General features: G+C 56.8%; 109 protein-coding genes and 1 pseudogene (1 of these 110 running past the window's edge). 48 read left to right on the top strand and 62 right to left on the bottom strand.

Annotated elements, in window-relative coordinates; all coding sequences use genetic code 11:
• Positions 1-106: 106 nt before the first annotated feature.
• A complete protein-coding gene (gene hpxO / locus NR195_RS03190; protein WP_163637036.1) occupies positions 107-1,264 on the bottom strand; it encodes an FAD-dependent urate hydroxylase HpxO in 1,158 nt (385 codons plus the stop codon).
• A gap of 619 nt (positions 1,265-1,883) precedes the next feature.
• On the opposite strand from hpxO, the gene NR195_RS03195 reads away from it, so the two are divergent.
• From NR195_RS03195 to NR195_RS03215, 5 genes are all read left to right on the top strand, one after another.
• Positions 1,884-3,065 carry a glycosyltransferase family 4 protein gene (locus NR195_RS03195; RefSeq protein ID WP_010670168.1) on the top strand — a complete coding sequence of 394 codons (1,182 nt, stop codon included), beginning with the start codon at positions 1,884-1,886 and terminating at the stop codon, positions 3,063-3,065.
• Between the two features lie 67 nt (positions 3,066-3,132).
• On the top strand, positions 3,133-3,378 hold the full coding sequence (locus tag NR195_RS03200; RefSeq protein ID WP_010670167.1) for a hypothetical protein: 246 nt from the start codon (positions 3,133-3,135) through the stop codon (positions 3,376-3,378).
• A 31-nt stretch (positions 3,379-3,409) separates the two neighbouring features.
• Positions 3,410-4,564, top strand: coding sequence for a class C beta-lactamase (gene ampC, locus NR195_RS03205; RefSeq protein WP_052271938.1), 1,155 nt, complete (start codon positions 3,410-3,412; stop codon positions 4,562-4,564).
• 89 nt (positions 4,565-4,653) lie between these two features.
• Positions 4,654-5,106, top strand: coding sequence for an antitoxin Xre/MbcA/ParS toxin-binding domain-containing protein (locus NR195_RS03210; RefSeq protein ID WP_010244850.1), 453 nt, complete (start codon positions 4,654-4,656; stop codon positions 5,104-5,106).
• Entirely contained in the window at positions 5,106-5,576 is a 471-nt protein-coding gene (locus NR195_RS03215; RefSeq protein WP_033757682.1) for an RES family NAD+ phosphorylase, read from the top strand. The genes NR195_RS03210 and NR195_RS03215 overlap by 1 nt, the downstream gene beginning before the upstream one ends.
• 40 nt (positions 5,577-5,616) lie before the next feature.
• Here the strand turns inward: NR195_RS03215 and NR195_RS03220 are convergent, their stop codons facing one another.
• The 3 genes from NR195_RS03220 to NR195_RS03230 all read right to left on the bottom strand — a co-directional run bounded on the left by NR195_RS03220 (position 5,617) and on the right by NR195_RS03230 (position 9,726).
• Positions 5,617-7,440 carry a glycoside hydrolase family 15 protein gene (locus NR195_RS03220; protein ID WP_256844110.1) on the bottom strand — a complete coding sequence of 608 codons (1,824 nt, stop codon included), beginning with the start codon at positions 7,438-7,440 and terminating at the stop codon, positions 5,617-5,619.
• Between the two features lie 93 nt (positions 7,441-7,533).
• Positions 7,534-8,427: an SDR family oxidoreductase gene (locus NR195_RS03225; protein ID WP_010244858.1), complete on the bottom strand. Its 894-nt coding sequence runs from the start codon at positions 8,425-8,427 to the stop codon at positions 7,534-7,536.
• Between the two features lie 264 nt (positions 8,428-8,691).
• Positions 8,692-9,726 carry a LacI family DNA-binding transcriptional regulator gene (locus NR195_RS03230; protein WP_256844111.1) on the bottom strand — a complete coding sequence of 345 codons (1,035 nt, stop codon included), beginning with the start codon at positions 9,724-9,726 and terminating at the stop codon, positions 8,692-8,694.
• 221 nt (positions 9,727-9,947) lie between these two features.
• On the opposite strand from NR195_RS03230, the gene NR195_RS03235 reads away from it, so the two are divergent.
• From NR195_RS03235 to NR195_RS03250, 4 genes are all read left to right on the top strand, one after another.
• Positions 9,948-10,973 (top strand): ABC transporter substrate-binding protein, encoded by a 1,026-nt coding sequence (locus NR195_RS03235; protein ID WP_033757674.1) that lies wholly within the window; start codon positions 9,948-9,950, stop codon positions 10,971-10,973.
• 88 nt (positions 10,974-11,061) lie between these two features.
• A complete protein-coding gene (locus NR195_RS03240; RefSeq protein ID WP_256844112.1) occupies positions 11,062-13,287 on the top strand; it encodes an iron ABC transporter permease in 2,226 nt (741 codons plus the stop codon).
• The gene (locus NR195_RS03245; RefSeq protein WP_033757668.1) at positions 13,284-14,345 is read left to right on the top strand and encodes an ABC transporter ATP-binding protein; all 1,062 of its coding nucleotides are present in this window, start codon (positions 13,284-13,286) and stop codon (positions 14,343-14,345) included. Before NR195_RS03240 ends, NR195_RS03245 begins: the two co-directional genes overlap by 4 nt.
• Positions 14,346-14,368: 23 nt before the next feature.
• The gene (locus NR195_RS03250; RefSeq protein WP_033757665.1) at positions 14,369-15,163 is read left to right on the top strand and encodes an inositol monophosphatase family protein; all 795 of its coding nucleotides are present in this window, start codon (positions 14,369-14,371) and stop codon (positions 15,161-15,163) included.
• 33 nt (positions 15,164-15,196) lie between these two features.
• Here the strand turns inward: NR195_RS03250 and NR195_RS03255 are convergent, their stop codons facing one another.
• A complete protein-coding gene (locus NR195_RS03255) occupies positions 15,197-15,634 on the bottom strand; it encodes a GNAT family N-acetyltransferase (protein WP_256844113.1) in 438 nt (145 codons plus the stop codon).
• Between the two features lie 180 nt (positions 15,635-15,814).
• On the opposite strand from NR195_RS03255, the gene hipB reads away from it, so the two are divergent.
• The 5 genes from hipB (at position 15,815) to NR195_RS03280 (ending at position 21,401) form a co-directional block, all read left to right on the top strand.
• A complete protein-coding gene (gene hipB, locus NR195_RS03260; protein WP_010244879.1) occupies positions 15,815-16,063 on the top strand; it encodes a type II toxin-antitoxin system antitoxin HipB in 249 nt (82 codons plus the stop codon).
• The gene (locus tag NR195_RS03265) at positions 16,063-17,376 is read left to right on the top strand and encodes a type II toxin-antitoxin system HipA family toxin (RefSeq protein WP_022625645.1); all 1,314 of its coding nucleotides are present in this window, start codon (positions 16,063-16,065) and stop codon (positions 17,374-17,376) included. Before hipB ends, NR195_RS03265 begins: the two co-directional genes overlap by 1 nt.
• Positions 17,377-17,480: 104 nt before the next feature.
• The gene (locus NR195_RS03270; protein WP_010244885.1) at positions 17,481-17,687 is read left to right on the top strand and encodes a type II toxin-antitoxin system MqsA family antitoxin; all 207 of its coding nucleotides are present in this window, start codon (positions 17,481-17,483) and stop codon (positions 17,685-17,687) included.
• A 171-nt stretch (positions 17,688-17,858) separates the two neighbouring features.
• The gene (locus NR195_RS03275; RefSeq protein ID WP_256844114.1) at positions 17,859-19,280 is read left to right on the top strand and encodes a Xaa-Pro peptidase family protein; all 1,422 of its coding nucleotides are present in this window, start codon (positions 17,859-17,861) and stop codon (positions 19,278-19,280) included.
• Positions 19,281-19,355: 75 nt separating this feature from the next.
• Positions 19,356-21,401, top strand: coding sequence for an FUSC family protein (locus NR195_RS03280; protein ID WP_157352163.1), 2,046 nt, complete (start codon positions 19,356-19,358; stop codon positions 21,399-21,401).
• A gap of 367 nt (positions 21,402-21,768) precedes the next feature.
• On the opposite strand, the gene NR195_RS03285 is transcribed toward NR195_RS03280, so the two are convergent.
• The 8 genes from NR195_RS03285 to NR195_RS03320 form a co-directional block, all read right to left on the bottom strand.
• A complete protein-coding gene (locus NR195_RS03285) occupies positions 21,769-22,104 on the bottom strand; it encodes a gamma-glutamylcyclotransferase family protein (protein ID WP_022625647.1) in 336 nt (111 codons plus the stop codon).
• A gap of 224 nt (positions 22,105-22,328) precedes the next feature.
• Positions 22,329-23,045, bottom strand: coding sequence for a fimbrial assembly chaperone (locus tag NR195_RS03290; RefSeq protein WP_172608564.1), 717 nt, complete (start codon positions 23,043-23,045; stop codon positions 22,329-22,331).
• Entirely contained in the window at positions 23,011-24,363 is a 1,353-nt protein-coding gene (stbD, locus tag NR195_RS03295) for a fimbrial usher protein StbD (protein ID WP_050498533.1), read from the bottom strand. Before stbD ends, NR195_RS03290 begins: the two co-directional genes overlap by 35 nt.
• A complete protein-coding gene (locus tag NR195_RS03300) occupies positions 24,341-26,902 on the bottom strand; it encodes a fimbrial outer membrane usher protein (RefSeq protein ID WP_256844115.1) in 2,562 nt (853 codons plus the stop codon). Before NR195_RS03300 ends, stbD begins: the two co-directional genes overlap by 23 nt.
• A complete protein-coding gene (locus NR195_RS03305; RefSeq protein WP_163639361.1) occupies positions 26,874-27,620 on the bottom strand; it encodes a fimbria/pilus periplasmic chaperone in 747 nt (248 codons plus the stop codon). The genes NR195_RS03300 and NR195_RS03305 overlap by 29 nt, the downstream gene beginning before the upstream one ends.
• A 57-nt stretch (positions 27,621-27,677) precedes the next feature.
• Positions 27,678-28,223: a fimbrial protein gene (locus NR195_RS03310; protein ID WP_033767254.1), complete on the bottom strand. Its 546-nt coding sequence runs from the start codon at positions 28,221-28,223 to the stop codon at positions 27,678-27,680.
• 20 nt (positions 28,224-28,243) lie between these two features.
• The gene (locus tag NR195_RS03315; protein ID WP_233273056.1) at positions 28,244-28,762 is read right to left on the bottom strand and encodes a LuxR family transcriptional regulator; all 519 of its coding nucleotides are present in this window, start codon (positions 28,760-28,762) and stop codon (positions 28,244-28,246) included.
• Positions 28,763-30,502: 1,740 nt separating this feature from the next.
• On the bottom strand, positions 30,503-31,522 hold the full coding sequence (locus tag NR195_RS03320) for an alpha/beta hydrolase (protein WP_010244912.1): 1,020 nt from the start codon (positions 31,520-31,522) through the stop codon (positions 30,503-30,505).
• Between the two features lie 747 nt (positions 31,523-32,269).
• On the opposite strand from NR195_RS03320, the gene uraH reads away from it, so the two are divergent.
• Complete coding sequence (gene uraH, locus NR195_RS03325) at positions 32,270-32,692, top strand: hydroxyisourate hydrolase (RefSeq protein ID WP_010244915.1); 423 nt, start codon at positions 32,270-32,272, stop codon at positions 32,690-32,692.
• 14 nt (positions 32,693-32,706) lie between these two features.
• On the opposite strand, the gene NR195_RS03330 is transcribed toward uraH, so the two are convergent.
• On the bottom strand, positions 32,707-33,630 hold the full coding sequence (locus NR195_RS03330; protein WP_256844116.1) for a LysR family transcriptional regulator: 924 nt from the start codon (positions 33,628-33,630) through the stop codon (positions 32,707-32,709).
• Positions 33,631-33,782: 152 nt separating this feature from the next.
• On the opposite strand from NR195_RS03330, the gene NR195_RS03335 reads away from it, so the two are divergent.
• Both NR195_RS03335 and NR195_RS03340 read left to right on the top strand, forming a co-directional pair.
• Complete coding sequence (locus tag NR195_RS03335; RefSeq protein WP_089414182.1) at positions 33,783-34,532, top strand: glucose 1-dehydrogenase; 750 nt, start codon at positions 33,783-33,785, stop codon at positions 34,530-34,532.
• Positions 34,533-34,796: 264 nt separating this feature from the next.
• On the top strand, positions 34,797-35,897 hold the full coding sequence (locus NR195_RS03340) for an NADH:flavin oxidoreductase/NADH oxidase (RefSeq protein WP_010670145.1): 1,101 nt from the start codon (positions 34,797-34,799) through the stop codon (positions 35,895-35,897).
• A gap of 43 nt (positions 35,898-35,940) precedes the next feature.
• Here the strand turns inward: NR195_RS03340 and NR195_RS03345 are convergent, their stop codons facing one another.
• Positions 35,941-36,525 (bottom strand): NUDIX domain-containing protein, encoded by a 585-nt coding sequence (locus NR195_RS03345; protein WP_010244931.1) that lies wholly within the window; start codon positions 36,523-36,525, stop codon positions 35,941-35,943.
• An 82-nt stretch (positions 36,526-36,607) separates the two neighbouring features.
• Here NR195_RS03345 and NR195_RS03350 point away from each other — a divergent pair, with 82 nt between their 5' ends.
• Entirely contained in the window at positions 36,608-37,357 is a 750-nt protein-coding gene (locus NR195_RS03350) for a DeoR/GlpR family DNA-binding transcription regulator (protein WP_256844275.1), read from the top strand.
• Here NR195_RS03350 and NR195_RS03355 read toward each other — a convergent pair.
• From NR195_RS03355 to NR195_RS03365, 3 genes are all read right to left on the bottom strand, one after another.
• Positions 37,350-37,868, bottom strand: a complete 519-nt coding sequence (locus NR195_RS03355) for a hypothetical protein (protein ID WP_010244933.1) — start codon at positions 37,866-37,868, stop codon at positions 37,350-37,352. The two genes, NR195_RS03350 and NR195_RS03355, sit on opposite strands and share 8 nt — an antisense overlap.
• Before the next feature lie 120 nt (positions 37,869-37,988).
• A complete protein-coding gene (locus tag NR195_RS03360; protein WP_256844117.1) occupies positions 37,989-38,387 on the bottom strand; it encodes a VOC family protein in 399 nt (132 codons plus the stop codon).
• A gap of 141 nt (positions 38,388-38,528) precedes the next feature.
• Entirely contained in the window at positions 38,529-38,672 is a 144-nt protein-coding gene (locus tag NR195_RS03365; RefSeq protein ID WP_022625658.1) for a hypothetical protein, read from the bottom strand.
• A gap of 433 nt (positions 38,673-39,105) precedes the next feature.
• Between NR195_RS03365 and NR195_RS03370 the strand changes: the two genes are divergently transcribed.
• The gene (locus NR195_RS03370) at positions 39,106-40,137 is read left to right on the top strand and encodes an NADP-dependent oxidoreductase (RefSeq protein WP_010244937.1); all 1,032 of its coding nucleotides are present in this window, start codon (positions 39,106-39,108) and stop codon (positions 40,135-40,137) included.
• A 41-nt stretch (positions 40,138-40,178) separates the two neighbouring features.
• Here the strand turns inward: NR195_RS03370 and NR195_RS03375 are convergent, their stop codons facing one another.
• From NR195_RS03375 to NR195_RS03405, 7 genes are all read right to left on the bottom strand, one after another.
• Positions 40,179-41,039 carry a PfkB family carbohydrate kinase gene (locus NR195_RS03375; protein WP_256844118.1) on the bottom strand — a complete coding sequence of 287 codons (861 nt, stop codon included), beginning with the start codon at positions 41,037-41,039 and terminating at the stop codon, positions 40,179-40,181.
• A 2-nt stretch (positions 41,040-41,041) separates the two neighbouring features.
• Positions 41,042-41,899 carry a MurR/RpiR family transcriptional regulator gene (locus tag NR195_RS03380; RefSeq protein ID WP_010244943.1) on the bottom strand — a complete coding sequence of 286 codons (858 nt, stop codon included), beginning with the start codon at positions 41,897-41,899 and terminating at the stop codon, positions 41,042-41,044.
• On the bottom strand, positions 41,899-42,870 hold the full coding sequence (locus NR195_RS03385; RefSeq protein WP_010244946.1) for an ABC transporter permease: 972 nt from the start codon (positions 42,868-42,870) through the stop codon (positions 41,899-41,901). The genes NR195_RS03380 and NR195_RS03385 overlap by 1 nt, the downstream gene beginning before the upstream one ends.
• Positions 42,871-42,902: 32 nt before the next feature.
• A complete protein-coding gene (locus tag NR195_RS03390) occupies positions 42,903-44,405 on the bottom strand; it encodes a sugar ABC transporter ATP-binding protein (RefSeq protein ID WP_187510800.1) in 1,503 nt (500 codons plus the stop codon).
• Positions 44,406-44,421: 16 nt separating this feature from the next.
• A complete protein-coding gene (locus NR195_RS03395) occupies positions 44,422-45,462 on the bottom strand; it encodes a substrate-binding domain-containing protein (protein ID WP_010244953.1) in 1,041 nt (346 codons plus the stop codon).
• A 55-nt stretch (positions 45,463-45,517) separates the two neighbouring features.
• Positions 45,518-46,498 (bottom strand): TIM barrel protein, encoded by a 981-nt coding sequence (locus NR195_RS03400; protein ID WP_256844119.1) that lies wholly within the window; start codon positions 46,496-46,498, stop codon positions 45,518-45,520.
• 307 nt (positions 46,499-46,805) lie between these two features.
• Entirely contained in the window at positions 46,806-49,163 is a 2,358-nt protein-coding gene (locus NR195_RS03405) for a membrane-bound PQQ-dependent dehydrogenase, glucose/quinate/shikimate family (protein ID WP_158131702.1), read from the bottom strand.
• 668 nt (positions 49,164-49,831) lie between these two features.
• On the opposite strand from NR195_RS03405, the gene NR195_RS03410 reads away from it, so the two are divergent.
• Both NR195_RS03410 and NR195_RS03415 read left to right on the top strand, forming a co-directional pair.
• Positions 49,832-50,845, top strand: coding sequence for a GT-D fold domain-containing glycosyltransferase (locus NR195_RS03410; protein ID WP_122888888.1), 1,014 nt, complete (start codon positions 49,832-49,834; stop codon positions 50,843-50,845).
• A 191-nt stretch (positions 50,846-51,036) separates the two neighbouring features.
• Positions 51,037-52,359 (top strand): MFS transporter, encoded by a 1,323-nt coding sequence (locus tag NR195_RS03415; protein ID WP_010670137.1) that lies wholly within the window; start codon positions 51,037-51,039, stop codon positions 52,357-52,359.
• A gap of 92 nt (positions 52,360-52,451) precedes the next feature.
• Here the strand turns inward: NR195_RS03415 and NR195_RS03420 are convergent, their stop codons facing one another.
• Together NR195_RS03420 and NR195_RS03425 are read right to left on the bottom strand one after the other, a co-directional pair.
• Complete coding sequence (locus NR195_RS03420) at positions 52,452-53,882, bottom strand: cytosine permease (RefSeq protein ID WP_256844120.1); 1,431 nt, start codon at positions 53,880-53,882, stop codon at positions 52,452-52,454.
• 354 nt (positions 53,883-54,236) lie between these two features.
• Entirely contained in the window at positions 54,237-54,692 is a 456-nt protein-coding gene (locus NR195_RS03425; protein WP_033757616.1) for a helix-turn-helix domain-containing protein, read from the bottom strand.
• 129 nt (positions 54,693-54,821) lie between these two features.
• On the opposite strand from NR195_RS03425, the gene NR195_RS03430 reads away from it, so the two are divergent.
• Positions 54,822-56,033: an MFS transporter gene (locus tag NR195_RS03430; protein ID WP_256844121.1), complete on the top strand. Its 1,212-nt coding sequence runs from the start codon at positions 54,822-54,824 to the stop codon at positions 56,031-56,033.
• Positions 56,030-56,914, top strand: coding sequence for an EamA family transporter (locus NR195_RS03435; protein WP_256844122.1), 885 nt, complete (start codon positions 56,030-56,032; stop codon positions 56,912-56,914). Before NR195_RS03430 ends, NR195_RS03435 begins: the two co-directional genes overlap by 4 nt.
• 16 nt (positions 56,915-56,930) lie before the next feature.
• Here NR195_RS03435 and NR195_RS03440 read toward each other — a convergent pair whose 3' ends face one another.
• From NR195_RS03440 to NR195_RS03455, 4 genes are all read right to left on the bottom strand, one after another.
• Complete coding sequence (locus NR195_RS03440; RefSeq protein WP_256844123.1) at positions 56,931-57,563, bottom strand: DapH/DapD/GlmU-related protein; 633 nt, start codon at positions 57,561-57,563, stop codon at positions 56,931-56,933.
• A gap of 627 nt (positions 57,564-58,190) precedes the next feature.
• Positions 58,191-59,492 carry a sorbosone dehydrogenase family protein gene (locus tag NR195_RS03445; RefSeq protein WP_010670132.1) on the bottom strand — a complete coding sequence of 434 codons (1,302 nt, stop codon included), beginning with the start codon at positions 59,490-59,492 and terminating at the stop codon, positions 58,191-58,193.
• Positions 59,493-59,504: 12 nt separating this feature from the next.
• A complete protein-coding gene (locus NR195_RS03450) occupies positions 59,505-59,912 on the bottom strand; it encodes a hypothetical protein (protein WP_010244987.1) in 408 nt (135 codons plus the stop codon).
• A 165-nt stretch (positions 59,913-60,077) separates the two neighbouring features.
• On the bottom strand, positions 60,078-61,193 hold the full coding sequence (locus NR195_RS03455) for an ABC transporter substrate-binding protein (protein WP_256844124.1): 1,116 nt from the start codon (positions 61,191-61,193) through the stop codon (positions 60,078-60,080).
• A 346-nt stretch (positions 61,194-61,539) separates the two neighbouring features.
• On the opposite strand from NR195_RS03455, the gene NR195_RS03460 reads away from it, so the two are divergent.
• From NR195_RS03460 to NR195_RS03485, 6 genes are all read left to right on the top strand, one after another.
• Positions 61,540-62,694, top strand: coding sequence for a mandelate racemase family protein (locus tag NR195_RS03460; RefSeq protein WP_256844125.1), 1,155 nt, complete (start codon positions 61,540-61,542; stop codon positions 62,692-62,694).
• 123 nt (positions 62,695-62,817) lie between these two features.
• The gene (locus tag NR195_RS03465) at positions 62,818-64,449 is read left to right on the top strand and encodes an ABC transporter substrate-binding protein (protein ID WP_122888892.1); all 1,632 of its coding nucleotides are present in this window, start codon (positions 62,818-62,820) and stop codon (positions 64,447-64,449) included.
• Positions 64,446-65,477, top strand: coding sequence for an ABC transporter permease (locus NR195_RS03470; RefSeq protein WP_010245000.1), 1,032 nt, complete (start codon positions 64,446-64,448; stop codon positions 65,475-65,477). Before NR195_RS03465 ends, NR195_RS03470 begins: the two co-directional genes overlap by 4 nt.
• Positions 65,474-66,379, top strand: a complete 906-nt coding sequence (locus tag NR195_RS03475) for an ABC transporter permease (protein ID WP_010670128.1) — start codon at positions 65,474-65,476, stop codon at positions 66,377-66,379. The genes NR195_RS03470 and NR195_RS03475 overlap by 4 nt, the downstream gene beginning before the upstream one ends.
• Positions 66,351-67,217: an ABC transporter ATP-binding protein gene (locus tag NR195_RS03480; RefSeq protein WP_158149743.1), complete on the top strand. Its 867-nt coding sequence runs from the start codon at positions 66,351-66,353 to the stop codon at positions 67,215-67,217. Before NR195_RS03475 ends, NR195_RS03480 begins: the two co-directional genes overlap by 29 nt.
• A gap of 9 nt (positions 67,218-67,226) precedes the next feature.
• The gene (locus NR195_RS03485; protein ID WP_010245009.1) at positions 67,227-67,991 is read left to right on the top strand and encodes an ABC transporter ATP-binding protein; all 765 of its coding nucleotides are present in this window, start codon (positions 67,227-67,229) and stop codon (positions 67,989-67,991) included.
• A 70-nt stretch (positions 67,992-68,061) separates the two neighbouring features.
• Here the strand turns inward: NR195_RS03485 and NR195_RS03490 are convergent, their stop codons facing one another.
• Positions 68,062-68,700 carry an RpiB/LacA/LacB family sugar-phosphate isomerase gene (locus NR195_RS03490; RefSeq protein ID WP_003853539.1) on the bottom strand — a complete coding sequence of 213 codons (639 nt, stop codon included), beginning with the start codon at positions 68,698-68,700 and terminating at the stop codon, positions 68,062-68,064.
• A gap of 139 nt (positions 68,701-68,839) precedes the next feature.
• Here NR195_RS03490 and NR195_RS03495 point away from each other — a divergent pair, with 139 nt between their 5' ends.
• The 3 genes from NR195_RS03495 (at position 68,840) to NR195_RS03505 (ending at position 70,491) form a co-directional block, all read left to right on the top strand.
• Positions 68,840-69,169 carry a cupin domain-containing protein gene (locus tag NR195_RS03495; RefSeq protein ID WP_010245017.1) on the top strand — a complete coding sequence of 110 codons (330 nt, stop codon included), beginning with the start codon at positions 68,840-68,842 and terminating at the stop codon, positions 69,167-69,169.
• A gap of 265 nt (positions 69,170-69,434) precedes the next feature.
• A complete protein-coding gene (locus tag NR195_RS03500) occupies positions 69,435-69,674 on the top strand; it encodes a hypothetical protein (protein ID WP_010245020.1) in 240 nt (79 codons plus the stop codon).
• Positions 69,675-69,996: 322 nt separating this feature from the next.
• A complete protein-coding gene (locus NR195_RS03505; protein ID WP_115387549.1) occupies positions 69,997-70,491 on the top strand; it encodes an ATP-binding protein in 495 nt (164 codons plus the stop codon).
• A gap of 19 nt (positions 70,492-70,510) precedes the next feature.
• Here NR195_RS03505 and NR195_RS03510 read toward each other — a convergent pair whose 3' ends face one another.
• Positions 70,511-71,404, bottom strand: coding sequence for a dihydrodipicolinate synthase family protein (locus NR195_RS03510; protein ID WP_256844126.1), 894 nt, complete (start codon positions 71,402-71,404; stop codon positions 70,511-70,513).
• A gap of 125 nt (positions 71,405-71,529) precedes the next feature.
• Between NR195_RS03510 and NR195_RS03515 the strand changes: the two genes are divergently transcribed.
• The 5 genes and pseudogenes from NR195_RS03515 (at position 71,530) to NR195_RS03535 (ending at position 75,395) form a co-directional block, all read left to right on the top strand.
• Complete coding sequence (locus NR195_RS03515) at positions 71,530-71,844, top strand: antibiotic biosynthesis monooxygenase (protein ID WP_010245030.1); 315 nt, start codon at positions 71,530-71,532, stop codon at positions 71,842-71,844.
• 1 nt (position 71,845) lies between these two features.
• Positions 71,846-72,229 (top strand): amino acid-binding protein, encoded by a 384-nt coding sequence (locus tag NR195_RS03520; RefSeq protein ID WP_033779204.1) that lies wholly within the window; start codon positions 71,846-71,848, stop codon positions 72,227-72,229.
• A gap of 4 nt (positions 72,230-72,233) precedes the next feature.
• A pseudogene (locus NR195_RS03525) lies at positions 72,234-72,944 on the top strand (ArsR/SmtB family transcription factor).
• A 323-nt stretch (positions 72,945-73,267) separates the two neighbouring features.
• Positions 73,268-74,575, top strand: coding sequence for an MFS transporter (locus tag NR195_RS03530; protein WP_122458509.1), 1,308 nt, complete (start codon positions 73,268-73,270; stop codon positions 74,573-74,575).
• Between the two features lie 10 nt (positions 74,576-74,585).
• Complete coding sequence (locus NR195_RS03535; protein WP_191921250.1) at positions 74,586-75,395, top strand: substrate-binding domain-containing protein; 810 nt, start codon at positions 74,586-74,588, stop codon at positions 75,393-75,395.
• Here the strand turns inward: NR195_RS03535 and NR195_RS03540 are convergent.
• A complete protein-coding gene (locus tag NR195_RS03540; RefSeq protein ID WP_022625678.1) occupies positions 75,370-76,269 on the bottom strand; it encodes a LysR family transcriptional regulator in 900 nt (299 codons plus the stop codon). The two genes, NR195_RS03535 and NR195_RS03540, sit on opposite strands and share 26 nt — an antisense overlap.
• A 14-nt stretch (positions 76,270-76,283) precedes the next feature.
• The gene (locus tag NR195_RS03545; protein ID WP_256844127.1) at positions 76,284-76,775 is read right to left on the bottom strand and encodes a MarR family winged helix-turn-helix transcriptional regulator; all 492 of its coding nucleotides are present in this window, start codon (positions 76,773-76,775) and stop codon (positions 76,284-76,286) included.
• Positions 76,776-76,848: 73 nt separating this feature from the next.
• On the opposite strand from NR195_RS03545, the gene NR195_RS03550 reads away from it, so the two are divergent.
• Positions 76,849-77,787, top strand: a complete 939-nt coding sequence (locus NR195_RS03550; RefSeq protein ID WP_256844128.1) for a zinc-binding alcohol dehydrogenase family protein — start codon at positions 76,849-76,851, stop codon at positions 77,785-77,787.
• Here NR195_RS03550 and NR195_RS03555 read toward each other — a convergent pair.
• The 16 genes from NR195_RS03555 to NR195_RS03630 form a co-directional block, all read right to left on the bottom strand.
• Entirely contained in the window at positions 77,774-78,223 is a 450-nt protein-coding gene (locus NR195_RS03555) for a thiol-disulfide oxidoreductase DCC family protein (RefSeq protein WP_154209949.1), read from the bottom strand. The genes NR195_RS03550 and NR195_RS03555 overlap by 14 nt on opposite strands.
• Positions 78,192-78,815 carry an ATP-binding protein gene (locus NR195_RS03560; RefSeq protein ID WP_256844129.1) on the bottom strand — a complete coding sequence of 208 codons (624 nt, stop codon included), beginning with the start codon at positions 78,813-78,815 and terminating at the stop codon, positions 78,192-78,194. Before NR195_RS03560 ends, NR195_RS03555 begins: the two co-directional genes overlap by 32 nt.
• On the bottom strand, positions 78,812-79,249 hold the full coding sequence (locus NR195_RS03565; protein WP_158149322.1) for a PTS sugar transporter subunit IIA: 438 nt from the start codon (positions 79,247-79,249) through the stop codon (positions 78,812-78,814). Before NR195_RS03565 ends, NR195_RS03560 begins: the two co-directional genes overlap by 4 nt.
• A gap of 9 nt (positions 79,250-79,258) precedes the next feature.
• The gene (locus NR195_RS03570; RefSeq protein ID WP_061703976.1) at positions 79,259-79,528 is read right to left on the bottom strand and encodes a hypothetical protein; all 270 of its coding nucleotides are present in this window, start codon (positions 79,526-79,528) and stop codon (positions 79,259-79,261) included.
• 95 nt (positions 79,529-79,623) lie between these two features.
• A complete protein-coding gene (locus tag NR195_RS03575) occupies positions 79,624-80,466 on the bottom strand; it encodes a class II fructose-bisphosphate aldolase (RefSeq protein WP_010670115.1) in 843 nt (280 codons plus the stop codon).
• Positions 80,453-81,820 carry a PTS sugar transporter subunit IIC gene (locus NR195_RS03580; RefSeq protein WP_008925155.1) on the bottom strand — a complete coding sequence of 456 codons (1,368 nt, stop codon included), beginning with the start codon at positions 81,818-81,820 and terminating at the stop codon, positions 80,453-80,455. The genes NR195_RS03575 and NR195_RS03580 overlap by 14 nt, the downstream gene beginning before the upstream one ends.
• Positions 81,813-82,127 carry a PTS sugar transporter subunit IIB gene (locus NR195_RS03585; RefSeq protein WP_010245062.1) on the bottom strand — a complete coding sequence of 105 codons (315 nt, stop codon included), beginning with the start codon at positions 82,125-82,127 and terminating at the stop codon, positions 81,813-81,815. The genes NR195_RS03580 and NR195_RS03585 overlap by 8 nt, the downstream gene beginning before the upstream one ends.
• Positions 82,128-82,137: 10 nt before the next feature.
• Complete coding sequence (locus tag NR195_RS03590) at positions 82,138-83,118, bottom strand: 6-phosphofructokinase (protein WP_010670113.1); 981 nt, start codon at positions 83,116-83,118, stop codon at positions 82,138-82,140.
• A gap of 458 nt (positions 83,119-83,576) precedes the next feature.
• Complete coding sequence (locus NR195_RS03595; protein ID WP_010245067.1) at positions 83,577-84,161, bottom strand: YceI family protein; 585 nt, start codon at positions 84,159-84,161, stop codon at positions 83,577-83,579.
• Positions 84,162-84,275: 114 nt separating this feature from the next.
• A complete protein-coding gene (gene pqqF, locus NR195_RS03600) occupies positions 84,276-86,552 on the bottom strand; it encodes a pyrroloquinoline quinone biosynthesis protein PqqF (protein ID WP_256844130.1) in 2,277 nt (758 codons plus the stop codon).
• Entirely contained in the window at positions 86,552-87,718 is a 1,167-nt protein-coding gene (gene pqqE, locus NR195_RS03605; protein WP_161939645.1) for a pyrroloquinoline quinone biosynthesis protein PqqE, read from the bottom strand. Before pqqE ends, pqqF begins: the two co-directional genes overlap by 1 nt.
• On the bottom strand, positions 87,681-87,959 hold the full coding sequence (pqqD, locus tag NR195_RS03610; RefSeq protein ID WP_010245072.1) for a pyrroloquinoline quinone biosynthesis peptide chaperone PqqD: 279 nt from the start codon (positions 87,957-87,959) through the stop codon (positions 87,681-87,683). Before pqqD ends, pqqE begins: the two co-directional genes overlap by 38 nt.
• Positions 87,960-87,962: 3 nt before the next feature.
• Positions 87,963-88,718 (bottom strand): pyrroloquinoline-quinone synthase PqqC, encoded by a 756-nt coding sequence (gene pqqC / locus NR195_RS03615; RefSeq protein ID WP_010245074.1) that lies wholly within the window; start codon positions 88,716-88,718, stop codon positions 87,963-87,965.
• A gap of 3 nt (positions 88,719-88,721) precedes the next feature.
• Positions 88,722-89,639 carry a pyrroloquinoline quinone biosynthesis protein PqqB gene (pqqB, locus tag NR195_RS03620; RefSeq protein ID WP_033771741.1) on the bottom strand — a complete coding sequence of 306 codons (918 nt, stop codon included), beginning with the start codon at positions 89,637-89,639 and terminating at the stop codon, positions 88,722-88,724.
• 54 nt (positions 89,640-89,693) lie between these two features.
• On the bottom strand, positions 89,694-89,765 hold the full coding sequence (gene pqqA, locus NR195_RS03625) for a pyrroloquinoline quinone precursor peptide PqqA (protein ID WP_010245082.1): 72 nt from the start codon (positions 89,763-89,765) through the stop codon (positions 89,694-89,696).
• Positions 89,766-89,908: 143 nt separating this feature from the next.
• On the bottom strand, positions 89,909-90,925 hold the full coding sequence (locus tag NR195_RS03630) for a dipeptidase (RefSeq protein ID WP_256844131.1): 1,017 nt from the start codon (positions 90,923-90,925) through the stop codon (positions 89,909-89,911).
• A 77-nt stretch (positions 90,926-91,002) separates the two neighbouring features.
• Here NR195_RS03630 and NR195_RS03635 point away from each other — a divergent pair, with 77 nt between their 5' ends.
• Positions 91,003-91,185, top strand: a complete 183-nt coding sequence (locus NR195_RS03635) for a hypothetical protein (protein ID WP_256844132.1) — start codon at positions 91,003-91,005, stop codon at positions 91,183-91,185.
• Positions 91,166-92,881, top strand: a complete 1,716-nt coding sequence (gene leuA, locus NR195_RS03640; protein WP_256844133.1) for a 2-isopropylmalate synthase — start codon at positions 91,166-91,168, stop codon at positions 92,879-92,881. Before NR195_RS03635 ends, leuA begins: the two co-directional genes overlap by 20 nt.
• On the opposite strand, the gene NR195_RS03645 is transcribed toward leuA, so the two are convergent.
• Positions 92,802-93,581 carry a helix-turn-helix domain-containing protein gene (locus tag NR195_RS03645; protein ID WP_010245094.1) on the bottom strand — a complete coding sequence of 260 codons (780 nt, stop codon included), beginning with the start codon at positions 93,579-93,581 and terminating at the stop codon, positions 92,802-92,804. The two genes, leuA and NR195_RS03645, sit on opposite strands and share 80 nt — an antisense overlap.
• Positions 93,578-94,564 carry an NAD(P)-dependent oxidoreductase gene (locus NR195_RS03650; protein ID WP_256844134.1) on the bottom strand — a complete coding sequence of 329 codons (987 nt, stop codon included), beginning with the start codon at positions 94,562-94,564 and terminating at the stop codon, positions 93,578-93,580. Before NR195_RS03650 ends, NR195_RS03645 begins: the two co-directional genes overlap by 4 nt.
• Before the next feature lie 68 nt (positions 94,565-94,632).
• Between NR195_RS03650 and pqqU the strand changes: the two genes are divergently transcribed.
• Both pqqU and NR195_RS03660 read left to right on the top strand, forming a co-directional pair.
• A complete protein-coding gene (pqqU, locus tag NR195_RS03655) occupies positions 94,633-96,756 on the top strand; it encodes a TonB-dependent receptor PqqU (protein WP_256844135.1) in 2,124 nt (707 codons plus the stop codon).
• Between the two features lie 21 nt (positions 96,757-96,777).
• Positions 96,778-97,119, top strand: coding sequence for a contact-dependent growth inhibition system immunity protein (locus tag NR195_RS03660; RefSeq protein WP_033779224.1), 342 nt, complete (start codon positions 96,778-96,780; stop codon positions 97,117-97,119).
• Positions 97,120-97,132: 13 nt separating this feature from the next.
• Here the strand turns inward: NR195_RS03660 and NR195_RS03665 are convergent, their stop codons facing one another.
• From NR195_RS03665 to NR195_RS03675, 3 genes are all read right to left on the bottom strand, one after another.
• The gene (locus tag NR195_RS03665) at positions 97,133-97,693 is read right to left on the bottom strand and encodes an isochorismatase family protein (RefSeq protein ID WP_256844136.1); all 561 of its coding nucleotides are present in this window, start codon (positions 97,691-97,693) and stop codon (positions 97,133-97,135) included.
• A 15-nt stretch (positions 97,694-97,708) separates the two neighbouring features.
• Positions 97,709-98,134 carry a MarR family winged helix-turn-helix transcriptional regulator gene (locus NR195_RS03670; RefSeq protein ID WP_010245273.1) on the bottom strand — a complete coding sequence of 142 codons (426 nt, stop codon included), beginning with the start codon at positions 98,132-98,134 and terminating at the stop codon, positions 97,709-97,711.
• A 66-nt stretch (positions 98,135-98,200) separates the two neighbouring features.
• The gene (locus NR195_RS03675) at positions 98,201-98,758 is read right to left on the bottom strand and encodes a helix-turn-helix domain-containing protein (RefSeq protein ID WP_052272072.1); all 558 of its coding nucleotides are present in this window, start codon (positions 98,756-98,758) and stop codon (positions 98,201-98,203) included.
• 84 nt (positions 98,759-98,842) lie between these two features.
• Between NR195_RS03675 and NR195_RS03680 the strand changes: the two genes are divergently transcribed.
• The 4 genes from NR195_RS03680 (at position 98,843) to NR195_RS03695 (ending at position 106,917) form a co-directional block, all read left to right on the top strand.
• Positions 98,843-100,054, top strand: coding sequence for a benzoate/H(+) symporter BenE family transporter (locus NR195_RS03680; RefSeq protein WP_256844137.1), 1,212 nt, complete (start codon positions 98,843-98,845; stop codon positions 100,052-100,054).
• Positions 100,055-100,226: 172 nt separating this feature from the next.
• Entirely contained in the window at positions 100,227-101,588 is a 1,362-nt protein-coding gene (locus NR195_RS03685; RefSeq protein WP_256844138.1) for an SrfA family protein, read from the top strand.
• 2 nt (positions 101,589-101,590) lie between these two features.
• Positions 101,591-104,554, top strand: a complete 2,964-nt coding sequence (locus tag NR195_RS03690) for a virulence factor SrfB (protein ID WP_256844139.1) — start codon at positions 101,591-101,593, stop codon at positions 104,552-104,554.
• Positions 104,551-106,917: a virulence factor SrfC family protein gene (locus NR195_RS03695; protein WP_256844140.1), complete on the top strand. Its 2,367-nt coding sequence runs from the start codon at positions 104,551-104,553 to the stop codon at positions 106,915-106,917. The genes NR195_RS03690 and NR195_RS03695 overlap by 4 nt, the downstream gene beginning before the upstream one ends.
• Here the strand turns inward: NR195_RS03695 and NR195_RS03700 are convergent.
• The 3 genes from NR195_RS03700 to NR195_RS03710 all read right to left on the bottom strand — a co-directional run bounded on the left by NR195_RS03700 (position 106,914) and on the right by NR195_RS03710 (position 108,042).
• Positions 106,914-107,177: a barstar family protein gene (locus tag NR195_RS03700; RefSeq protein WP_010670099.1), complete on the bottom strand. Its 264-nt coding sequence runs from the start codon at positions 107,175-107,177 to the stop codon at positions 106,914-106,916. The genes NR195_RS03695 and NR195_RS03700 overlap by 4 nt on opposite strands.
• Positions 107,178-107,179: 2 nt before the next feature.
• Positions 107,180-107,614, bottom strand: coding sequence for a ribonuclease domain-containing protein (locus tag NR195_RS03705; RefSeq protein WP_010670098.1), 435 nt, complete (start codon positions 107,612-107,614; stop codon positions 107,180-107,182).
• An 86-nt stretch (positions 107,615-107,700) separates the two neighbouring features.
• On the bottom strand, positions 107,701-108,042 hold the full coding sequence (locus NR195_RS03710) for a helix-turn-helix domain-containing protein (RefSeq protein WP_009090299.1): 342 nt from the start codon (positions 108,040-108,042) through the stop codon (positions 107,701-107,703).
• Between the two features lie 302 nt (positions 108,043-108,344).
• On the opposite strand from NR195_RS03710, the gene NR195_RS03715 reads away from it, so the two are divergent.
• Both NR195_RS03715 and oqxB read left to right on the top strand, forming a co-directional pair.
• Positions 108,345-109,499, top strand: coding sequence for an efflux RND transporter periplasmic adaptor subunit (locus tag NR195_RS03715; protein ID WP_256844141.1), 1,155 nt, complete (start codon positions 108,345-108,347; stop codon positions 109,497-109,499).
• Between the two features lie 12 nt (positions 109,500-109,511).
• Positions 109,512-112,664: a multidrug efflux RND transporter permease subunit OqxB gene (oqxB, locus tag NR195_RS03720; protein ID WP_031593601.1), complete on the top strand. Its 3,153-nt coding sequence runs from the start codon at positions 109,512-109,514 to the stop codon at positions 112,662-112,664.
• Between the two features lie 234 nt (positions 112,665-112,898).
• Here the strand turns inward: oqxB and NR195_RS03725 are convergent, their stop codons facing one another.
• The 3 genes from NR195_RS03725 to NR195_RS03735 all read right to left on the bottom strand — a co-directional run.
• A complete protein-coding gene (locus tag NR195_RS03725; RefSeq protein WP_010245317.1) occupies positions 112,899-113,324 on the bottom strand; it encodes a type II toxin-antitoxin system HicB family antitoxin in 426 nt (141 codons plus the stop codon).
• A gap of 22 nt (positions 113,325-113,346) precedes the next feature.
• A complete protein-coding gene (locus NR195_RS03730; protein ID WP_010245321.1) occupies positions 113,347-113,529 on the bottom strand; it encodes a type II toxin-antitoxin system HicA family toxin in 183 nt (60 codons plus the stop codon).
• Between the two features lie 196 nt (positions 113,530-113,725).
• Positions 113,726-113,801, bottom strand: partial view of an Rrf2 family transcriptional regulator gene (locus tag NR195_RS03735; protein WP_010245324.1) — the end only. The gene runs 419 nt beyond the window's last position; the window shows 76 of its 495 coding nt (coding positions 420-495); its start codon lies off the right edge, out of view; the stop codon is at positions 113,726-113,728.

Genomic DNA, 113,801 nt, shown 5'->3' on the forward strand with positions numbered 1-113,801 from the left:
CGCAGCGGCGCGAGGACCGCCAGCCCCTGAGCGGCACCAGACTGCGTTATCACCTGTCGCTTAACTGACTGGCATTAGTCACGCTGACAGCCCTTTTTGATTGGTTTTAGCCCAGCGGGCCACCTTCAATGGTTTCGCACATTCCGGCCAGCACCCGTTCACCGGTTTCGCTTTTCAGAGAGTCATACCATTCTGCCGTGATCGCCGGATCGCGCGCATGGGTGACGTCACAGCGTTTGCGCGCTTTCAGCACCAGATCTTTTACCCGTTCAACCCGTCGCGCCTGATAGCGCAGCAGTGCATCTTCAATACCCAGTGAATGAGAAGCCAGCGTCGAGGCCAGTACCACGGCATCTTCCATCGCCGCGCAGCCGCCCTGGCCGATATCGGGCGTGGTGCTGTGGGCGGCATCGCCCAGCAGGGCCACACGTCCTTTAACAAAGCGGCTGAAAGGTTCAATGTCGTGGATCTCAACCCGATTGGTGGTGTCAGGATTGATTGCCGCGATCAGCTGCTGTACCGGCTCCGCCCAGCCCTGAAAATAGCCGGTTAAGTCCGCTTTCACCGTGCTGCGATCCTGCGGCAGTCCCTTCGGCAGCGGCACATCAAAGAAGAAGTAGAATCGATTGCCGCTGACCGGCATCAGCGACACCCGCTTGCCGTCACCGACAAAGGTGGTCCACTGATCGGCGGGCGCAATCCTCTCATCTATAGTGACCAGGCCATTCCAGTTAACGTAACCGGCGTAACGTCGTTCAAGCTTCTGCTCCAGCACATACTCGCGGATCACCGAATGGGTGCCATCGGCGGCAATCAGGAAATCGCCGGTGGCCTGAGTGTTGTCGGAAAAGGTGGCAATCACGCCACTGCCGGTCTGCTCGACCTGGATCACCCGCTTACCAAACTGCACCCGTTCACGCCCGAAGGTATCAATCAGCATCGCCTGCAGTTCTGCCCGCGCCACCGGACAGGGATATTCGCCAACCTGCTGCACCAGCGGCGCCATACTGAAGCGGGTCAGGGGCGCGCCGGTGGTGCCATCGTGATAGGCCATATAGGCCATGTTCCCGCCCAGCTCACGCAGCGCGGTTTTCATGCCCAGCGCATTCAGGCATTTAACCCCGTTGGGCCAGATGGAAATCGCCGCGCCGACGGGCTTCATCTCCTTTACGGCTTCAAAGACCTCAACGTCAATTCCGGATTTCTCCAGCGCAATGGCACTACTCATGCCGCCTATACCGCCACCAATCACGATTGCTTTCATAATGCTCTCCTGTCTGCATACATCACTTCCTGCAACTTTTGTACCAGAGAGATGGTGGTAGAGAGTTTCATATAAATAACAATGTAAATCATAGGCTTAATGTATAATGGGGGGCACCTGACTCCCGCCTTCCTCTTAATCAGTTGCACTGAATTGTGGCAAACGGGCGTGCAAAAAGGGTGCGGCTATAACCGTACTGCATCATTTGTTTCATTATCGCCCGTCTGTGTCTGTGTTAATCATCAGCCAGTGGAACGCGTCGGGCACTTTTCAGCATGGTCATTCTTATTACTTTAAAAGTTATTAACTAAAATCCTCATCCGCTTCGCTAATATTCCTGACAATTAATTAAACATTTACATAACAACTGGCGCGAATATTTCCCGGAAAATAATCGCTATATTCAATAAGGGGTTAGCCTGACACAGTTAAACACACCTGTTAATAAAAAATGCAAATTCATAATCAGACACAATTGTGTCTGTTTTAGCACCGTGCGCAATCATTAGCAAAAGCGTTCAGGCCGCGTCATTACGGGCTTTTAGGATATTGCTCAGACCCGCCAGTCACGATCACGTGATATAGATCACTCCGGACACAAGGACTCTGGAAGGCGAACATGAAAATTGGAATCACGAATAACCAGTATCCGGAGCAGCGTAATATCTTAGTTAATCCGGATAACGAATATATCAATCTGAAAAAGAGCAATCTGTTCTACTTTATTAACCCGCTACGAACCCGATTGCTCAAAAAAAATAAAACCTTTGTCTTTCAGCCTGTGCCTTTTTCAGGGGCATCGCGGGCTGACATCCTGCATCTGTTCAATGAAGTGGCGATAACCCCTCAGAAGTGGGTCGCGTCGTTTGAAACGGAGCTGCCGCGTGTGCTGCCGGTGGCGGGCGTCGCCAAGCAGGACAACCCCGAGCTGAAACGCCTCATTCCTTATCTGTTAAAAGATAACTGCCTGGGGTTGATTGCCATCTCAGATGCCACCCTGAACATTCAGATGAAACTGTTCAGGCCGGATATTGCCCAGCAAATCCGCCGTAAAACCCTGGTGCTGCATCCGCCGCAGAAGCTGTTTATCCAGCAGAAAACGCCGCGTCAGCCCGGTATTCTGAAACTGACCTTTGCCGGTAACGAGTTCTACCGCAAAGGCGGGGCTGAAGTCGTGCTGGCGATCAGTGAGCTGATTGAAGAGCGCAAACTGGAAGAGTCGCAGCTGGATGTGCAGCTGATTGGCGATCTCGCCAAGCGTCGTAACGTGGCGCACCGCCAGTTCCAGGATGATGAGACCTTCTATAGTGGCATTGAGAACCGCATCAAACGCTATCGCTGCTTCACGCATCATTCACAGATGGATAACGGCGCCCTGATGCAGCTGTTCCGCCAGAGCGATGCCGGACTGCTACCAACCTGGCAGGAGACGTACGGTTTCTCGGTACTGGAGATGCAGGCTAACGGCTGCCCGGTGATCACCAGCAACGTGCGCGCGTTGCCAGAGATTAATCCTGCCAGCGCAGGCTGGGTGATTGCGAGTCCGCTTAACGCTGACCGTGAATACAGTATTACCTCGCCAGAGCAGAAAACGCAGCTACGCCAGTCGCTGGTGGAGGGGCTGAAATCGATACTGCTCGCCATTATCGACCGTCCTGAGATGCTGCAGGAGAAAGGTGAGGCGGCGATTCTGCGCATCAAAGATCAGCATGACACCCAGCGTTACATTGCCCGGCTCAACGATATCTACAGCCGTGGCGTGATTAATGTCACTCAACATCCCCCTGTAGTCTCAATTTGATTAGATTTCTCTGACGGGGCGCGCCAGACTGGCCATACTTAGTGCAGCGTCCCTCTGGAGAACTCTTATGAAAATGATCATCAGCCTGCTGCTGTCCGGATTACTGGGCAGCAGCGCCTTCGCTCAGCCCGCACCGCTTTTTCCGGCCCGCGCGCCCCTGGCACAGCTGACGCCCGTCGCTGCCCGCTGCGATGTCTCCGCCTGTCAGACCAACTGCTACACAGAACAATCGCACTGCAACACCCGGGAAAACGGTGGCTGCAGTTCTCAGGCTCAGATGTGCGTGCAGGCCTGTGCCGACCAGTGTAAATAATTTAATTCAGTGAAGAATCCCTTAGTTGCCAATGAAAAAGTCTTTGTTTTATCTCGCGTTATTCTCTCTTTCTGCCAGCTGTGTCGCCGCCGATCTCTCTTCACAGCAGGTTACTTCTCTGGTTAAAGCCGCGATCGAACCGCTGATGGAGCAGCAGGAGATCCCCGGCATGTCGGTGGCGGTGCTTTACAAAGGCCGGGCGCAGTTTGTGAACTTCGGCGTGGCCGATCTCGAATCACGCCGCCGGGTCACGGAAAACACGCTGTTTGAGCTGGGTTCAGTTAGCAAAACCTTTACCGGTACCCTGGCCGGCGTCATGATCCGCAACGGCGAAATACGCCTTAACGATCCGGTGCAAAAGTACTGGCCGCAGCTGACCGGTGAGCAGTGGCGTCCGGTGCGGATGCTGCATCTGGCGACCTATACCGCGGGCGGCCTGCCTTTACAGTTGCCGGATGACGTCACCGATCAGGCTTCGCTGCTGCGTTTCTATCAGGAATGGCAGCCAGAAGCAGCGCCCGGCACGCTCCGGCAGTACTCTAACGCCAGCATCGGTCTGTTTGGTTCGCTGATGGTGAAGGGGGATTATGAGCAGGCGATGGCGCGAAATGTGTTTCAGCCACTGCGTCTGACGCGCACCTATATCACCGTGCCGCCCTCGATGATGCTGGACTACGCCTGGGGCTATAAAAATGGCCAGCCGGTACGGGTCTCACCTGGCATGCTGGATGCAGAAGCCTACGGCGTTAAATCCACCGCGCGTGACATGCTCACCTTTATGCAGGCGAATGTGGATCCTAACCGCCTCTCCTCAGGAAATGCCGTGCTGCGTAATGCCATTCGCACCGCGCAGGCGCGCTACTTCAAAGTCGGCACCTTGTTTCAGGGACTGGGCTGGGAGATCTACGACTGGCCGGTGACTGCCGATACGCTGATGGGCGACAGCGATAATGGAGTTGCGCTGCAACCCCGCCCGGCAACACTGCTCAATCCGGTCGGGCCGTCGCAGAGCGCCAGCTGGGTGCATAAAACCGGTGCAACCAATGGTTTTGGTGCCTATATCGCCTTTATTCCTGAGAGGAACAGCGGCGTCGTGATACTCGCCAACAAGAATTACCCTAATCCGCTGCGTATAAAGGCGGCGTGGCAGATTCTGCAGGCGTTACAGCAGGAGAAGCCTGAGTAACAGGCATCACGCTTGCTCAGCGACGGGGTAAAGCTGGCACCGCCTGTTCATTTGCGCTAAAATAAAAATCAAATGAACAGGAGGCTGCTATGTCTATCGCCATCTACACACCCGCTCAGCATCGTCGCGACAATTCGCTGCTGCATGCCCTGAATCTGCCGGAAACACTGCCTGATGCGCACCAGCGTATTGCGGTAGGGTTCAGCAGCGGCGTGCTGAAACGCACGGCGTCGTTGTCCACCTTTGACGAGGGCTGGCTGTGCCGTCTGGCGGGCATTGATCGCACCACCTACAACCGCAAAGTCAAAGATCCGCAGCAGACCTTTTCGCCCGATCAGAGCGGACGGATCTACATGCTGATCCGCGTCCTCTCTGCCGCCAGTAAACTGTTCCGCGACGACAGGCAGCGTCTGGTGCAGTGGCTGGAAACGCCCGCCAAAGCGCTGGGCGGTAAGAAACCGGCGGAGATGACCACCACGGTGGCGGGTGCAGAAGCGGTGATTAACCTGATTGGCCAGCTTGAACATGGCGTGATTACCTGATGGCGGTACGTTTCTTTCGCCTGGTGAAGAGTGAGTATGCGATAACCGCCTTTGATGGTTTTGGTGCCCGCACTTACGGGGGGCGCTGGAATTCCGTGGGAACGGTCTGTGTCTATATGGGATCAAGCCGGGCGCTCTGTGTACTTGAGGCGCTGGTTCATCTCACCATTCAGGATCTGTCACACGACTACTCAATGCTGTCGATTAGCGTCCCTGAATCGCTGATTACCGAGCTCTCGCTGGCGGCACTCCCCGATGACTGGCAGGCCGATCCTGCGCCATCGTCCACGCGGCAAATTGGTGACGACTGGCTTGCCAGCCCGGATAACGGCCTGGTGCTGAAGGTGCCGAGCACGCTGACCGGTGAGTGGAATGCACTGTTCAATCCCCGTCATCCGGCAGCGGCTGGCATCATCAGTAAGGTGGTGGTAGAGCCATTTTTCTTCGATCCGCGTTTCAGGCTGCAATAGGGCGCCGGATTCGCCACTTTTCTCACCGCAACATCTCACATCACGCAGGCGCCTGCGATTCCGATAGCGCCTGCGCCGCGCAGATCAGCGCCAGATGACTCAGCCCCTGTGGCATATTGCCGCGCCAGCTCTGGCTGCGGACGTCATACATCTCATTGAAGATATCGACATTACCGTGGCCGTTCAGCGTAGCCAGGATCTCCTGCATCGCCTGTTCTGCCTCATCCGCCTCACCCATCTCTGCCCAGGCTTCCACCAGCCAGAAGGCGCAGGCGAGAAAGGTACTTTCTTCTTCTCTGACCCTGCTGTAGCGATAGAGCATGGCGCTGCCGTCACCCAGTTTTTGCCGGATAGCACGGTAAGTCGAGAGCATCCGCTGCGGATTGACCGCGTTGCCGTAGCTGTGAACCAGCGCCAGCGACGCGTCGAGGCGATCGTCACTGCCGGCGTAAAAGAGATAAGCCTGCTGTTGCTCTGACCAGCAGTGCGACTCAATCCAGTCGCGGATACGGTCACGTTCCCGCTGCCAGCGTCCCAGCCAGGTCGGTTCGATATGCTGGCTTTCTGCCAGCGCCACCGCCCGATCCAGCGCCATCCAGCAGGCCATTTTGGAGTGGGTGTAGTGTTGCAACTCCGGCAGCTCCCAGATGCCGCAATCCTTCTGCCGCCAGTGATCGGCGCAGCAGTTCGCCAGCTCGCCCAGCATGCGCGAGGTGGTGATATCCAGCACGTGTCCCGCCTCGATAAAATGCTGGGCTGTCACCAGCATGTCGCCATACATACTGAGCTGCAGCTGGTCGCGGGCATTATTGCCGACCCGCACCGGCTGAGAGTTCTGATAGCCGCTCAGCGGCGGATAACGTTCAGCGGGGACCTCATCACCATTCAGGGCATAGCAGGCGCGCAGCCTGACGCCATGGCGCATGATGGTCTGCGACAGCCAGGAAAAGGCCGCCTTACAATCTTCCAGCGCCCCGAGATAGACGAAGGCTTTAATAATCAGGCAGGCGTCGCGCACCCAGGCGTAGCGGTAATCATAATTTTTTTCGCCGCCGATCCCCTCCGGCAGGGAGGTGGTGGCAGCAGCAGCCAGTGCGCCGGTCGGGGAGTACCAGAGAAACTTCAGCGACAGGGCTGAGCGCTTCACCAGCGTCGGGTAGCGGCCCTCATAACTCAGGCTCTCCACCCAGCTGGTCCAGCCGGTGTGGCTGGTTTCAATCCGCTGATCGATAGCCTCCAGCGGCGGCACCGCCAGCGGCTCTTTCTCGGTCACCAGCAGCGCGCAGAGCGAGCGGGAACCGGCATAGGTACGCAGCGTGGCGCAGACCTGCTCATCATCCAGCTCTGTGATCTGAATATCTTCGCTGGTGCGCAACATCGCCATGATCTCCGCGATGTGAAACACCTTGCCTTTCTCATTGTCGGCCACCCACGGTGAACAGGTTTCGGCGGCGGTGCCGAAGCGCAGGGTGATCGCTAATTCCACTTCACCGCTGACACCCTCTATGCGGCGAGCCAGTTCGCACCAGGGCAGACGGCCCGCCAGCGTGCTGTTAATCGATTCGGTCAGCAGCACGGTACCGTCACGGGTTTCGAAGCGGGTCTCCAGCACATTGCTGTTATCGCGGTAGCGGCGTGAGACCTGATAAGGCGCACGCGGGACAATCTGGAAGTAGCCACCGAGTCCGGCATCAAGCAGGCGATCAAACAGGGGCTTTGCGTCGAGATTGGGCGCACACCACCAGTCAATTGAACCGTCCGGCGCAATCAGCGCGACTGAACGGCCTTCACCAATGGCGGCATAGTCACCCAGGCCCGCAAAGCCCTCTTTTCTGACCGGCGAATGAAAGATCGGGTTTTCCATAATCTGCTTCCTTATATCACGGTGGCGAGGTTTCTTAAGCGGGGCAAAAGCGGGACAAAAAAATGGCCGCATTATGCGGCCACCTGAGTGAGATTACAGCGTACCGGTGCCGCCATCAGAACACCAGACCTGCCCGGAGGAGTAACTGCTCTCGGTTGAGGCCAGGGTAACGTAGAGTGGGGCGATCTCAACCGGCTGGCCCGGACGGCCCATCGGTGTATCGGCACCAAACTGCTTCACTTTCTCCATCGGCTGTCCGCCGCTGGATTGCAGCACGGTCCAGTACGGCCCTGGTGCAACGGCATTAACCCGGATACCGTCGCCACCCAGCTGCTTCGCCAGGGATTTGGTAAAGGCGACGATGGCCGCTTTGGTCTGCGCATAGTCGAGCAGAATATCGCTGGGTTTAAACGCCTGTACGGACGAGGTGTTAATAATGGACGCACCGCGTGGCAGATATTCCAGCGCCGCTTTGGTGATCCAGAACATCGCATAAACGTTGGTTTTAAACGTCGCGTCAAAATCTTCCGTACTCAGGGTTCGGATGGACTCATTAAATTGCTGACGCCCGGCGTTATTAACCAGAATATCCAGGCCACCTAATTTATCGGCTGCCTCTTTGACCAGCTGCTGACAGAATTCTTCAGAACGAATGTCACCCGGAATAGCAAAAACTTTACGGCCTTCCGCTTCGATTAATTTAATCACTTCATCGGCGTCGGGCTGTTCTTCCGGCAGGTAGTTAATCACCACATCTGCGCCTTCACGGGCATAAGCGATAGCCACCGCGCGGCCAATACCGGAGTCACCGCCGGTGATCAGCGCCTTGCGGCCGGTCAGTCGGCCCGTGCCGCGATAGCTGGTTTCACCGTGGTCGGGAACCGGGATCATTTTACTGGCCAGGCCTGGCGCCTGTTGTGGCTGGTCCTCAAAAGGAGGTTTAGGAAATTGATCCAGATCGAGCGTCTTGTTAGTTGGTGTAGCCATTGTATGCTCCTTGAACAGAGTTATCTGAGACATTAAGCCTGGCACAAATGTGATATTTGTCACATCTGACTGCTGATTCATTGAGCAGTTAAAACCAGAAGAACTTAATAATGCAGATAAAGCGTAGACAGAAAATCGGAACACTGTGCAGTAGCGTCCGATTATTTTTCAGTGCAGGGGCGGGATATTTAAAGCGAAGCGTAAGATCGGTTGTGGATTATTTCAGGGCGTAATTACATAGCGGAAGAAAATAAAAAAGGGCGTTTAACCGCCGCGTACCGAACCGCGCCAGACCACATCTGCCGGATATATTCTCCGCTCCTGCTGCTGTTCATTTTTTGGCATCAGCGTCTCCGGTTGCGCTTCCGTCTCCACCAGCCAGGCAATGGCATCGCGGGCGAACTGTTCCACCGGCTGTGCAAAGGTCGTGAGGTTGTAAGAGGCCCAGCCCGACTGCGCGATATTATCGTGTCCGATGATGCAGAGATCGTCCGGAATACGCAGCGCAAAGCGGTGACGCGCCTCATCCATAAAGCCGCAGGCGAGCAGGTCGGTGGCACAGTACACCGCATCAGGGCGAACTTTACGCGTCAGCAGACGCTGGGCCAGAATCTGGCCGCTTTCGTAAGAGGTGGTGCCGAACTGCTCCACCTGGACCGTGACGCCCACTTTCTGCGCGGCGGCCAGAAAATCCGCTTCGCGCTTCAGCAGACTCGGCGTTCCCGCCAGTGAATTGACAAAGGCGATGCGGCTGCATCCCGCCCGCACAAACGCGTTAACCGCCATTTCTGCGGCGGGGCGGGAGTCGAGATTGATACTGAGCGTGCCGGGCAGGAACTCGTCGCGGTTAATCAGCACCAGATGCTGACCATGTTTGTAGCAGAGCCGGGTGATGCCGCTGTCCGGCATGCCGGAGAGAATAATCGAAGCGTCGGCGCGAAAATTAATCGCCTGCTGCAGCGCGGCGGAAACGCGCGCATCGGATCGGTCAGTGTTAATCAGCATCGCCACTTTTCCCGCTTCCTGCAGATACTGGGTCATCCAGCGCACCAGGCTGGCACGGTAGGGCGTGTCCACCTCGGAGGCAATTAAGCAGACGATGCCGCTGCGGTTGCGCACCAGGCCGCGCGCCAGATGATTGACGTGATAGCCCAGTTCCTCCGCCGCTTTCATCACCCGCTGACGGGTAGCATCTGACACGCTGGCCCCCGGTGTAAAGGTGCGGGAGACTGCTGAGCGGGAGACGCCCGCCCGGTCAGCCACATCCTGCGCACTCACCACCGCCTTTAGCTGCTGCATGTTCTCTCCTCGCCTGACATTGTCTGCACTGAGTTTGCCTGAAGTTGCAAGGCTGTGCAAAAAATACAGATGGGCGAAAGGTTTCAAATTTGTGACAGCGACTGACAATTGCTTAACAACTAAATTGACACTGCAGCAGGGCCGCCGTACTAATCTGCACATATGTTTGCACACATGTGCAAAATCTGGCGCGCCTGCGTCATCCAGCCCAGGAGAACACCATGCGTTATTCCTCTCTGCTCGCTGCTGTAATCGTCTGCCCTATAGTGCCGTTTGCTGCCTCGGCGGCGGGCAATCTTAATATGATCTGCTCAGCCGATGTGGTGGTGTGCGAACAGATGACCACGCTGTTCAGCCAGTCCCATCCCGATATTAAACTCAGCATGGTGCGGCTCTCTGCCGGTGAAGCCTATGCCCGTATCCGCAGCGAGGCACGCAATCCCCGTACCGATATCTGGTGGGCCGGTACCGGCGATCCGCATATGCAGGCCGCCGAAGAGGGGCTGACCCAGGCCTATAAATCGCCACTGCTCGATCAGCAACAGCCCTGGTCACAAAAAGTGGCGGAGATCTCCGGTTATCGCACCGTGGGCGTTTATGCCGGTGCGCTGGGCTGGGGCTATAACACCAGACTGCTGGCGGAGAAAAAGCAGAAAGTGCCTGCCTGCTGGGCGGATTTACTCGACCCTGGCTTTAAAGGCGAGATTCAGATCGCCAATCCCAACTCTTCCGGCACGGCCTATAACACCCTGGCGACGCTGGTGCAGATCATGGGCGAAGACAAAGCCTTTGACTACCTGAAGAAGCTCAACGCCAACATCTCGCAATATACCAAGTCCGGCTCTGCTCCGGTCAAAGCCGCCGCGCGCGGTGAAACCACCATCGGCATTGTCTTTATGCATGATGCCGTCGCGATGGAAGTAGATGGCTTCCCGATTAAGCCCGTCGCGCCCTGTGAAGGCACTGGCTATGAAATAGGTTCGATGTCGATCATCAAAGGGGCACGAAACCTGGCCAATGCCAAAGCCTGGTATGACTGGGCGCTCAGCGCTGAAGCACAGTCGCATATGAAAGAGGCGAAATCGTTCCAGCTGCCCTCTAACCGCAAGGCGGAGATCTCTGAATATGCACCGCGCTTCGAGAACATCAGGCTGATCGATTATGACTTTAAAACCTATGGTGACTCAGCAAAACGCAAAGCGCTGCTGGGCCGCTGGGATAAAGAGATTGGTGCCAGCGCACAATAACGGTGGTGCGCCCCCGGCCATCTGAGCCGGGTCTGTGCCAGACCGCGGTGGCGTAAGCCTGATGTCCGCTTCCTGATCGAGGTGATTTATGAATGCGCACAATCGTCGCTTAACCGGCGCGCTGCTGGCGGGCGCCAGCGCGCTGACGCTGCTGCCCTGGTATAGCCTGGAGCAGGGCTTCTTCTCGGGTGACTGGCTGTTCAGCTTATGGGGCGATGAGACCAATGCGCCTGCGCTGGGGCAGCTCGCGTTACACAGCTGGCTGGGCATCGCCGTGGCGCTGTGGCTGCTCTGTGCTGGCAGCGCCTTTCTGCCCCCGGGTCGCACCCGCAGCACGCTGCTGCTGCTGTTCAGCTCCTGCGGCATTCTGTTTCTGGTGCTGGAAGGGCATGCCATCGGTTTCAGTGGCTGGAACTGGTTATGGCTGGAGAACCTCGCCGGCCCGCTGGCGCAGGGACAACCGGCGATGGGCGCGGGTGCGCTGCTGCTGCTGACCATATTTTTGCTGATTTTCGCCTTTGCCCTGGCGGAGCGCGGCGTGCTGAAAGGCGATGCCTTTGTGGTGGCATCGATTGTGCTGCTGGTGGCGCTGGTCACGACCTTTGTGCTCTATCCGGTGCTGAGTCTGTTTGTCGCCTCGGTGCAGGATATTGATGGCAGCTTCAGACCGGACGGACTGATTGCCAATATGCAGGATCCCGCCATCTGGAGCCTCGGCTGTTTTTCCGGTGGCAACTGCGGCACCGCCTGGCGCACGCTGGGACTGGCGCTGATGACGGCCAGTGGCGCTACGCTGCTGGGACTGGCGTTTGCACTGGCGGCGACGCGCACCTCGCTGCCGTGTAAAAAAGCGCTGCGGATGCTGACCATACTGCCGATTATCACGCCGCCGTTTGTCATCGGTCTGGCGCTGATCCTGCTGTTTGGCCGCTCCGGCGTGGTCACCGAATCGCTGGCGACGCTGTTCGGCATCGAGCCGGGCCGCTGGCTCTATGGCATGACCGGCATCTGGATTGCCCAGGTGCTCTCCTTTACCCCCATCGCCTTTCTGGTGCTGATTGGGGTGGTCGAGGGCGTCAGTCCGTCACTGGAAGAGGCGTCACAGACCCTGCGTGCCAGCCGCTGGCGCACTTTCTCCCGCATCTCGCTGCCGCTGATGGCGCCGGGGCTGGCCAACGCCTTCTTAATCAGCTTTATCGAAAGCATGGCCGATTTCGGTAACCCGATGGTGCTGGGCGGCAGTCACGGCGTGCTGTCGACGGAGATCTTCTTCTCCGTGGTCGGCGCACAGAACGACCCGAGTCGCGCGGCGGTGCTGGCGATGATCCTGCTGGGCTTCACCCTGGCCGCTTTTCTGGTGCAGCGCGTCTGGCTCTCCGGCAAAAGCTTCGCCACTGTCACCGGCAAAGGCGATGGCGGCCGTCATGTGATGCTGCCGCGTCCGGTGCGCTACAGCGTCTATGGCATGGTAATACCCTGGGGTCTGTTCACCCTGGTGATCTACGGCATGATCATGATTGGCGGCTTTGTGCAGTCCTGGGGGCTGAATAACAATCTGACGCTGGATCACTACATTCGCGCCTTTAGCGTCAGCGTTAATCAGGGGCAACTGGTCTGGAGCGGCGTTGCCTGGAGCTCTTTCTGGACCACGCTGGAGATCGCCCTGATCGCCGCGCCGCTTACGGCCATTGTCGGACTGCTGACCGCCTGGCTGATTGTGCGACAGAAGTTTGCCGGTCGTCAGACCTTTGAGTTCATGCTGATGCTGAGCTTTGCCATTCCCGGCACGGTGATTGGTGTGAGCTATGTGATGGCGTATAACCTGCCGCCGCTGGAGATCACCGGTACCGCGATGATCCTGATCGCCTGCTTTGTCTTCCGTAATATGCCGGTCGGCGTGCGTGGCGGTATTGCGGCGATGAGCCAGCTGGATAAAAGCCTGGATGAAGCTTCACTGACGCTGGGCGCAAACAGTTTCCGTACCCTGCGCAAAGTGGTGCTGCCGCTGCTGAAACCGGCCATCAGCGCCGCGCTGGTTTACGCCTTTGTGCGGGCCATTACCTCTATCAGCGCGGTGATTTTCCTGGTCAGCGCCCAGTACAACATGGCGACCTCGTACATTGTCGGGCTGGTGGAGAACGGTGAGTATGGCGTGGCGATTGCCTACTCCTCGGTATTGATAGTGGTGATGCTGCTGATCATTGGCCTCTTCCAGCTGCTGGTAGGCGAACGTCGCCTGCGCCGTGCAACCCAACCGGCGGTGATTATTGCCGCACCCTCTGCATCCACTCTGACTCAGGAGAGAGCCGTATGACGACCATTAACGCCGGATCGGTGGTGTTTGAACATGTCGCAAAGCGTTTTGCCGGTTTTACTGCCGTGCCGGATCTGTCGCTCACCGTAGAGCCGGGTACGCTGGTGACGCTGCTCGGGCCGTCCGGCTGCGGCAAGACCACTACGCTGCGACTGCTGGCCGGGCTGGAGCATCCCACCGCAGGGCGGATTCTGATTGGCGGCAAAGATGTCACCCATCTGCCCGCCAACGAGCGCGACGTGGCGATGGTGTTTCAGTCCTACGCGCTGTTTCCCCATATGAACGCCATCGACAATATTCTCTACGGGCTGCTTTCCTCGGGCATGAACAAACGCGAGGCGCAGGACAGGGCGCGCGAGGGGCTGAAGCTGGTGGGTCTGGAGAGTCAGGGGCAGCGGCTGCCGTCGGAGCTCTCTGGCGGACAGCAGCAGCGTATTGCGGTCGCCCGCGCGCTGGTGCTGGAACCGCAGGTGCTGCTGCTTGATGAGCCGCTGTCGAACCTTGATGAGCGTTTGCGCCGTCGGGTGCGCACCGACATCCGCGATCTGCAGCAGCGGCTCGGGTTTACGGCGGTTTATGTGACCCATGACCAGGAGGAGGCGCTGGCGGTCTCCGATAAGATTATTGTCATGAAAGAGGGGGATATTGCCCAGCAGGGTGCGCCGGAGACGCTTTACCATTCACCCAATTCGGTCTTTATCGCGGACTTTATGGGGGAGGCGAATATTCTGCCCTGTGAAGTGGAAGAGGCGGATGCGGATGACGCGCTGGTCCGCCTGGGTAATCAGCGCTTCCGGGTACGAGGTGCCGGTGCAAAAACCGGCAGTGCTCAGCTGGCGGTGCGACCGCAGTTTATTACGTTGTCCGGCGACGGTCAGGGGGCGCTGCAGGGGGAGGTCATTCACAGCACCTGGCTGGGTGACCATATCGAATATGAAGTCGCCACCGAACTGGGCGCGCTGTTCATTATCGATCCGCAGATGGAACAGCGTCTGCCGCTCGCCACCACAGTTGGCGTCAACTTTAAGCCGCAGGGCCTTGCCCTGATTGCCCGTTAATCTGACTAACTCAAGGAGTTCGCATGGAATCGCATGATGAAATAATGGCGCGTCTGGCTTTAGCGGAAGCCGTTGCCCGTGAAGGTGGCGCGACGGCGTTATCTTACTTCAACCGTCGCGAGACGCTGGTGGTGGAGACCAAGTACGATTTGCAGGATGTGGTGTCGATTGCCGACCGTGAAGTGGAGCAGCTGATCGCCAGCCGTATACGGGATGCGTTTCCCGATGATGGCTTTCTGGGTGAGGAGTCGGGACTGCAGGCGGGAGAGTCTGACTACACCTGGGTGGTTGATCCGATCGATGGCACCAGCCCATTTCTCAATGGGATGCCGAGCTGGTGTGTTTCCGTCGCGGTACTGCGCGGCGATGTGCCGGTCATCGGGGTGATTTTCGCGCCGACCTATCAGGAGTGCTACGTGGCGGCACTGGGGCAGGGTGCCACGCTCAACGGTCATCGTCTGCAGGTCGATCCCACACGCACGCTGCAAAACCACGTTACCGGTTTTGGTGCCAACAGCTATGTCAGCCCGCAGCAGGTAGGTGAGATTGTGGCAGCGCTGCTGTCGGCGGGCGGTAACTTTATCCGCATTGGTTCCGGCGCACTGATGCTGGCCTGGGTTGCCGCCGGTCGGGTCGTGGGTTACTACGAACCCTATATGCACGCCTGGGATTGCCTGGCGGGTTACTGCCTGGTGAAAGAGGCGGGCGGCTGGTACCACCCGTTTAACACCGAAGGCGATCGCATCACTAAAGGCGCGCAGGTTCTGGCCGTGGCACCGGGTGCCGAAGCAGATCTGCGGCGCATTGCCGGTTTATAATTATGTGACCCTGTCACGCTGATTGCGCTGCGGTCAGCGTGATGCCTCAGGCCGTAGCGTTTTGGTCAGATAGTGACGCTGCATACCGGTTTGCGGAAAATCGGGCAGGGACATCTGCGGCTGATAACCCTGTTTCTGATAAAACGGCAGGGCCTGAAAACTAAAGGTATCCACCAGCGCATAGAGACATCCCATCTTTCCCGCCTCCTGCTCTGCGGCTTCCAGCAGTGCGCTGCCCAGACCACTGCCACGGAGCGTTTCGTCCACCCAGAGATAATCGATGCAGAGCCAGTTTCCTTTGCGTGCGGCGATCACTCCCCCGCGCAACATTCCCTGTTCGTCCCTGTGAGAAACCGACAGCGGTCCCCAGTTATCGCGGCTGATAAATTGCCGGTTGTAAGCCCCCAGTCCTGCCAGCAACTCTTCCCGATCGTCGTCGTTGACCTGATGGGTAAGGGTAAATGTGCTCATCCTCGTCCTCTTTTATTCGTGGTTTCGGCTTATCCCCTGCAAAGGATAATTGTGCGATTATCCGCTATAGGGTATAAAGTAATTATTATCCCCTTCAGGGGGTAAAAGCTGTTTTATACCCTGTCGGGGATAATGCCCCTGCGCTATGCTTACAGCCTGTGATCCAGAAGGAGCCACCCCATGATATACAGCCCGCTACAGCTGGCAAACCGGCTAAAGCTCATTCGTCAGCGTAATGGCTGGACCCAGAGTGAGCTGGCGAAAAAGGTCGGCCTGAAACAGGCCACCATCTCTCACTTTGAAAATGCCCCTGACAGTACCTCGCTGGCAACGCTGTTTAAGCTGTTACAGTCGCTGGAGCTGAGTCTGGAAGTTCAGGAGAAAGAGGAGGCCGGTGCGCCTCAGCTGCATGATGAGGATGAGTGGTAATGCAAAGGCTGATTGCGTGGATGAACGGCGAGCGGGTAGGCGTACTCACCCGGCAGCGAAACGGCGCTCATGAGTTTCAGTATGATACCGGCTGGCTGAGTAATCCGCTCTCCAGGCCGCTGTCACTTTCGATGCCGTTGCAGGTAAAGGCTCTCACCTCACACGCCGTGATTAACTTCTTCGATAACCTGCTGCCGGATAGCCCATTGATTCGCGACAGAATCGTGGCGCGTTACCAGATTAAATCCCGTCAGCCGTTTGATCTGTTGCAGGAAGTGGGACGTGACAGCGTCGGGGCGACTATGCTGCTGCCGCCCGATATGCCACTGCCCGCACTGCAGGCCCGCTATGAAGTGCTGGATGAAACCCGGCTCGAAAGCGTGCTGTCGGCCTATCAGTCAGATATCCCGCTGGGGATGCTGCGTGAAGAGACCGATTTCCGTATCTCGGTCGCGGGGGCGCAGGAGAAAACCGCACTGCTGCTGACCGATGAAGGCTGGAGCATTCCTGCCGGTGCCACGCCCACCTCGCACATCATTAAGCTGCCGATCGGAGAGATTAAACAGCCGGCCGCGACGCTGGATATGCGTGAAAGTGTGGAGAATGAGTATCTCTGTCTGGCGCTGGCCCGTGCACTGGGTATCGACGTGCCGCAGGCAACGATTATTCGTGCCGGACAGATGCGCGCCCTGGCGGTAGAACGTTTCGACCGCCGCTGGTCACGCGATAAAACCCGGTTGATTCGCCTGCCGCAGGAGGATTTCTGTCAGGCGCTGGGACTGCCATCTTCAACCAAATATGAGTCGGATGGCGGGCCAGGCATTGCGGAGATCATGCAGATACTGATGGGATCGAGCAACGCCATCGAAGATCGCTATCGCTTTATGATGTTCCAGGTGTTTCAGTGGCTGATTGGCGCAACCGACGGTCACGCCAAGAACTTCTCACTGTTTATTGAGCGCGGCGGCAGTTATCGACTGACTCCCTTTTATGATGTGATCTCCGCTTATCCGGTACTGGGCGGCACCGGTCTGAACAAGCGAGCGCTGAAACTGGCGATGGGTCTGCGTGCCACTAAGGGGAAGAAGACAGAGATCGACAAAATCTTCCCACGCCATTTTATCGCCACGGCAAAAAGCGTCAGTTTTGATCGTGACAGTTTGCAGCAGATCTTCGACTTCTTTATTAAGGCCTTTCCCCAGGCAGTGGTCTCGGTGCGCGATGCCTTGCCGCCCGATTTCCCGCAGCACATCGCCGACGCCATCTTCAGTCATTCACTGATTATGCTGGAGCGGCTGCGGCACAAAGAGTGATGGCGCTTATGAGCTGGCAATATCCTGAAAAACCTCTCCTCCTGTGTATGGCTAAAAGCCTGTCGGCTATGCTTATCTGACAGGCTTAACAGGAGAGTCATGGTATGAAGTGTCCGGGATGTGAAGGAGAGGCGTTTGTGTACGCCACGCGCGACGTCAGTCTTAATACGGGTAATCCGGAGGACGTTGTGCCAGATGTGAAGGGCGATCACTGCATCCGCTGTGGAGCGGTGATTATGAATGCCGGAACGTCGGAGTTATATCCCGAAAAGGCTGAAGCGCTGGAGAATGCAGGCGTGCCCATCAAATAACACAGAGAGCCCGTTTAGCGCGGGCTTCTTTGTCTCTGTTACAGGTGAATGTCCCTCTTTTGATAACACGCAACGAGTAAGTTGTGTGATTGTGGCACCCTACAGGTTAAACCTCAGGTTTACCCTGGGAATGGAAATCAAACCCCGTCAATCTGGCCACTGGAGTGCGTTATGGATGCCAATCGCTATGCCCTGGAAACAATCCCGTCACCGCCGGCATTTCCCGGTGCTGCCAGCCCTGTGATGTCTGATGAAACACTGCATCGCCGTCTGGCCGCCATTATTGAGCGGATGCAGCAGCAGCAGATTGCGCAACTGATTATCTATGCCGACAAAGAGCACGGCAGCAATTTTGAATATCTGGCGGGATTCATTCCGCGCTTCGAGGAGGCGCTGCTGGTGGTGACTCAGCAGGGCGAGCTCACCTATATCATGGGTAATGAGAACCTCAAGCTGGTACCGTTTGCCCGCAATCCGGGACGCTGTCTGCATGCGGCGGTCTTTTCTCTGCCCAACCAGCCTATGCGCGGGGAGCAGCCCCTGGATCAGCTGTTAACAGAGGCAGGGATAGTGGCGGGAGAACGCACCGGGCTGGTGGGCTGGAAGTTATTTACCGGCAGGCAGCAAGGGATGTTTGATCTGCCGCAGTTCATCTATGCCGCGGCGGCGCAGGCAGCGGGCGGCGATGCACAACTGGTAAACGCCACCGGATTGTTTATCTCGCCTGACAACGGTGCACGCTGCGTTAACGGCGCCGATGAAGTGGCGTTTTATGAGGCGGGGGCCAATCTTGCTTCAACCGCGATGCTGGCTGCGCTGGATAGCGTAGCGCCGGGCGTCACAGAGAAGGCGTTAGGCGCACGTCTGAACGCAGAAGGGCAGCCAAACACGGTAGTGACGATTGCCGCGACCGGCGATCGTTTTGCCCAGGCCCGGCTCTATCCGTCTGATAAACGGATTGCGACAGGCGACAAGCTTTCTCTTACCACCGGCTACAAAGGCGGGCTGACCAGCCGCTCGGCTTACGTGGTCAGTGAAGTCTCTGAGTTACAGTGTAACGTCTCCGACTGGCTGATCCGGCTGGCGATCCCCTATTATCATGCGGTGGTCAGCTGGCTGGAGCAGCTGCGGATCGGGATCACCGGCGGCGAACTCTATTCGCTTATCGAAACGGTGCTGCCGAAAGCGCAGTATGGCTGGCATCTTAATCCGGGGCATCTGGTGGCTGACGAAGAGTGGCTAAGCTCGCCCATCTATCCCGATTCAGCCGTGACACTGAAAAGCGGTATGCTGCTGCAGATTGATATTATCCCGTCGGTGCCGGGTTATGGCGGCTGCAGTATAGAGGATACGGTCGGACTGGCGGACGCGGCATTGCGTGATGAGCTGGCGCGTCGTTTTCCCGATCTCTGGCAACGAATGACTCAGCGCAAAGCGTATCTGACAGACGTGCTGAAGATTGAGCTTGCCGAAGAGGTGATTTTGCTCTCGAACACGGTAGGCTATCTGCGCCCTTTTTTACTGGATAAGCGCCGTGCACTGGTGCGCCAGCAGGGGCTTAACCGGCCTGATGCGGCCGGTAATAATTTGTAAAATTTAACTGAGAGTAAAACGCAGGCGCATCTGTCAGGATACGCGCCTCAGAAAGTTCCTGGTTGCTCTCATTCGATGAAATGGTTTACCAAAAACGCGGTTTTGTTTGCCTGCAAAACCTCCTTTGCCGCGTTTATCGCACTCTCTGTGGCGCTCGTTCTTAACTTCGAAAAACCCGCCTGGGCGCTGACCACGGTGTTTGTCACCTCGCAACTCTATGCAGCATCGACCGTCTCGAAATCGCTGTTTCGCCTGCTGGGCACGCTGCTGGGCGGCATCTTTATTCTGCTGATCTACCCCGAAACGGTGCAGTCGCCAGTGTTGTTCAGCCTGTGCGTATCGCTATGGGTAACGGTTTGCCTCTGGCTCTCTCTGCATGACCGCACGCCGAAGAGCTATATCTTTATGCTGGCCGGCTACAGCGCAGCGATTATGGGATTTCCAGACGTTGAGTCACCGTTGGCAATCATCAACACCGTAGTTTCACGTATTGAGGAGATTACGCTGGGCATCCTTTGCAGCACGCTGGTTCACCGGCTGGTGTTTCCGGTTTCGATGCATCATCTGCTGGGGCAGAGCGTTAATCTCTGGTTTCAGAACGCGCGCAAACTCTGTGATGAACTGATCAGCGGAATGGCAAAGAACAAATCGCTGGAGCGCGAAGATATCCTGATTCAGATGGCGGGTTATCCGTTGAATGTTGAAACGCTGCTGACCCACTGCGTCTATGAGGGCGAAGCGGCGCGTAATGTCATCCGTCTGGTCAGCGTACAGTATCAGCATCTAACTTATCTGCTGCCGACACTGACGGCGATTGAATCACGGCTGGGTGTGCTGGCCGAACTGAATATTCGTTTTCCGCCGTGCGTCACCGACGTGTTTCAGCAGTTCCTGTTGTGGCTGCATCACGATCGGATTAACGATATTGCCGGACTGCGTGAAGCGATTGCTGCCAGTCAGGCAACCCTGGAGCACGAATGGCGGGCCGGGCTGCTGGCAACCGAAGAGAGCCTGCTGCTGATTGGTCTGCTTGAGCGGCTGGCTAACTTTGTGCGCATTGCCGATGCTTATGAGAATGTCAGTGCGCGCGCAGGGGATCTCTACAGCCACGGGGATGGGGCGGCGATCCGCAATATCCGGGAACACCGGCATATCGATAAGGGACTGTTACGGCTGTCCGCGCTGACGGCATTTCTGGCGACCTTCCTCTCCAGCCTGTTCTGGATCGGCAGCGGCTGGGCCGATGGGGCGAATGCACCTCTAATGGCGGCGATTATCAGTTCATTTTTTGCTGGTGTCGATTCCCCGGTAACGCCGATGAAGCTGTTCGTAAAAGGGGTGATGATTGCGCTGGTGGTCAGCCTGTTCTACATCGCTTTTCTGATCCCGCAGGCCAATACCTTACAGGCGCTGATGATCATACTGCTGCCCGGTCTGATGCTGCTGAGCTTGGTGATTGCCAATCCGGCGACCAATCTGGTAGGGCTGAGTGTCGCCATCCAGATCCCCGGTTTTATCGGCTTAAGCCATCACTATGTCCCGAATCTGATCGTCACGCTGAATGCGGCCATCTCCTCGATGGTGGGGATTATGTTTGCGGTGGTGCTGACGGCGTTGATCCGCAACAAACGGCCGTCATGGATAGCCAGAAGAGCGGTGCAACGAGGGCTGCGCGATCTGTTAGGGTTTATTAAAATGGTGGAGCGCAATTCGGCCACGCTACTGTCACGGCAGCAATTTATTGCGCGGATGCTCGACCGGGTGAATATCATTCTGCCGCGTAAAAGGCTCGATCCGGTGCCGGATATCGTGGTGGGGGGGTATCTGATTACTGAAACCTGGCTGGGCGCCAACTGTTATGACTTCTACGCACGTTATCGTGAGGTGCTGGAGAGTCATCAGATTGATAGTGGTCAGATGTTTCACGAGCTGGCGCTATACCTGAAGCGCAAGATGAAGTCGCTGCAGTTAGCGCCACATCAGGATCTGCTGGAAGAACTGGATCTGTTGCTGCTAAAACTGGAGCCGATCGCCCGAGAGGAGAGTGTGGCTGTTGCGCCCTTAATCCATCTGTTTAATATTCGGGTATCACTGTTTCCACATCAGCGCTGGCCAGATTAACCCGGTATAACAAGGCTGGCTGGTGGGGCTAAGAGAGCGCTTGCCGGGACCAGAGCGGACAATCTTATTTTAGTTACATCATACATTAGATCTTAATTAAATTGAGAATCAGGCAGCGTGCCCATTTATTTGTCTTGCAGGAAAATAAGGTCAGCAGAGTGGAAAGGTTGGTTTGTAAAAATGGCCAGCAATGGCCTGAGCGTGAAGCGCAGGCATTATACCGCTTTTAAATCAGACTGTTGCATTCAATTCTCTAGCCAGGCACGCCTGGTTAATACTGGTCATAAGCGCGTCCTGCTGCGCCAGAAGCCTGCAATAAGAGCAGGGCGCGCGCATCCCAATGCAGGAAACGTTCAGCGGTAATAGCTCAGCGGCTTTCCTGCGGCTGAAGCTGATAAATCCACGCACTGTATTGCCTATTATCCTCGGCAGAAACGCGAACCTCGACGCGATCGTAGCCATCTTCAAACGCATCCAGCATCGGCCAGTGGGCGTCCAGCTGGTCGGAGAGAAACAGATAACCCGGCACGTCGGGCCCATGCTCATCCAGAACGATGCCCGGAAAATCAGCCGCTGCGCCCCAGCCGCGCTGATAGAAGGTACCGTTCACCGAACCGGCCAGCCATTCTCCGCCAATATTTTCCAGGATATGGGCATTCTCGCGGCCCGGACAGAGCGTGCCATAGACAAATAAGCGCTTCATTTTTTCTCGTCGTTGAAACAGTGGAAGCCAGCAACTCTAGCGCGGCTAAAATGGATTGTCTTGCGGAACTGCCTCTTGAGCCTCTCAAAACGCCATGCGTAGGTAAATTCTGCGTACTGCCAGCCCCATCAGATGCGCAGAATTCATGTAGCGACGCCTTGGACTGCCGCAAAAGGTCGGTTTTATGTGCACTCTGCCTGTCGGCAGAGGGCACTCCCGTCCGGTTACTTCAAGGTTGTCGTGTAGTTAACCGGAATCCCCTGGTCATTGATCACCGCATAACTCACTGACTCACCGGGTTTCGGCGGAGTGTGACTGTCAATGTAAGCATCAGATTGTGGGGCAAGAGTGAGATTTTTTATTGATTGCTGACCTTCAGAATAGACATTCATGCTCATGAACCAGGGAGTAGGGTTGGTTATGGCGATTTTATTTCCCTTTACCGCGAAACGGAGCTTTTCCGGATCGGTGGTCAGCGGGGCGTTTAGTCCCTCAGGCCGTATAAAGATTTTTAGCCGGATTCGCAGCGGTAACACCACTTTACGTTCAGCCGCGTTAAGCTCTTTTTTCAGCGCAGGGATCTGATAAATATTTAACCAGTAGAGGCTCTCTTTGTCCGCGGGCAGCGCCTGACGTGAAGTGAGTACCAGACGCAACGATCGCATTTCTCCCGGATACATTTTTACCACCGGCGGTATGACTATGACGGGCGTGATGCTGGCGTCGGGTGAGAGAGTCAGGTCACCGTCATCTGTCCAGATTTGCAAATACGTTTCGTTTCCGCCGCTGTTGACGACGTTAACAGACTGGCTCAGATCCGATTGATTGAAAACGATCCGGGTTTTATCCACATTGACCACCGCCCAGACGCTGAATGAGAGCAGGACGCCAGATAACACAACGACGTTACTGAAAACTGACCACAACCTGTAACTGCGCATTGACTGTTCCTGCTGTAATAGTTTGCCCGCTGAGCGCTTCAAGAGAGGCGGTGAAATCACCACTGTAAATATCAGCGCCTCCTGAGGAGATTTGCGACGTTAAATCTTTATAGGCATACCAGCCACGGCTGTTGCCCGTGCCCGTCACTGTTCTGTCAGGCAGTAAATTGAGCGCCATATTATGACTGTCATAAATTTTTATACCGACGCCGGAGGCGGCAGCGCTGCTACCATAGTGGGTATCCAGCAGCCAGGTTAACCCGCCGCCAGCTGTAGTCAGCCCCAGATTTCTTGCCTGCGTTACCGCATTTGACTGGTTAACGAGAAAGCCCATAGCGACATTTGCTGACGTGATCGTCGATGTACTGGTGCCGGAGATGGCACCGGACTCGCACTGGATAGTGATAGTAAAAGGAGCCTGACTTTTCCCGCCCGCGGCAAGGGTATTCACGCTTACGGTAGGCAGCAGCACCACCGAAGGATAATCCTGGACTTCGCATAGCGCGCCACGCACATAGGTGACATTTGAGAAGGTGCTCCATGCAGCGGGCCAGTTACGGTAAAAACCATACCAGTAAGAGAGACTATCCTGGCCCACTTTCAGATTATTGGTATCCAGCCCGGGTCCTTTAAAAGCAATATATCCGCGAGGTTGTGTCCAGTTGTCCACATAGCGATTGCTGTTGCTGGCGTAATAGCGCGTAGAGTCTATTTTAAACATTTCATACAGCACATTGCTGAAAGCACTGGCCGGAATATAAATATAGGTGCCATCAGAATACCAGTCACTGGCTGTCAGCTGTCGGGCTTTCCAGTAGCGACTGTAATATTCGCCGGTTGTCAGGTTAGTTAGCCTGACGGCAACATTTGCAGCGACATCATAATAGGCGCCGTCCACTTCAGAGGTAATATATTGACCGGCATAGGGGCTGTCACCATTGGTGGCATACATCTCATACAAACTGTCTGCATCTGCCACGGCGCAGCGGTAAAGAATCTGGTTAGCTGAGTAGGAAACATTGCTGGCCGATGACAGAAAGCTGCCTACCGAGCTGGCCAGCAGTGTGCCAGAGGGCTGGAAGGTCTTTCCGCTATTGATGCTGATCACAGATGGCAGGCCCACATTCCCTGAGCAGGTGTCGCAAGCGCCGGTCCAGTAGGCGGCGGTATAACCAGCTGCAATCGCGCTTTGAGACAACGAGGATGTGGCGGTAACAACGCTGCAATTAGCCCAGGCGGGCACATTGAACAGCAATAATAAGATATACAGGAAATATTTTTCGATTCTCACACGATTAACCCTTATGGCAGACAGCATCCAGGCGAACAATATTCTCATTCACGCGACCGGTTATTTGATAATTAACAAAACATGTTTTATTGCCCTTATATTCCCAGTTTACCTTTAAGGTTCCAGAGTCATGCGGTACACGTGCATATAATTGCCCACCCTGGCCCACAATACCTATCACGGTATTATCAGCATCACGGACCTCGGTGCCCATTGGCGGGATTTCATGATCTTCATTTTTGAGCGCGATTAAGACGGCCTTACCCTGCAGCGTGGCAAAATTAATTCGGGTAACGGAACCGGCATAGGGCACAACGCGCTGGCTTCCGCCGCTTAATTCGGCATCAGCATTCATATAGCGTGTATCAAGGCTGACGGTGTTGGCCTGATATGGCGTCAGCGACGGCAGGATAGCGTAACCAAAATGATCAATGACGGCACCCTGACCATTGCGTACGCTGGCGCCCTGGGCACCATCCGCATGGATAAGCGCAAAAGTGTCGCTGGTATAAGGTCCGGCGGTGACGCCGCCGCGATGAATCAGCAACGTACCAGAAAGCCCTAATCCAGCCTGGCGATAATTATCCCCCTGACCATAATTCGCTCTGACCGCGCCTGCGCGCGTATTCTGCTGAATATTTCCGCCGAACGAGACACTGTGGCCGCTGTTACTTTGCGTATTTTCGGTTCCGCCATACAGGGACCAGGATCGCTGATTGTTCTCGCCAGATGAACCGGTCAGTGAGAGCGTCGAATTGCGCGTTTCTTTAGACTGGTTGTAGTTATAGGCCACAGAGGTAGTGTGATTGCCCCAGTTCAGCGGAACCGAGACATTCAGTGAAACGGTATTTTCGGTATATTTCTCGCGGTATGCGTTATCACCATCGTCCAGGTTCAGCCCGAAACGATCATAATTCCAGGTAGTACGCTGACGGGCAACGTTGAGACTGTAACTGATGTTATTCCAGCTGTTGCTGTAACCTAACTGAAGCTGAGTAATACGTGACCGGTTATTATAGTAATCCGCCGTGCTGCCGCTCAGGCTGATTAAGCCATAATCGGCCATTGACTGACTCAGGGTCACAGAAAAATTATTACGCTGATGCAGCGTATCTGAATAGTAACTGATGCCATTGTCCTGCTGGCGCCGAACGCCCAGCACATCCAGCAGGTCGCGATAACCGCTGGTTGAGTAACGATAGGCGGCCAGGACCAGGTTGGTGCCGGTAGCAAAGGTTTTGCTGTAGCTCAGCTCGGCGCGCCATCCCGAGGCATTTCTGTTCTGTGCGACCTTTGCATCAGAAAAGGTGGTGTTTAATCCCACTGCGCCCGCTGCCGAAGTCCAGACACCGCCAAGCAGCCAGGCCTGATAGTCCTGAGCCAGCCGCGATCCTGCCGTAGCGGTCAGTCGGTTACTGATACCGCGCTGCAACAGCCCTTCAAAGAAGGTGTTATTAACTGAGTAGAATTGCCGTACCCGACCCAGTGCAACCGAGTAATGCCAGTTTCCCGGCCTGACCGAATCAGGCACAGAGGCATAAGGAACGGTAAACGAGGACGTTTTGCCATTGGCTTCAATAATCTCAACATCGAGATCGCCCTGGCTACGGGTATTGTACAAATCGTTGATCACGAAGGGACCAGGCGCCACGCTGGTCTCATAAATAACGCGATTCAGTTGCCTGACGATAACCCGGGCACTGGAGGAGGCCACACCGCGAATTTCGGGCGCATAACCACGCCGGCTTTGCGGACGCATCCTTTCATCGGTAGTGAGCTTAATGCCATTATAAGAAAGGCTGCCAAACTGCGAACTTTCTGTATAGCTGTCGCCCAGTGTCAGCAGACTGTTCAGCGGTTCAATGGGGCGCTGAAGCCAGGTTCTGACCGTTGTGTAGCGAACATCGCTGCCGGTAACGTTATTGTCGATAAACCGCAGATTGCCCTGATGGCGCAGCTGCCAGTTATCAATATTAGTGCCCGCCGTGATGCCACTCCAGAGATACTGGTATCTGTAACCGGAAGCGCTATTTTCCGTCCAGCTATAATTGGTGTTATGCCGGATGAAAAGGGCGGAGATCCCTTTATCCCATTCGGCGACGGGAATATTTCCCCTGGGCAGATGAATTAACTCCGCATCCGGAATGGTGAACTGCAGCCGCAGTGAAGCCTGATCAAATTGCCAGCGGGCCGCTGATGACCAGTGACGCAAGGGCTGACAGCCCTCGCTGGTTGAGGATTTATTCAGTGACTTAAGGCTTAATGATTCAGCCACCGTCAGCGGGAGACAAGGTTCTATCGGCTGACCTTTCTCTGCTGACAGAAAGTTCAGGGTGACGCCGCTTTTAACCAGCTTATTGTTAACATAGATATCGACATAATAGTTGCCGGGGGCGATAGTCTGATGGTTAAACTGATCAATATTCTGGCCAAAGGCGGAACCTTTAAACAGCGAAGGATCGAAATAGTACTCATCAGCGTGTCCATACGTTGAAAAAGTAAATGATGCACAGAGAGGCAAAAAAAAGATGCGGATATTACCTGCCTGCAATCGGATAGTCTTCACTGACTTTAGCTCCCTGGTCATTCATTGCTGAAAGAGAAATCACGCTATTAGCTGATAAAGAGTGCGTTGCCGGTTTACACCTGACTATTTTTTTGGCAAAGGGCGCAATCATTTCGGCTTCGCAGGCTGTTTTTTTGCCTGCTGTTTTTATTGCAACTTCTGTAAGTGAGAGATACCAGGGTTGAGTGTTGTTGATTTCAACCCCCTCTTTTTGCATCGTTACTTTTACACCGTCGAAAACATTAACCGGCTGACCAATCGCTTTAGGACGGTAAAAGAGTTTCATGCGGTTACGTAACATTAAAACAATACTGTTACGGCCTGATTCCGCCTGAATATTACCAGGGGGGATCTGCAGGGAGTTGAACCAGTAAATCGTCTCGCGATCCTGTGGTAATGAGATATTAGGTATGAATCGGATTCTTAAAACCTGGCCGGTCAGAGGCTGGATCCGAAACAGCGGTGGCGTGATAATAAAAGGCACGTCACTCTTATCGCCAGGTTGCGAATCCATATTGCCATTATCAAGCCAGGCCTGAATGACATAAGGAATATTATCGTTGTTCTTTAACTGAACATCGACGGAGAGAGCATTACCCGGATAAATAATTCGGCTGCCAAGAATAGTGACGCTTGCCTGGACGTTATCCGAAATAAACGTCATCAAAAAAATCAGTATTACCATTTTTAATGGGAACAGCATAATGCGCGAATACATGTCGGATATCTCAAGCGTGGTGTGCGTATCTGGCTATCCAGATACGCACGAAAAATATTACTGGTAAGTCACGGCATATTGCAGTGATGCGGTAACGGTACCCGCCGTTGGCGTGCCGGATGCGTAATAACGGGCAGAGTAGGTGGCAGAGCCAGAAGTTTCACCGGTCTGAAGTGTCAGATCACCGCTGCCGGTATAACCACTGGTCAGATTAACCACCGCATCTTTCGGATCGAGGATTTGTACCTCAACATTTTTTGCGGTTCCGGTGTTAGATAAATTACCGGCAGCGCTAACGTTATTCCCCACAAACACCGTCGAGATTTTGGTGGCCGAGGTACTGTCCCCGGCGCAGCCGCTAACGCCCACGGTGAAGGTGGTATCACCCGCAGTTGCACCAGAGGCAGCAAGGTCCGTAGTACTGACCGTTGGCAGCAGCACGACAGGGGACGCATTGTTGCCATTTACGGAAACAGAACAGGTTTCAGTGGTCACTTCTCCCTGAAAGTTGATGGTGTTATCTGAAGCTGCAAACACGCTGGCTGACACCAGCCCGGCACTGATTAACACAGCAAGATTAAGCGTTCTGAATTTGGTGTTCATTTAATACTCCTTTATCATAATTATGCGGAAAATAACTGATTGAGGCTGATGCCCATTTTCCGGCGAATGGCATCTTTGATGTTATAAACACGCTTGACTTCAATCCCCATTTCTCTGGCAATAATCGGCAGTGACAGTCCGTTCATCGCCAGATCAAGGAACCGAACTTCATCCTGTTTAAGTGCATTGACTTTTTTCCTGACCTCGCCTTTTAAACCGAAATAACAGCCCTGGATTTGTCTGTTTATCTCCTCCAGGGAAAAATCGGCATAAATCACAGTTTGTATACGCAGGTCCTCTTTTTGCCAGTACGCCGCAAGCGGCTCCATATGGCGATCACTGACGATAATCAGCATTAATCCCGTATGTTTCAAATACTCAATCCAGTTGCTATTGGTAAAATACCTGACATTTTCCCTGGAGAAGTCAACGAATACACATCCTCTGCAAAAGAGGCTCTCATATTTTCCAGCGACCATGCTGAGTATGGATGAAGAGAAAAAATGATTCCCTCCAGGCCAGGTGGTAATTTTTTGCAACGGACATCTGTTATAAATGTCTGAAGCGCGATGGGTGAGATCACAGCCATATTTACAACTGGCGCAGCGAATTTCCTCTCTGGTTATCTTTATCATAATATTTTGGCGTTGTTGCGAGAGTTGTGATTATTTTATCGATAAAAATCTCCGCGTTTCAAGGCGATGAAAATTATCCGCTATTTTCTTCATTCGGATTTTTCTTAAGGGGTCACCTCCACGGGCGGGAGTAATATTTGTTGAAAATTCGGGACAAAAAGGGCGACGACGCCCTCAGCAGTGCTGAGAGACCAGGATTTTTTTACGTCCGTTAGGAATATTTCGCAAATAACGCTACTTTGATCAATAAAAATTCCGCACTCAATGCTAAATGTGAGCGAATTTTGTTCAGTGATCAATTTTGTATATAGCGGCCACTAAGATGGCATTGATAAATGACTTTTTACTGACTCTATTATTGCTTTCTCCCTTACTTCATTGAAACGATCTGCATTTTAAATGGCTTTTATAAAAAAATTAGCGACGATATTTATAGTTCACATCCCATTTTATTAAGAATACTCCTGGTAACAAAGATGTTAATTGACGCACTTACTATAAATATTGATCTAAATCAGTTATTTAGTGCATGGAAACATCACTATTTTGGTCAGTGTCATTAAAAGAAAAGAGATCTATATTTATTTCTTTCCCGGGCGTTATCATTCAGATTTTGTATACGAAGAATCATTCTTGCTGTGCGAAATTTACGTTCTGCTTTTTTGTCAGATTATACGAGATAGTTATTGGATGACAGGACAGAGCAGGGACGTTACACCTCATTTTGCGTGTCGCTGATAGTGCTGAAAACGACCGGATGTCACTGACTCTTATTTTCAATGCTCAGGGCAAAAGCATCACTGCGCTGCGGTGACTGCCTTGCAATCGCAATGCGAATAGCCGGTATGAGTCCGGCTGACCAGACAGCCAGCAGAAAGCTGACTCAGGCTTTCTTGATCATTACAGGATTAACCTGGCAAGGAACGGAGTGAAGAAAGCGTAGTTACACGTGGACGCGTTTACGACAATTTAATGGTACGCAAGGCAGACAACGAGGATGAACATAAAGCGGTGATGCACATAGACGCCTCTACAGCATTTTTGTGGCCGACAGCCCTGATGAATGCGCTAATTTTCACGTAGCGACGTCACTGCTTAAGTTGTGCAAAGCACCTGAGCAGAGAAACGGTCAGAATGCGCAGCAGTGCATCCAGCCAGCCGCAAAGGGCGAAGTCGTCATTGCATCGTCCGGCTGCAAATCTCCGATATCAGGTTTGTTGATGAGAGGATAGCGTGTAGAGTCGCTGAAGAAGATGTCCCGCAGGGAAAGCCATGCTGAATAACGTAGCATCACATTATTTCAGTTTCGGAACAGAGTAAGCGACAGTAACAAGGTCAGGCAGACGTTGTGATCGTTTCTGACAGATTTTGCTGTACAGAGGAAAACAGTCAGGATCAGCCCAAAATGGTGAGCAGACCATACAATAGAGCATCACGCTCCCGATCAGAATCAATATGCGCATAATGTATATTATGTTAAATTAGATATTAACAGCGCACTTATCGGCTGGATACTGCTCCGTTCTTTCCTGGTGTTCCGGCAATCGCACTGCCCTGCGTCTTAGAATTGATTCCTTCAAACTTACTGCCCGATAAGAACCCCGAACGACGATTCGGTCCGGGGTTGGTTTCATGACCGGTCAGTTATTTGAGATGCGAACGCAACTCTTCACCCGCCTGATTAATGGCTGTTCTGACCGTGGGTTCCTGACTTAACGCGTTCAGCAAACCGTAATCATGAATCATGCCATTGTAACGCGTCACGGTAACCGGCACGCCTGCTGCATCCAGCTTACGACCGAACGCTTCACCTTCATCACGTAACACATCCAGCTCTGCAGTCTGAATCAATGTTGGCGGCAGCCCCTTCAGCTGTTCAGTGGTGGCACGCAACGGTGATGCCAGGATGTTATTACGATCTTTTTCCGAAACGGTATAGTTATCCCAGAACCACTTCATCATGTTCTTCGTCAGGAAATGTCCGTCAGCAAATTGATCATACGACGCGGTGTCGAAACGCGCATCGGTAACCGGCCACAGCATTACATCATAACGGATGGCCGGCGTTTTAAACTGCTTCGCCTGCAAGGCAACCGCCGCCACCATGTTACCGCCAACGCTATTACCAACCAGCGCCAGACGTTTTCCGTCAACGCCAATTTCAGCGCCATGTTCGGCGACCCATTTAGTGGCTTCATAAGCCTGAGTAATTGCCACCGGGAAATGGGCTTCTGGCGATGGTTGATAATTGACAAATACCGCAGCAGCGCCGGATGCATTCACCATGTCACGTACCAGTCGCTCATGGGTCGGAAAATCACCCAGCACCCAGCCACCGCCGTGGAAGAACATAAACACCGGCAAGGTGCTGCTGGCGTGCTCGGGCTTAACGATGGTCAGCGTCAGAGGCTTGCCCTGTACGGTAATGATCTTCTGTGAAATCTGTGCCGGCGGCAGTTCTGCGCCCTTCTGCGCCCCCGTCAACACCGCTCGGGCATCTTTGACGGAGAGTTGCTCAATCGGTTTACCACTCCCGCTGTTGAGCGCCTTCAGGAAAGCGGCCACGCCTGCGGTCGGTTGCGGACTGTTTTCAGTGGGTGCAGCAAACGCGGTACTCATCTGGCTGGCTAACAATAATGCACTGGCGATCAGTTTCATTTTCATCACAGGGTTCCAATTAACTTGCTATTAAGTAGTGTGCTATCTGGTTGGCAGGACAATGACACGGCGAACCTGGATTGTAAACTACTAAATAGCACACTATTTATCTCAAGCTTTTACCCTCTCTGACTATTTTCGTCATTAACAGACTACTTTGCCGCTATCTGTATCGATTTTCAGCAATTAAGCACTGCGCCTGAGCACCTGAAAAAAGTTAAAAGCATAGAGTTTTTTTCTGGTTAAGTTCAGCATGGACGCCAACGGTGCTCGCTACCCTATCCCGCTGCCGCTGCCGCTGCTGAGTCCGTTCGGTTATACACCCTGTCTCGGTCAGACCTTTGTACGTATCCGGCTCGCTGACCAGACGTGCCGGATTCACATTCTCACGTCATTCGCGACGGAAAGCAGCCCGCCCACGAGTCGATACATGTCCGGTAGTTGATAACTGACGAGACGATTCTGTGGATAGATCAGAGGATTGCTATCGCTACGTTGCCCGCCAGGGGCCAGGCTTTGTTTTATTGCTGAATTCAGAGAGGATTTCATCTGGTGCCTCTGTTCCCTGATTAGCTATGACTGCACAGGTGCTGGACTATGATTAAGCAGAAACTTTGTATGATGTAACTAAAGACATTTTCCTTCTTTCTCAGAAATTTCACATTTCCTGCGGCTAAATATCTCTTTGCCCTCAGGCGCATTACTCTCTCTGCACTGTCACCCGACTTCAGACAATCAATAAAGGAAACATTGATGAAAACTTCATATGCCTTGATCGCAACATTACTGATGACCTCTGGCGCATCCGCTATCGCTGCTCAGCCTGCTACCGCTAAAAACCCACTGAGCGTGCACGTTCTTAACCTGCAAACTGGCCAGCCAACGGCAGGCATCGAAGTTGAACTGGATCAGAAGCAGCAGGATAACTGGGTGAAACTGGCGTCAGGCGTCACCGATAACAATGGTCGCATCAGCGCCCTGTTCCCGCAGGACAAAACAGCCAGCGCAGGCAGCTACCGCGTGGTGTTTAAAACCGGTGACTTCTATAAAAAGAACAACCAGAAAACCTTCTTCCCGGAGATCCCGGTTGAGTTCAATATGGAAGCCAGCGGTGAGCACTACCATATCCCGTTGCTGCTGAGCCCGTTTGGTTACTCTACCTATCGCGGCAACTGATCCCGATCCGGCACTCAGGTGCCGGATTTCCCCTCTCCCGCTACCCGCGCCGGAAAGCACTCCACCAGCCAGTCGATAAATACCCGTAGCCGTTGCGTTACGTGCCGGTTTTGCGGATAAACCAGATGAAACGCATAACCCGCCGGACGCCAGTCGTGCAGGATCTCAACCATTTCTCCCTGCCGCAGAATCGACGACAGCGAATAATTAAATGTCTGAATGATCCCAAGCCCTGCCAGTCCCGCGGCCAGATGCGCGTTGCTTTCATTGACGCCTATGCGATGCGCACTGGTGATCTCAATTTTCTCTCCCTGACGTTCGAACCGAAGCGGAAATGGCTTGCCGGTTTGCGGCGAGAGATAACTCACCAGCCGGTGTCCGTTGCGCAGTTCATCAGGATAGGCGGGCACGCCAAACGCTTTAAGGTAGGCGGGTGTCGCGCAGGTAATGAGCGTAGCGTGCCCTATCAGGCGGGCAATCAGTGAGGAATCGACCAGCGGACCGCCGCGGATCACACAATCAACGTTGTCACTGATAAGATTGACCGGGCGATCGGATACGCCCAGATCCAGCGTAATATCAGGATAGCGGGCAAAGAAATCGGGCAGCAGCGGAATCAGAACGTCCCTGGCGGTAGATCCGCCGACATCAATGCGTAACTGCCCACGCGGCTTACTGTGCAGTGAATTGAAACAGGCATCAATATCTTCGAGATCGTGCAGGATGCGCAGCGCTTTCTCATAGTATTCACGCCCTTCTGCGGTGACGGTCACGCGTCGGGTGGTGCGCTGCAGTAGCCTGACGGAAAGATGCGCCTCCAGCTCCTGAACCAGCTTACTCAGCGTCGCCTTCGGCATATTCAGCGAGTCCGCCGCCCGGGTAAAACTGCCGCTTTCCACCACCCGTGAAAAGGCTTTTATCGCCAGCAGCTGATCCATTCTATCTCCCTATTATCCACCCGTGTGGATAGTCATTTTCATTTTAGCGGATTTATCCGCCAATCCTCCTCTCTTACAGTAGCAATCAGTCCGGCAGCCCCGCTGACCGGGAATAACCCAAACTGTCTAAGAGACTATCCGGAGAAGAACTTATGAACGCATCACTCGCAGGAAAAATTGCACTGGTTACAGGCGGAACGAGCGGAATTGGCCTGGCTACCGCCCGGGAGCTGGCGGCACAGGGCGCACAGGTTTTTATAACCGGCCGTCGTCAGGCGGAGCTGGATGCCGCCGTCGCTGAAATCGGCGGAACCGTCAGCGGCATCCGCGCAGACGCCTCACAACTGCACGATCTCGATGAGGTTTACTCGCGAATTGCAGCACAGGCGGGACGCCTCGATATTCTCTTTGCCAACGCCGGGGGCGGCGACATGCTGCCGCTGGGGGCGATTACTGAAGAGCATTTTGACCGTATCTTTGGCACTAACGTACGCGGCATGCTGTTTACCGTACAGAAAGCCCTGCCTCTGCTGGTTGATGGCGCATCGGTAATTCTGACCGGATCGACTGCCGGAGCGCAGGGTACTGCGGCTTTTAGCGTCTACAGCGCCAGTAAAGCGGCAGTGCGCAATTTTGCCCGTTCGTGGGCGCTGGATCTGAAAGATCGCGGAATCCGGGTCAATGTCGTGAGCCCCGGCCCTGTCCGTACGCCTGGGCTGGGTGATCTGGTCAGTGAAGATCAGCGTCAGGGCTTGTTTGATGCGCTGGCAGCACAGATACCGCTTGGTCGCCTGGGTGAACCGCAGGAGGTTGCCCGCACCGTTGCGTTTCTCGCCTCGGATGCCGCCAGCTTTATCAATGCGGCAGAACTGTTCGTTGATGGCGGAATGGCACAGGTCTGAGAGTGACCCTGTAGCTGAATATCAGACCCGGGTGATTGTCATTATCCGCTACGCAAAATCCCGGTTCGCCGGGCGTGAGCAGCAAAGCTGCGCCTGGCTGAACCGTTAACGTAATAACCCCTGTCAAAGGCAGCAGGCTGCGTTGATCTGTAACCTGAATCCGGCACGCCGTCATAAAATGTCACGTTGAAGAAACACCCGCCTGGCAAATCCCCCGCTATAGTTATTGCCTGTCACGTCAGTCATAAAAACCATGGAGATAACATGAGCCAACTTTTTTCCACTGTCTCGCTGGGCGAACTTACGCTGGATAACCGCATTGTGATTGCGCCGATGTGCCAGTACTCCGCTGAGGCGGGCAATGCGACCGCCTGGCACCGTATCCATCTTGGCCAGCTGGCCTTTTCCGGCGCAGGTCTGATGATCATTGAAGCCACCGCCGTAGAGGATATTGGTCGCATCTCCCCAGGCGATCTCGGTTTGTGGAATGATGATAATGAAGCTGCGCTGAAAACGGTTCTGGAAGATGTCCGCCGCTACTCCTCTATTCCGGTTGGTATTCAGCTGGGCCATGCGGGACGCAAAGCGTCGTGTGCCGTACCCTGGGAAGGCGGTAAGCAGATTGCGCCTGAAGCCGGCGGCTGGCAAACCGTGGCTCCGTCCGCACTGAGCTACAGCGCGGATGAAGTGAAACCGGTTGCCATGCACACTGACGATCTGGCGAGGGTAAAACAGGCCTTTGTCGACAGCGCCCTGCGTGCGGTGCGTCTGGGAATTCAGCTCATCGAAGTGCATGCCGCACACGGCTACCTGCTGCATCAGTTCCTGTCGCCGCTGTCGAATCAGCGCAGTGATGAATATGGCGGCTCGCTGGAAAACCGTATGCGCTTCCCACTGGAGGTCTTCAAAGCCGTTCGCGATGCCGTACCCGCTTCCGTGCCGGTAGGCGTGCGCATTTCCGCCACTGACTGGGTCGAAGGCGGCTGGGAGATCAATCAGTCAATCGCCTTCTCGCGTGAGCTGGAAGCGCTGAACAGTGCCTATATTCATGTCTCAAGTGGTGGTTTGTCGGAAGATCAGAAAATCAGCGTCGGACCCAACTATCAGGTGCCGTTCGCCCGCGATATTCGTGAGCAGGTGTCGATTCCGGTGATTGCGGTCGGCTTAATCACTGAGCCGCAGCAGGCAGAAGATCTGCTGCAACAGGGTGAAGCTGATCTGGTGGCGCTGGCGCGCGGTATTCTCTACGATCCGCGCTGGCCGTGGCACGCAGCCGCTGCGCTGGATGGTAAAGTCCAGGTTCCGCCACAGTATCTGCGTTCTGAACCGCACGATGTAAAAGGCATCCTGACGCAGGATCAGTAAGCTTTAACGGGCAGACCGCATTAACGGCGGTCTGCCCGTTCTCTTATAAAATGCCTTTCAGCCGCAGATGCTGCAGCAGCATGATGGTCTTGGCATCCACAATCTCACCCTGGTCAATCGCCTTTAACGCCTGGTCAAAACCGAGCTCAAGCACCTCAATATCCTCACCCTCTTCCGCTATTCCGCCGCCTTCACCGCTACGCTGCTGATCGCCATACTCGGCAATAAAAAAGTAGAGTTTTTCAGTAACCGAACCGGGGCTCATAAAGGCTTCAAACACCTTCTGCACATGGCTGACACGAAAACCGGTTTCCTCTTCGGCTTCGGCAACAATACGCGCTTCCGGCGAGGCGTTATCCAGCAAACCGGCGGCCGCTTCAATCAGAAAGCCATCATGTCCGTTCAGGAAAATCGGAAAGCGAAACTGACGGGTCAGTACCACCGTACGTTTGTCACGGTTGTAGAGCAGGATCACTGCGCCATTACCGCGGTCATAGGCTTCACGGCTCTGCTCCTGCCAGCGACCGTCACGGCGCAGCAGCGAGAACGTATATTTCTTCAGGGTATACCAGTTGTCTGACAGCAACTGCTCATTGATGATGCGCACGCGGGGATGGTTCTGCTGCATGATGCTCTCCAGGATAGTAGACAGCCATCACGCTATCATGCACAATCGTGCAACTTCAAGAAAAAACATGCAAAGGCCAGTCATGCTATCCAGCCAGCGAAAACAGACGATTCTCGCCCTGCTCGCCCAGGAAAAACAGGTGCAGTCGCGCGATCTCAGCCAGCGCTTTGGCCTCTCCGAAGACTCTATCCGCCGCGACCTGCGTGAACTGGCGGCTGAAGGATTGTTGCAGCGGGTACATGGCGGCGCGCTGCCGGTTTCCGCTGCGCTGGCCACCTTTGAAACACGCAAAAGCGTGCAGACTGCTTCCAAACAGGTTATTGCGCAAAAAGCCGTTTCGCTGATCCAGCCGGGACAGATCGTACTGATTGATGGCGGGACCACCAGCGCGGAACTGGTGCGACTGTTACCCGCCACGCTGAGCTTTACCGCGGTCACGCACAGTCCCAGCGTGGCGCTGGCGTTAGCCGATCATCCACTCGTGGAGATCATACTGATTGGCGGGCAGCTCTATAAACATTCAGTGGTGACGGTGGGCGCAGCGATGCTGGAGTCGATCAACCGCATCAATGCCGATCTCTTTTTTATGGGCGTCACCGGCGTGCATCCGGCGGCGGGCCTGACCACCGGTAATTTCGAAGAGGCGACGGTCAAGCGTGCGCTGGCAGGACGTGCAGCGGAAACCGTGGTGCTGGCGTCAGCGGAAAAGCTGAACTCCGCCTCGGCGTTTGCCATAGGAGACCTGTCGCTGGCCAGCACGCTGGTCGTGGAAACGCTGCCGGATGAGGCGCTGCGACAGGCACTGAGCCAGCAGGGTGTGACGGTCATTTGAGTTCGTAGCAGGCCTGCAGCGCAAGATGCGGACCGGTCAATGGTCGCTGTGTGTCAGGAAACTGCTGTGCTACTGGCATCATTGAGCTTTGCGCCAGGGCCACCGTAACGGCTCCCTGCTGATAAGCCTGCTCTGCTGCTGCTGCAATCAGTGCAAAATAGCGTGTTGTCTCCCCCGCTTTAAACGCCGCCCATGCTCCCTCCACCAGCACGACCTCCACCTGGCTGCCGGGCTGGCAGAAAAGTGCCCGCGTCGCCGCCAGCGTTGATTCTGCCGCACAGAGCGCAACCTTGCGCCCTGCCTGACGCTGCAGTGCCTCCGCTAGCATTTCGTCGGTGCGCATGACCCGATCCTGCGCGCTGAAATCACCGGCAACTGGGCCCAGCGTCGAGCAGGTGATCAGTACCGCATCAAACTGCGGCAGCAGCGTTTCAATCATTTGGGCAATACGGCGGCGTAACGCAGTCGTCATCCCGCCGCTGCGTTCCGCTTCTGCCAGCAGCGCAGGCATCACCAGATGATTCAGCGGTGGATTGTCACGCGCCAGTGCGCGGGCGGCATCATCAAATATCGCGATATTACTGGCCGCGGTGTGAAAGCAAAGAATGTTCAGGGTGAGCTCCGGTACAGGTCAGTTTGCGGATTGACAGGCTGCATGCTGGATAACAACACGATAACCATCCCTGTCGATAAATGTCACGCCCCGTTGGTCCCAATAGGGATTAAATGCAGGAACCCGCATAAATCCTGCCTCATCCATACAGGCACATCGGGCCAGCCAGTCAGGCCGTTGCGGAATGTAGAGCACCAGCAGGTCCTCATCTGTCGGCGATGGCCGGACGGGATGCGTGTGACAGAGCGTGAATTCGAGATGCCAGCCCACCCCTTCAACGCCCAGCATCACGCCACTGAACCCCTGATGATCAGTAAACTCACCGATTTCTTGCAACCCCAGCCCGTGGCAATAGTTCTGACTGCTTTGCGTCAGGTCTGTCACCGGTCGGGCAATACGCAGATGCTGGATAATCATGGTTCTCTCCCTGTAGAGTTCACTGATATTTATCACAATCTTCAGAGCTTCCCGTGACGCCGGATGCGCAGCAACTTCCCATGCCCATAAATTGAAGGCATAAAAAAACCCGCCTTAGCGGGTTTTGGAGGAAGCTGACAGTCAACCAGCCTTTGCTTCGCGTGAACGCACTGTGCCTGAGCGCTCCGCAAGATCAAAAGATTCTTTGAGCTGACGCATTGCTTCCGCTTTACGCTCTGCAACTGTCATTTTTTTCAGGGTTGAAATATCGTGTTTTGAGTACATAACCTCTTCCTCCTTCGCCTATGGCGGTATTCACTTCATACATTACATCACGGGGCGGATGCTGTAAAACCCGGTCTAGAAGCGTTTTAGCTTCTCTGTTTCGGCAATCGCAAAATATGCCCTGGCCCTGTAAGTCTTGTGGTGAAGCGTAATGATAGTCGCCTCCCTCTGACCTGGATGCGTGGCATGCCGCACTGCTGATGACCCGCCTGCCCGTTTTTTGCAAGCGGATGTGAACAGCCATCAGCCTGAACCCATGACGCGAATGGTCCTGCATCCGCTGTGTCCCCGTGGTTAGCACCCTATGCCCTGTTATCGGTAAATCAGCTTACCGCTCACAGCGCTAAACGCATTCCCGCCGTGGTCATCTACACTTTCCCGGTATTCATATGGTGATGCCCTGAGCATTGCCCGGCTATAAAAGGATGACAATATGACTGAACAAGCAACCCAGAACCATGCCTGGTTACTGGCTTCACGCCCACACGGTGAGCCGACCAAAGAGAATTTCCGCCATGTGGCGCAGCCCGTCCCGGAAATCAAAGAGGGTGAAGTACTGCTGAAAACCATCTATCTCTCGCTTGACCCCTACATGCGTGGGCGGATGGACGAGGGTAAATCCTACGCCGCGCCGGCAGAGCTGGATCAGCCGATGGTGGGCGGCACCGTCTGTCAGGTCGCCGAATCGAAAAACAGTGACTTTAAGACCGGTGACTGGGTGCTGGCGCAGAGCGGCTGGCAGGAATATGCCGTCTCCGATGGCAAAGAGATTGCGAAGCTGGGCAACGATCTGCCTCATCCCTCATGGGCGCTGGGTATTCTCGGTATGCCAGGCTTTACCGCCTATATGGGTCTGATGGATATTGGTCAGCCGAAAGCGGGTGAAACCCTGGTCGTTGCCGCCGCAACCGGTCCGGTGGGCGCAACGGTCGGCCAGCTGGGTAAACAGAAAGGCTGCCGTGTCGTTGGTGTGGCGGGCGGTGAAGAGAAATGCCGTTACGCGGTCGATACGCTGGGCTTTGATGCCTGCCTCGATCACCACAGCGCCGACTTTGAAGAGCAGCTGAAAAACGCCTGCCCGGATGGCATCGATATCTACTTCGAAAACGTCGGCGGCAAAGTGTTTGATGCCGTATTCCCGCTGCTGAACACCGCTGCGCGCGTGCCGGTCTGTGGTCTGGTCTCGGCTTACAGCCAGCGTGAGCTGCCGCAAGGCCCGGACAGAACCTCTCTGATCATGGCGGGCATTCTGAAACGCCGTATCCGTATGCAGGGCTTTATCATCTTCCAGGATTATGGTGACCGTTACCCTGAGTTCCTGGAGGCGATGCGTCCGCTGGTGGAGAACAAAAAAATCCACTATCGCGAGCACATGATTGAAGGATTAGAGAACGCGCCACAGGCGTTTATCGATATGCTGAATGGCAAAAACTTTGGTAAAACCGTGGTGAACGTCGGCGCCTGATGACGTTAGCGTGCCGCGTCACTGACGTGGCACGCCATTAATCAGTGCGGCTGCCGGGAAACGTGTTCGGCAGCTGCACGATTTGCCGCACTCACCGCTTCTGCCAGCGTCACCCCGCTACTCAGGCGCTGACACAACACGCCGACAAAACAATCCCCGGCACCGTGGGTGCTCACCAGTGTCACCTTCTGCGCCGCCAGTGTATGCGTCTCTCCCGCCTCGCTGTAAGCCACACCATGTTCACCAGCGGTAACCACCACTCTGGCAAACCGGCTGGCCAGCGATTCTGCCGCTGAGCGCGCCGACGTCAGATCCTGCACGCTAATCCCGCACATATCGCGCGCTTCAATGGCGTTCACCACCAGCAGATCGATACAGTTTTCAAACGCGGCTGACAACGGCCGGGCGGGCGCGGCGTTGACGCAGACCGTAATCCCCCGCTGCTGTGCCGCCTGGGCCGCACAGAGGTTCACCGCTTCCGGGACTTCATTTTGCAGCACCAGCAGCGACACCGCCTGCCAGAAGCCGGGCTGCTCAAAGGTCTCCAACGGGATCTGCTGATTAGCATTGGAGACCACCACAGCACCGTAATCTCCTTCGGCATCGGTAATCGCCACGCTCATCCCGGAGGGAAGCGCATCAATGATGCTGACGGCGGTGCAATCGACCCCGGCCTGCTGCAGATGATCCAGCAGGAATTGCCCCTGCTGATCGCACCCCACTGAACCGGCGAAGCGCACAGCGGCACCCGCGCGTGCCGCTGCGACGGCCTGATTCCCCCCCTTGCCACCAAACTTATAGTGACAGGCGCTGCCCATCACCGTTTCGCCTTTTTCCGGGCGATGGTGTGCATCCAGCATAATGTCGTAGTGAAGACTGCCGGTGACTGCAATTTTGCTCATAGCTAGAATTCCCGCAGATCCTGAACCGCATGCTGGGTTTTCATCAGGTTCTTCTCCGCCCGCTTCAGATCTTTCTTGGCGATAGCGACAAACAGCGCATCCAGAATATTGAGCTGGGCGATGCGTGACGCGGCGTTTTCACCCAGCAGATGCGATCCCTGAGAGGTTGAATTGAGGACCACATGCGCACTCTTCGCGATCGGGGATTCGGCGTAGTTGGTAATGGCGATAACTTTCGCGCCATTCCTCCCCGCCAGTCTGACCGGATCGTTCACCGCACGCGTAGCACCCGAATGGCTGATGGCGATAACCACATCGTCATCAGATAACACGGCGGCTGACATCAGCATGATGTGGGCGTCGTCATAGGCTGTCGACTTAATGCCAATCTTCAGCATCTTGTGTGACAGGTCCCGCGCCACGGCGGCAGAGCCGCCCACGGCGTAAAGATCGATATGACGCGCTTTAAAGATAATGTCCGCCGCACGATTGAATTCAGAAACATCCAGAATCGATAAGGTCTCTTCAATCGCCTGGATAGAGGTCCTGAAAACTTTGGCCAGCAACTGCTCCGACGAATCATCCGGCTCAATTTCCGCATGCAGCCCTGCCACTTCAGACTGGTTGTAATAGATCAGGCCACTTCTGAAATGCCTGAAGCCGGTGAAGTTAAGTTTTTTGGTAATCTTAACGATCATCGCTTCAGAGACATTATTCTCCCGCGCAATCTCCTTTAATGAGGATTGCTCGGTAATGTCGGTTCGGGCAATTATCGCCTCAGCTACCCGACGTTCTAACGGCGTCAGCTGGGGCAAACGCATACGAATCTGAGCGCCAATGGCTCGCGGATCTTGCTTCATTACTTGCCTCGGGTCGCCCGGTCAATCAACATCGCTATGATAATAATAAGGCCGGTAGCGAGCAATTGGTAAAAGGCCTGAATGTTCAGTAAGGTCAAGCCATTACGTAACGCACCGAGGATAACCACGCCGATCAGCGTTCCGAAGATACTGCCCTTGCCGCCCATTAACGACGCACCGCCAATGGCCGCCGCCGCAATCGCATCCAGTTCCCACAGGTTGCCGATGGTCGGTTCGGCAGCCCCCAGACGACCAATCAGAATCAGCGAGGCCAGTGAGGCCAGTAAGCCGGAGAAGATATAGACCGTGACCTTGGTGCGCTTAACCGGCACACCCGCGACCCGCGCCGCCTCTTCATTGCCGCCAATCGCCAGAATATATTCCCCCAGCGGGGTCTTATTCATCACCGTCCACAGCAGCAGCGCAATCACTGCCACAATCACAATCGGCGTCGGGATACCGAAAAGCGTACTGTTAATCAGGCTGCGAAATTCCAGCGGAATACCGAAGATGGGATTGCCGCCGGTGTAGATCAGCGCAATGGCCCGGAACAGCGACAGGCCGCCCAGCGTCACAATAAACGGCTGCAGCCCGGCATAGGCGATCAGTGTGCCGCTGAACAGCCCGCACATCGCGCCCACACCCAGCGTCGCGAGGATCGCCAGCGGCACCGGCACGCCCGATGCCATCAGGGTTGCACCCAGCACCGCAGAGAGCGCCGCCGTGGGGCCGACCGAGAGGTCAATCCCGCCGGAGATAATCACCAGCGTCATGCCCAGTGCAATCAGGGCGTTGATTGAGGACTGCTGCAGAATATTCAGCAGATTAGGCAGGGTGAAAAAGACCGGCGACAGAAACGAAAATGTCACCACGATAATCAGTAAGCCAATTAAGGTACCGGCATCACGCAGATTAAATTTAAGCCGCAGCGCAGGTCGGGTACCCGGCCCGGTAGATGTCTGAGTTGTCATAGTTATAACCTTAAATAGTGTCAGGTAAGCGGTCAGGCGGTCTGGTCGATATCTTTGATGGCATAACGGGCAATGTTCTCTTCGGTGATCGCGCTGCCGGTTAACTCTTTGGTTATCCGGCCCTCGCGCATCACCAACACCCGATCGGAGATGCGCATGATCTCGGTCATTTCTGACGACACCACCACAATGGCTTTGCCCGCCTGGGCCAGTTTTTCAATCAGGTGATAGATTTCAGACTTGGCACCAATATCGATACCGCGCGTCGGTTCATCAAACAGAAACACATTGGCATCCGCCGCAACCCAGCGGCCGATGATCACTTTTTGCTGATTGCCGCCGCTCAGCGTGCCGATGGTTTTCTCAATGTCGAGCGGGCGCAGTTTCAGGTCGCCCATGACCCTCAGCGCCTCGCGGTCCAGCCGGGCCTGGTTCATCAGCCCCGCCGACGTGAAGCGGTGCATCGACGGCAGCGCCATATTCATCTTCACCGCCCGCTCTTTGATAATGCCCTCTTTTTTGCGGTCTTCTGGTACCAGGCCAATGCCCGCCTTGATCGCCGCACGCACGTTGTGGTTCTTCACCGCGGCACCGTTGACGCTCACCGTGCCACGGGTGCGCCTGTCGATACCGGCAATCAGCTTCAGCAGTTCGGTGCGCCCCGCGCCAACCAGTCCGGCAATGCCCAGCACTTCGCCCGCACGAACGCTGAAGTTTGCCGCCACCACCTCATTGCCACGCGTCAGATCCTCTACCCGCAGCACTTCGCGATCGGTGACAAAGGCCTGATGGTCAAGCTTGTCGATCTTCCGTCCGACCATTTTGGCGACGATGCTCTCCTCATCCTCATCATTGATATTGACCACCCCAACCTGCTTTCCGTCACGCATAATGGTGGCGCGGTCGCACACCCGGAAAATCTCATTCATCTTGTGCGAAACATAGATCAGCGAGACGCCGGTCGACTTCAGATCGCCAATCAGCTCTGCCAGCCGGTCAAATTCGCGTGGCGTCAGGCTGGAGGTCGGCTCATCCATGGCGATGATTTTGGCGTCATCCAGCAGCGCCCGGGCAATCTCAACGATCTGCTGCTGCGATACCTTGAGGTTCCTGATCGGCGTATCGGGATCGATAGTGGGATCCAGCGTCTTCAGAATCAGGGTAGCCCGCGCCAGCTGGGCCTTTTTATCCACCCACCAGCCTCCGGCGCGGGTCAGCGGGCGACCCAGAAACATGTTCTGCGCCACGGAAAGCTCAGGCACATGCTGTAACTCCTGGTGGATCATTGCGATCCCGGCCTGACGGGCGCTGAGCGGACTGCGGATCTGCACCCGGTTTCCATTGACGCTGATCTCTCCGCTGTCCGCGCCGCGAACGCCGGAGAGGATATTCAGCAGCGTCGACTTACCCGCGCCATTTTCCCCAATCAGCGCGTGCACCTCGCCGGGCCGCACTGAGAAATCGACCTCCTGCAGCGCGGCGGCGTTACCGTAACTTTTGCTGATGCCACGCATCATTAGGCGAAACTGTTCCATACCCGCTCCCGCTGACTTATTGTTGAGCCAGCAGCTGACGCAACCGGTTGTTGTCTTTGGTTGAGAACGCTTCGACATTCTCTTTGGTGATCAGCGCCTGGGGTGTCGAGACAACGCGCGACAGTTTCTGTCCATTGATCAGCCGGATAATGACGTCCATCGCCACTTCACCGGTCAGCACCGGGAAACTGTCGACCGTGCCGGTCAGCTCGCCGCGCTTAATCGAGGCGTAGGCATCGGAAATACCGTCAGTGCCAAAGATGGCCACCTGTGACGCTTTGTTCTGCGCGCGTACCGCCTCCACCACGCCCAGCGCCATGGTGTCGTTGTTAGCGTAGAAGCCGATTAAATCAGGATGCTGCTGCAGAATGGTCGATGCGGCGTTAAAGGCCTGCTCGCGACTCCAGTTAGCGGGCACGCTGGCCACGATGGTGAACTTCCCGGCGCTGTCCAGCGTCTCTTTAAAGCCACGGGTGCGCTGTCCGGCGGCATAAACCCCTGGCTGCCCTTCAATCACCGCCACGTTGCCGCCCTGCGGATGGTGCTGAATAAACCATTTGGCCACCCGCACGCCATTGTCCTTCTGGACGTTGCCGACGTAGTAGCGCGCATTCGGCATCACCGCATCATTAACGTTCACCACCGGGATATTTTTACTGTTGGCACTCTCCAGTGCAGGCTCCAGGTTGATATCGGTCTGCGGCGAAACCAGCAGGCCGTTAAAGCCCTGCGAGATCAGGGTTTCCGCAATGGAGAGCTGACCAAGCTGATCGTCTTCATTGGCCGCCGCCTGATAAGCGACAGTGAAACCATACTTTTTCGCCGCGTTCTGGTAGCCCTGGCCGAGTGAGCGCCAGTACTCATTGGTCAGGGTTTTCGATACCCCGCCAATCTTCAGCGACTTATCGACTTTTGGCAGTGCGCCATATTTGGTGTCGAGCTGGGTCCAGTCGGTGCGATCCGGTTCGGTATCGGATTGCAGCGGTGCCAGTTCTGCCGCATAAACCGTGCTGCAGAGCAGTGAGGAGGCGATAAGAGCAAGCAGGCGTTTTTTCATTTTTTATTCTCAGGGTGTTGGGTAGAGGTGTGATGTTTTTATGATTAATCGGCTGTCAGCGCGCCAGCATGATGTCATTGACGATCTGCTGAGAGGCCACCGCATCCTGACGCCCGATGGCCGCCAGTAACGCCGCGTTGTCGTGCAGCTGGTCACAAAGCCTCAGCAGACGGGTCACGGTCGCAATATTGCTTTCTGCTTCACGGATCGGGTCAAGACCGCTGGCATCCGGGAAGGTATCGAAGTAGTAGGCACCGCGGTAGCCATCACGCTGCATCTGCCAGAGAAACTCCAGCGTGGCGCGTGGGTTAACTGAGCCGACCATCAGGCCGTCATCACGCTTGCCCCAGCCGTCGTTAAGGTCCAGCCCCAGCAGCCGTGAGCGGCGCGCCACCATGGCAGCGGCGTAAGCCGGGATCTCATTGGCAAACAGTACATGAGCAAAATCCAGTGTGATCCCCAGGTTGGCGCAGCCCGCCTCTTCCACGGCCAGCAGACAGGTGGTGGCGTTGGGAAAGATGCTGTAGGCGCGTGGCTCATTGGGTTTATATTCGATGCTGACGTCAACGTCCGGTGCATACTCCGCCACTTCACGCACGGCGCTAACCGCATCCTCCCAGATCTTCTTATAGTCCGCCTGGAAGCAGTAATCGAAACCGTCCTGCCCCATCCACAGCGTCATCAGCCGTGAACCAAATTCCCGACCCGCGTCAATGCCCCGTTTGGTCAGCTCAATCGCTTCGCGACGCACTTTCTCGTCGGGATGGGTAAACGCGCCGATTTTGAACTGCGGCGCGTCCCAGCGCATCTGCATACCGTTAACGGCCAGACCCGCATCACTGATCGCCTGGCGCAGTGTGGGGATATCGCTGGTGAGATGTTGCGGAAAGTTGAGGTCGAGATGCGTTAAGCCTTTGACCTTGCCTGCACGGGCAACCATCTGCAGCACAGAGGGCTTGCCCTGCTGATCGGGCCAGTAGAGGTGCGCCCCCGAGGCGAAAGAGTTAAGACGGGTAGCAAATTTCAGTTCCGACATGAGCATCAATCCTTCAGAGTGCGTATTGTGAAGTACTTTTCTTATTCACGCTTAATTGTGAAGTCATATATTAATCTACGCCTCGCGGCTTAATGCGCAAGTCTGTCAGGCAGGAGAAATCGTTAAAGCGGGAGCGCTGTCACGAAATGGTTTCGATGCGTTATCAGATGATGTGAATGCGGAGATGAAAGAATTGAGATGAAATACAACAGGTTGTCGCGCGAAGCCGGGTGTGAGATCTGGCAGGCAGAGGTGTGAAAAAAGCTGAGCGCCAGGGCGGCGCTCAGCGGGTCGGTTTTTTAAAAAATCACTTCAGACGGAAAGCGACAACGCTGTCGCCCGCCGTGGTACCGAGCGAGCCGTGGCCGCCCGCGGCAATCACCACATACTGCTTGCCATCTTTGCCCATAAAGGTGGATGGCGTGGCCTGCGCTCCGGCACTCAGTTCAGTCTGCCACAGCAGTTCGCCGGTGGTGCTGTCGTAAGCACGGAAGAAGTTATCTGCCGTTGCGCCGTGGAACACCAGATCACCCGCCGTCAGCAGCGGTCCGCCGTGCGCCACCATGCCCATCGGGAAACCGAGCGGGAAGCGGCCAGGCAGGAAGCTGGTCTTGAGGTTTTTGGTGGTGCCGACGCGGCGCAGCCATTCTGTTTTGCCGGTGGTCAGATCCACACCGACCATCCGTCCCCACGGTGGCGCGATGCAGGGAATACCCAGACCCGACGCCATCTGCTGGATGTGGATAGCGTAGTCACCGTGGAAGTTCTCATTCCAGTACGGCGTACCATCTTTGGTGAAGGTACGCTGGGTTTCAGTTTCCGGCGTGCGTCTGATGAGGTTGTATTTGTAAGCCAGGCGTACCGGTGCCGCAATCAGCATCTGACGCTGTGGATCAACCGCTACTGAACCCCAGTTAAACACCCCGATGTTGCCCGGGAAGATCAGCGAGCCTTTCTCCGTTGGTGGCGTCCACGGGTTACCGTCATAGCGCAGCTCACGGAACGTGGTGCGGCAGGCCATCTGGTCAAACGGCGTAATGCCCCACATTGACTTCTCAGTCAGCGGCTGCGGAATGAAGTTCAGGCTTGAGACCGGCTGAGTCGCCGCATACTGCTCGCCTTTAATACCATCCGTGGAGACCTTAACCTGCTCTACCGGATAAACCGGTTCGCCGGTCAGGCGGTTCAGCACAAACAGGTTGCCGGTTTTGGTCGGCAGGATCACCGCCGGTTGCGGTTTGCCCTGATAGTTGATGTCCACCAGCGACGGCTGTGACGGGTTATCGCGATCCCAGAGGTCGTGGTTCGAACTCTGATAACGCCATTTGAACGCACCGGTTTTCAGATCCAGTGCCACCAGCGCATCACGGAATTTTTCAGTGTTGCTGGCGGGATCGCGTTCCAGTCCCACTTCATCCGGCGAGGCGTTACCAAACGGCACATAGACCAGGCCGTTTTTCAGATCGGCGCTCAGGGTGGCCCAGGCGACCGGGGTATCCTGCGGATAGGTTGCCCCTTCAGCGACCGGTGCGGTGTTATCCGGGTTAGCCGGATCGAAGTTCCACACCAGACGACCGCTGACGGCATCATAGGCACGGATCACACCTGATGGGTTACCGCTGTTGAAGCCGTTATCCATCACCGAACCGCCGACAATCACCAGGTTGCCCGCCACCAGTGGCGCGGCAGTCTGCATCAGCGCGTGCGGACGCACCTCGCCCATGTTGGCGCGCAGATTCACCACACCGTTGTCACCAAAGTCAGCACAGGCTTTACCGGTATCGGCATCCAGCGCCAGCAGGCGGGCATCGGTGGTCGCATTGAAAATACGCTTGCGGCAGATGGCCGGCGATGTGCCCGTCTGCTGCTGCGCCTGCTGACCGGCATCGAAGTAACTCACGCCACGACAGGTCTGGTGCTGCTGCAGATAAGAGCGGTTTTTATCCGGCGTCGTTTTCCACTTCACCGCACCGGTTTCCGGGTCGAGGGCATGGACTTCGTTGTGCGGCGTACAGAAGTAGAGCATGCCGTTGGCTTTCAGCGGTGTCGCTTCAAAGGTGTATTCGGTCGCATCGTCACCCTGACGCAGGTCGCCGGTGTGATAGGTCCAGGCCACTTCAAGATCTTTCACGTTATCTTTAGTGATCTGCTTCAGCGCCGAAAAGCGCTGGCCATCTGTGGTTCCGCCATAGGCGCTCCACTCTTCAGCGGCACCGCCGGTCGCAGAGGCGTTGCGCGGCGTATTAATGGCGCCCTGCTGCGGCAGCGGATCGTAGAAGCAGAGACCGATGACCAGCAGCACCATCAGGACGACGGAACCCCCGAGGAAAGGATGGAAACGACGCTGCCCCTGATAGAGCGGACGCACCACCCACGGCAGCGCCAGCCAGAGACCCAGCACGCCAAACAGGTCGCCGCGCGGGATCCACTGCCATTTGTCGAAGCCCACTTCCCAGATAGTCCAGAACAGAGTGATCCACATCAGCAACGCATAAAGCGTCAGTGCACTGCGTTTGTTCATCAACAGCAGAATCGCGCTGAGCAGAACGCCCACGCCCATCAGCGCATAGAACGCGCTGCCTCCTGCAAGCAGGAGTTGTCCTCCCATGTAAATCAGGGCGATAGCAAATATCACCATGATTATACTGGTTATTTTATTGATCATGATCCATCCTCGGGTCATTAGCGGCAATTGAAAGGTTAAGCTGGAAACATAAATTCAACGAGATTTTAACTTACGCACGAAATATGTAAAAACGTGTATAAGCGTTAATCATTAGAAATATTTATTATAAATGTCACCTGTTAATGCGGTCAGGCCGCTTTTTTTACTTTCTGAAGGGCTGATTACGGGATATCCATCACAAAAAATTAACCATAGGCTGCTAACGACCGCACCTTTTGTTCAAAGGCGATTAATTAACAGACAAGCCGCCCTTCTGTAACGCCAGCTAAAGTGTGCCCGACGAAAGATTTTCAGAGTCAAATAATCATAATGGTTTATTAACTCTGTTCTGAAATAACTCTTATTGCTGAAATCGGGAATGTTACTGCCCTGCTGTTATTATTGGCGGCTTCATCAACGCTGGTGCGGTGTCGCTGCTGTTCAAATGATTTAATTGTGCCAGCCTGAACGCGTTTTTTATTATTTTCCTGAAAAATAACACTCAGGAAATAGATTAATGAACAAAGGGATTTTGCCGATGAAAACGATTTCAGATATTCCGTAGCATGACGCTTATTTTATCTGTGATATATATCAGCTCTCTTATATTCGTTTATCCGGCCAGCAGGCGGGATTTTTCTGGCAGCAATAAACCAGGCAGGTTAACTATGACCGCACTTCATGCTATTTATCGCAAGTTTCGTTTCCCTTTTAAGTTTCTTAATGCTGCCATTCGCTATCCTGCTGCGCAGGCACGGGTAAAGCGGTATTCCGTCATGTCGATAGAAGAGACTGTCGATCTGTTATTACGTAACCCACAATTATCTCTGGCCCGTTATGGCGACGGTGAACTGGAAATGACCTGGTATAAAAATATCGGTTTTCAGCCATTTGACCCGAATCTCTCTGCACGGCTCAAAGCCTTGCTGCAGCAGGATTCAGGAGCCAACCCGAACTGTCTGATCTGTCTGCCGGATGCCTTTCGTACCACCCGTAATATGCGGGGCGGGTCGGCCCTGTTCTGGTTCTTCCATAAATCATTTTATTTTAAATATTATGAGGGCCTGCTGAATAAACAGTACCAGTATGGAAATACCTCGGTGACCCGTCCCTATCACGATTATAAAGGCAAGCAATTATCCCGGACGATATTTGATAAGTTTAAACAGCTCTATCAGGGCCGCCGGGTATTAATTGTGGAAGGCAGTGGAACGCGCCTGGGATTAGGCAATGATTTACTGGAGGGAGCCAGCGAAGTGAAACGTATTACGACGCTGAACCGTAATGCCTTTTCCGTCTATGATCGTCTGTTTGATACCGTTTTAAAGAATGCCGTCAACTTTGACCTGGTCTTGATTTCATTAGGGCCGACCGCAACCGTGCTGGCATATGATTTAAGTCAGCACGGTATCCGCTGTATTGATAGCGGCCACGTCGATATTGAATATGAGTGGATGCTGGCCAGTGCCACCAGCAAAATAAAAGTGGACGGAAAAAACGTCAATGAGGCGGGCGTACTGCTGAGTGAACAGACTACGGTGGCAGATGCGACTTATCAGCAGCAGATTTTACTACACGTTGGCGAAATACCCCAGGTCGGGACGGCTGATACAGAAGCAGTCACAGAAGCCGTGGTTATCCCGTTGCCACACGTCAGCCCCAACCATCATAACGCCGCCTGAGCCTCACCACCGACAGGCAGCGGCTGCACCGCATTGAAGCTCAGGCGAATTATTAGCGGGATCAGTTAACCCCCTTCGGGGCGGGCTCAGGGGCCCGAATTCTGTGCTTGTCCGCGGTTTGCCGGATAAATGCTCTTTCCGGCATCAATTTTGCTTCTGCTCTCCTGAGACATTTAATCAGGAGAAGTGAGATGACAACCAGCCGTTACCGTTACACCATATTTTCACTGCTGTTCCTGATCGCCCTGATCAACTATATCGATCGCGGCGCCCTGTCGTTTGCGGCTAACGCCATTGCGGCGGAGTATCACTTCAGCAAAGTCCAGCTCGGAGCCGTGCTGGGCTACTTTGGCTTTGGCTATCTGTTTGGTTCGCTGTGTGGCGGCTTTCTTGCCGACCGTATCGGCACGAAAAAAGTCTGGCTGCTGGCAGGCGTACTCTGGTCGCTGCTGGAGATCGCCACCGCCTGGGCGGGGGAACTGGGCATGGCGCTGTTTGGCGGATCCGCCATTATGGGCTTTGCTGCCCTTCGCATCATGTTTGGTTTTTCCGAAGGCCCGGCCTATGCGCTGATGAACAAGGCGATTGCTCACTGGGCACCCGATAATGAGCGCGGCTTTGCACTGGGCATCGGCCTGCTCTCGACCCAGGTTGGCGCGCTGCTGACCGCCCCGATTGCGGTGGGCCTGCTGCTGCTGACCCATGACTGGCGCATGATGTTTATCCTGCTCGGTGTTTTCTCCCTGCTGGCGATGGCGCTGTTTGCCCGCACCTTCAGCGACAGCCCGGAGAAAAGTCCACATACCAATGCCGCAGAACGTCAGCTTATCCAGACCGGTCAGCGCCGCAGCGCGGGCGACAGCGTACCACTGCCCTGGTGGCGCTTCTTTACCAGCCGCACCCTGGTCTGCAACGCGCTGGGCTACTTCTCATTCCTCTACATCACCTTTACCCTGGTGACCTGGATGCCGAAATATCTGCAGGATAATTTCCATTACGACCTGCACTCACTGTGGTACGTCGCGATGATCCCGTGGAGCGGCGCCTGTATTACGGTGCTGCTGGGCGGTCGCATTGCTGATGCCCTGCTGGCTCGCTTCCGTAATCTGCGTCTGGCGCGCAACTTGTTTGCCGCCGTCACGCTGTGCGGCACCGCCTGCTGCTTTATGGCGATCCCCTATGTGCAGTCGGCTGCCGGAATTATTGCACTGATGACCCTGGGCAATGCGCTGAATGCACTGGTAAACAATGTCTACTGGTCGGTGGTGATTGATGTCACCCCTAAAGCGTCGGTGGGCACCTACAGTGGCATGACGCTGGCGATAGCCAATCTGGCAGCGATTATCTCTCCGATGCTCTGCGGCTGGCTGGCGGAATATTACGGCTACAACGCGATGTTTACCGTCACCGCGCTGATCGCCTTTGGCAGTATGCTGGCAATGACACTGCTGCAACCGGAGAAGCCGCTGGTGGCAGAGGCGCAGACCGGCGCAGCGGACGTTTCTGCCGCCTGATCTTAAAAGAGGATTTCCTGACACGCGGGTGATCACACACCCGCGAAGAGTGACACTCCCTGAAAGGCTGCCGCTCAGGCGGCCTGACCTTGTTATTGGGCGGGATAAATTGACTGTTCGGGGATGCCCCGACGATCCCTGCGGCTGGCGATCAGCCATAGCAGTGCCGTCGCAAACCAGCCGATGATCCACGAGACATCATTACCGGCAAAAATCCAGGTTAGCGAGCCATGGTGCAGCGGATTATCGATAAACGGCAGTTGCACCAGCACGCCCAGAAAATAGACGTTAATACCGGCCAGGTTCCAGCGTCCATAGCGCCCGTCCGGCTGCGACAGTGCCGGGACATCAACCCTGCCCCTGGTGATCAGATAGAAATCGGTCAGGCTGATCGCGCTCCACGGCACAAAGAAAGCCAGCAGAAACAGCAGGAAGTGGGTGAAGGATTTCAGAAAGGCCGGTTCACTGAGCAGAGCAATGACGCAGGCCAGCGTAACCATAAGCACCACAAACAGAATGCGCCCGCCCCGACTCAGCGTGGTTTGCTGACGGAAACCAGAGACAATGGTGGTCAGTGACATAAAACTGCCGTAGGCGTTCAGCGTGGTAAACGTGATTTTTCCAAAGCAAATGGCGAAATAAATCACCATGGCCATAGTCGCCGTGCTGCCCATGCTCACGATGTAACCGACCTCATTGCCTGCAAACGCACTTCCGGCAATGGCAGCGACAATCACCCCCAGCGTCATTGAAGCCTGCGTGCCAAGTACGGTGCCAAAAAAGACTGAACTGAAGAGTTTCTTCGCGGAGACATCAGCTGGCAGATAGCGTGAATAGTCAGAGACATAAGGACAGAAGGCAATTTGCCAGGATGAAGACAGGGAGACCGCCAGCAGGAAATTTGCCGGGGTAAAGTGCTGATTCTGCCACACGGCTGATAAGTCATGCGCAGAGAACAGCGTGATAAACAGATAAGCAAAGGCTAAAACGCCAATGACGCTCGCCAGCTTGCCCAGTTGATGAATCACGCGATAGCCCAGCACCGCAATGATCACGATGAGGATGCTGAACAGGATCATCCCGGTTGAATGACTGACATGGATAAGTTTAGCCAGCGCCTGCCCGGCTAATACTGTCCCGCTGGCTGAAAATCCCACATACATAATGCACACCAGCACCAGAGGAATAACAGCACCAAACACGCCAAACTGCATACGGCTGGTGATCATCTGCGGTAAACCCAGGCGCGGACCCTGGATCGCATGCAAAGACATGATCGCTGCACCCAGAATCTGTCCCACCAGTAAGCCGATAAGAGACCACACGACGTCTCCACCCAGCACCACGGCCAGCGCACCCGTGACAATAGCCGTGATTTGCAGATTGCCACCAAACCAGAGCGTGAACTGGTTAAAGGGATGACCATGACGTTCACCCAACGGGATGTAATCAATGGAGCGGGTTTCTGACAGGCCCTGTTTCTCTGAGCCTGAATAATCTGATACAGATGATTTGACCGACATAGATTCCTCGCTGGAACAGTGAGAGACGTGTTGACTGAAAGCGTGATTTGCCCAGTCCAGGGTTGAGAGTACATGTCTATACAAGCAGCGATATTGTCATGCGCATCGGGAAGTTACAAGGCAACCGGTCATTGGAAAATGTGATGATATCGACAGGCCTGTCATGATGGGGCAGGAAAGGATGAGGGAGCGCGGGGACCTGTTTCCGGGGGATAACGCCCTTATGGCGGGGCGTAAAACGGGAGTAAGGCATTTTGTTCGATCACCGCTACAGGCGACAGCGATGATCGGGTAACGCGTACGATGTCAGGCCTGTCAGTTTCAGAGTGTGCGGAAGAGGAAAAACCCTGACGGTTACCCTTTAGCCACTACCCGCTGACGATGACAGTCGGCCGGTTCCAGTTTTTGCCCCTGTGAAGAGATAACCTCCAGGCGTGGCAGCGGCTTTCCTTCCGCATTATCCAGCAGCACGGAGTGGGTTTCGCCCTTCTCAAACAGGTAACGCTCGCCCCACTGGCGCATCGCGACCACAACCGGAAACAGCGAACGGCCTCTTTCGGTCAGGACATATTCGCTGTAGGCGCTGCCGTCGGAGGCAGGCGCAATCTCAAACACTCCTATCTCCACCAGCTGCTTCAGGCGTGACGCCAGGATATTTTTCGCCAGCCCCAAATTCCGCTGGAAGTCACTGAATCTGCGGACGTCATCAAAGGCTTCACGCACGATCATCATGCACCAGCGCTCACCTATCGACTCCAGGGTTCTGGCGACCGGACACTCGCTGGTTCTCAGGGATTCCTGCTTAGCCATGCTCTTCTCTCACGCTGCCTGTCTCATGATGGCAGTTTAGCCACTCCGAAAAGAAGTTGCAAAAAAAAACCAGCCCGGTTAAAGATATCGCCAATCCAGTTTCAAATAAAAACCAGAAAGGAAAGCAACATGACCTGTACGATTGGCAAGGCGCGTGATCCTGAAGCCGATTCGCCCCCAGCCGCGATCCCGGTTCTCTCGTCCCGGATGATCTTTTTTTTCTCACTCACCTCTGCGCTGGCGGTCGCCAATGTTTACTCGGCACAGCCTCTGCTGGAGTCGATCGCCGCCAGCCTGCAGGTTTCCACCGGCACCATTGGCACAGTGGTAACGGCCACGCAGAGCGGCTACGCCCTCGGGCTGATCTTTCTGGTGCCGCTGGGCGACTGCGTGAACCGCAAAAAACTGGTGATTACCCAGTTGCTGCTTTCCGTAGTGGCGTTAATCACTGCTGCGGTTGCACCAGACCTGATGACGCTGCTCTGTGCAATGCTGCTGGTGGGATTAATGGCGGTGGTCACGCAGCTGATGGTGGCGTGGGCCGCCATGTTGGCGTCACCAGAACAGCGCGGACAGGTGGTGGGCAGCGTAACCAGCGGCATCGTGATCGGCATCCTGCTGGCGCGGTTTGTTTCCGGGATGATTGCTGACCTGGCGGGCTGGCGGGCGGTCTATCTGACGGCTGCCTGCCTGTTACTCCTGATCTCGCTCATCCTGGCGAAAGTGCTGCCCGCCACAGCAGGTCAGACGCGGCGCACATCTTATCCTCACCTCTTATTGTCTGTTTTCCGTCTCTTCCTCACGGAACCGCAGCTGCGCAGACGAGGGATCCTGGCGCTGCTGATTTTTGCAGCCTTCAGTATGCTCTGGTCTTCGATGGTACTGCCACTTACCGCCCTGTCACTGTCACACACCCAGACCGGGATGTTCGGCCTGGCCGGCCTTGCCGGTGCGCTGGCGGCCTCCAGAGCAGGCGCATGGGCTGACCTGGGCCTGGGGCAGCGTGCCACCGGCTTAGCCCTGGCGTTGCTGACCTTCTCCTGGCTGCCGATAGCCGCGCTTCACACCTCGTTAATGTTGCTGATTTTCGGGGTGATCCTGCTCGATTTCGCCGTCCAGACGGTACATGTGATAAATCAGAGCCTGATCGTGGCCGCCCGACCCGAGGCGGCAAGTCGTCTGGTGGGTGCCTATATGTGCTTTTACTCGCTGGGCAGTGCGCTGGGGGCCATCGCCGCCACTCAGCTTTATACACACTGGGGATGGCAGGCTGTCTGCTATGCCGGTGCAGCGGTCAGTGCCTCTGCCTTTCTCTGCTGGTCCGGAGTACGTCACTCATGAAATTAACGCATCTGCTGCTCGCCGTCATGATCACCGCCATCTGGGGGGTTAACTTTTCCGTTATCAAACTCGGCCTGCAGGCGGTCGACCCGTTTATCCTGGCAGGTATCCGCTTTACACTCTGCGCCCTGCCAGCGCTGTTCTTTATTAAGAAACCAGACGTGCCGTGGCGCTACCTGATCAGCTATGGCCTGGTCTTCGGGATTGGCCTGTGGGGTCTGGTGAATCTGGGGATTAAAACCGGACTGTCGGCGGGCATCGCCTCGCTGCTGCTGCAGTTCAGCGCCTTCTTCACGCTGCTGCTCGGTGGCTGGGTATTCAAAGAGCGCCTCAGCCGCTATCAGATCGCCGGGTGTGCGCTGGCCTGCGCCGGTCTGCTGAGCATTTTTTTCATTACCGATGGCTCGGTGACGTTTTCCGGCATGCTGCTGGTGCTGGCAGGCGCGGTCGCATGGAGTATTGCCAATATCATCAATAAAAAAGCGGGCACCCGGCAGGTTTTTGCTTTTCTGGTCTGGTCGAGCTCCTTTGCACCCATTCCACTCTTCCTGCTGGACGGGCTGGTCAATGGCAGCGCGGGCTATCACGCACTCTTCACCCAACTGGATGTGAAGGCGGTGTTGTCGATACTGTTTCAGGTCTATCCCAATACCCTGCTGGGCTACTGGGTGTGGAACTGGCTACTGAAACACTATCCGGTTTCAACGGTCGCGCCACTGTCGCTGCTGGTACCGGTGTTCGGCATCCTGGGTTCAGTGGCGATATTTGGCGAAACGGTTTCACCTCAGAAAATCGCCGCGCTGCTGCTGATCGTCGCCGGACTGGCTGTCGGGCTCTATGGCCAGCGGGTTGTGCGCTATTTCGCCGTACAAACCGGCTGACGGCGCCGTGGGGTGGCTATGCACCGTGCCGCTGGCAGAACGCTTCGATGTCACCGTGCTGAAAATCGGGCAGATTCGCCAGCAGTTTCTCCAGCGGCCAGTTCCACCAGGCAATGCGCTGGAGACGTGCGGCGATAGCCGGTGTAAAGCGCACCCGCAGTGGCCTGGTCGGAACACCGCCCACTACGCTGTAGGGCGCGACGTTTTTCGTCACGACTGCACCCGCAGCCAGCACCGCACCATCACCAATGGTGACGCCAGGCAGCACAATTACGCCGTGACCTATCCACACATCGTGACCGATTATCACCCGATCGGCGCGTCGGGCGGAAAAGAAACCCTGATCGCGTCGGGCGTCGGGGTGGTAATACTCCGGGCAGTAGGTAAAGCGATGCTGGGAGGCGCGGTCCATAGGATGATTCGGCGCGCCAATGCGCACCTGATTAGCAATGGCGCAGAAGCGCCCCACCTGGGTATCGGCCAGGCAGCAGTGTTCGCCGACATAGGAGAAGTCACCCAGCACGCTAAACTCCAGCGTGCTGTGCGCCAGGATCTCACACTGCTGACCCACAGTGGTTTCGCGCATCTTCACACTCTCATCAATCCAGGTGTGCGCTAATCGGGCGGGCATAACGGCGGCAATGGACATAAAACTCCCGGTCTGGATAAGCAGCGCCCCGGCGGCGTGCTTTTGCCGCACCACCTTACCCGCCTCCGATGACAGAGAATTGACAAAGAAATAAGGCGGAGTGGTTAGCTCCGCCTTGTTTCAAGTTCCGGTTAACCTGCGTGACCGGTCAGTTGCATAAGGGCAACGATGATCTGCAAGATGACCCGGATAAGATCCAGAATCAGCTTAGTCAGTTCCATCACTTTCCTTCTCCTTTTACAGGAGCGCGCTGTTCGGCAACCAGGGCTTTGACTCTACCCGCCGGGCGCCTAAGCACATCTTTGTGGAGAGAGCTGAGCGGCACTCATGGTTAAAGCCACAGGCCAGCACCACCTGATGCCTGCCGGGATTTTAAAACCGTGCCCCTGGGAGCGGCCAGTCGACAATGAGGCGATGCTCAACACTCAACACCTGTATAAACATACAGCATTTTGGCGAAACTTGAAATCCTTAGCCGCACATTTTACAATCTTGTTTGTGGAGAGTGCTGAGCACCTCGTTCGCAGCGCGGTTACCAGCCGGGTAGCGAACAAAAAATAAAGGATTTGGCGAAATGCCAAATCCTTTTTTTATGCCTGCTTTCTGCTTAAAAAAACAGCGCAATGCTTACTTCGCGGCGCTGATTCGCCACACGGTATTACCCGCATCATCAGCAATCAGGACACCGCCCTGTTTGTCGCTGGCCAGACCGACCGGTAATCCACGCACCTGCTTTTCGTCGTCCGTCAGGAAGCCCGAGACCACCGTCTGCGGCTGACCCACCGGCTTGCCGTTTTCAAATTTCACCCACACCACTTTGTAGCCATTCAGCGGCGTACGGTTCCAGCTGCCATGTTCACTGATAAACGCACCGCCCTGGTATTGCGGCATGTTATCTGCGCCGTAGAACAGCAGCCCCAGCGGAGCGACATGCGAACTCAGGGCATAATCAGGCTTAATCGCCTTCTCAACCAGATCGGGACGCTGCGGTTCGGCACGGGTATCCACATGCTGACCAAAGTAGCTGTAGGGCCAGCCATAGAAGCCTTTGTCCTGCACTGAGGTCATGTAGTCAGGCACAAGATCGGAGCCGATTTCATCACGCTCGTTGACGATGGCCCACAGTTTTCCGCTCTGCGGTTCCCACTGTAAGCCGGTCGGATTGCGCAATCCGCTGGCGTAGATCCGGCTGGCACCGCTGGCCGCGTCCACTTCCAGCACCGCGGCGCGGCGATACTCTGCGCCAATGCCGTTCTCGGTGACGTTACTGTTGGAGCCGACACCCACATAGAGCTTGCTGCCATCGGGGCTGGCCAACAGCGCTTTGGTCCAGTGGTGGTTAATCGGCCCGCCCGGCAGTTCCGTCACCTCTTCAGGCGCGGTGCGGATCTCCGTCTCCCCTTCGCGATAGGGGAACTTCACCAGGCTGTCAGCATTCGCGACGTAAAGGGTATTGCCAATCAGCTGCATACCAAACGGCGAGTGCAGATTCTCAATAAAGCGGTGCTGCTCCCATTTACCATTGACGTTGCGCAGCAGCGTAATCCGGTTGCCGCCAGCGCCGCCCTTACCTGACGCTTTCTGCACAATGCCCATAATCAGCTGTTTAGGCCGGGTAGTGGGTTTGGCCGGGCCGTTGGATTCCGCCACCAGCACATCGTTATTCGGCAGCACATAAACCTGACGCGGATGCTGCAGATTGTCAGCGATCTTTTCGATTTTCAGCCCGTCAGCCACTTTTGGCATTTCGCCCGCTTTCCACGGCGTGCCTTCCGGCACCTGCATCGGCGGCATAAAGAAGTTCTGTGCCTGCGGCAGTTCAGGATTCGGTCCGATCTGCTTTTGCGGATCGACCAGCGCACCATCATCACAGCCTGCCAGCAGTGCTGTCAGGGTAAGCGCGAGCAACGTTTTATGCGGTATCTTCATGGTGGCTCCTCCTTAAGCGCTACGCTGACGTAACGCAAGTTGCACATTCGCCAGCAGCAGCAGCGCTACCACCAGCGTCGAAAGCGTCACGCCCAGCGGGATGACAGCGGCGGCATCACGGCTGTGAATAAACGCATTGACGATAGCGATCACAATCGCCACCAGCCAGAGCCAGAAATGACTCTTTTCCGCACTGTCACTGCCGCGGAACAGATAAACCAGCGCGATGAGTCGCGGCACAATCGCCAGTATCAGTCCCAGCGCAATCAGCCAGCCTGCGGCATCCGTCCAGAACAGCACAAAGGTCTGGCTATAGAGAATATCGAACAGCCAGGCCGCGACAAAAAAGCCCAGCGGCACCGGCTCCAGCAGAGCGTACAGCGTCACGGCAAAGGCCGATCTTCCCAGGGTATTGCGCATGTTTCTCTCCATTTTTAACGTGAATGCGGACCGCGTCAGACGTCGCGCTGCTCAGAGCAACTGACTCCGCGCCTGTAAAAGATTAGTAAATCTGAAGAGAAACAGAGGGTTTATTCGGGAGGAATTGCAAATCAGGCGGATGACGTCCCTGTCATCGCCGGTCAGTCAGGGTTTATCAGCGGGTAAAGTAACCCAGTATCCTGGCTGATAAGGCAGCGGCAGGAACTTCTCGTGGAACGTGCGGAAGGTGGCGTCCGGATCCAGATCGGCAAACAGATCGGGATGCAGCCATTTCGCCAGCGCCTGGATAGCCACAAACTGGTAAGGGCTGTCGTAGAACTGATGCCAGATGGCGTGGACATTGCCGTTGTGCGCCACCGGCAGGGTTTTAAAAGCATCGCGCATCATCAGCCCCTTAAGACGCGCGGTAGCCTCGGTGACATTGGCACCCGGACCGACGCCGACCCATTTGCCCACGGTATTGTAATTCTTCCAGTTAGCGCCGGTCACCACCACCACATCCGGCTGGCTGGCGATAATCTGTTCCGGGTTAACGGTGCCGAAGGTGCCAGGGATCAGATCTTTAGCGATGTTACGACCGCCCGCGATCTCGACCATCTGACCAAAGTTCTCATTGCCAAACGACATGCAGCACTCGTCGCTGTAGCCGCCTGCACGGTCAATCATCACTTTCGGGCGGTAGCCGTTAAAGTTCTTCAGACGCGAGGTGACAAGGTCAATCTGCTGCTGGCGGAAGGTGATAATTTCCTGGGCACGCGCCGGTTTGTTCACCAGTTCGCCCATGATGCGGATACTTTTCTCCGCATTCACCATCGGTGCTTCGCGGAAATCGATAAACACCACCGGCACGCCTACTGCCTGCAGTTTTTCAATCAGCTTGCCTTCATCGGTGGCGGCTTTGGATTCCAGATTCATCAGCACCAGATCGGGCTTCAGGGTTAACGCCTGCTCGACATTGAAAGTGCCATCTTTCGCACCGCCAAAGGTCGGTAATTTTTTAATTTCCGGATAGCGTTTTTCGTAAGCCTGATAGCCGTCCCAGTCCGCTTTCGGGAAGTCGTCACGCCAGCCAATCACCCGTTTAAATGGGGCATCAGTATCAAATGCCGCCAGCAGATACATCTGACGACCCTCACCCAGAATGATGCGTTTTGCCTCCTGCGGCACCTCGACCTGACGGCCTGCGACATCGGTAATCAATTTGGCCGAAGCCGTCCCTGCCAGCGTGAGCAGCCCCAGCGCTAAAAACCATTTTTTCATTGTAAAAGCCCGCACAAATGATAATGAGAATTATTAATGTAAAGCGGCGTTACTATCACCTAAAACAGCGGTCAGGGGAAGTCATCCGGTTAAATGTTTTTTGCGGCGGGGTTAACTGGCGGAGTTGCACTCAAAGTGATCCCTTGAGAGGAAAAAGCGCAGCGTGTCGCTGCTCACAAAACGGTCAGCTTTCGTGAATATGTTCACAACACCCTGGGCAGTTGCACACATATTAGCCATTAATCGTATCGTTTTGGCTAATGCGTTAATGAATTGTGAAGGCTAGATTGAAAATGAAACAGCGTTTTAATAATTCATCAGGACAGACTGCCACAGGAGCTTAACCGTGAAGATCAGCGCCATTGATGTCACCCTTTTTACCTATCCCACCCAGCGTTGCGCCGACAGCGCCGGACACTCACACCCTGGCCCGGAAAATGATGCGCAGATGGCGCTACTGACCCTGACCAGCGAGGAAGGCGACTGTGGTTACGCCTTTGCGCCGCCGGTAGTGGTGCGATCCCATGTGGTTAATGCCTTTTTCCGCAAAGTGCTGATCGGTCAGAACGCCTTTGACCGGGAGCGTCTTTGGCAGGATCTGGTGCACTGGCAGCGCGGCAGCGCCCATCAGCTCACCGAGCGGGCGCTCTCCGCTGTGGAGCAGGCATTGTGGGATCTGATTGGACGGAAGCTGAAACAGCCTGTCCACAAACTGCTGGGCGGCTATCGCGAGAAGATCCCGGCTTACGGCAGCACCATGTGTGGTGACGAGCTGAGCGGTGGATTATCAACGCCGGATGAGTATGCGCAGTTCGCGGAAAAGCTGGTGGCGCGCGGATATCAGGCGATCAAGCTACACACCTGGATGCCGCCAGTCTCCTTCGCACCCAGCCCGGCGATGGATATCAAAGCGTGCGCGGCGGTGCGTGAAGCGGTTGGCCCCGATATCGCGCTGATGCTGGATGGCTATCACTGGTACAGCCGCAGTGACGCGCTGACCATCGGCAAGGCGCTGGAAAAGCTTAATTTCGCCTGGTTCGAGGAGCCGATGGAGGAAGAGAGCATGGCCTCTTACGCCTGGCTGGCCGACAACCTCTCTATCGACGTGCTTGGTCCGGAGAGCCTGGGCGGTAAACATCACAGCCGCGCCGACTGGGTGCGTGCCGGAGCCTGCGACATTCTGCGAGCCGGTGCCAATGGCGTAGGCGGCATCTCGCCCACCCTGAAAGTGGCGAATCTGGCTGAAGCCTTTGGCATGGATTGCGAAGTGCACGGTAACGGTGCGGCCAGCCTGGCGGTGGTCGGGGCGATCCGTAACTGCCGCTGGTATGAGCGCGGCCTGCTGCATCCCTTCCTGGATTATGAAACACCGCCCGCCTACCTCAACAGCCTGATCGATCCGATGGACGATCAGGGATTTGTCACCCTGCCGACCCGCAGCGGGCTGGGTGAGGATATTAACTTCAGCTGGATTGAGACGCACACGCTGAACCGCTGGTAAATCGCACTACCGAAGTACGGCAAACAATAATAACCCCGTCGCCCGCCTGCTGCCTGCCATCCCGGTGGTCAGCAGCAGGCAAAGTCGTAAACGGGAAAACCTCTGACCTGCTGGACTTTACCTATGACCCTGACACAACGATGTGGCGCGTGGCTGATCACGCTGCTGGTGCTGACGGGCAGCGCGTCAATCCAGGCAAAGACCCCGGATGACCAGCTGATCGTCGGCATGAATATGAATAACCTGCTCACCCTGGATCCGGCCGCTATGACCGGCAACGAAGTGGTCGGCATTGTAGTAAATCTCTATGACGGACTGGTCGAGCTGAACCCGCAGCAACTCACCGAGGTGCGCCCGGCGCTGGCGGAACGCTGGTCAGTCAGTCCGGATAACCGCACCCTGACTTTTCACCTGCGCGACAACGTCAGGTTTCACTCCGGCAATCCGCTGACCAGCGCCGATGCAGTCTGGTCGATGCGGCGGGTGCTGCATCTGAACCTGGCGCAGGCGTCGGTATGGAAATCGTACGGCTTCAGCCGCGACAATGTAGACCAGATGATTACCGCGCCCGACGACCACACGCTGGTGATCACCCTGCCCAGACCTAACGATCCGCAACTGGTGATCTACTCGCTGGCGGCGCTGGGCAGCATGGTGGTGCTGGACAGCAAAACCGTGCAGCAGCATGAGGTGGATGGCGACTGGGGCAACCGCTGGCTCACCACCCATGAAGCGGGCTCCGGCCCGTTCCGGCTGGATGTATGGCAGGCAAAAGATGTGCTGCGCATGAGTCGTGCGACCGATTACTGGCGCGGCGAGGCGAAGATGTCGCGGGTGGTGTTCCGCCATCTGCAGGAGTCGCAGACCCTGCGGCTGATGATGGAGAAAGGCGATCTGGATATCGCCAGTAACATGGCGATCCCCGACGTGCGCGCCCTGCGGCACGACCCCGACCTCACCATTGATGCGGTAAGAAAAGGAACGATCTACTACCTGGCGATGAGCATGAAAGATCCGCACTTCGACAATATCAAAGTACGGGAGGCGGTACGCTACCTGGTCGATTATCAGGGCATCAATAAAAGCCTGATGACCGGCTATGGCGAGCTGCATCAGCGCCCGATTCAGGCTGGCATGCCCGCCACGCTGCCCGATCCCGGTTACCGGCTCGATGTGCCGCGCGCCCGCGCACTGCTGGCTGAAGCGGGTTATCCGGACGGCTTCGACACCACGCTGCGGGTGCTGGCCGATCAGCCCTTTCTGAACATCGCCATCGCCGTGCAGTCGACGCTGCTCCAGGGCGGGATCCGCGCAAAAATCATCACTGGCACCGGTAACCAGATCTATGGCGCGATGCGCGATCGCCAGTTCAGTCTGCTGGTCGGACGCGGCGGCAGCGGCGTGGAGCCGCATCCCCACTCCAGCCTGCGCGCGCTGGTCTATAACCCGAATAATGCTGACAGCGCCCGGCTGACCAACTTCCAGGGCTGGCGCACCGGTTTCTACGACGCGCAGCTCAACAGCATGATCGATCAGGCGCTGGTGGAGCGCGACAAAACCCGCCAGCAGCAGGCCTATTACGCCATCCAGCAGCGCTATGACCAGCTGGTGCCTGCACTGATGCCGATTTCACAAATGCTCGACTCCGTGGTGGTCAGCAACCGGGTGCAGGCTTATCAGCCGCATCCCTCAGCGACCACCTTCCTCCGCGATGTCTGGAAAACCCCTGAAGCCAAAGCGGGAGGCACCCTATGATCCTGACCCTGACCCGAACTCAGTGCCGCCGCATCAGCCATCGCGCGGTGCAGGTAGTGATTACCCTGTTCGGCCTGCTGCTGCTGACCTTTTTTATTGGCCGGGTAATGCCGCTGGATCCGGTGCTGGCGATTGTCGGCCCTGACGCCGATCAGGCCACCTATCAGCAGGTTTATCACCAGCTCGGCTTTGATAAACCGCTGTGGGTGCAGTTTGGCATCTACCTTAACGCGCTGCTGCATGGGGATCTCGGCCATGCGCTGCTCACCGGTCAGCCGGTGGTGCATGACATTGTGCGAGTCTTTCCGGCAACCGTAGAGCTGGCCACGCTGGCGATTGTGATTGGCGCAGGACTGGGCGTGCCGCTGGGTGTGCTGGCGGCGGCGCGTCGCAACAGCGTCATCGACTATGTGGTGCGGATGCTCAGCCTGGCCGGTTACTCCACCCCAATCTTCTGGGTCGGCATGATTGGCCTGCTGCTGTTCTATGCCCATCTCGGCTGGGTCGGCGGCGCAGGTCGGGTGGACTTCAGCCTGGATGGCATCGTGCCACGTCGCACCGGCTTTATGCTGATTGACGCCCTGCTGGCGGGCAACAGTCAGGTGTTCTGGAATGCACTGAATCATCTGGTGCTGCCCGCCTCGCTGCTCGGCTTTCACTCCATGGCCTATATCAGCCGCATGACGCGCAGCTTTATGCTCGCGCAGCTGTCGCAGGAGTTCATTCTGACCGCGCGGGTCAAAGGCCTGACTGAATGGCAGGTGATCTGGCAGCACGCCTTCCGCAATATCCTGGTGCAGCTGCTGACCGTGGTGGCGCTGGCCTATGGCTCGCTGCTGGAGGGCGCGGTGCTGATTGAAACCGTCTTCTCCTGGCCCGGCTTTGGCTCCTACCTCACCGGCAGTCTGATGCTGGGCGATATGAATGCGGTGATGGGCTGTGTGCTGGTGGTGGGTCTGATTTTTGTGCTGCTTAACCTGATCTCCGACCTGCTCTATCAGGTGTTCGATCCGAGGACCAAAGTATGACGATCTCTTTTGACGCTGCGTCTGTGAGTCATTCCCGTGAGCGGCTGGTGCGCTGTCAGCGTTTTGCTGCCCGCTGCGGCTATTTCCTCTGGCGCATGGCCTGTAATCCCCTGACCGCGATTGGTGGTGGCATTGTGCTGGTGCTCTGCATCGTGGCGCTGTTCGCGCCCTGGATCGCGCCGTATCACCCGCTGGTTCAGGATCTGAACAATGCGCTGACGCCTCCCGGCGCGGCCCACTGGTTCGGCACCGACGAGTTTGGCCGGGATATCTTCAGTCGTCTGGTGTGGGGCGCACGCATCACGCTCTACATCGTGCTGCTGGTGTCGGTCACCGTCGGGCCGCTGGGCCTGCTGCTGGGCGTCACCGCCGGTTATTTTGGCGGCAAAGTCGACGGCGTGCTGATGCGCGTCACCGATATCTTTATCTCCTTCCCGAGCCTGGTACTGGCGCTGGCCTTTGTTGCCGCGCTGGGGCCGGGTCTGGAGCATGTGGTGATCGCGATTACACTCACTGCCTGGCCACCCATAGCCCGTCTGGCCCGCGCTGAAACGCTGTCGCTGCGTCAGGCGGACTTTATCTCGGCGGTGCGCTTACAGGGCGCGTCGCCGCTGCGGGTGCTCTGGAAGCACATTATTCCGCTCTGCCTGCCGTCGGTAATTATCCGCATCACCATGAACATGGCGGGCATTATCCTCACCGCCGCCGGGCTGGGGTTTCTCGGGCTGGGCGCGCAGCCGCCGGATCCGGAATGGGGCGCGATGATCGCCAGTGGCCGCACCTACATGCTGGAGTGCTGGTGGGTGGTGACCGTTCCCGGTCTGGCGATCCTGATTAACAGCCTGGCATTTAACTTCTTAGGAGATGGCCTACGTGACCTGCTCGATCCCCGCAGTGAGTAACGCCTCGCCGTTGCTCGACGTGCGCGATTTGCACGTAAACTTTGTTAACGGACGCCAGATAACCCCGGCGGTGCGTGGCGTCTCCTTTCAGCTCGATCAGGAGAAGCTGGCGATTGTCGGTGAGTCCGGCTCCGGTAAATCGACCGTGGGTCGCGCCCTGCTGCAGCTGCATCCGGCTAAGGCGCGCATTGAGGCGAGCCGGATGCAGTTTGGCGATATCGACCTGCTGCACGCCAGCCCGGCAGAGATGCGCGCCATTCGTGGCAAACGCATCTCGATGATTATGCAGGACCCGAAATATTCATTAAATCCGGTGATCCGGGTTGGCGAGCAGATTGCCGAAGCCTGGCGCAGTCACCATCGTGGCCAGAAATCGGCGGCACGTCAGCGGGCGCTGGCGATGCTGGAGGAGGTGCAGATCCGCGATCCTGAACGGGTATATCAGCTCTATCCCCATGAGATTTCCGGCGGTCAGGGGCAGCGCGTGATGATCGCCATGATGCTGATCACCGAGCCGGAACTGGTGATTGCCGATGAGCCCACCTCTGCGCTGGATGTCTCGGTTCGCCTGCAGGTGCTGGCGCTGCTGGATGATCTGGTGAAAGCGCGCGGTCTGGGACTGATTTTTATCAGTCACGATATCAATCTGGTGCGCAGCTTCTGCGATCGGGTGCTGGTGATGTATGCCGGGCGCGTGGTGGAGTCGCTGGCCGCCAGCGAACTTGACCGCGCGCAGCATCCCTACACTCAGGGACTGCTGGCAGCACTGCCCGACCTTGATCGGCGGCGCACGCGTCTGCCAGTGTTACAACGTCACGCCAGCTGGCTAACTGACTAAGGAGTTACGATGATTGAGGTGAAAAATCTCAACCTGAGTTTCGGTGAAGAGGGTCGCCGTAATCAGGTGCTGTTCGACGTCAGCCTGCAGGTTAAACAGGGTGAAATCTTCGGGCTGGTCGGTGAGTCAGGCTCGGGTAAAACCACGGTGCTGAAGTGTCTGGCGGGCCTGTTTAATCACTGGCAGGGAGAGCTGACCATTGATGGCCAGCCGCTGGCGCACCGCATCGATCGGGCGCGCTGCCGTCAGGTGCAGATGGTGTTTCAGGACCCTTATGGCTCGCTGCATCCGCGTCATACGCTGGGCGATATCCTTGAAGAGCCATTACAGATTCAGGGTATCGGGCAGCGCCAGCAGCGCGTCGTGGCGATGCTGGATAAGGTCGGGCTGAATCGCGCCTGGCAGACGCGTTATCCGCACCAGCTTTCCGGTGGTCAGCGTCAGCGCGTGGCGATTGCCCGGGCGCTGATTTTAGAGCCGCGCGTGCTGCTGCTGGATGAGCCGACCTCCGCACTGGATGTTTCGGTGCAGGCGGAGATCCTCAATCTGCTCAGCGATCTGCAGCAGCAGGAGAACCTGACCTATCTGATGGTGACGCACGATCTCGGCGTGGTCGCGCATCTCTGCCATCGCGTGGCGGTTATGCAACAGGGCAAGGTGCTGGAGACGCTGGATGTGCCGACGCTGGTGGCCGACCGCGCCGCGATGCCCTACACCCGGATGCTGGTGGAGGCGAGTCGCCATTACAATCCGGCGCTGGCGCAGCAGAGCTGACGTTCAGCTGATGTCGGGAAAGAGAGAATAAAAAAAGGCCGGTCAGACCGGCCTTATGACCCCGGATGCGTTAGTGGGTCAGCTGACGCACAAAAGCGACGATTTCCTGATTTTTGCCATGCTCAAACAGACACTGCTGGAAGCGTGGGCCACTAACGGCAGTACGCACCAGTTCAGGGTCGATGGCGCGCAGCGTGTCGAGGTAGTTCTCTTTGATCACGGCAGCTTTGACCTGATTCAGCAGACCGGCATTACGCACCTGCGGCTCTTTACGCTCTGGCGGATAGCCATTGCCCTTCTCGCCGGTGAAGGCTTTTTCAAAGATAAAGCGCAGGTTAAGTTCAGCGCCCCAGCCAAAGCCTTTGGCGAACGGCAGAGATAAGGCATTACCGTTGTTGATCTGGGCAAACAGGTAGGCATCCGCCGGATCGATACAGTAGCCGCAGACGACGCCCGGGTGAATGTTAAGCGACATCAGCGCGCCCTGCCCGGTGCCGCAGCCCGCGACCACGAAATCCACGGCCTGGCTGTTGAGCAACACGCTGGCCTGAATGCCGAGGTGAATATAGGTCAGGTGGTGATCCTGCTCATCGCTCATACCGACGTTGAAGACCTGATGGCCCAGTGGCTGTGCGACGCCTTCCAGTTCTTTCAGCACGGTAACGTTTTTAGCGGCCTGGCTGTTTTCCATCATTAACGCGATTTTCATGATCTACCCTTATAAATTAATTGAAACACCGTTTCATTTTAGTGAAAAACCACTAAAGTGCATAAACTAATTCACCCGAGCGCTGTGAGATCCATCACAAAACGGTCACCGCAGCAGGGGCAACCGCAGGAGGATTGCGATGTTTATCTACCATAAAGAGCGACCACTGGAAGATCTGGGCAACGGCGTGACCCGCCGCGTGCTGGCGTACGGCGGCACCATGATGGCGGTAGAAGTGATTTTCGAGAAAGAGGCTGTCGGCCCGCTGCATCACCATCCCCATGAGCAGCTGACCTACGTGCTGAGCGGACGTTTTGCCTTCACCATCAATGGTGAAACGCGTGAGGTGGGCGCAGGAGATACGCTCTACAAAGCGCCCAATGTGGTTCATGGCTGTGTCTGTCTTGAGGCGGGCACCTTACTGGATACGTTTACACCGCAGCGCGAAGATTTCCTGACCGCTAAATAATGCATGCGGCCCGGTGGGCCGCCTGTTGAACTGACGCATGACTGACCTGGTTTTCCCGTCTCCGCATCCTGCTTCAGGCCCGCAGAATTTTTCTGAAATTCCATCTTCCGCTAACTTAATGATTAGCTGACATTTACGCCGCAACCGCGCTGCGCTTAGCTTCGTCCTGAAAATCAATCGGGCAGATTTCTGTACAAATTACGAATCGTTGTATAAGTTTAATAGCAACCGCCGAACATTTTTTAACCCGAAACAGGACAATACTATGCCAATGCAAAACACCCTCACGTTGCCGGTGAATCACAGTGGCCCGGTCAAAAATGAGTTTAGTTCATCCTTTGCCGTGTCTGAACAGGACAAACTCAACTTTCTGATCGAAGAGTTACTGGAAGCGGGCAAGGAAAAAAGCTGTATGGAACTGCTGCGCCATCTGGCATCCGCAGACAGTGCAGAAGAAGAGGCATGCTGCCGCGAACTGCTGACGTTGCTGATGGCACAAAAATGAAGTCAGTCGCCAACTGTTCAGCGCAGATTCTCCCCTTTCTGAAAGCGTATCTGATATCGCACTCAACGCCTGAGCGCACTTCCCCGTTCAGGCGTGTCAACGTGCCCAGCGAAAGCCGCGGTTTTTGCTGAATGCAGTAACACCCGCAGCAGCGAAGGCTGTTACGCGCGGTAAATCCAGGTTTTACTCACCAGCAACTTCCTGCTTCTCATTGCTTATCTCTCCCCTGTTTTGTTAGCCTGAATCCCGCTTCGGCGAGACCTGCTTTACTTTCCCTTCGCGTAATGCGCGCGGTTCACTATCAGGCTGACACAGGAGTGATATGACCATGACTTTTGCCCCCGCCACGCTGCATCTGCTGTGTGGAAAAATTGCCTCCGGGAAATCGACGCTGGCGGCTGAGCTGAGCGCCGCCCCCGGTTGCGTGGTGATCAGCGAGGATCAGTGGCTCGCCGCGCTTTATAAGGACGAGATGCAGTCGGTGGCCGATTACGTGCGCCATGCAGCAAAACTCAGAAAGGCGATGACGCCTCATCTGGTCGCGCTGCTTAACGCAGGCGTGTCGGTGGTGCTCGATTTTCCTGCCAACACCCGGGCGAATCGCGACTGGATGATGTCGGTGATTCAGGCATCCTCTGCCGACCATCGCCTGCATTATCTGGACGTACCGGATGCGCTGTGTAAATCGCGCCTGCACGCCCGAAATCAGGACGGCGAACACGCCTTTGCCGCAACGGACGAGCAGTTCGCGCTGATTACCCGCTATTTCGAAGCGCCGCAGGAGGAAGAAGGCTTTAACCTGGTGCGCCACGGTTAATGCCTTCTGGCGCGGGATCTTAAGAGAGGTCGAGTGCCGCGAGCACGTCAGCAATCTGCTGGCAGTCCGCCGCAGAGAGCGGTAACAGCGGGCGCGGCAGACAGTCGCGTTCGGTCAGTCCCAGCAGCCCCGCCGCGGCGCTGATCACCCGGAAACTGCCGCCATGCTGGCGGAACAGCGCCCATAACGGCTGCAGGCGATCGGACTGCGCTCTGACGCTCTGATGGTCACCTGCGGCCGCCGCTTCGGTCATCGCTTTTGCGACGCGCGGAAACAGCCCGCCGCACACCGAATACCAGCCATCACAGCCCGCAATCAGCCCGTTGGCGGCTGAGGCATCGCCACTGACGCCAATCGACACGGCATCTGGCAGCGTGCCGCGCAGTTGAGCGAGGCGATCGTTAGCCGCAGATTGATCTGCCGGTACCCCAGGAATTTTCACTGACCCGACACCGGAAAGTGTGGCGATCCGGCTCAGCAGCGCATCGGAAAACGTAAAATGGGTGGTGCCGGGGTTGTCATAGATACAGATTGGCACCGAGGCGTGTTGCGTTACGGTCTCGAAAAGCGTGAACACCTCATCTTCATTCAACGCCTGATAACCCAGCGGCGGCAGCAGTAAGGCAGCCGCGCCCGCCTGCTGCGCGTCCTCCGCCAGCGCCAGCACCTCGTCAGTGCCCACCGCACCAATGCAGATCATCACCGGAATCGACTCTGCATGTTCCACCGCCAGTTCTGCGATGCGCCTGCGCTGCGCGCGAGTGAGATAGGCGTAGCTGCCGGTGGACCCCAGCACGCCAAGGGAATCGACTTTTGCATCAGTCAGCCTGCGCAGCAGCCGCAAAAAAGCCGCCTCATCGGGCTTGCCTGCCGAAAAGGGAGTAAGGGGGAACGCACTGAGTCCGCTGAACATATCATCTGCTCCATTACAAGATTGCACCGGCTGGAGGTCGCCCCTGCAGCCATATTTCGTTACCGGCCGAAGCATCAACCCACCCCGCCCGCTATTTTTGCGCTATCACCCAAAGGAGGATAGCGATGATTGCCGTACTATTTGAAGCCGAAGCCCGCCCCGAACATCAGATGCGTTACCTGCAACTGGCTGCCGACCTTAAACCGCTGCTGATGCAAAACAGCGGGTTTATCTCTCTTGAGCGCTTTCAAAGCCTGACCGATGAGAAAAAAATTCTCTCGCTCTCCTGGTGGCGCGATGAAGAATCGGTGCTGGCCTGGAAGCGCAACCTCTGTCACCAGGCCGCACAGCGTGAAGGCCGCGAGACCCTTTTTGCCGGTTACCGTCTTCGCATCGTCACGCTGATCAGAGAATATGCCTCACAACAGGGAGTAAATTAACATGTTCGATATTCATGTCATCCTGCAAAATAGTCCAGGCACACTTTCCCGGCTCACCACGCTGCTGGGCCGTCATGGGATTGGACTGGAAGGCGGCGGCCTGTTCTCCTTTGGTGAGCAGAGCCACGCTCATTTTCTGGTCGAGGAAGGCGAACGGGCGCGGGCCGTGCTGGAAGCCGGGGGTATCGCCGTCGAGGCAGTTAACGTCCCCCTTATTCGCAGGTTACCGCAACAGCGTCCCGGCGAGCTGGGGGCGATCACTGCACGCCTTGCCGATGCCGGAATCAACATCCTGGTGCAATACAGCGATCACGCTAACCAGCTGATCCTGATCACCGATAACAATCGATCAGCCGCCGGGCTGACCACAGAATGGGCACGCTAATCTGATGGCAACACCACAACCGCATAACGCACCTGACGATAGCGAAGCACTTGAGAATGCGATTGTGGGCGTCGCCGCCGCAATGGCCGATCCGTCACGGGTGAAGATGCTGTCCGCGCTGATGGATGGACGCGCCTGGACCGCCACCGAACTCAGTGCCGTCACCGACGTGGCGCCCTCAACCGCCAGCGCCCATCTGAACCGGTTGATTAACAGCGGCTTGATCGTCTGCGTGGCGCAGGGGCGTCACCGTTATTACCGACTGACCGGCAGTGACATCGCTGCGCTGATTGAGAACATGATGGGCGTGTCGTGGCGACGGATTGCCGCGCCGGCGAGCACCACCCCAACATCGCTTCGCACCGCCCGCACCTGTTACGACCATCTGGCCGGTGATATTGCGGTGTAGATTTATGCCGTAATGGCGCAACAGGGCTGGATCACACCGGAAGGCAGCGCTGTTACCCTGTTGGGTCTGCAGCAGTTTGCGGCGTTGCAGATTGATCTGTCGCAGCCCGGACGCCGCAGAGCCTGCTGTGGCTGTCTCGACTGGAGTGAGCGCCGGTTCCATCTCGGCGGCTACGCGGGTGCAGCGCTGCTGAGTGCCTTTGAAACGCAAGGCTGGCTAACCCGGCAGCCTGGCTACCGTGAAGTGGTGTTTACCGTGGCGGGCGTCCGACATTTACATCAGATTTTTGGCATAACCTTTCCCTGACGCCTTGCTACCTGCGTTCTGAACCCTCTTTGCCGCCAGACTCTGCGCTGATGGCCTCAGACAAGCCAGATTCCGCCTGTTCACCTGCAACACGCTTATGAAATCTGTCACATTTCCGCAAACTCCTCTCAGACTCACTAACAGGCACAAAAAAACCATCCCGCCATTTAACCTGTTGAATGCGAAACACTTTAAGTGATAACGCCTGGCAATCATGCGGCTGGCACATTAATCGATGCCCTTTTTGCACTTATTTAGCGCCGGGCGCTGATCCACTCTTCAGTGACAGGCGCGGCAAAAAGCGTCATACCTTACTGGAGTTACTGATGCAGACAACCTCACCCATGACTCACCGCGCCAGGATTGGCGCAATATTCCGTGTTACCTCAGGCAACTTTCTCGAACAGTTCGACTTCTTCCTGTTCGGTTTCTATGCCACCTACATCGCCCATACCTTTTTCCCGGCCAGCAGTGAGTTCGCCTCACTGATGATGACCTTTGCCGTATTTGGCGCAGGGTTCCTGATGCGCCCGATTGGCGCGGTAGTGCTGGGCGCGTACATCGATAAGGTCGGTCGTCGTAAAGGGCTGATCGTCACGCTCTCCATCATGGCGGCAGGCACCTTTATGATCGTACTGATCCCCTCTTACCAGAGTATTGGCCTGTGGGCGCCGCTGCTGGTGCTGATCGGTCGGTTGCTGCAGGGCTTCTCCGCCGGTGCAGAGCTGGGCGGCGTGTCGGTCTATCTGGCAGAGATCGCCACACCAGGCCGCAAGGGCTTTTACACCAGCTGGCAGTCGGGCAGTCAGCAGGTCGCGATTATGGTGGCGGCGGCGATGGGCTTTATCCTCAACGCGGTGCTGGAAGAGAGCGCCATCCGTGAATGGGGCTGGCGCATTCCGTTCCTGTTTGGCTGCCTGATTGTGCCGTTTATCTTCCTGCTGCGTCGCAAGCTGGAAGAGACCCAGGAGTTCAACAACCGTCGCAGCCATCCCGATGTGAAGCAGGTGTTCCGCATCCTGCTCGCCAACTGGCAGGTGGTGATTGCCGGGATGCTGATGGTAGCGATGACAACGACTGCGTTTTACCTGATTACGGTTTACGCGCCGACCTTTGGCAAGAAAGTGCTGCTGCTCAGCGCCTCTGACAGCCTGCTGGTGACGTTGCTGGTGGCGGTGTCGAACTTTATCTGGCTGCCGATTGGCGGCGCGATCTCCGACCGCTTTGGCCGTAAGCCTGTGCTGGTCGCCATGACCCTGCTGGCGATCGTCACCACCTATCCGGCTCTGAGCATGCTGGCCGCAGCACCGGGCTTCTCGATGATGCTGGGCGTGCTGCTGTGGCTTTCAATGATCTATGGTCTCTACAACGGCGCGATGATCCCGGCGCTGACCGAAATCATGCCAGCGGAAGTGCGCGTGGCGGGCTTCTCGCTGGCCTATAGCCTGGCAACTGCGCTGTTTGGCGGGTTTACGCCGGTGATGTCAACCGGCCTGATTGAGATGACCGGCGATAAAGCCTCGCCAGGCTACTGGATGAGTTTTGCAGCAGTCTGCGCCCTGGGGGCAACACTTTATCTCTATCGTCGTACACGCAGTGCCGTATCGCCTGCCCATGAAACCGTTAGCTGAGGAACGTAAAATGAAACTGAAAACGATGTCGCTTTACGCTGCTCTGCTGTTCAGCGTGGCGGGCAGCGCCACGGCGCAGGCAAAAGAGCTGACGGTGATGATCTCCGGCGGGTTTAAAGCAGCGTGGGATACGCTCTCGCCCCGCTTCGCCCAGCGTGAAGGGATCACTATCAACACCGTCGCCGGTCCGTCTATGGGCAAAACCCCGCAGGCCATTCCGGCCCGACTGGCGCGTGGTGAACCGGCCGATGTGGTGATTATGGTCGGCGATGCGCTAAGCGATCTGCAAAAGCAGGGCGAGACGCTGCCGGGTACACGGGTTGAGCTGGCAGACTCCCGCATCGGCGCGGTGATCAGACAGGGTGCCACGCCGGTTAAGATCGGCAGCGAAAGCGCGCTGCGTACTGCTCTGCTGAACGCCAGCTCCATCGCCTACTCTGACAGCGCCAGCGGTAAGTATGTCAGCAGCCAGCTGTTCAGCCGCCTGGGCATTGAAGATCAGGTTAAGGGGAAAGCGGTGAAGGTTGAGCGCATCCCGGTGGCCTCAGAGGTCGCGGCCGGTAAATACGCTATCGGCTTTCAGCAGGTCAGTGAGCTGCTGCCGGTGCCAGGCGTCACTTTTATTGGCGAACTGCCGGACAAACTGCAATACACCACCCGCTTCGCCGGTGCCGTGGTGCGCAAGTCAGCGCAGCCGGATGAGGCGGCTAAGCTGCTGCGCTGGCTCGCCTCCTCTGAGGCACAACAGGCGGTGCACGCCAGCGGACTGCACACCGTGAAAGCGTCAAAACCGGTCAGAGACGCTGATACTGTTCAATAATCAGGTTCTCCAGTTCGCCCGCAATGTGCGACAGCGTCCGGCCATTTTTACGTAGCAGACCCACGGTGCGTTTCACCTGCGGATCGGTCAATGGAACCGCCATCAGCAGGGCGTGATCGTAGCCAGGCATCGACATGGCGGGGACGGCAGCAATGCCCAGCCCCGCCTCAACCATCCCCAGCATGGTGGTGACGTGCCGGGTTTCACAGATACAGGGTTTCTCCGGCATGATCGCCTGCAGCGCCTGATCCAGCAGGTTGCGATTGCCGGAGGTTTTATCCAGCCCGACCCATTCATACTGATAAAACGCCTGCCAGCTCAGACTCTTTTTGCTGGCTATCGGATGGTCACGCCGACAGGCCGCCACATAGGGATCATCCATCAGCGGCTGGAAATGCACATCCGGCTGCGAGCGGCTGGAAAAACTGATGCCAAAGTCGGCCTGACCGCCAATCACCGCGTCATAAACGTTAGCCGCACTGCTGTCGATCAGTTTGACTCGTACGCGGGGATAGCGCGCCTGAAATAGCCGGATGATGTTGGGCATAAAGTAGTAGGCGGCTGACGGCACGCAGGCTACGGTAATCAGTCCCGTGCGGGCTAAGCTCACCTCGCTGAGATCGGCCATGACCTCCTCAAAATCAGCCAGCAACTTATCCGAGCGCTGAGCAAACGCATGCCCCTTCAGCGTCAGCGTGACGCGGCGCGTGGTACGCTCAAACAGTTTGATCCCCAGCGAGGTTTCCAGCTTATCTATCCGGCGGCTCAGCGCCGACTGTGAGAGACAGATCGATTCTGCCGCCAGGCGAAAATTGCCAAACTCCACCAGCGCGCGAAACGCATAGAGATCGTTGAGATCGAAATTAACCGGCATAAATCCCTCTTCCCTTAAACCGCATCATGCTTGTCATCATTTTCGTCACCTTCCGTGAGGGTAAAATCGGTAACAAATCTGCTGAGCAGTTGCTCCAGCGCCTCGCGATCGCTGTCCGGCCAGTGCCGGAAAACGCGCTGATAGACCTGCATGCGCTGCGCATCGATTTTATCGGTCATCGCCCGGCCATCTGCGGTAATGGCTGCCTCGTTAATCCTTTTGTCCTGCTGATTTTTCTGCCGCACGACCAGCCCGGTTTCCTCCAGTTTCGCCACCTGACGGCTGACCGTGCTGTAGTCACGCCCCACCCGATCGGCCAGTTCGCCTACGCCGATCGGCCCGAACCGGCTGACCTGAACCAGCAGCGGAAACAGCGCCCGATCCAGTTCAATACCCGCCGCTTTAATCATCGCCATATCGCGCTGGGGGCGGTTAAGCGCGCCTGCAATCGTCAGCAGACAATTATGCAGCGCATCGTATTTATGTGTATTTTGCACACTTTTCATTGACGCCATCCTGAGGCAGGAATAATGTGTGTACTTTACACCTAATAACTCCCAGACAGAAGGCAGACCAACCATGAAAGCAGCGATAATCGATCAGGCAGGCGCAAAACCTCACTACGGTGACAGACCGGAACCCCAGGCCGGTGAGCATCAGCAGCGGATCACCGTCAGAGCCGCAGCACTCAGCCAGCTGGCGAAAGCCCGGGCGGCGGGCAACCACTACAGCGCCGTTTCGCAATTCCCGTTTATTCCGGGCATTGACGGAACGGGCTACCTCGACAACGGCGAGGCTGTCTACTTTCTGGCTTTTGACTCCGCCTCGGGCAGTATGGCCGAGCGGACGGTGGTCAGTAGAGAACACATCATCCCACTGCCTTCTGGCCTTGATCCGGTGCTGGCAGCAGCTCTCGCGAATCCGGGCATGTCCTCCTGGACAGCGCTGACCCGTCGGGCCGCACTTCGCCCCGGCGAGACCGTGCTGATCAATGGCGCGACCGGCACTTCGGGTCGCCTGGCGATCCGCATTGCCCGCGCGCTGGGTGCAGGCAAAATCATTGCCACCGGCCGTAACAGAGAAACGCTGCAGCAGTTGCACAATGAGGGTGCTGATATCACTCTGACGCTGGATGCGCTGCCCACCGAACTCCCCGCCCTGATGGCAGAGGGCGTTGATGTAGTACTGGATTATCTGTGGGGTGAGAGCGCACTGGCAATCATGACTGCGGCGGTTCGGGGTGACGAAAAAATCGTGCGCTTTGTGCAGATTGGTTCGCTGAGCGGGCAGGAGATTTCCCTGCACAGTAAGCTGCTGCGCTCATCCGGGCTAACACTGATGGGAAGCGGGCTGGGCAGTGTGCCAGACCGTGAACTGATCGCCTCAATAGGGGAAATGCTGCAGGCCGCCGGACCGCACGGTTTTACCATTCCTTTCCGGTCACGTCCATTAAGTGATATCGCGGAGGAATGGCAGAGCGACGACAGCCGTTGCCGGACGGTATTTACCCTTCCGTGACCGTCTGCTCCACCTCATGCAGAAATCGACCAGGATAATCGGGTTGGATGGCGTGCTGGCTGCTGTAACGCCCAAACAGCTTATAGCGGTTTAACGCGATACGGTCGTAGGCAAAATTACTGATCGCGTCGGGAAAGTGGCGCAGCACCGCCAGCCCGCGCCACGGGGCCGGCAGGTGCTGCATCACGCGGAACACCGCCTGCGCCCGCAGCCAGTGCTGGTTATCGGCAATGTAGACAATGGTGCTGATGTTCTCTTCCGGCAGTCCGGCCCAGCGCAGCAGCGCTTTGCCCTGCTCGCTCTGCACCGAGGCAAAACGGACCTGCCGCGCCAGATGGTGACGCAGCAGGAACTGAACCCAGCCGTTGCACAACTTACAGACACCGTCATAGAGCACGGCGCTTTCACCGGTTTGCAGATAAGGGGGCGACGACATCCTGCAACTCCTCACTCCTCTGATGATGAACTGAAGTGTAGCGGGTTCTGGTCAGTTGCTGCTGCAGCCAGTGAATGACGGCAGCGTGATCCTGAACGCAGGCATCAATCTCATACACCGGGCCCAGCGCCATCGGAGTGGCCTGTTGTGCCAGCTGGCGCAGTTCCGGCAGATACTCAGCCCCCGGATGGCCCTGCAGCCGCTGCGACAGCCGTGCCTGGTAGCGCGCCACCGCCGCTTCCGGTTCAATCTTCAGCCATAGCTCCAGCGCCTCTTCCACGCCCGCCTGTTTCAGTCCCTGCTCCAGCAGCGTACGGGGCTGGAACCCAAACCAGGCGTCAATCAGCCAGATCTGACTGGCGGGTGCCTGCGCGACGATGTTCCAGATCGCCTGATAGGCCGCGCAGCCCAGTTGCCGGTTACGCTGGCGATCGACCGGCGCAAAAGCGTGCATAAAGGGTTCTTTCAGGCTATCGAGCGTCAGCACCGGCCAGCCAAACTGTTGTGACAGCACGCGCGTCAGGGTGCTTTTACCCGATGCCGGAATACCGTTAACCAGCACCACGCGTTTGGGGGGGATGTTTTGCGTCATAAGATATCGATGACCTCCGCGACACTGCTGGCCTGACGTAACCGGACCAGCGTCTCCTCATCTTCCAGCAGCGACACAATCGCGCGGATCCCCTCTTCGATATGGGCATTGCTGTCACGCGCGCCAAACATGATGACAATGTCCGCTTTGTCACTGCCCTCAAACGAGATCGGCTCATTTAACACAATCATACTGAAACAGTCGCGGATCACCCCCGCGTCCGGTCGCGCATGGGGAATGGCGATCCCCTCCTCAAACACGTAGTAAGCGCCATGGGCCAGCGTATTGGCGATGACCGCATCAGGATAAGAGGCATCGAGATAGCCGCCACTGACCAGGGGTTCGGCAGCCAGCGCGATAACCTGACGCCAGTCCGTGGCGTCGATACCAATCTGAATGGCGTTTGCCTCTTGCAATAACTGCTTAATCGTCATCAGCTCTCCTTAAATCGACTGGCGAACCACATTGCGTAATTCATCGATTTTGACAAACAGCGCATCAATTTCATTGCGATAGCGACGGCTTTTCGCAAATAAGCTTAATGCCCGGTTATATTCCAGCATTAATTGTTTTTGCGTTTCGCCATCACGCGGATTAATAGCCAGCTGCTGCTCCAGTTGCGTTATTTTCTCGCGACTTAATTCCGCCAGATGATCCTGCTGCTGCTCGCTGGGTTGTTCCTCAGCCGGAGACTTTTTTAAGAATCCAAACATAGGCTCTCCTGCCCCGTAGCATGTCGGGGTGGCTCAGATTAATAGGTAATTATAAAAGGTTTGACGCAATAAGCCGGTGATGGCGAAACGGGCGATTACCGGAATAATTGCATCTTCTCTACCAGCACACTGGTTACCGCATCATTGGCCGGCACCAGGAAATTACGCACGCTGTCATTGACCTTGCCTTTTTCAAAGGTCGATTTGCACTGCGCCACCCACTGAACATTCATTTCGGTGCCGACATTGACCTTCTCAATACCGCTGCTGACCGCCAGCCGCATATCTTCATCGCTGACGCCGGTGCCGCCGTGCAGCACCAGTGGCGTGTGGGTTGCCGCCGTGATATCTGCCAGCCGCTGATGCTGAATATGCGCTTTGCCGGTGTAAAGCCCATGCACGGTGCCGATGGAGATCGCCAGCATATCGACGCCGGTCTCTTCGACAAAGCGGCGCGCATCTTCCACCGGCGTAAACGCAATCGCCTCCATCTCCACACATTTACCATCTTCCGAGCCGCCAATCGCGCCCAGCTCCGCTTCTACCGAAACATTGTGCGGACGCGCCATATCAATCACCCGGCGGGTGTTGGCAATATTCTCCTCAATTGACAGATGGGACCCGTCATACATCACGGAACTGAATCCGGCATCAATCGCTGTCTGAATTGCCGCTAAATCGGAACAGTGATCGAGATGCAGACAGGTCGGGACATTCATACTCTCTGACAGCGATTTAATGGCATCGACCAGTAATTTATGGCCGAGATATTTTGCCGTGCCGGTGGAGATCTGAATCATTAACGGACTATTGGTTTTCTCTGCCGCTTTAAAATAGGCGGGCAGCATCTCCAGGCAGTGAAGATTAAAAGAACCCACCGCTTTAAAGTCGCGCTGTTTAGCCAGCTGTAACAGATCGGCGAAGTTATAAAGTTTCATGGATTTTTTCCTCTTGAGGTTTTGTGGATTTGCCATTAACAAACCAGGCAAGCGCGGTAACAAAGGCAATAAACAGAGCAACGAACAGCCAGTTATTCTGGAAGGCGTGGCCGAGCACCAGGCCGGTACTGATGACATCTGAGTCACTGAAGGTCACACCGGTGAAGCCATAGCTCTCCAGCATCGGCACCAGGATGGCGGGCAGAATGGTGATAAAGAGGCCGTGGACGAAGCCGCCGATCATCGCGCCGCGCCGTCCGCCCATGGCATTACCAAATACCCCGGCGGTGCCACCGGCAAAGAAGTTGGTCAGCAGGCCAGGCAGGATCATCGCCAGACCAAACATCGGGAAGACGAGCATGCCGACAATTGAGCCGAGCGTGGTGGCGAGAAAGCCAACAATCACCGCGTTCGGGGCATAGGGAAACATCACCGGGCAGTCCAGCGCCGGTTTGGCATCCGGCACGACACGCATGGCGATACCGCGGAAGGCAGGCACCAGCTCGTTCAGCAATAGACGAACGCCGCTGTAGAGCACAAAGACTCCGGCCACGAACTGAATCGACTGCATAAAGGCGTACATCAGGTAGTTCATGCCGTTGCTGTACTGGGCGATAAACGCCGGACCGGCCGCCACGGCGGGGATCAGGTACATCGGCACCATCACCAGCGCCATCGACAGATAGGTATCCTGCAGAAACTTGAAGTTATCGGGCAGCTTAAGATCTTCAGTGGATCGCGATCCTTTGCCGACCACTTTGGCGACCGCCGCCGTGACCAGATAACCAATGGTGCAGAAGTGACCCAGGGCAACGTCGTCCGAATCGGTAATACGCCGTACCACCGGCTGCGCCAGCGCAGGCATCACCACGGCCATGATCCCGCCAAAGATACCGCCGGTCAGGATCAGCGGCAGACCGGTCAGCCCCGCTTTATAGCCAATCACCGCGCCAATCGTCGCCATCCACAGCAGAGCCTGGCCGGTCAGGAAGATGTACTTAAAGGGCGTCAGTCGCGCGATGATGATATTGACGATAAAGATCACCAGCAGCGTCAGTGCCACTTCAGACCCCAGCTCACGGTTAGCCAGCCCGGCAATGGCGGCAACATCGGTGATATAGCCGCGCATGCCAAAGCCGTGGGTAAAAATGGTATTGAGGAACGTCAGGGTTCCCACAATAATATTGATACCCGCCATCATAATTAAAAAGCCGAGCAGGGTTTTAAAGGTGCCTTCCACCACCTTGCCTGCGGATTTCTTTTGCAGCAGCAGACCGATCAGGGCAATAAAGGCGATCAGAATAGACGCCTGCCCCAGCAGATCTTTTACCAGGAAGTCGATCACACTATTCATGGGCGGCGACCTTTACGTTGCGTTCTTTTAAAAAGGCCAGGATCTTCTGCTCTATTTCCGCTTTATCGGTGAGCCGGTTAAGAATAATGACCCGCTTAATCTGTTCCGGACTGGCGTCGGCATTTAACACATCGGCAAAGGCTTTTTGCGTCAGAATCATGTCCGACTTAAAGGCATTCGCTTCTGAAATGGTGGTGTGATCGATATCGGCCTCAATCTCCAGTTTTTTTAAAACCGCTTTTGCGCTCATCTCAATCGCAAAACTGGATCCTAAGCCACAACCACAGACACATAATATTTTCAGCATGGTTTTCTCCTCACAATATATTGAGTTGTTTAGCGAGTTTGTAATGGTGCCCGTCAATATCGACCAGGCGTTTTTGCATGCTTATTAAATCAATCGGAATCGGTTTGTTGCTGCCGTTAATAATGACCGCTTTATTCCGCATGCCTGACTGAATACAACGCACCACTTCACTGGCCATAATGGTGCCCTGATAAATCTCTTCGCAGGTGGGATCACCATTCCGCAGCCCGTAACCGAGGATAGTTTTACGGACGCGTACGCCAATAAGCGGCTCAAGCTGTTTGATTAAGGTGTCGATAGCCCCCTGAAAACCCGGCGAATATTCGCGGGTGTAGCCTTCTGAACAGAGAATGATCACGCTGTTCTGCTCTGCCAGCCGCCGGGTGATGCGCTGCGCCAGCTGTGGCAAAGGAATCTGGCACTCCGGGATCAGCGCAATGTCCGCATTGGATTTAATCGCCGACTGCAGGGTTAATTCGCCGCAGTAGCCGCCGAGTAACTCCAGCATAAATACCCGGCCAGGTAAGGCGCGCCCGGTATTCCGCAGTTTCGCGACCTCTTTTAATACCTGCTCGCAGGCGGTGGAAAAACCCAGGGTGTAATCACTGCCGAAGACATCATTATCGATGGTCATGCCGACGCCGAAACAATTAACGCCAGACTCCGACAGGGTATGGAGAAATTGCAGCGACCCGTCTCCGCCCGCCATAATTAACACTTCAATACGGGCGCTTTTCAGCTGGCGGGCAATACATTCATATTCGCTGCGCACCAGTTTCTTTTGCGTGCGTCCCGATTGCATAACCGGAATTGAGGCGATGGAAAAGTCGAGCAGATCACGCTGGCTGATATCACGATGGTTATTTGCCAGCAGGCCGGGAATGCCACCATCAAATATCACGATCTCCGCCTGCGTCAGACGCCCTAACTGGAAGACAAAATTATTAATGCCGGTTACATCACCGCCACTGATCACCATTCCAATTCGCATTTCCCTCACCTCGCTGTCTTAATCTGCTGAGGGCCATTCTTCCGGTTCGTGGGGTTGCTATTTGCAGAGGAGATCACAGTTACGAGCGGTATTTTTTGGGCGGAGTTATTGACAGAGGTGTCTGAACGGCGGTTTTTGAGATCAAAATCACACTATTCGCGGGAAGGCCGATTAGAGTGAAACGATATAAATCAATGAGTTAGCTCAGAAGACATCTGAATTTTATTTCGCCACACAGCGGCACAGAGTGGCTTATTCCGTGCTGTTGCAAATTTGTGACTTTCGCCTCATTTTTCCCGGTTCCGGGCCAGATAAAGCGTTCAGAAGATAATTGATGAGGAGCTATCCGGATTATTTTATGGCAGATAAACAGGCGGGCAGAATAGATTTCAGAGGAGAAGAAGGCGCGGAAAAAACGAATAAGGGACGTAGCTGCAAGCCGCTACGCCCCAAAAAACTTACTTCGCGTAGGCTTCAGTAGACAGAGTCAGAGTGACCTCGTCGCTTACCGCTGGGACATATTTGTCCAGCTTGAAGTCAGAACGCTTGATGGTGCCGGTGGCATCAAAACCAATCGCCTGCTTTTTCACCATCGGATGCTCGCCCTGCTTGTTCAGCGTCGCGTGCAGCGTAACTGGCTTGGTGATCCCTTTCAGGGTCAGGTTGCCTTCAACATCAAATTTGTTGTCGCCCTTCGCCACCACTTTGGTGCTGTGGAAGGTCGCAGTCGGATATTTAGCGGTGTCGAAGTACTCAGCGCCTTTGAATTCTTTGGTCAGCGCAGCCACGTGGCTGTCGATTTTGCTGACTGGCAGGGTCACGTCAACACGTGATGCCTCTGGATGATCTTTATCAAACACCAGGTTACCGGTTGCATCAGGGATATCAGCGGTTGGGTTTGAGAAGCCGAAGTGGTTCCAGGCAACAATCACCGACGTATGCTCAGGATTCAGCTGGTAGTGCATCGCCTCAGCCTGAGACAACGGGGCGTAGAGGGTGGCAGCGGCTAACAGGGGCAGTGCAATACGTTTGAAGTTTTTCACGGTCAATTCCTTATGCGGACAATGTGAATTGAGTGTGGTCCAGTTCGCCCGGAATAGACAGTGAAGAGATTTGTCGGTAATTTTCAAATAAATTCAGCAACTTTATACCGGGCGCTACACATTTTCACCGCCGGTGAACAGCACCCGCCAGCGGCGGCGATCCTGAATCAGCGTGCGGTGAAGCTGTTGCAGATCCGCAAGTGTCAGCGCCTCAATCTGCTTCGTATCCGGTTCTGCCAGGCCATTTTCTGCGCGTAAGCACGCCAGTGGCTGATCCACTTCCCGGCTCAGAAGACGCGCTTTCAGTGCCGCCAGATCGTAACCCGCCAGCGTCTCGTTCAGTGACCGCAGGAAGTTGCGGCAGTAGCGCAGCAGTGACAGCGCGCTGTAATCGGGCGATTGCAGCGCAAACAGTACCCCATCTTCATCGGCACAGCGCATATAGCGGCTGCTCACCACATAACCGATAGGCTGCTCAACGCGATAGCGCTGGAAAAAGCGCGGCTCGTAGATCAGCGCCAGCGCGCGTAGCGCCGCCAGCTGTTCAGGACGATGCAGCGGGATAAACAGCAGCAGAGCATTGTCCGCGCTGCTGTGTGGCAGGCGCGTCATACCGGTTTGCGTCGTCATGCGCTTTGGCGGCGTGTCAGGGTTAACCGGCAGCGACAGTGCGCTCAGCCGCCGGGCAATCAGTGAATGCAGTGCCGCGTTGCCGCCTTTCAGCGCCGCCCGCCAGCAATGTGGCGTAATAGTGGCGGCCAGCTGATAAGGCAACTGCCGCAGCAGTGCACGAATCGCGATGCTTTCCCCCGAAGAAGGCTGCGCCGCCTCAACCGGCAGCGTCAGTGCGGCGACAATCTGGCTCAGCGCCCGGTCAGCCACCGCCTCATCCGGCGTCAGTTGTAGCGTCAGTTGCCACACGCCCTCCACCTCCTGCCAGCTGCCGTTGCCGCCCTGATGACGCAACGCGGCAAACAGCGGACGTAACCGCCGCCCCAGCGCTTCGCCTGCCGCTTCGGTGAACGTTGACCAGAACTCTGGTCGCAGGATCAGCGTCGCCTGCAGGTCATCAGGCTGATGATGCGGCAATGCCACCGCCTGTGCGGGCAGCGGCTCAGACGTTAAGGCAGTCTCGAACGGGTAGAATGTGAAATGCGCCGGAGGTAGCGCCTCAGACGGGGCTGGCTGCCAGGCGGTCAGCGCAAGGCTGAATCCCTGCGTCTGAAGGGTTTCCTCAGCCGGGTGCGACGAGCAGAACAGCAGCGTGCCCGGCGTGTCGGTGAGATGCGCCAGCAGCGGCTGTAACGCAGGCACGGCTTCATCTGGCGCAAAGCCGATTGCGCGCTGGCGTAACTGCTCCATCGGTGACAGCGTCACGAATCGCTGCTTTGCCAGCTGGTGATAGTGTTGATGTTGTGGCTTATTCGTCTGGCGCAGTGCCTCCAGATAACGGTCGATCAAGACATTAACGGTTTCGGGTTGATGCGTTTCAACGCCCAGCGCCAGCCAGAGCGCGCCTACCGCCTGATAGATCCACTTCAGCTCCAGCGACTCTGCCAGCCCCTGCTCACGAAGGGTAGCCAGCAGCGATCCGGGTGCTTCATCCAGCAGAAATTCACGCCATAACGTGACACCGTCACTGTTACCCAGTATCCAGCTGCGCCATAGTGCCCCAGGTGCGGTCTCTGCCAGCTGCCAGCAGGTATCGCTGGTCAGCTGCGGCGGTGGCAGATCCTGTCGCCACTGACCGGTGGGCAGCGCGGCAGCAACGTTACGCGCCAGCTGTTCCAGCTCATCCAGTGAGTGTGGCCCCTGCAGCCAGAGCCGCATATTGCTGGCGAAGTAGTAGCGCTGGTGGAACTGGCGCAACGCCCGCTGCAGTGCAGAGAGCTCATCGCCAAAACTCGCCCGGCTGCCAATATGGAACCGGTGGAATTCCGCAGGTGACGCGGCGGCGTGCAGCAGTGCCGCTTCAATGCGTGACGGCTGATGACGCTGCAATAGCTGATATTCCGCATCAATCACCGCCACTTCCTGACCGATCGCCTGATTATCAAGCAGCGGATGGCAGACCATATCCTGCAGCCGCGCCAGCCCGTCAGCCAGCAGCGACGGCGTGACCTCAAAAAAGAACGCGCTGCGCCGGGCCAGTGTAGTGGCGTTAACTCTGCCACCCTGCGTCTGAATCCAGCTCATCAACCGGCCCTCATCAGGCCAGCCGGTGCTGCCGGTGAACAGCAGATGTTCCAGCAGATGCGCCAGTCCGGGCCAGCGATCGGGTTCGTCGTGACTCCCCGCGCCCACCTGAATCAGGGCGGCGGCCTGGCTGGCATCGGGCTGATGCACCAGTTCAACCGTCAGACCGTTTATCTCCAGGCAACGCGTTTTCATCAGAGGTTCCGTGTTTTATAGATCAGTTGTGAGTTGCTGCGGTTACGGAACTGCAGCTGACCAATTTTAATGTCGCTGCAATCCGCCTCACGCCGGGCGTCAAGGATTTTGCCGTGATGCGGTGATTTGCTGCAGACCGGATCGGTGTTGTCGGCATTGCCGGTCAGCATGTAAGCCTGACAGCGACAGCCGCCAAAATCTTTCTCTTTCTCATCACAGGAGCGGCATGGCTCTGGCATCCAGTCAAAACCGCGATAACGGTTGAAGCCGAATGAGTTATACCAGATATCGTCCAGACTTTGCGTCAGCACTGAGGGAAATTCTATCGGGAGCTGACGCGCACTGTGGCACGGCAGCGCGGTGCCCTCTGGCGTAACGCTGAGGAAGATGGCGCCCCAGCCACCCATGCAGGGCTTAGGGCGCTCTTCGTAGTAGTCTGGCGTCACAAACAGCAGGTTGGTCAGATTGCCGGTGGTGCTCATCCGCTCGCGGTAGGTTTTCACCACCGCCTCTGCGCGGGCTATCTGCTCGCGGGTGGGCAGCAGGCCTTCACGGTTAAGCTGCGCCCAGCCGTAGAACTGACAGGTCGCCAGTTCCACGTCATCCGCTTCCAGCTCAATGCAGAGATCGATGATCCTGTCGATCTGGTCGATGTTATGGCGATGCAGTACAAAGTTCAGCACCATCGGATAGCCGTGGGCTTTCACCGCTTTCGCCATCTCCAGCTTCTGCTGAAACGCTTTTTTCGAACCGGCCAGCGCCGCATTCAGGGTTTCGTCACTCGCCTGGAAGCTGATCTGGATATGATCCAGCCCCGCCTCGCTGAACGCATCCAGCTTCTTCTCCGTCAGGCCGATGCCAGAGGTGATCAGGTTGGTGTAGAAGCCGAGATCGCGCGCCGCTTTGATCAGCTCCGGCAGATCTTTACGAACCAGCGGCTCGCCGCCCGAGAATCCGAGCTGCACGCTGCCCATCGCCCGCGCCTGACGAAACACCTCAATCCACTGTTCGGTGGTCAGCTCCTTCTCCTGCTGGGCGAAATCCAGCGGGTTGGAGCAGTAGGGACACTGCAGCGGACAGCGATAGGTCAGCTCGGCCAGCAGCCAGAGCGGCGGATTCACGTCAGGTTTATGCGGGGTCACGGAACTGTATCCACTTCTGTTCATAGGCTGATTGCAGGAACTCTAAAACATCTGCACCCACGCCGCCCGCTTCCGGAAAACGGCTATCCAGCGTTGCGATAATCGCGGCGATATCCTGCTTGCCATCCACCAGCTCAAGGATGGCGGCGGCGGTTTCGTTCAGCTTCGCCATGCCTTCGGGATAGAGCACCACATGGGTATCCTGGGCGGCTTCCCACTGCATGCGGTAGCCGCGACGAAACGCGGCAATCGAGTTTTCATTCATCTGTTATACCAGTCGGGTGGTGTGCCACGCCGCTTTATCAGTCACGGTGTGATAAGGCGGACGTTTCAGCTCGTATGCCATGGTCATGGCGTCCAGCATGCTCCATAAAATATCGAGCTTAAACTGCAAAATTTCCAGCATGCGGTTTTGCGTCTCAGCGGTGGTGAAATATTCCAGCGCCAGCGCCAGGCCATGTTCCACATCGCGGTTCGCCTGACCCAGGCGACTGCGGAAGTAGAAATAGCCCTCTTCTTTGATCCACGGATAGTGCTGCGGCCAGCTGTCGAGCCGTGACTGGTGGATCTGCGGTGCGAATAGCTCGGTGAGTGAGCTGCAGGCCGCCTCCTGCCAGTTGGCGCGGCGGGCAAAGTTAATATATGCATCCACCGCGAAGCGCACGCCCGGCAGCACATGCTGCTCTGAAAGTAGTTCTTCGCGCGTCAGCCCGACCGCCTCGCCCAGCCGCAGCCAGGCCTCAATGCCGCCCTCTTCGCCGTTGCTGCCGTCGTGGTCGAGGATGCGCTGCACCCACTTACGGCGGGTAGCCGGATCGGGGCAGTTGGCCATGATCGCCGCATCTTTCAGCGGAATGGTGGTCTGGTAATAGAAGCGATTCGCCACCCAGCCCTGAATCTGCTCGCGCGTTGCCTGACCGTTATGCATCGCGATGTGATACGGGTGATGGATATGGTAGTAAGCGCCTTTGTCGCGCAGGGCCTGTTCAAAAGCCTGCGGCGACAGCGTGTCAGTGATCTGCATGTTTTAGCCCTGAAGGTGGATCGCCATTCCGTCCCAGCTCACCTCTATTCCCTGCTCAGTCAGAAACTGACGCTGTGGTGACTGCTCGTTAAGGATCGGATTGGTGTTGTTAATGTGGATCAGAATTTTGCGTTTTGCCGGCAGCGACGCCAGCAGTGCCATCAGCCCCTGCTCTTCCGCCAGTGCCAGATGGCCCATCGCCTTGCCGGTGTTATGACCCACGCCGGTAGTCAGCAGCTCATCATCCTGCCAGACGGTGCCATCAATCAGCAGGCAATCCGCTTTTTGCAGCCACGGCAGGATCACCGCATCCGGCTCGCCCAGGCCTGGCGCGTAGAGCAGCGTCTGGCCATTCGCGCGGTTTTCAATAAACAGCGCCACGTTATGGCCCGGCAGCGGCCGGTCGCGATACGGCGAGTAAGGCGGTGCATTACTGATAATCGGAATTGCGGTGAACTGAAGATCACCACAAACATCGACGCTGAACGGCGTCAGTGGCGTAATGGGACGGTGCTGTAAGCCGCCATTCCAATGGGTGAGCATAGGAAAGATCGGGAAGCCGGTGCTGAGGTCACCATGCACTTCCGGCGTGCACCACACCTGATGCGGACAGCCCTCACGCAGGCTCAGCAGCCCGGTGGTGTGATCGATCTGGCTGTCGGTAAGGATAATCGCGCCGATCGCCGTGCCGCGTAACACCCCTTTGCGGGTCAGTTCTGGCGTATGCAGGATCTGCTGGCTGATGTCGGGTGAAGCGTTGCATAACACCCAATCTTCGCCGTTATCGCTGAGGATAATCGACGATTGCGTGCGTGCCTGGGCCTGGATCGTGCCGTTACGCACGCCGTGGCAGTTGGCGCAGTTACAGTTCCACTGCGGAAACCCGCCGCCCGCGGCTGAACCGAGGATTTTGATAAACATAGAGGAAAACCAGAAGTTGAAAAAAAATGCCCGCTCAGAGGGCGGGCAGAACGATTAACGGTTGGAGATGTAGAGAGTCACTTCCAGACCGAGACGCATATCAACGAAAGTTGGTTTTTTCCACATGAGTTACTTCCTCTTGGTTAACAGTAAATGAGCTGCCTGAAATCAGTGTGACCGGCATTGAATGAGACCGCCGTCACAATTTCCAGGCAGATGTTGCGCCAATGGCGCGTCGGGATCAAGCCCGGAACATCAGGAAATTGTTATCACAGCCCGGTCAGATGTAAAACCCGCTGCCAGTTTCCCCATGCCAGTTTCTCTGTCAGTGTCTGATCATAGCCCGCTTCCTGAAAAGCGGCGAGCAATCGCGGCAATCCGCTGACATCGCCCAGCGCAGCCGGTGGGGTAATCCCGTCGAAATCAGAGCCAAAGGCTACATGGTCGCTGCCCATTATCTTCAACAAGTGATCACAATGCTTAACAATTTCTGTTAATGGCGTGTCAGCGTCGCGTTTACCGTCGGCGCGCAGAAAAGCGTTGCCGAAATTAATGCCGACCAGACCGCCGCTGTCGCGGATTGCCACCAGCTGGTCATCCGTCAGATTACGCGGCTGCGGACAGAGAGCATGCGCGTTGGAGTGGCTGGCGACCAGCGGCGCGCTGGAGAGCCGGGCGGTGTCCCAAAAGGCTTTTGCATTCATATGCGACACGTCAATCATCATCTTCAGGTCACTCGCCTGCTGAATCAGCCTCTCTCCGGCGCGGGTCAGGCCTGGCCCGGTGTCGGGCGAGCCAGGAAAGGTGCCGCTGACGCCTTCACCAAAGCGGCTGGCCAGATTCCAGAATGGCCCGATGCTGCGCACCCCCGCCTGCCAGAAGGCGTGCAGTTGCTCGCCCTCCTCATCCAGCGCATCAGCACCTTCGATGTGTGCCACCATCGCCAGTACGCCTGCGGCGCGGCAGGCGGCAATTTCGTCATGGCTGCGGCAGAGTCGCGCCCGTCCGCCTGACGCATCGGCCAGCTGCTGCAGGATCTCAAGCTGTTGCCATATGATCTGAAGCGGTTGAAACGGCTCGTCGGCACGTGCCGGAACGGTGCGGGCAATGTACTCCTGCGGAGGCACAAAGATTGCAAACAGCCCGCCGCCGAGCCCGCCCTGCTGAATGCGCGGAAAATCGAGGTGGCCCCGTTCAATCCCCTGATAAAACGCCTGCGTGGGCGCATCGCGATGATGCAGCCAGAGGTTAAGCAACAGATCGTTGTGACCGTCAAAAATCAGCATAAGAGTCCACCCAAATAAACAGGCGACCATGCTAACCCTGCCCGGCGGATTCACCAAACCGGAGCGCACGCAGGGCCATGCAGGTCATGCTGGTCATGCTGGTCATGCTGGTCATGCTGGTCATGCTGGTCATGCTGGTCATGCTGGGTATTGTCACTTTTGCGCGTCAGGTTGTCAGCCCTGCGCGCGCGGACCCGGAGGCGTGTCGGCAGACTGGTAAAAAAACCACAGGAGACTCTTATGCTGACCCGACCCGCTGATAAATATCGTCCCTCTCCGCTGATCACCCTGCCCGATCGCCAGTGGCCCTCACGCCAGCTGACCCAGGCGCCGCGCTGGCTCTCCACCGATTTGCGTGACGGCAATCAGGCGCTGGCAGAACCGATGGATCGGGAACGCAAAATGGCCTTCTGGGATCTGCTGCTGCGCTGCGGGTTCCGGGAGATCGAGGTCGCCTTTCCCTCGGCGTCGCAGACCGATTTCGATTTCGTCCGCGACCTGATTGAGCAGCAGCGTATCCCGGAGGATGTGACGTTACAGGTGCTGACTCAGGCGCGTGAGGACCTGATTGCCCGCACGTTTGTGGCGCTGCGGGGCGTCCCGCGCGCCATCGTGCATCTCTATAACGCCACCGCGCCGCTGTTTCGCGAGCGGGTATTTAAGCAGAGCAAAGCGGAAATCGTGGCGCTGGCCACCGCTGGTGCACGGCAGATCCGCGCCGAATGCGAGGCCCAGCCGGAAACCTACTGGACCTTTGAATATTCGCCAGAGACCTTCTGTTTTACCGAGCCGGAGTTTGTGCTGGAGATCTGCGAGGCGGTAGCCGATGTCTGGCAACCGGACGCGCAACACCCGATGATCATTAACCTTCCCGCCACGGTGGAGGTGAACACCCCCAACGTGTATGCCGATCAGATTGAGTTTTTCTGCCGTCACTTCAGCCGCCGTGATGCCGTCTGCATCAGCGTGCATCCGCACAACGATCGCGGCACCGGCGTTGCCTGCGCAGAACTGGCGCTGCTGGCGGGCGCTGACCGGGTCGAGGGCTGTCTGTTTGGTAACGGTGAACGCACCGGCAATGTGGATCTGGTGACACTGGCGCTGAATCTCTATACCCAGGGCGTTTCGCCCCAGCTCGATTTCAGCCAGATGCATGAGGTGATTGAAGTGGTAACCCGCTGCAACCAGCTGCCGGTTCATCCGCGCCATCCCTATGCGGGCGAGCTGGTCTTCACCGCCTTCTCTGGTTCTCATCAGGATGCAATTAAAAAAGGGTTTGCCATCCGCGCTCAGCAGCAGGAGACAGAATGGCAGATGCCTTACCTGCCGCTGGACCCGGCCGACATTGGCTGCAGCTATGAGGCGGTGATCCGCGTTAACAGCCAGTCGGGAAAAAGCGGGGCCGCCTGGCTGCTGGAGCAGAATCACGGGTTACAAATGCCGCGAGCACTGCAGCAGGATTTCAGCCGCTGTGTTCAGCAGGAGACTGACCGGCACGGCGGAGAGATGACGCACTACGCGCTGTGGCAGCTCTTCTGCCGCCAGTATGGCGTAACGCAGCCCGCGGTGGCATTACAGCGGGCTGACAGCCAGAGTGACAGCGGCGGGCAGACGCAGATTAGCGCCAGCGTGGTGTATCAGACGCAATCGCTGATGCTGACCGGCAGCGGCAACGGCTGGCTGTCGGCGGCGGTCAATGCCCTGCGCAGCGCGTTTGATCTGCATCTGACCATTGAGGACTATCACGAGCATACGCTGGGACGACGCAGTGACAGCCGCTCGGTGGCCTATATCAGCTGCGTGGATGCCCGTGGCGCGCGAGCCTGGGGAGTAAGTATCGACAATGACACCGCCCGCGCAGCCCTGCAGGCGCTGCTCAGCGCGGCAGGCCAGTTTCTGCAGGCGGAAAGTAGTCAGTCGGAGAGACGCCCAGCAGACGACGAAACATCGCACTAAACGCGCTGGGGCTTTCATAGCCCAGTTCCAGCGCCACCCGCAGCACGGAGTCGCCCTGAGCCAGTCGCGTCAGGGCGATAGCCAGTCGGGCGCGCCGCACCCAGTCGCTGAACTGCAGGCCGGTTTCGCGCATAAAATGGCGGGCAAGAGTGCGGCCCGAGACATTCAGGTGGGCACTGGCCCGCAGCAGCGTCCAGCTCTCACCGGGCGTCTGCTGAATCAGCTCGCACAGCGCCTGTAAACGGGGACTGTCGGGCGTTGGCAGCGCAAAGGGCAGCACATCCATGCCCCGAATCTCATCCAGAATTAACTCCATCACCCGCTCGGCCCGACTGCCCGCGGCGTAACGCTCTGGCAGGCTCAGCGCCGTGACAATCAGCTCGCGCAGCAGCGGTGAGATTTGCACCACCTGACAACTGGCGGGCAGATCGGCGCGCGCCAGCGGATCGATAAACAGCGTGCGCGCCGCCACACTGCCGGTAATCTGCAGCGCATGACGGGTAAATGCGGGCAGCCAGACGCCGCGACTCGGCGGCACAATCCAGCTGCCATACTCCGTCTCTACCCTTACCACGCCGCTCAGGGTGTGGATCAGCTGGGCACAGGCGTGCTGGTGCCAGGGTTCGCTGGCACCGTGCAGGTAATCGTGCGCCAGCGGCACCAGCGGACGCGTGCTGAAGTCAAAATGCTGCTGACTCATTGCGCCTTCAGATAGCGGTAGATCACCGCCAGATCCTCTTCACCGTGTCCGGCCTCCACCGCCTGCTGCCAGAGCTGGGCGATATTCTCCAGCGCCGGCAGCGGCGTCTCTGCGGCATCCAGCGCCAGGCGGGCATCTTTCAGCGCCCAGACCAGATGCATCTGAGGCGTGAAGTCGTCGCTGGCGATCATCCCGAGCTTCATTTTCGCATACGGTGCGGCCAGCGGACCGCCCTCCAGCACCTGCCAGAGATCGTCGGTGGAAAAGCCGAACTGCTCTGCCAGCCGGGTACTCTCCGCCAGGCTTTGCATCATGCCAATCAGCCAGCTGTTGATCACCAGCTTCATCCGGGTGCTTTTTCCCGCCTCGCCCAGCCACTGAGTGCCTTTACTGATGGCAGCAAATACCGCTTCTGCGGCCTGCGCCCGGCTCTGATCGCCGCTGGCCAGCACCAGAATCTGCGCATTCTCTGCTGGTGCTTTGGTGCCGGAGACTGGCGCATCGATCAGTAACAAATCGGGGCGTTTTTCTGCGAAAAAGGCGATCAGCGCGTCGGTTTTTTCTACGCCGATGGTGCCCATCTGGCAGAGCGTCGCGCCCTGCTTAAACGCCTCTTTGACCTGATGCAGCACCTGCTCAGTGGTGTCGCCATCAGACAGCATGGCGATCACGACATCTGCTTCACGCACCGCCTCGGCTGGCGAGTCAGCCAGCTGCAAACCCGCATCCAGCAGATCTTCGCCGCGCGCGCGGGTGCGGTTCCAGCCATGAACGCGAAAGCCTTTTTTCAGCAGGTTTGCGGCAAATGCGTGCCCCATTGCGCCTAATCCCAGAACCGCCACTTCAGGTTGTTTCATGCTGACTCCCGTGAGTTTTTTGTCTGCATCCGGGTGAATCGGACGCCTGATCACTGCAAAAGATGGATTCCAGCCTGGCGGTAAACAGAGAAAAAATCCAGCCCGAAACGATGTACCCCAGCGCATCAAACCCTTACCATATGCGGAAATTGTTCCACCTGGTTCATATCCTCTCTTTTTTCAGGCCACATATAATGAAAATAATCTCTCTGCGCCAGGCGACGCTGTTGATGTTGCCTGCCATTTTGCCGCTGCCGCTGCTGGCGGCGGCGGATAATGACAATACCCTGGTCGTCACGGCGGCACCGCCGGAAACGGGCCTTAACGAACTCGATACGCCTGCGGCCCTGAGCGTGGTCAGTGGCGACGATATGCGCCAGGCAGCACCGCGCGTTAACCTGTCGGAAAACCTCAGCAGCGTGCCGGGTCTGCAGATCCAGAACAGGCAAAATTACGCACAGGACCTGCAGCTGTCGATGCGTGGCTTTGGCTCCCGCTCAACCTACGGCGTACGCGGGCTGCGCATCTATGTGGACGGCATCCCGGCCACCATGCCGGATGGTCAGGCGCAGACCTCCAATATCGATATCGGCTCAATTGATCATGTTGAGGTGCTGCGCGGCCCGTTCTCTGCGCTTTATGGCAACGCTTCGGGTGGCGTGATCAATGTCACCACTCAGCAGGGTCAGCAGCCGACCACGCTTGAAGCCAGCAGCTGGTATGGCAGTTACGGCAGCTGGCGCAACAGCGTGAAAGCCAGCGGTGCGACCGGTGACGGCAGCCATGCCGGGGATGTTAACTACACCGTCTCCGCCTCACGCTTCACCACTCACGGCTATCGTGATCACAGCGCTGCGCAGAAGAACCTTGGCAACGCCCGACTGGGCGTGCGTATTGATGATGTCAGCACCCTGACGCTGCTGTTTAACAGCGTTCACATTGACGCGCAGGATCCCGGCGGCTTAACCGAGACGCAGTGGCGTGACAATCCACGTCAGGTGGTCAGCAACGTCCCGCTTTATAACACCCGTAAGACTGTCGATCAGACTCAGGGCGGCCTGCGTTATCAGCGCCAGATGAGTGAAAATGACGACCTCAGCGTGATGCTCTATGCGGGCATGCGCGAAACTACCCAGTTCCAGTCGATCCCCGCAGCCGTGCAGCGCAACCCGTCTCATCCCGGTGGCGTGATCGCCCTGACCCGCCACTATCAGGGCGTCGATACCCGCTGGACCCATCGCGACACGCTGCTGTCTATTCCGGTGGCGCTGACCGGCGGACTCGACTACGAAACCATGACCGAGCGCCGCAAGGGCTATGAAAACTTCACGGTCAGCAACGGGGTGACGCAACTGGGCGAACAGGGCAATCTTCGCCGCAACGAGCGCAACCTGATGTGGACGCTCGATCCCTATCTGCAGACCGCCTGGCAACTGACCGATAAGCTGTCGCTGGATGCGGGTGTGCGGTTCAGCACCGTTAACTTTGACTCTAATGACTTCTATATTCAGCCTGGTAACGGCGACGACAGCGGTGATGCGCGCTATCACAAATGGCTGCCCGCTGCGGCACTGAAGTATGCCTTTGACCCAGGCTGGAACGCGTGGATCTCCGCCGGTCGCGGCTTTGAAACCCCGACCATTAATGAGCTCTCTTACCGTTCAGACGGCGCGACCGGTCTGAATCTGGGGCTGAAACCGGCCACCAGCGATACGCTGGAGATTGGCAGCAAGAAACGCATCGGCAATGGCTTGATCAGCGCGGCGTTGTTCCAGACCGATACCCAGGATGAGATTGTGGCGGATGCCAGCAGTGGCGGACGCACTACCTATAAAAATGCCGGTCAGACCCGCCGTCGCGGTCTGGAGTTAAGCCTGGATCAGCAGTTTGCCTGGGACTGGCGGCTGAAGATGGCCTACACCCTGCTGGATGCGCGCTATCGCACTAACGCCTGCGGCAGCGACAGCTGTGACGGCAACCGCATTCCTGGTATTGCCCGTAACATGGCTTACGCCGGACTCGGTTATCTGCCGGAACAGGGCTTTTATGCAGGCAGTGAGGTGCGTTATCTGAGCCAGATCGCCGCTGAAGATCAGAATAGCGTGAACACCCCGTCCTACACAGTGGCAGCAGTAAACAGTGGCTATAAGTGGCTGGTTGAGAACTGGACGCTGGATCTGTTTGGCCGGGTCGATAACCTGTTTGATCGGCACTATGTGGGTTCAGTGATTGTGAATGAGAGTAATGGTCGCTACTTCGAATCTGCGCCGGGCCGCAATTACAGCGTCGGTTTAACGCTGGGTTACGCCTTCCGCTAAATTATAACGGGTAACGTCATTATGTTCTCACGTCTTATCCGTGGATGGGGTGATAAACCCGAGAAACAATACCCGGCGCTAACCGGCATGTTAAGAGTGTTTTTAAGCTGCCACCATGACGACTTTGGCAGTACCCTCGAAGAAATGCTCCAGAGCTATATTGATCATGACATGCCTGTTATTGAAGCGCGGAATGAAATAAACATCCTGCTTCAGAATGAGGATGATGATTTGAATGTCATTATGTCAGCAATTGCTGATGAAGAGTTTCGTCCGGCCCCCTGGGGAGAAACATGGCGCAGTTTTTTGATAAGAGCTATGTCTGCCCTCAACGGGCCACCGTCGCGGTGGCCCGACGCTTAACGTCACACGCCAATCATGCGCGCGAATTCAGCTGCGCCTTAATATCCTCACAGCTGCCGGTTTCACCCAGGCGTGGGAAGATCAGGTTCACGCTATTGTTGTGCGTATCGAGGTTGAGATCGGTCATCGCATCGGTCGCCAGCGTGACGTTGTAACCCAGCTCATACGCCTGTCGTGCGGTGGATTCCACGCCGATACTGGTCGCGATACCACAAATCACTACCTGAGTAATGCCGCGCTTTTGCAGCTCATCGTGCAACGCAGTGGCGTGAAACGCACCCCAGGTTTTCTTGGTGACCGTAAGGTCATTTTGCTGTGGGGTTATCGCCGGAACCAGCGTCGCCCAGTCGGCGGGCAATTCGCCGCTGTGACGTGCCTGCTCATTGCGGCCCGGCGCCCCACCGGCCACGTTAACCAGCACAACCGGCAGATCGTGCGCGCGAAACGCCTCAGCCAGTCCGGCACAGCGTTCGATCACCGGCTGCGGTTCATGAACCAGCGGCAGCGCCACAATGCCATGTTGCAGGTCGATAACAATCAGCGCAGTTTTTGCATCAAGTGTGGTTACAGCCATGTTGAATCCTCAGATTTAATAGTCAGTGAGTCGTTGCAGCAGAGGGAGAACGTCGGTCAGTTGCTGCTGTTCTGCCGGACTCAGTCGCGCTTCCAGCGTCCGGACCAGCCAGTCATCGCGCATCGCGCGACTCGACGTAATCACCGCCAGGCTGGACGTCGTGGGAAGATAGCGGGTTTTACGGCCATCATGGGGATCCGGCTCGCCCGTCACCAGTTCCGCCGCCAGTAACCCGGCGACGGTCGCGCCCATTGACTGGGTGCGTACGCCCTCGGCCGCCGCCAGTTGCGTTACCGTCATCGCTCCATCGCGAACCAGATGACCCAGCACCGCGACCTGCGACCAGGTTAATTCGCCAGGCGGTGCTGACTCGCGCAACCGGCGGCCCAGCTTGCCCACCAGCATGCGCAGCATTGCAGCGGATTCAGTCAGATCGCTCATTACACGTCTCCATCGATAAGCGAAAGTATAAAGATACGAAGGTAAACTGTGTAGTTTGCTCAGGTATCAATTTGTAACGTCCGGGCGCTGCAGATAGTGGATCAGACTGTGGAAGCGCAGCGGCGTGCTGAGCGGGTTCCGGTAGCTGTGCAGCACATCGGCCCTGAACTGGAATGCCTCCCCGGCGAGCAGACGTCGCCAGAGGTCACCGACGCCCAGCAGTAGTTCGCCCTCGATGACCACCACCTGCTCCACACAGCCCGCTTCATGGGGCGAAGAATGACTCTGCGCCCCCGCTGCCAGCTCCACCGCCAGCAGATCAAAGCGCAGTTGCGGATCGTAAGGCAGCAGCGACCGTACCGACATGTCGGCATTGGGCTGACTGAATGCAGGCGCGGCGCCTGAAGGCAACACGCTGCCGTCGATAAAAAAGGAAAACGGAACGTTGAAACCGGTGGCAATCTTCCACAGCGTCGCCACGGTGGGACTCGATTCGCCGCGCTCAATCTGGCCCAGCATCGCTTTACTGACGCCGGTTCGCTCCGCCGTCAGCGTCAGGCTCCAGCCATTGGCCTGCCGCAACTGTCTGAGCGCGCTGCTCAGGTGTTGCTGAAAATCCGCCATTTTTTCTCCTGCTTTCTCGTCATCCTGGTGAGTGACGTTATGGCAATAGTGTAACACTTGTGCGTTATAGCGCATCATGCGACCATGTGCGCTATAACGCACAATCTCATAAAGAGTCTGACCATGACGAGAGCGGAACCTCCCCGTTTTACCCTGCCGATGCTGGTTTCCGGCTTCGTGGCTGTGCTGGTGGGCTACAGCAGCAGTGGCGCGATTATCTATCAGATGTTTCAGGCGGCGGGCGCCACGCCCGCGCAGATTGGCGGCTGGCTGTCGGTGCTGGGCATTGCGCAGGGGATCGCTTCGCTGAGCCTGTCACTGCGCTACCGCATGCCGGTGCTGGCTGCCTGGTCAACGCCCGGCGCTGCGCTGCTGGCGACCAGTTTTCACGGCATTTCGCTGAATGAGGCGGCAGGCGTCTTTGTTTTCGCCAACCTGCTGATCGTATTGTGCGGCGTCACCGGCCTGTTTGCCCGGCTGATGAACTACATTCCTGCCTCGCTGGCAGCGGCGATGCTGGCAGGTATTCTGCTGCGCTTCGGGCTGCAGACCTTTGCCGATTTGCAAAGTAACTTTGTACTGTGCGGCAGCATGTGCCTGTCCTGGCTGCTGGCCCGCCGCTGGCTGGCCCGCTATGCAATTCTGGTCACGCTGCTGGTGGGTGTTGCCGTCGCGCTGGCACAGCACGCCATCCACTTTCCGCCGCAGCCGATTAGGCTGACAATGCCGGAAGTCGTGATGCCGCACTTTACCCTCACCACGCTGCTGGGGATCGGCGTGCCCTATTTCCTGGTGACGATGGCGTCACAGAACACCCCCGGCATCGCCACGCTGCAGGCGCACGGCTACCGTCCACCCGTCTCTTCACTGATGAGCTGGACCGGATTAATTGCGCTGCTGCTGTCGCCATTAGGGGGGTTTTCGGTCTGCGTGGCGGCGATTACGGCGGCCATCTGCATGAGCGATGAGGTCGACCCAAATCCTCAGCAACGCTGGCGTGCGGCGGCGCTGGCGGGGATCTTCTATCTGCTGGCGGGCGCGTCCGGTGCGCTGATCGCCGTGCTGTTCAGTGCCCTGCCTGTGGTGCTGATTGAGGCGCTGGCGGGTCTGGCTCTCCTTGCCACGCTGGGTGGCAGCCTCCACCGTGCACTGGATCTGCCTGCCGAACGCGACAGCGCGCTGATCACCTTTCTGATCACCGCATCCGGCGTTTCGCTGCTGGGCATTGGTCCGGCCTTCTGGGGACTGGCGGGTGGCGTCATCGCCCACCTGTTGCTGGTGCGCAAATCCGGCTGATTGCGTCATACTCTCTGAAATAGCGGTGGTTTTTCCGTCAGCCGGTGAAAAAAACAGTGGATTTACCCCCTTTTTCTGCCGTTTGATTTGTCATTGCCCCGCGTAAAATCAACCTAATCGTCGATAACACGCGATTTTCTGCCTCAGACAACGACCGATAAGGGCCCAACAGGTGGCAAAAACTTTTCTGCGCAGCGGTAATTTAGATGCAGTTCTGGCGTTAGGTGAAAATGGCCAGCCGGTCTACGCTTCAGCATTGCAAATTCGTGAAACCCTGCGCCTGCGCCGTCAGAGCGCACTGGCAGATTGCCTGGCCATTCCTCAGGCCAATGAACGGGGCGATCGCCTCGACTGGTATGCCCCTTTTAGCGGCCGGGTCAAATCCTGGCTGGGTGCCAGCGATCATGAACGTCGCGCGGCGCTGCAACAGCTCACCGCCTGTCAGCAGGATATGCAGGATCTCAGTACGCGCGCGCGCGCGGCAGAGAATCCATCAATGCGGCTGTTTGGTGCGCTGCTGAGCAAAACCCTGCAATTCCCCGACCAGCAGTATGTCTATCTGGTTGATGGCAAACCGGTCATCACCTTCTGGGGCTTTGTCGATACCCAGGCGCGCAGCCGCGATGACGCGCTGGCCTGCCTGCGTGACACGCTGGAAGAGAACCTGCCAGTGGCGCTGGTTGAACCGCTGCCTGAGCTGCCTGCCGCGCCGGTCATCGCTGAACCAGAGATAATCACTGAGCCCGAACCTGAACCTGTGGCTGAACCGCTGCCGGTTGCGGCACCCGTTGAAGCTCAGCCGGCGACGCCTGTAGCGGCTCGCCGCCGTTTCCGCGTCTGGTATCTGTTACCGCCGGTGGCGATTGCTGCTGCCGTGACGGTGGCCGTGTTGCTGCATCGTTCAGAGCCCGTAAAAACACCGGTTGCCACCGCGAAGCCAGCGTCGGCCCCGGCGACGGTATCCACTCCGGCTCCTGCTGCGACTCCGGCACCGGTTGCGGCGACACCGTCTGTCACGCCACCTGCCGAGCAGGCAGCACCGGAAAAACTCCCTGAATCGCAGCCGCAGAAACCGGCCAACACCACCACCGATACCGCACCGGCAGACGCATCTGCTACCCTTGCCACAACGGTGATGGCGCCGGTTCCGGCCAAACCCGATGACCTGATCGTGACGCCGGATGCGGTGCGCGATGGCCAGGTTAGGGTGATTGATGGCCGCTGGCGTGTCACTATCGACCAGATGCCGACGCCAACCGGTAAGCCTCCGGTAATGCGCTTCCAGTTTAAAAACGGCAAAGGCAGCGTGCAGATCGCCCAGGGCAATACTACCTGTAAAGCGGATGTCAGCGCGGCCATGACCAGCGCCGGTAACCTGGTGATTGAGAGCCGCTACACGGCGAAGTGCCAGAACAATTCGCGCTACCGTATGCCACTGCTGGTCTGCCATGCGAGTATCGGCGCCGCAGTGTGTGAAGCGCAGTATGCTGATGACCGGGTCTTCCCGATGACGATTAAGCGTGAGAGTAAATAACGATGCTGGCTCCCCTGATCGATGACAAACAAAAAATTTCGCTGATTGAAAACAGCGGCGTGCAGTTTCTGGATTTCGGCCTGCAACTCTCAGATACCCCGGCGCGCCGCCAGTTTGTGCGCCAGACCGCCAACGGCCCGCTGCTGCGCCTGAACGTCGATGGCAACAGCGGTAAGTTCCTGCTCTATCCGGAAGATGGCGGCGCTGCGGAAGTGGTGCGCCCGGAGTCTGATATCGCGCTGGCGGACTCGCTCTCTCTGCTGTCAGCCTGCTGGCTGCCGCTGCCGATGCTGCGCTGTGCCAGCGGACGTCGTTTTATCGGCGGTCCTGAAAACTGGGCGCGGATGCGTCTGGTTGCGCTGCCCGCGCCCGATGCAGCGGGCAATACCCATCGCGTCAGCCTGGCCTTTGATACCCGCTGCGTGGCGGAACAGGATGGCGGTGAACAGCTCGGCCTCAGCCCAGCTGATGCTCAGAACGGTGTGACTTTTGCGCTCGCCTGGCACAACTACGAGCTGGGTGATTTTCTTGACCTGACCTGGGTTGACGGCTGGCTGCGTGAATCCTTTACCGACCGCGTCTCCGATCGCCGCGAACAGGCGATTAATCAGGCGCTGCGCGAGTTTGAGTATCAGGCGCACTACCTCAATCTGCTGGAGCTGCTGGGCGAACAGCTCGACCTCAGCGAGATCCATATTCAGGCCGCCACGCTGCAGACCCCGGCGGTCAACGTCGATATCATTCTGGATGTCGGTAACTCCCATACCTGCGGCATTCTGGTGGAAGATCACCCGGAAGAGAGCAACGGCCTGAAGCAGACCTATGAGCTGCAGCTGCGCGATCTGTCGCAGCCGCATCAGGTTTACAACGAGCTGTTTGACAGCCGTCTGGAGTTTGCCGAGACCCGTTTTGGCAAAGCGAACTTCTCGCTGGAGAGCGGTCGTGAGCAGGCCTTTATGTGGCCTTCTCTGACGCGCGTCGGCCGTGAAGCGAGCCGTCTGGCCCTGCAGCGTGTGGGACTGGAAGGCAGTACGGGCCTCTCCAGCCCGCGCCGTTATCTGTGGGATGAGGCGCGCTATCAGCCAGGCTGGCGTTTTAACACGCCCGGCGAGCAAGCTGAACCGCTGGCCTATGCCGCACCCTTTACCACCCTGCTCAACGACGAAGGCCAGCCGCTCTCGACGCTGGCACCCGACGATCGTCTGCCGGTCTTTTCTCCGCACTACAGCCGCAGTTCGCTGATGACCTTTATGCTGTGTGAGCTGCTGGCTCAGGCGCTGATGCAGATGAACAGCGCGGCACAGCGTCAGCGGATGCCACAGAGCCACGCGCCGCGTCAGCTGCGCCATGTGATCCTGACGCTGCCGTCAGCGATGCCGAAGCCGGAGCGTGAAATTTTCCGCCGCCGGATGCAGGAAGCGCTGGCGCTGGTCTGGAAAGCGGAAGGCTGGCTGGCTGACGAAGATGACCTTTCACCATCACTGCCACGTCAGAACCTGAAACCGCTGCCGGATGTGCAGATGGAGTGGGATGAAGCGACCTGTGGTCAGATGGTCTGGCTGTTTAATGAAACCCAGGTCAACTTTGCCGGTCGCGCCGAAGACTTTTTCAGCAGCATGGCCCGTCCGGATCGCCCGCGCGATGCTGACGAACTGCCAGGCAAGAGCCTGCGCATCGCCTCGATTGATATCGGCGGCGGCACCACCGATCTCGCCATCACCCAGTATCGTCTGGATGATGGTCAGGGCAACAACGTCAAAATCACGCCGCGACTGCTGTTCCGCGAGGGTTTTAAAGTCGCGGGCGACGATATCCTGCTGGACGTGATTCAGCTGTGGATTTTACCGGCGCTGCAGCAGCATCTGCAGAAAGCGGGCCTGACGCTGGCGGAACCGCTGATGAACAAGCTGTTTGGTCACGACAGCCGCATGGACGGTCAGGCCACGCTGCGTCAGCAGATCACCTTACAACTGTTTATTCCGCTGGCGCAGGCGGTACTGGAACGCTACGAAAACTGGGATCCGCTGGAGAGCCACGCGGAGATCAACGCACTGTTTGGCGAGCTGGTCGATCAGCCGCCGGGCGAAGCGGTACTGGCGTTCGTCAACGGCGAGATTCAGCGCGAGCTGGGCGGTAACAGCCGCTTTGACCTGCTGCAGGTACCGCTGGTGGTGAGCCTGTCACAGCTGCACGGCGAATTTATGCAGCACCGGATGGCGATTATCCCGGCGCTGCGTTCAATGTGTGAAGTGGTGTCGCTCTATCAGTGTGACGTGCTGCTGCTGACCGGTCGCCCGTCGCGCTTCCCGGGCATTCAGGCGCTGGTGCGTCATCTGCAACCGCTGCCGGGCAGCCGTATTTTGTCGCTGGAAGGCTATCACACCAGCGACTGGTATCCGTTTAACAAACATGGCCGCATCGACAACCCGAAATCGACCGCGGCGGTCGGCGCGATGCTCTGCCTGCTGGCGCTGGATCTGCGCCTCAGCAGCTTCTGGTTCCGCGCAGGCGATTTTGAACCCTACTCGACGATTCGCTATCTTGGCATGCTCGACGAAAACCAGGCGCTGACGGACGAGAACCTCTGCTACAGCGAAATTGACCTCGACGATCCCGGCTATGTGCTGGATAAAAAGCGCAGTTTCCGTATTCGCGGCAACGTCTGTCTCGGCTTCCGCCAGCTCGATAACGATCGCTGGCCCGCCTCACCACTCTATAGCCTGACGCTGAACGACGCCACCCTGGCGCGTAAAGTGGCCGGTGAGAGCGTGCTGCGCATCCGGCTGGCGGTAAAAGCCGGACCCGACGCGTCCGGCCCGGAAAGTCTGGTGCTGAGCGATGCCCGTCTGGATGATGGCACCCGCGTGCCGCTGGAGCAGTTGAGTCTTAAGCTGAATACCCTGTCGGCGACCGGCAATGCCAATGCGCAATACTGGATTGACAGCGGGAGCGTGTGTAAACGATGAAAGCCCTGAAACCCCGTCAGCCGCAAACGCTGGCAAAACGTCTTGGCCTGTTGCAGGACGCCCTGAATAACAGTCTGGCCTGGATTGAGAGCAGCCGTGAGCAGTCGCCGCGTCTGGCGCTGGAAGCAGAAACCCTGACGCTGCAACTGCGCCAGGCGCGCGTGCAGACTCAGGCGCTGGCGCAGCAGGTGGCGCGTCCGGTGACGCTGGCGCTGTTTGGCCAGTCGCAGGCGGGTAAAGCCTGGCTGCTGAACGAAATGGTGGCCGATGCACAGGGCCAGTTAGTGACCCGCATGGGTGATAAACTGCTGAACTGGTTTCAGCATATCAATCCCGGCAACCTCGATTTTGCTACCGCCACCCGTTTCAGCCATCAGCGCGAGCCGCTTTCAAACGAGTGGCCGGTTGAACTGATGCTGCTGAGTGAAGCGGAGATCGTACGGCTGATGGTCGCCTGTGCCGGCGCGACAAAGCCCGACACCGCACAGATCGACAGCGCACTGCAGCGCCTGCAGCGTCATCGCCTCGCCACGCCGCTGGCGGGTCTGGAAGGCGATGCGCTGGTGACACTCTGGTCCTGGTGCCGTCGCCGTGCGCACCACGATGCGCGGCTTGATCGTCATTTCTGGCCGCAGGCGGTTGAGCTGGCGCCCTGGCTCAGCGTTGACGACCGGGTACAGCTTTTTTCACTGCTGTGGCCGGGTCAGCCTGAACTGAATGAGATGCTGCGCACCCTGCTGCATCTGCGTCACCAGCTGCGTAACAGCAGCCGGGTGCTTGCTCCACTGAGCCTGCTGACCGACACATCACTGCTGCCGGCCGAGCAGCTGATTGTGCCGGCCAGTGAGCAGGATCAGCAGCAGCTGGTGGAAGTCTGCCCGCTGAATGGTAACCGCATCGGTAAGGCGCAGAACGTGCCGCTGGGATTACTGGCGCTGCTGACGCTGGAAGTGCTGGTCCCGCTGAGTTCCACACCGCGAACCGCGCTCTATGATGATGCTGATATGCTGGAACTGCCCGCGCCAGGCCAGTCCGGTGACGCGGCAATCCAGGAAGATCGTCAGCGCCTGCAGCAGCAGGATCCGCTGCGTGCCCAACTGCTGGAACAGAAACGTGCCCTGCTGCCCGGTTTTTACGCCGCGCGTCAGGCAATTGATCTGCTGCTGGTCTGTACCGCAGCCAGCCAGCGTCAGGATGCCGACCTCGCCAGCGAAACGCTGCGCGAATGGCAGCGTCAGCAGCCCGCACAGGAATCCGCAGAGAAACCGCGTCTGATCTGGGCGATTACCCCTTTCGATGCCCGCCATCAGCAGGTCAATGTGGATGAAGCGGTGCAGCGTCAGATGGGACAGCCCGGTCAGCACTGGGGATCGATGCTGGCACTGGATCGCGCGGGCGTCGACCGCATGGCGAGCTGGTTGCAGGATGAGATGCAGCCGGAAGCGCGCCGCGACATGCTGCTGGCTCAGCTGGCGCAGATTCAGCACACTGTGGTGGAGCGGCGTTTATTGCCCTGGACCGAAGCGGGTGCCAGCTCGGAACAGGCGGCACGCAAACAGAATATCGCCGATACGCTACTGAAGTGTTTACAGCATCGGACCGGCCTGCATGGCGAGCTGCTGGAACGCCTGCAGCCGCCGCGTGAGGCGCTGCGTCAGCTGTGGCTCAATCAGTCCGCCTTACAAGGCAGCAAACCGGCCAGTATTCAGGCCCCGGAAAATCAGTTTGGCATCGGGTTTGAATTTGATCTGTTCAGTGAGAGCCCGGCTGAAGCGCCGGTTCAGCCGCGTCAGAGTCTGCAGAGCGCGCAGCAGTATCCGCGTCAGGTGCTGCTGCTGTGGCTGGATCATCTGCGTCAGCTGCCGGAAAACCGCAGCCTGCTGGCGTTGCTGAACGTGGATAAGCCAACGATGGAGTGGCTGGTTGAAGAGCTGATCACGGCCGGATTCCGCACCGATATCGCGCAAAAGCTGCAGCAGGCGCTGCATGAGCCCGATACGCAGAGCGTCAGCCATGAATCACGCGCGGATCGTCAGGTGACGCGGGCGATGACGGTGCTGGGGGATTTTGTGGCCTGGCTCGGCTTTTTACAGCGTCCTGAAAATGAACGCCCTGCCAGCCGCGTTAACCGGGGTCAGGTGATTTTCTCGCGTCCTCCGGCTCCCAGCGTCAGCTTCAGTTCCGGTCAGCGTCTGACCAGACTCTCTGCCGCCCCGGCCAACCACACCGCCTACTATATCTACGACTGGCTGGTGGGGCTGAACCAGGTCATCATTGAGAACAATGGTTACACTGGCGGCGGCGATCTGCCACTGGCAGCACGCGAAGCGCTGGTTGCGCTGCTCAAGCCGCTACGCGCTTAATCAATGATCAGGCGCAGTTCGCCCTCCAGCGACTGCGCCGCCTCTTCCAGCAGCGCCAGCACCGGCGCTAAATCGGCCTGATGCGCGGCATAGTGCTGCAACCACATTGTGGCAGGCAGCGCCATCCCGCCCGTCAGCCAGTCCCATAACGCATCCAGATTATGTCCGAAGGTCTGCGGACAGCCGCTCTGCTCAGCAAACTGCTGATAAAACGCCGCGCGCGTGGTGAGCTGACGCAGGTCAAAGGTCAGATTAAGCATGATCAGGGCACCTGCCTGAAACTGCGGTAGTGATCGGTGGAGAGAAACACCAGCCCGTCAGAGGAGTAAACCAGGCGATCGGCGTCGCGATGCCCGCAGCGATAATTCACATCCGCTTCATACCACTGACGGCCCGCACGCGCGGGCAGACGCTTTTCACGGTTCGTAAAGCGATCGCCGCCAATGGCTCTGCCTGGCAACACGTCACACAGGTTGCCTTTGGCCGGATTCCAGCCACGCTTGCGCGCGTCGTTTTTGGTGAGGTAGTAGTCTGGCAGTTGCTGATGCTGCAGCACCCAGCGCGCCACGGTATGGGCGTCAGTCAGGGTGGCAATATCCGCCTGGGCAGGGGCTGAAACGGAATTAAGATAGGGTTTAAGGCCGTAGAAACAGGCCGCGAGGACGAGAAAAAGTCCAATCCAGAGTTTTTTTGACATGATGGCATCCGTGACGACAGGACGCAGATGATACCAGTTTTGCGCGCAGAGAAAAGCGCGGGCCAGACAAGCTGGCCCTGGCGAGGTTATGCTGCGTGCGAATCCCCGCTGTGCCGACGCCATGCACCCGGCGCGACGCCATACTGGCGTTTGAAGCTGCGGTTAAAGGATTGCTGGGAGTCGAAACCTAACGAGATAGCCACATTGAGAATCGGTTCATCAGTGCTGGTCAGGCGGTCGGCTGATTTCTTCAGCTTCTTAACCCGGATGTATTCACCCAGTGGATAACCGGTGTGCTCTTTAAACATGCGCTGCAGGTGCCATTTGGAGTAGCCCGCGCGCTCTGAAACGGTATCCAGATCCAGACGTGCTTCGATGTTGTTATCAATCCAGTCGATTAAATCGTGAATAAAAGCATCACTCATCATTCCAGTCTCTCCTGTCGCCGTGGCGAAAAGTATTAGTATCAGTTGCAGTTACACTTAAGGGTGGCTGACTATGCCATTTAATGCAAGTTTTATTAGTACATTAAATGCCGCACTATCTGTGGGGTTTTAGCTAAGTTGTTCAGGCTTTCATCGCCCTGCCCTAAACCGCACATAAAGTGTATCTGTTATTCTTGCAGTTGCCAGCCACGCAAGCCTACACTCACCGCGATTAATTGCAATCTTAAAAGTTGCAAATATTGGCCTGCAGGCCGCCTGTTTATATCTATCGCGGAATAACAACAATGATTACGAACCGGGTTCGTCAGGGTTTAACCCTCTTAGGGATGGTACTGCTCATCACGCAACTGAGCGGCTGCGATAAGGGTGTGGCGCAAAACGCCGCTCCCCCGCCGCCTGAAGTGAGTGCCGCACCCGTGCTGATCAAACCGGTCAGTCAGTGGGATAATTTCAATGGCCGGGTTGAAGCGGTGCAGAGCGTGCAGTTGCGTCCGCGCGTCTCTGGCTACATTGATGCCGTTAACTATCGTGAAGGCGATGAGGTCAGAAAAGGTCAGGTACTGTTTACCATTGATGACCGGAGTTACCGCGCGGCGCTGGAGCAGGCCAAAGCGGAACTGGCCCGGGCGCGCAGTCAGGCGAGTCTGGCCCGCAGCGAATCGGGTCGCAGCGAGAAGCTGATCGGCACGCAGGCGATTTCCCGCGAAGCGTGGGAGCAGCGTCGTTCTGCCGCAAGTCAGGCGCAGGCGAATGTGCTGGCCGCAGAGGCCGCGGTCGATATGGCGCAGCTGAACCTCGACTTCACCCGCGTCACCGCGCCGATTGATGGCCGCGCCAGCCGGGCGATGATCACCGCCGGTAACCTGGTGACCGCCGGCGACAGCGCCAGTGTGTTAACCACGCTGGTGTCGCAGCAGCAGATGTATGTCTATTTTGATGTCGATGAGAACACCTTCCTGAACTATCAGGCGATGGCGCGTCAGGGCCAGCAGCGCCATGCGCTGCCGGTTGAGATTGCGCTGGTCGGCGAACAGGGTTTCCCGCACCAGGGCAAAATTGACTTTCTGGATAACCAGCTGACCGCCAGCACCGGCACCATTCGTATGCGCGCCCTGCTCGACAATCAACAGCGGCAGTTTACGCCTGGCCTGTTTGCCCGCGTGCGTCTGCCCGGCAGCGCGCAGTTCGAGGCGGTGCTGATCGATGATAAAGCGGTATTGACCGACCAGGATCGCAAATATGTCTACGTGGTGGATGGCGAAGGTAAAGCGCAGCGGCGCGATATCCAGCCTGGCGCGATGGTGGATGGTTTGCGCATCGTTAAATCGGGTCTGCAATCCGGCGACAAGGTCATCATCGCCGGTCTGCAAAAAGTATTTATGCCCGGCATGCCGGTCACTGCTCAGCCGGTCGCCATGCGTGCGGCAGCCGCTCAATAACCCGAGGCCGCTATGGACTTTTCCCGCTTTTTTATCGACCGGCCCATTTTTGCTGCGGTGCTGTCGATCCTGATTTTTGTGACCGGGGTGATTGCCATCCCGCTGCTGCCAGTCAGTGAATATCCCGACGTGGTGCCACCCAGCGTGCAGGTGCGCGCCGAGTATCCAGGCGCTAACCCGAAAGTGATTGCGGATTCCGTGGCGACGCCGCTGGAAGAGGCAATCAACGGCGTCGAAAACATGATGTACATGAAGTCAGTAGCCGGTTCTGACGGCGTGCTGGTGACCACCGTCACCTTCCGTCCAGGCACCGATCCTGATCAGGCGCAGGTACAGGTGCAGAACCGCGTAGCGCAGGCGGAAGCCCGTCTGCCGGAAGATGTGCGTCGGCTGGGGATCACCACCCAGAAGATGTCGCCGACCCTGACGCTGGTCGTCCACATGTTCTCACCGAACAATACCTACGATTCGCTCTACCTGCGTAACTACGCCACCCTCAAGGTGAAAGATGAGCTGGCCCGCCTGCCGGGTGTCGGTCAGATCCAGATTTTCGGCGCAGGCGAGTATGCGATGCGCGTCTGGCTTGATCCCAATAAAGTGGCGGCGCGTGGTCTGACCGCCTCTGACGTGGTAACGGCGATGCAGGAGCAGAACGTGCAGGTCTCTGCCGGTCAGCTGGGTGCCGAGCCGCTGAAAAAACAGAGCGATTTTCTGCTGTCAATCAACACCCAGGGACGACTGGAGAGCGAGCAGCAGTTTGGCGATATCATCCTGAAAACCTCGGAAGATGGTTCGCTGGTGCGGCTGCGCGATGTGGCGCGGATTGAGATGGGCTCGGGCAGCTATGCCCTGCGCTCGCAGCTGAATAACAAAGATGCGGTTGGTATCGGCATCTTCCAGGCGCCTGGCGCCAACGCCATCGACCTCTCCAATGCGGTTCGCGCCAAAATGGATGAGCTGGCGACCCGCTTTCCCAACGACGTGAAATGGGCCGCGCCTTACGATCCGACGGTGTTTGTCCGTGACTCGATTAAAGCCGTGGTGCAGACCCTGCTGGAAGCGGTCATTCTGGTCGTGCTGGTGGTGATTCTGTTCCTGCAGACCTGGCGTGCCTCGATCATTCCCCTGCTGGCGGTGCCGGTTTCGATAGTCGGTACCTTTAGCGTGCTCTATCTGCTTGGCTTCTCGCTGAATACGCTTAGCCTGTTCGGGCTGGTGCTGGCGATTGGTATCGTGGTGGATGACGCCATCGTGGTGGTGGAGAACGTCGAACGTAACATTGAGATGGGGCTGTCGCCGCGCGCCGCTGCACATCAGGCGATGCGTGAGGTCTCCGGGCCGATCATCGCCATTGCGCTGGTGCTATGCGCGGTGTTTGTGCCGATGGCGTTTCTCTCTGGCGTCACCGGGCAGTTCTACAAGCAGTTCGCCACTACCATCGCCATCTCTACAGTGATCTCTGCCATTAACTCGCTGACGCTTTCGCCTGCGCTGGCGGCGATGCTGCTGAAAGATCATCACGCGCCGAAAGACCGGCTGACGCGGATCATTGATGCGCTGTTTGGCTGGCTGTTCCGGCCGTTTAATCGCTTCTTCCAGCGCAGTGCCCATGGTTATGAATCGCTGGTGGGCCGTACGCTGCGTCGCCGTGGCGCCGTGTTTGGCGTCTATATTCTGCTGCTGGCAGGTGCCGGATTTATGTTCCACACCGTGCCGGGTGGATTTATTCCGACGCAGGATAAGCTCTACCTGATTGGTGGCGTGAAGATGCCGGAAGGTTCCTCTCTGGCGCGTACGGATGAAGTGATTCGTAAGATGAGCGAAATCGGTATGCAGACCGAAGGCGTCGCCTATGCGGTCGCGTTCCCTGGCCTGAATGCATTGCAGTTCACCAATACCCCGAACAGCGGCACGGTGTTCTTCGGTCTGAAGCCGTTTAATGAGCGCAAACATACGGCGGCGGAGATCAACGCTGAGATCAATGCGAAGATCGCGCAAATCCAGCAGGGCTTTGGCTTCTCGATTATGCCACCGCCGATTCTGGGGCTGGGCCAGGGCTCGGGCTATTCGCTCTATGTGCAGGACCGGGCGGGTCTGGGTTATGGCGCGCTGCAGACGGCGATTAATACGCTGTCGGGCAGCATCATGCAGACGCCAGGGATGCACTTCCCCATCTCCTCTTATCAGGCCAACGTTCCGCAGCTTGATGTGAAGGTAGACCGGGATAAAGCCAAAGCGCAGGGAGTATCGCTGACCGCGCTGTTCAGCACGCTCCAGACCTATCTCGGCTCGTCGTATGTGAATGACTTTAACCGCTTTGGCCGCACCTGGCGGGTGATGGCGCAGGCTGACGGGGATTTCCGCGACAGCATCGAAGATATCGCTAACCTGCGTACCCGAAACGATCGCGGTGAGATGGTGCCGATTGGCAGCATGGTCAACATTACTACCACCTACGGTCCCGACCCGGTGATCCGCTATAACGGCTATCCGGCGGCGGATTTGATTGGTGATGCCGACCCACGCGTGCTCTCCTCGGCGCAGGCGATGAGTCAGCTCGAAGCGATGTCCGGTCAGCTATTGCCAAACGGCATGAACATCGAGTGGACCGATCTGAGTTATCAGCAGTCAACGCAGGGCAATACCGCGCTGATTGTCTTCCCGATGGCCGTGTTGCTGGCGTTCCTGGTGCTGGCCGCGCTGTATGAGAGCTGGACGCTGCCGCTGGCGGTGATCCTGATTGTGCCGATGACCATGCTCTCTGCGCTGTTTGGCGTCTGGCTGACTGGCGGTGACAACAACGTCTTCGTGCAGGTCGGACTGGTGGTGCTGATGGGGCTGGCCTGTAAGAACGCGATTCTGATCGTCGAGTTTGCGCGGGAGCTGGAGATTCAGGGCAAAGGGATTGTGGAAGCGGCGCTGGAAGCGTGTCGCCTGCGTCTGCGTCCGATTGTGATGACCTCCATCGCCTTTATCGCCGGTACAATACCGTTGATTCTGGGTGAAGGCGCGGGTGCAGAGGTCCGTGGCGTTACCGGTATTACGGTCTTCTCCGGCATGCTCGGCGTGACGCTGTTCGGCCTGTTCCTGACGCCGGTGTTCTACGTCGCCCTGCGCAAGCTGGTGACGCGCCGGTCAGGTAGTGCATCGTCCGTGACGGCGTAAACCGTAAAAGTTAAAAGGGGCGACCATATGATCGCCCCTTTTTTTGCCTGTGATTCACTGATTCCAGCAGACCCCACCTTGTAGGCTAACGCCGCTTCAATCTTTCATTCAGCGTTTCAATGATAAACGCATTCAGCGAGGTTTCATTGATCATGGCGGGTTGCCCGGCGACATTAGCCAGATCAGAATTATTATTCATCTTTGACCTCCAGCGTTCTGCTTGCGGACAGATGATCAGGTACGAATTTCAATCCGGGCTTTGCGTCCCAGCTGAGCCAGCGCTAGCTCCACATTTTCGACTTTCGATGAGTGCTCTACATCCAGTAGTCGATCAACCTGTGGACCATTCACACCCAGCTGGCGTGCCAGATCGACTTTACGGGTGCCGGTTTCAATCATTGCGTTGTAAAGTGCCGCTTTCATTGCCACCAGTACAGGCACAGAGACAATGTACTCTCCTTCCAGCGGTTTACTGGCAACCGGAATCGGACGACGCGTATCCATCTCGAGAGAGATTGCCGTCACCAGCCCATCTTCGGCTTCTGCAAGTGCTTCCTCAACGGTGTCACCCACGGAATGCAGTAACGGCAAATCACGACACGAGACCTCATAGGTATCGGTTTTGGCGTCATGAGTTAATCTAACGGCATAATTAAACATAGAGTTACCTCTCTGATCGGGCTCACAGGCCCAGATCTTTTAAAATTTTTCTGCGCGTACCTTCAGGCATTTCTTTTGCTCCATGATCCGGAAAAATGGATTGCCTGTCGCCCAGGAAGACTTTGAAATGGCTGCTTCCACTGCGGTGCTTAGTCAAAATAGCGCCCTGCTGAATGAGCCAGCGTCTGAATTCACTGTACTTCATCGCGTTCCCTCGCTGTGTATAACAGCAAGAATAACATTGGTGATAATCAATACAACATTAATGTTGTGATGGATGCTGAATTTTCAAATGATTGATCAGGTTCAGCGTGATAACCGCCCCAGGAAAGTGAGTTATTGGCTTATGGCAGATTTGAGGCGGGAAGTTAGTGACCAGCAGGCATAAAAAAAGCCGCTAATCAGCGGCTCTTTTTGCAGAGATCATCAATCTCTTCGGGTTCAGGTTCCGGCACGGCGGTGCAGTTGCTGGTGTCG

The organism is Pantoea sp. Ft-CA_14, assembly GCF_024520875.1.
GTDB classification, from domain to species: Bacteria; Pseudomonadota; Gammaproteobacteria; order Enterobacterales; family Enterobacteriaceae; genus Pantoea; species Pantoea agglomerans.

Excerpts from the sequence above, each read along its gene's own strand:
- hpxO (WP_163637036.1), bottom strand. The coding sequence starts at position 1,264 with ATGAAAGCAATCGTGATTGGTGGCGGTATAGGCGGCATGAGTAGTGCC.
- NR195_RS03195 (WP_010670168.1), top strand. The coding sequence starts at position 1,884 with ATGAAAATTGGAATCACGAATAACCAGTATCCGGAGCAGCGTAATATC.
- NR195_RS03200 (WP_010670167.1), top strand. The coding sequence starts at position 3,133 with ATGAAAATGATCATCAGCCTGCTGCTGTCCGGATTACTGGGCAGCAGC.
- ampC (WP_052271938.1), top strand. The coding sequence starts at position 3,410 with ATGAAAAAGTCTTTGTTTTATCTCGCGTTATTCTCTCTTTCTGCCAGC.
- NR195_RS03210 (WP_010244850.1), top strand. The coding sequence starts at position 4,654 with ATGTCTATCGCCATCTACACACCCGCTCAGCATCGTCGCGACAATTCG.
- NR195_RS03215 (WP_033757682.1), top strand. The coding sequence starts at position 5,106 with ATGGCGGTACGTTTCTTTCGCCTGGTGAAGAGTGAGTATGCGATAACC.
- NR195_RS03220 (WP_256844110.1), bottom strand. The coding sequence starts at position 7,440 with ATGGAAAACCCGATCTTTCATTCGCCGGTCAGAAAAGAGGGCTTTGCG.
- NR195_RS03225 (WP_010244858.1), bottom strand. The coding sequence starts at position 8,427 with ATGGCTACACCAACTAACAAGACGCTCGATCTGGATCAATTTCCTAAA.
- NR195_RS03230 (WP_256844111.1), bottom strand. The coding sequence starts at position 9,726 with ATGCAGCAGCTAAAGGCGGTGGTGAGTGCGCAGGATGTGGCTGACCGG.
- NR195_RS03235 (WP_033757674.1), top strand. The coding sequence starts at position 9,948 with ATGCGTTATTCCTCTCTGCTCGCTGCTGTAATCGTCTGCCCTATAGTG.
- NR195_RS03240 (WP_256844112.1), top strand. The coding sequence starts at position 11,062 with ATGAATGCGCACAATCGTCGCTTAACCGGCGCGCTGCTGGCGGGCGCC.
- NR195_RS03245 (WP_033757668.1), top strand. The coding sequence starts at position 13,284 with ATGACGACCATTAACGCCGGATCGGTGGTGTTTGAACATGTCGCAAAG.
- NR195_RS03250 (WP_033757665.1), top strand. The coding sequence starts at position 14,369 with ATGGAATCGCATGATGAAATAATGGCGCGTCTGGCTTTAGCGGAAGCC.
- NR195_RS03255 (WP_256844113.1), bottom strand. The coding sequence starts at position 15,634 with ATGAGCACATTTACCCTTACCCATCAGGTCAACGACGACGATCGGGAA.
- hipB (WP_010244879.1), top strand. The coding sequence starts at position 15,815 with ATGATATACAGCCCGCTACAGCTGGCAAACCGGCTAAAGCTCATTCGT.
- NR195_RS03265 (WP_022625645.1), top strand. The coding sequence starts at position 16,063 with ATGCAAAGGCTGATTGCGTGGATGAACGGCGAGCGGGTAGGCGTACTC.
- NR195_RS03270 (WP_010244885.1), top strand. The coding sequence starts at position 17,481 with ATGAAGTGTCCGGGATGTGAAGGAGAGGCGTTTGTGTACGCCACGCGC.
- NR195_RS03275 (WP_256844114.1), top strand. The coding sequence starts at position 17,859 with ATGGATGCCAATCGCTATGCCCTGGAAACAATCCCGTCACCGCCGGCA.
- NR195_RS03280 (WP_157352163.1), top strand. The coding sequence starts at position 19,356 with ATGAAATGGTTTACCAAAAACGCGGTTTTGTTTGCCTGCAAAACCTCC.
- NR195_RS03285 (WP_022625647.1), bottom strand. The coding sequence starts at position 22,104 with ATGAAGCGCTTATTTGTCTATGGCACGCTCTGTCCGGGCCGCGAGAAT.
- NR195_RS03290 (WP_172608564.1), bottom strand. The coding sequence starts at position 23,045 with ATGCGCAGTTACAGGTTGTGGTCAGTTTTCAGTAACGTCGTTGTGTTA.
- stbD (WP_050498533.1), bottom strand. The coding sequence starts at position 24,363 with ATGCTGTCTGCCATAAGGGTTAATCGTGTGAGAATCGAAAAATATTTC.
- NR195_RS03305 (WP_163639361.1), bottom strand. The coding sequence starts at position 27,620 with ATGTATTCGCGCATTATGCTGTTCCCATTAAAAATGGTAATACTGATT.
- NR195_RS03310 (WP_033767254.1), bottom strand. The coding sequence starts at position 28,223 with ATGAACACCAAATTCAGAACGCTTAATCTTGCTGTGTTAATCAGTGCC.
- NR195_RS03320 (WP_010244912.1), bottom strand. The coding sequence starts at position 31,522 with ATGAAAATGAAACTGATCGCCAGTGCATTATTGTTAGCCAGCCAGATG.
- uraH (WP_010244915.1), top strand. The coding sequence starts at position 32,270 with ATGAAAACTTCATATGCCTTGATCGCAACATTACTGATGACCTCTGGC.
- NR195_RS03330 (WP_256844116.1), bottom strand. The coding sequence starts at position 33,630 with ATGGATCAGCTGCTGGCGATAAAAGCCTTTTCACGGGTGGTGGAAAGC.
- NR195_RS03335 (WP_089414182.1), top strand. The coding sequence starts at position 33,783 with ATGAACGCATCACTCGCAGGAAAAATTGCACTGGTTACAGGCGGAACG.
- NR195_RS03340 (WP_010670145.1), top strand. The coding sequence starts at position 34,797 with ATGAGCCAACTTTTTTCCACTGTCTCGCTGGGCGAACTTACGCTGGAT.
- NR195_RS03345 (WP_010244931.1), bottom strand. The coding sequence starts at position 36,525 with ATGCAGCAGAACCATCCCCGCGTGCGCATCATCAATGAGCAGTTGCTG.
- NR195_RS03350 (WP_256844275.1), top strand. The coding sequence starts at position 36,608 with ATGCTATCCAGCCAGCGAAAACAGACGATTCTCGCCCTGCTCGCCCAG.
- NR195_RS03355 (WP_010244933.1), bottom strand. The coding sequence starts at position 37,868 with ATGCCTGCGCTGCTGGCAGAAGCGGAACGCAGCGGCGGGATGACGACT.
- NR195_RS03360 (WP_256844117.1), bottom strand. The coding sequence starts at position 38,387 with ATGATTATCCAGCATCTGCGTATTGCCCGACCGGTGACAGACCTGACG.
- NR195_RS03365 (WP_022625658.1), bottom strand. The coding sequence starts at position 38,672 with ATGTACTCAAAACACGATATTTCAACCCTGAAAAAAATGACAGTTGCA.
- NR195_RS03370 (WP_010244937.1), top strand. The coding sequence starts at position 39,106 with ATGACTGAACAAGCAACCCAGAACCATGCCTGGTTACTGGCTTCACGC.
- NR195_RS03375 (WP_256844118.1), bottom strand. The coding sequence starts at position 41,039 with ATGAGCAAAATTGCAGTCACCGGCAGTCTTCACTACGACATTATGCTG.
- NR195_RS03380 (WP_010244943.1), bottom strand. The coding sequence starts at position 41,899 with ATGAAGCAAGATCCGCGAGCCATTGGCGCTCAGATTCGTATGCGTTTG.
- NR195_RS03385 (WP_010244946.1), bottom strand. The coding sequence starts at position 42,870 with ATGACAACTCAGACATCTACCGGGCCGGGTACCCGACCTGCGCTGCGG.
- NR195_RS03390 (WP_187510800.1), bottom strand. The coding sequence starts at position 44,405 with ATGGAACAGTTTCGCCTAATGATGCGTGGCATCAGCAAAAGTTACGGT.
- NR195_RS03395 (WP_010244953.1), bottom strand. The coding sequence starts at position 45,462 with ATGAAAAAACGCCTGCTTGCTCTTATCGCCTCCTCACTGCTCTGCAGC.
- NR195_RS03400 (WP_256844119.1), bottom strand. The coding sequence starts at position 46,498 with ATGTCGGAACTGAAATTTGCTACCCGTCTTAACTCTTTCGCCTCGGGG.
- NR195_RS03405 (WP_158131702.1), bottom strand. The coding sequence starts at position 49,163 with ATGATCAATAAAATAACCAGTATAATCATGGTGATATTTGCTATCGCC.
- NR195_RS03410 (WP_122888888.1), top strand. The coding sequence starts at position 49,832 with ATGACCGCACTTCATGCTATTTATCGCAAGTTTCGTTTCCCTTTTAAG.
- NR195_RS03415 (WP_010670137.1), top strand. The coding sequence starts at position 51,037 with ATGACAACCAGCCGTTACCGTTACACCATATTTTCACTGCTGTTCCTG.
- NR195_RS03420 (WP_256844120.1), bottom strand. The coding sequence starts at position 53,882 with ATGTCGGTCAAATCATCTGTATCAGATTATTCAGGCTCAGAGAAACAG.
- NR195_RS03425 (WP_033757616.1), bottom strand. The coding sequence starts at position 54,692 with ATGGCTAAGCAGGAATCCCTGAGAACCAGCGAGTGTCCGGTCGCCAGA.
- NR195_RS03430 (WP_256844121.1), top strand. The coding sequence starts at position 54,822 with ATGACCTGTACGATTGGCAAGGCGCGTGATCCTGAAGCCGATTCGCCC.
- NR195_RS03435 (WP_256844122.1), top strand. The coding sequence starts at position 56,030 with ATGAAATTAACGCATCTGCTGCTCGCCGTCATGATCACCGCCATCTGG.
- NR195_RS03440 (WP_256844123.1), bottom strand. The coding sequence starts at position 57,563 with ATGTCCATTGCCGCCGTTATGCCCGCCCGATTAGCGCACACCTGGATT.
- NR195_RS03445 (WP_010670132.1), bottom strand. The coding sequence starts at position 59,492 with ATGAAGATACCGCATAAAACGTTGCTCGCGCTTACCCTGACAGCACTG.
- NR195_RS03450 (WP_010244987.1), bottom strand. The coding sequence starts at position 59,912 with ATGCGCAATACCCTGGGAAGATCGGCCTTTGCCGTGACGCTGTACGCT.
- NR195_RS03455 (WP_256844124.1), bottom strand. The coding sequence starts at position 61,193 with ATGAAAAAATGGTTTTTAGCGCTGGGGCTGCTCACGCTGGCAGGGACG.
- NR195_RS03465 (WP_122888892.1), top strand. The coding sequence starts at position 62,818 with ATGACCCTGACACAACGATGTGGCGCGTGGCTGATCACGCTGCTGGTG.
- NR195_RS03470 (WP_010245000.1), top strand. The coding sequence starts at position 64,446 with ATGATCCTGACCCTGACCCGAACTCAGTGCCGCCGCATCAGCCATCGC.
- NR195_RS03475 (WP_010670128.1), top strand. The coding sequence starts at position 65,474 with ATGACGATCTCTTTTGACGCTGCGTCTGTGAGTCATTCCCGTGAGCGG.
- NR195_RS03485 (WP_010245009.1), top strand. The coding sequence starts at position 67,227 with ATGATTGAGGTGAAAAATCTCAACCTGAGTTTCGGTGAAGAGGGTCGC.
- NR195_RS03490 (WP_003853539.1), bottom strand. The coding sequence starts at position 68,700 with ATGAAAATCGCGTTAATGATGGAAAACAGCCAGGCCGCTAAAAACGTT.
- NR195_RS03495 (WP_010245017.1), top strand. The coding sequence starts at position 68,840 with ATGTTTATCTACCATAAAGAGCGACCACTGGAAGATCTGGGCAACGGC.
- NR195_RS03500 (WP_010245020.1), top strand. The coding sequence starts at position 69,435 with ATGCCAATGCAAAACACCCTCACGTTGCCGGTGAATCACAGTGGCCCG.
- NR195_RS03505 (WP_115387549.1), top strand. The coding sequence starts at position 69,997 with ATGACCATGACTTTTGCCCCCGCCACGCTGCATCTGCTGTGTGGAAAA.
- NR195_RS03510 (WP_256844126.1), bottom strand. The coding sequence starts at position 71,404 with ATGTTCAGCGGACTCAGTGCGTTCCCCCTTACTCCCTTTTCGGCAGGC.
- NR195_RS03515 (WP_010245030.1), top strand. The coding sequence starts at position 71,530 with ATGATTGCCGTACTATTTGAAGCCGAAGCCCGCCCCGAACATCAGATG.
- NR195_RS03520 (WP_033779204.1), top strand. The coding sequence starts at position 71,846 with ATGTTCGATATTCATGTCATCCTGCAAAATAGTCCAGGCACACTTTCC.
- NR195_RS03535 (WP_191921250.1), top strand. The coding sequence starts at position 74,586 with ATGAAACTGAAAACGATGTCGCTTTACGCTGCTCTGCTGTTCAGCGTG.
- NR195_RS03540 (WP_022625678.1), bottom strand. The coding sequence starts at position 76,269 with ATGCCGGTTAATTTCGATCTCAACGATCTCTATGCGTTTCGCGCGCTG.
- NR195_RS03545 (WP_256844127.1), bottom strand. The coding sequence starts at position 76,775 with ATGAAAAGTGTGCAAAATACACATAAATACGATGCGCTGCATAATTGT.
- NR195_RS03550 (WP_256844128.1), top strand. The coding sequence starts at position 76,849 with ATGAAAGCAGCGATAATCGATCAGGCAGGCGCAAAACCTCACTACGGT.
- NR195_RS03555 (WP_154209949.1), bottom strand. The coding sequence starts at position 78,223 with ATGTCGTCGCCCCCTTATCTGCAAACCGGTGAAAGCGCCGTGCTCTAT.
- NR195_RS03560 (WP_256844129.1), bottom strand. The coding sequence starts at position 78,815 with ATGACGCAAAACATCCCCCCCAAACGCGTGGTGCTGGTTAACGGTATT.
- NR195_RS03565 (WP_158149322.1), bottom strand. The coding sequence starts at position 79,249 with ATGACGATTAAGCAGTTATTGCAAGAGGCAAACGCCATTCAGATTGGT.
- NR195_RS03570 (WP_061703976.1), bottom strand. The coding sequence starts at position 79,528 with ATGTTTGGATTCTTAAAAAAGTCTCCGGCTGAGGAACAACCCAGCGAG.
- NR195_RS03575 (WP_010670115.1), bottom strand. The coding sequence starts at position 80,466 with ATGAAACTTTATAACTTCGCCGATCTGTTACAGCTGGCTAAACAGCGC.
- NR195_RS03580 (WP_008925155.1), bottom strand. The coding sequence starts at position 81,820 with ATGAATAGTGTGATCGACTTCCTGGTAAAAGATCTGCTGGGGCAGGCG.
- NR195_RS03585 (WP_010245062.1), bottom strand. The coding sequence starts at position 82,127 with ATGCTGAAAATATTATGTGTCTGTGGTTGTGGCTTAGGATCCAGTTTT.
- NR195_RS03590 (WP_010670113.1), bottom strand. The coding sequence starts at position 83,118 with ATGCGAATTGGAATGGTGATCAGTGGCGGTGATGTAACCGGCATTAAT.
- pqqF (WP_256844130.1), bottom strand. The coding sequence starts at position 86,552 with ATGAAAACGCGTTGCCTGGAGATAAACGGTCTGACGGTTGAACTGGTG.
- pqqE (WP_161939645.1), bottom strand. The coding sequence starts at position 87,718 with ATGAACAGAAGTGGATACAGTTCCGTGACCCCGCATAAACCTGACGTG.
- pqqD (WP_010245072.1), bottom strand. The coding sequence starts at position 87,959 with ATGAATGAAAACTCGATTGCCGCGTTTCGTCGCGGCTACCGCATGCAG.
- pqqC (WP_010245074.1), bottom strand. The coding sequence starts at position 88,718 with ATGCAGATCACTGACACGCTGTCGCCGCAGGCTTTTGAACAGGCCCTG.
- pqqB (WP_033771741.1), bottom strand. The coding sequence starts at position 89,639 with ATGTTTATCAAAATCCTCGGTTCAGCCGCGGGCGGCGGGTTTCCGCAG.
- NR195_RS03630 (WP_256844131.1), bottom strand. The coding sequence starts at position 90,925 with ATGCTGATTTTTGACGGTCACAACGATCTGTTGCTTAACCTCTGGCTG.
- NR195_RS03635 (WP_256844132.1), top strand. The coding sequence starts at position 91,003 with ATGCAGGTCATGCTGGTCATGCTGGTCATGCTGGTCATGCTGGTCATG.
- leuA (WP_256844133.1), top strand. The coding sequence starts at position 91,166 with ATGCTGACCCGACCCGCTGATAAATATCGTCCCTCTCCGCTGATCACC.
- NR195_RS03645 (WP_010245094.1), bottom strand. The coding sequence starts at position 93,581 with ATGAGTCAGCAGCATTTTGACTTCAGCACGCGTCCGCTGGTGCCGCTG.
- NR195_RS03650 (WP_256844134.1), bottom strand. The coding sequence starts at position 94,564 with ATGCGCTGGGGTACATCGTTTCGGGCTGGATTTTTTCTCTGTTTACCG.
- pqqU (WP_256844135.1), top strand. The coding sequence starts at position 94,633 with ATGAAAATAATCTCTCTGCGCCAGGCGACGCTGTTGATGTTGCCTGCC.
- NR195_RS03660 (WP_033779224.1), top strand. The coding sequence starts at position 96,778 with ATGTTCTCACGTCTTATCCGTGGATGGGGTGATAAACCCGAGAAACAA.
- NR195_RS03665 (WP_256844136.1), bottom strand. The coding sequence starts at position 97,693 with ATGGCTGTAACCACACTTGATGCAAAAACTGCGCTGATTGTTATCGAC.
- NR195_RS03670 (WP_010245273.1), bottom strand. The coding sequence starts at position 98,134 with ATGAGCGATCTGACTGAATCCGCTGCAATGCTGCGCATGCTGGTGGGC.
- NR195_RS03675 (WP_052272072.1), bottom strand. The coding sequence starts at position 98,758 with ATGGCGGATTTTCAGCAACACCTGAGCAGCGCGCTCAGACAGTTGCGG.
- NR195_RS03680 (WP_256844137.1), top strand. The coding sequence starts at position 98,843 with ATGTGCGCTATAACGCACAATCTCATAAAGAGTCTGACCATGACGAGA.
- NR195_RS03690 (WP_256844139.1), top strand. The coding sequence starts at position 101,591 with ATGCTGGCTCCCCTGATCGATGACAAACAAAAAATTTCGCTGATTGAA.
- NR195_RS03695 (WP_256844140.1), top strand. The coding sequence starts at position 104,551 with ATGAAAGCCCTGAAACCCCGTCAGCCGCAAACGCTGGCAAAACGTCTT.
- NR195_RS03700 (WP_010670099.1), bottom strand. The coding sequence starts at position 107,177 with ATGCTTAATCTGACCTTTGACCTGCGTCAGCTCACCACGCGCGCGGCG.
- NR195_RS03705 (WP_010670098.1), bottom strand. The coding sequence starts at position 107,614 with ATGTCAAAAAAACTCTGGATTGGACTTTTTCTCGTCCTCGCGGCCTGT.
- NR195_RS03710 (WP_009090299.1), bottom strand. The coding sequence starts at position 108,042 with ATGATGAGTGATGCTTTTATTCACGATTTAATCGACTGGATTGATAAC.
- NR195_RS03715 (WP_256844141.1), top strand. The coding sequence starts at position 108,345 with ATGATTACGAACCGGGTTCGTCAGGGTTTAACCCTCTTAGGGATGGTA.
- oqxB (WP_031593601.1), top strand. The coding sequence starts at position 109,512 with ATGGACTTTTCCCGCTTTTTTATCGACCGGCCCATTTTTGCTGCGGTG.
- NR195_RS03725 (WP_010245317.1), bottom strand. The coding sequence starts at position 113,324 with ATGTTTAATTATGCCGTTAGATTAACTCATGACGCCAAAACCGATACC.
- NR195_RS03730 (WP_010245321.1), bottom strand. The coding sequence starts at position 113,529 with ATGAAGTACAGTGAATTCAGACGCTGGCTCATTCAGCAGGGCGCTATT.